The sequence below is a fragment of the Serratia marcescens genome, from assembly GCF_001902635.1.
GTDB classification, from domain to species: Bacteria; Pseudomonadota; Gammaproteobacteria; order Enterobacterales; family Enterobacteriaceae; genus Serratia; species Serratia marcescens_F.
The window spans coordinates 172611-255752 of record NZ_MJAO01000005.1 but is presented as its reverse complement, the minus strand read 5'-3'; the positions used below and the strand labels follow the sequence as shown (position 1 = coordinate 255752).

General features: G+C 58.9%; 81 protein-coding genes, 4 tRNA genes and 1 pseudogene. 39 read left to right on the top strand and 47 right to left on the bottom strand.

All coding sequences use genetic code 11. The annotated features are described in order from the left end of the window. Nucleotides 1-43: 43 nt before the first annotated feature. Complete coding sequence (gene tyrA, locus BHU62_RS07100; protein ID WP_073530529.1) at nt 44-1165, bottom strand: bifunctional chorismate mutase/prephenate dehydrogenase; 1122 nt, start codon at nt 1163-1165, stop codon at nt 44-46. A gap of 3 nt (nt 1166-1168) precedes the next feature. Then, on the bottom strand, nt 1169-2245 hold the full coding sequence (locus tag BHU62_RS07095; RefSeq protein ID WP_073530526.1) for a 3-deoxy-7-phosphoheptulonate synthase: 1077 nt from the start codon (nt 2243-2245) through the stop codon (nt 1169-1171). Between the two features lie 507 nt (nt 2246-2752). Between BHU62_RS07095 and BHU62_RS07090 the strand changes: the two genes are divergently transcribed. Then, entirely contained in the window at nt 2753-3517 is a 765-nt protein-coding gene (locus BHU62_RS07090; protein WP_073530497.1) for a YdiY family protein, read from the top strand. A 45-nt stretch (nt 3518-3562) separates the two neighbouring features. Here BHU62_RS07090 and BHU62_RS07085 read toward each other — a convergent pair whose 3' ends face one another. Then, entirely contained in the window at nt 3563-4429 is an 867-nt protein-coding gene (locus tag BHU62_RS07085) for a helix-turn-helix domain-containing protein (protein WP_073530728.1), read from the bottom strand. Nucleotides 4430-4694: 265 nt separating this feature from the next. Between BHU62_RS07085 and BHU62_RS07080 the strand changes: the two genes are divergently transcribed. From BHU62_RS07080 to BHU62_RS06985, 20 genes and pseudogenes are all read left to right on the top strand, one after another. Continuing rightward, nucleotides 4695-4997, top strand: a complete 303-nt coding sequence (locus BHU62_RS07080) for a hypothetical protein (RefSeq protein WP_073530495.1) — start codon at nt 4695-4697, stop codon at nt 4995-4997. 325 nt (nt 4998-5322) lie between these two features. Next, complete coding sequence (locus tag BHU62_RS07075) at nt 5323-5517, top strand: hypothetical protein (protein ID WP_073530491.1); 195 nt, start codon at nt 5323-5325, stop codon at nt 5515-5517. 192 nt (nt 5518-5709) lie between these two features. Then, complete coding sequence (locus BHU62_RS07070) at nt 5710-5913, top strand: tail protein X (protein WP_073530439.1); 204 nt, start codon at nt 5710-5712, stop codon at nt 5911-5913. 3 nt (nt 5914-5916) lie between these two features. Next, nucleotides 5917-6135: an HP1 family phage holin gene (locus tag BHU62_RS07065; RefSeq protein ID WP_073530408.1), complete on the top strand. Its 219-nt coding sequence runs from the start codon at nt 5917-5919 to the stop codon at nt 6133-6135. After that, nucleotides 6119-6631, top strand: a complete 513-nt coding sequence (locus BHU62_RS07060; protein WP_073530378.1) for a lysozyme — start codon at nt 6119-6121, stop codon at nt 6629-6631. The genes BHU62_RS07065 and BHU62_RS07060 overlap by 17 nt, the downstream gene beginning before the upstream one ends. 52 nt (nt 6632-6683) lie before the next feature. Then, on the top strand, nt 6684-7148 hold the full coding sequence (locus tag BHU62_RS07055) for a phage tail protein (protein ID WP_073530361.1): 465 nt from the start codon (nt 6684-6686) through the stop codon (nt 7146-7148). Between the two features lie 84 nt (nt 7149-7232). Beyond that, the gene (locus BHU62_RS07050) at nt 7233-7868 is read left to right on the top strand and encodes a phage baseplate assembly protein V (RefSeq protein ID WP_073530358.1); all 636 of its coding nucleotides are present in this window, start codon (nt 7233-7235) and stop codon (nt 7866-7868) included. Next, nucleotides 7865-8215 carry a GPW/gp25 family protein gene (locus tag BHU62_RS07045; protein ID WP_073530356.1) on the top strand — a complete coding sequence of 117 codons (351 nt, stop codon included), beginning with the start codon at nt 7865-7867 and terminating at the stop codon, nt 8213-8215. Before BHU62_RS07050 ends, BHU62_RS07045 begins: the two co-directional genes overlap by 4 nt. Nucleotides 8216-8219: 4 nt before the next feature. Continuing rightward, complete coding sequence (locus tag BHU62_RS07040; RefSeq protein WP_073530338.1) at nt 8220-9128, top strand: baseplate assembly protein; 909 nt, start codon at nt 8220-8222, stop codon at nt 9126-9128. Next, nucleotides 9121-9642, top strand: a pseudogene (locus BHU62_RS25565) (phage tail protein I); the annotation flags it as partial. The gene BHU62_RS07040 and the pseudogene BHU62_RS25565, both read left to right, overlap by 8 nt. Before the next feature lie 2768 nt (nt 9643-12410). After that, nucleotides 12411-14261: a phage tail protein gene (locus BHU62_RS25370; RefSeq protein ID WP_236720649.1), complete on the top strand. Its 1851-nt coding sequence runs from the start codon at nt 12411-12413 to the stop codon at nt 14259-14261. Continuing rightward, nucleotides 14261-14818 (top strand): tail fiber assembly protein, encoded by a 558-nt coding sequence (locus BHU62_RS07025; protein ID WP_078062030.1) that lies wholly within the window; start codon nt 14261-14263, stop codon nt 14816-14818. The genes BHU62_RS25370 and BHU62_RS07025 overlap by 1 nt, the downstream gene beginning before the upstream one ends. 140 nt (nt 14819-14958) lie before the next feature. Beyond that, nucleotides 14959-16128, top strand: a complete 1170-nt coding sequence (locus tag BHU62_RS07020; protein ID WP_073530336.1) for a phage tail sheath protein — start codon at nt 14959-14961, stop codon at nt 16126-16128. Nucleotides 16129-16140: 12 nt separating this feature from the next. Next, nucleotides 16141-16650, top strand: a complete 510-nt coding sequence (locus BHU62_RS07015; protein ID WP_073530334.1) for a phage major tail tube protein — start codon at nt 16141-16143, stop codon at nt 16648-16650. A 65-nt stretch (nt 16651-16715) separates the two neighbouring features. Then, on the top strand, nt 16716-17003 hold the full coding sequence (locus BHU62_RS07010; RefSeq protein WP_073530331.1) for a phage tail assembly protein: 288 nt from the start codon (nt 16716-16718) through the stop codon (nt 17001-17003). A 20-nt stretch (nt 17004-17023) separates the two neighbouring features. Next, nucleotides 17024-17158 (top strand): GpE family phage tail protein, encoded by a 135-nt coding sequence (locus tag BHU62_RS07005; protein WP_073530329.1) that lies wholly within the window; start codon nt 17024-17026, stop codon nt 17156-17158. Continuing rightward, on the top strand, nt 17151-19205 hold the full coding sequence (locus BHU62_RS07000; RefSeq protein WP_073530327.1) for a phage tail tape measure protein: 2055 nt from the start codon (nt 17151-17153) through the stop codon (nt 19203-19205). The genes BHU62_RS07005 and BHU62_RS07000 overlap by 8 nt, the downstream gene beginning before the upstream one ends. A gap of 11 nt (nt 19206-19216) precedes the next feature. Then, nucleotides 19217-19678, top strand: a complete 462-nt coding sequence (locus tag BHU62_RS06995) for a phage tail protein (RefSeq protein ID WP_073530304.1) — start codon at nt 19217-19219, stop codon at nt 19676-19678. Next, nucleotides 19675-20826 (top strand): contractile injection system protein, VgrG/Pvc8 family, encoded by a 1152-nt coding sequence (locus tag BHU62_RS06990; RefSeq protein WP_073530303.1) that lies wholly within the window; start codon nt 19675-19677, stop codon nt 20824-20826. The genes BHU62_RS06995 and BHU62_RS06990 overlap by 4 nt, the downstream gene beginning before the upstream one ends. 89 nt (nt 20827-20915) lie before the next feature. Continuing rightward, nucleotides 20916-21143, top strand: a complete 228-nt coding sequence (locus BHU62_RS06985) for an ogr/Delta-like zinc finger family protein (protein WP_073530302.1) — start codon at nt 20916-20918, stop codon at nt 21141-21143. Nucleotides 21144-21285: 142 nt separating this feature from the next. Here BHU62_RS06985 and rplS read toward each other — a convergent pair whose 3' ends face one another. The 5 genes from rplS to ffh form a co-directional block, all read right to left on the bottom strand. Next, nucleotides 21286-21642: a 50S ribosomal protein L19 gene (gene rplS, locus BHU62_RS06980; RefSeq protein WP_004932484.1), complete on the bottom strand. Its 357-nt coding sequence runs from the start codon at nt 21640-21642 to the stop codon at nt 21286-21288. 48 nt (nt 21643-21690) lie between these two features. Further along, nucleotides 21691-22458 (bottom strand): tRNA (guanosine(37)-N1)-methyltransferase TrmD, encoded by a 768-nt coding sequence (gene trmD, locus BHU62_RS06975; protein WP_047569238.1) that lies wholly within the window; start codon nt 22456-22458, stop codon nt 21691-21693. 52 nt (nt 22459-22510) lie between these two features. Continuing rightward, nucleotides 22511-23059, bottom strand: a complete 549-nt coding sequence (gene rimM / locus BHU62_RS06970) for a ribosome maturation factor RimM (protein WP_033637182.1) — start codon at nt 23057-23059, stop codon at nt 22511-22513. Nucleotides 23060-23077: 18 nt separating this feature from the next. Beyond that, nucleotides 23078-23326, bottom strand: a complete 249-nt coding sequence (rpsP, locus tag BHU62_RS06965; protein ID WP_004932501.1) for a 30S ribosomal protein S16 — start codon at nt 23324-23326, stop codon at nt 23078-23080. 214 nt (nt 23327-23540) lie between these two features. Further along, complete coding sequence (ffh, locus tag BHU62_RS06960) at nt 23541-24902, bottom strand: signal recognition particle protein (protein ID WP_073530293.1); 1362 nt, start codon at nt 24900-24902, stop codon at nt 23541-23543. 169 nt (nt 24903-25071) lie between these two features. On the opposite strand from ffh, the gene BHU62_RS06955 reads away from it, so the two are divergent. Further along, on the top strand, nt 25072-25863 hold the full coding sequence (locus BHU62_RS06955) for an inner membrane protein YpjD (protein WP_004932506.1): 792 nt from the start codon (nt 25072-25074) through the stop codon (nt 25861-25863). A gap of 42 nt (nt 25864-25905) precedes the next feature. After that, nucleotides 25906-27195, top strand: a complete 1290-nt coding sequence (locus BHU62_RS06950) for an HlyC/CorC family transporter (protein ID WP_073530292.1) — start codon at nt 25906-25908, stop codon at nt 27193-27195. Between the two features lie 64 nt (nt 27196-27259). On the opposite strand, the gene luxS is transcribed toward BHU62_RS06950, so the two are convergent. The 10 genes from luxS to alaS all read right to left on the bottom strand — a co-directional run bounded on the left by luxS (nt 27260) and on the right by alaS (nt 34570). Then, entirely contained in the window at nt 27260-27775 is a 516-nt protein-coding gene (gene luxS / locus BHU62_RS06945) for an S-ribosylhomocysteine lyase (RefSeq protein WP_073530289.1), read from the bottom strand. A gap of 165 nt (nt 27776-27940) precedes the next feature. Continuing rightward, the gene (gene gshA / locus BHU62_RS06940) at nt 27941-29503 is read right to left on the bottom strand and encodes a glutamate--cysteine ligase (protein ID WP_073530286.1); all 1563 of its coding nucleotides are present in this window, start codon (nt 29501-29503) and stop codon (nt 27941-27943) included. Between the two features lie 82 nt (nt 29504-29585). After that, complete coding sequence (locus tag BHU62_RS06935; RefSeq protein ID WP_073530283.1) at nt 29586-30014, bottom strand: YqaA family protein; 429 nt, start codon at nt 30012-30014, stop codon at nt 29586-29588. Continuing rightward, nucleotides 30011-30577 carry a fructose-1-phosphate/6-phosphogluconate phosphatase gene (gene yqaB / locus BHU62_RS06930; protein WP_073530280.1) on the bottom strand — a complete coding sequence of 189 codons (567 nt, stop codon included), beginning with the start codon at nt 30575-30577 and terminating at the stop codon, nt 30011-30013. The genes BHU62_RS06935 and yqaB overlap by 4 nt, the downstream gene beginning before the upstream one ends. Nucleotides 30578-30754: 177 nt before the next feature. Next, nucleotides 30755-30831 (bottom strand) — tRNA-Arg (locus tag BHU62_RS06925). 52 nt (nt 30832-30883) lie between these two features. Further along, nucleotides 30884-30960: transfer RNA gene (locus tag BHU62_RS06920), tRNA-Arg, on the bottom strand. 61 nt (nt 30961-31021) lie between these two features. Next, nucleotides 31022-31098 (bottom strand) — tRNA-Arg (locus BHU62_RS06915). Between the two features lie 3 nt (nt 31099-31101). Then, a tRNA-Ser gene (locus BHU62_RS06910) sits at nt 31102-31194 on the bottom strand. A 310-nt stretch (nt 31195-31504) separates the two neighbouring features. Beyond that, the gene (csrA, locus tag BHU62_RS06905; protein ID WP_004091602.1) at nt 31505-31690 is read right to left on the bottom strand and encodes a carbon storage regulator CsrA; all 186 of its coding nucleotides are present in this window, start codon (nt 31688-31690) and stop codon (nt 31505-31507) included. A 252-nt stretch (nt 31691-31942) separates the two neighbouring features. Then, nucleotides 31943-34570: an alanine--tRNA ligase gene (gene alaS, locus BHU62_RS06900; protein WP_073530275.1), complete on the bottom strand. Its 2628-nt coding sequence runs from the start codon at nt 34568-34570 to the stop codon at nt 31943-31945. Here alaS and BHU62_RS25205 point away from each other — a divergent pair. Then, nucleotides 34520-34663: a hypothetical protein gene (locus BHU62_RS25205; RefSeq protein WP_162091232.1), complete on the top strand. Its 144-nt coding sequence runs from the start codon at nt 34520-34522 to the stop codon at nt 34661-34663. The genes alaS and BHU62_RS25205 overlap by 51 nt on opposite strands. 40 nt (nt 34664-34703) lie before the next feature. Here the strand turns inward: BHU62_RS25205 and recX are convergent, their stop codons facing one another. The 3 genes from recX to pncC form a co-directional block, all read right to left on the bottom strand. Continuing rightward, nucleotides 34704-35216, bottom strand: coding sequence for a recombination regulator RecX (gene recX, locus BHU62_RS06895; protein WP_073530272.1), 513 nt, complete (start codon nt 35214-35216; stop codon nt 34704-34706). A 59-nt stretch (nt 35217-35275) separates the two neighbouring features. After that, nucleotides 35276-36340, bottom strand: coding sequence for a recombinase RecA (recA, locus tag BHU62_RS06890; protein WP_004932541.1), 1065 nt, complete (start codon nt 36338-36340; stop codon nt 35276-35278). Between the two features lie 111 nt (nt 36341-36451). Then, on the bottom strand, nt 36452-36940 hold the full coding sequence (pncC, locus tag BHU62_RS06885) for a nicotinamide-nucleotide amidase (RefSeq protein WP_073530268.1): 489 nt from the start codon (nt 36938-36940) through the stop codon (nt 36452-36454). 236 nt (nt 36941-37176) lie between these two features. Between pncC and BHU62_RS06880 the strand changes: the two genes are divergently transcribed. Next, the gene (locus tag BHU62_RS06880) at nt 37177-38556 is read left to right on the top strand and encodes an MFS transporter (RefSeq protein WP_073530263.1); all 1380 of its coding nucleotides are present in this window, start codon (nt 37177-37179) and stop codon (nt 38554-38556) included. 9 nt (nt 38557-38565) lie between these two features. Here BHU62_RS06880 and chbG read toward each other — a convergent pair whose 3' ends face one another. From chbG to BHU62_RS06850, 6 genes are all read right to left on the bottom strand, one after another. Continuing rightward, a complete protein-coding gene (gene chbG, locus BHU62_RS06875) occupies nt 38566-39327 on the bottom strand; it encodes a chitin disaccharide deacetylase (RefSeq protein WP_073530261.1) in 762 nt (253 codons plus the stop codon). Nucleotides 39328-39476: 149 nt separating this feature from the next. Beyond that, entirely contained in the window at nt 39477-40325 is an 849-nt protein-coding gene (chbR, locus tag BHU62_RS06870) for a transcriptional regulator ChbR (protein ID WP_073530259.1), read from the bottom strand. 15 nt (nt 40326-40340) lie between these two features. Continuing rightward, nucleotides 40341-41726 (bottom strand): glycoside hydrolase family 1 protein, encoded by a 1386-nt coding sequence (locus BHU62_RS06865; protein ID WP_073530258.1) that lies wholly within the window; start codon nt 41724-41726, stop codon nt 40341-40343. 43 nt (nt 41727-41769) lie between these two features. Then, nucleotides 41770-43131 carry a PTS N,N'-diacetylchitobiose transporter subunit IIC gene (chbC, locus tag BHU62_RS06860; protein ID WP_073530257.1) on the bottom strand — a complete coding sequence of 454 codons (1362 nt, stop codon included), beginning with the start codon at nt 43129-43131 and terminating at the stop codon, nt 41770-41772. Between the two features lie 12 nt (nt 43132-43143). Further along, entirely contained in the window at nt 43144-43461 is a 318-nt protein-coding gene (locus BHU62_RS06855) for a PTS sugar transporter subunit IIB (RefSeq protein ID WP_004932561.1), read from the bottom strand. A 419-nt stretch (nt 43462-43880) separates the two neighbouring features. Then, entirely contained in the window at nt 43881-44774 is an 894-nt protein-coding gene (locus tag BHU62_RS06850) for a LysR family transcriptional regulator (RefSeq protein WP_073530256.1), read from the bottom strand. Nucleotides 44775-44880: 106 nt separating this feature from the next. Between BHU62_RS06850 and BHU62_RS06845 the strand changes: the two genes are divergently transcribed. The 4 genes from BHU62_RS06845 to BHU62_RS06830 all read left to right on the top strand — a co-directional run bounded on the left by BHU62_RS06845 (nt 44881) and on the right by BHU62_RS06830 (nt 48557). Next, nucleotides 44881-45681, top strand: coding sequence for an SDR family NAD(P)-dependent oxidoreductase (locus BHU62_RS06845; protein WP_073530255.1), 801 nt, complete (start codon nt 44881-44883; stop codon nt 45679-45681). Between the two features lie 12 nt (nt 45682-45693). Beyond that, entirely contained in the window at nt 45694-46665 is a 972-nt protein-coding gene (locus tag BHU62_RS06840; protein ID WP_073530253.1) for an aldo/keto reductase, read from the top strand. Nucleotides 46666-46694: 29 nt separating this feature from the next. Continuing rightward, nucleotides 46695-47687, top strand: coding sequence for a hypothetical protein (locus tag BHU62_RS06835; RefSeq protein ID WP_073530251.1), 993 nt, complete (start codon nt 46695-46697; stop codon nt 47685-47687). 252 nt (nt 47688-47939) lie between these two features. Then, entirely contained in the window at nt 47940-48557 is a 618-nt protein-coding gene (locus tag BHU62_RS06830) for a Fic/DOC family protein (protein ID WP_073530249.1), read from the top strand. Here BHU62_RS06830 and BHU62_RS25200 read toward each other — a convergent pair. Then, on the bottom strand, nt 48554-48721 hold the full coding sequence (locus BHU62_RS25200) for a hypothetical protein (protein ID WP_171971299.1): 168 nt from the start codon (nt 48719-48721) through the stop codon (nt 48554-48556). The two genes, BHU62_RS06830 and BHU62_RS25200, sit on opposite strands and share 4 nt — an antisense overlap. Before the next feature lie 388 nt (nt 48722-49109). Here BHU62_RS25200 and mutS point away from each other — a divergent pair, with 388 nt between their 5' ends. Further along, a complete protein-coding gene (gene mutS, locus BHU62_RS06825; RefSeq protein WP_073530642.1) occupies nt 49110-51665 on the top strand; it encodes a DNA mismatch repair protein MutS in 2556 nt (851 codons plus the stop codon). Between the two features lie 79 nt (nt 51666-51744). Here the strand turns inward: mutS and rpoS are convergent, their stop codons facing one another. The 8 genes from rpoS to ftsB form a co-directional block, all read right to left on the bottom strand. Next, a complete protein-coding gene (rpoS, locus tag BHU62_RS06820) occupies nt 51745-52743 on the bottom strand; it encodes an RNA polymerase sigma factor RpoS (RefSeq protein WP_004932578.1) in 999 nt (332 codons plus the stop codon). Nucleotides 52744-52797: 54 nt separating this feature from the next. Continuing rightward, on the bottom strand, nt 52798-53796 hold the full coding sequence (nlpD, locus tag BHU62_RS06815; RefSeq protein ID WP_078062029.1) for a murein hydrolase activator NlpD: 999 nt from the start codon (nt 53794-53796) through the stop codon (nt 52798-52800). 325 nt (nt 53797-54121) lie between these two features. Then, entirely contained in the window at nt 54122-54748 is a 627-nt protein-coding gene (locus BHU62_RS06810) for a protein-L-isoaspartate(D-aspartate) O-methyltransferase (protein WP_073530247.1), read from the bottom strand. Continuing rightward, nucleotides 54742-55503 (bottom strand): 5'/3'-nucleotidase SurE, encoded by a 762-nt coding sequence (gene surE / locus BHU62_RS06805; protein ID WP_073530246.1) that lies wholly within the window; start codon nt 55501-55503, stop codon nt 54742-54744. Before surE ends, BHU62_RS06810 begins: the two co-directional genes overlap by 7 nt. Then, nucleotides 55484-56530 (bottom strand): tRNA pseudouridine(13) synthase TruD, encoded by a 1047-nt coding sequence (gene truD / locus BHU62_RS06800; protein ID WP_073530245.1) that lies wholly within the window; start codon nt 56528-56530, stop codon nt 55484-55486. Before truD ends, surE begins: the two co-directional genes overlap by 20 nt. Nucleotides 56531-56534: 4 nt before the next feature. Beyond that, nucleotides 56535-57008 (bottom strand): 2-C-methyl-D-erythritol 2,4-cyclodiphosphate synthase, encoded by a 474-nt coding sequence (gene ispF, locus BHU62_RS06795; RefSeq protein ID WP_004932594.1) that lies wholly within the window; start codon nt 57006-57008, stop codon nt 56535-56537. A gap of 10 nt (nt 57009-57018) precedes the next feature. After that, the gene (gene ispD, locus BHU62_RS06790) at nt 57019-57726 is read right to left on the bottom strand and encodes a 2-C-methyl-D-erythritol 4-phosphate cytidylyltransferase (RefSeq protein ID WP_073530241.1); all 708 of its coding nucleotides are present in this window, start codon (nt 57724-57726) and stop codon (nt 57019-57021) included. 3 nt (nt 57727-57729) lie between these two features. Then, nucleotides 57730-58050 carry a cell division protein FtsB gene (ftsB, locus tag BHU62_RS06785; RefSeq protein ID WP_016929043.1) on the bottom strand — a complete coding sequence of 107 codons (321 nt, stop codon included), beginning with the start codon at nt 58048-58050 and terminating at the stop codon, nt 57730-57732. A gap of 404 nt (nt 58051-58454) precedes the next feature. On the opposite strand from ftsB, the gene BHU62_RS06780 reads away from it, so the two are divergent. From BHU62_RS06780 to BHU62_RS06770, 3 genes are all read left to right on the top strand, one after another. Beyond that, a complete protein-coding gene (locus BHU62_RS06780) occupies nt 58455-59225 on the top strand; it encodes a basic amino acid ABC transporter substrate-binding protein (protein ID WP_073530239.1) in 771 nt (256 codons plus the stop codon). Nucleotides 59226-59401: 176 nt separating this feature from the next. Next, the gene (locus BHU62_RS06775) at nt 59402-60169 is read left to right on the top strand and encodes an amino acid ABC transporter permease (RefSeq protein WP_088776038.1); all 768 of its coding nucleotides are present in this window, start codon (nt 59402-59404) and stop codon (nt 60167-60169) included. Further along, nucleotides 60153-60875 (top strand): amino acid ABC transporter ATP-binding protein, encoded by a 723-nt coding sequence (locus BHU62_RS06770; protein WP_073530626.1) that lies wholly within the window; start codon nt 60153-60155, stop codon nt 60873-60875. Before BHU62_RS06775 ends, BHU62_RS06770 begins: the two co-directional genes overlap by 17 nt. Nucleotides 60876-60927: 52 nt before the next feature. Here the strand turns inward: BHU62_RS06770 and BHU62_RS06765 are convergent, their stop codons facing one another. From BHU62_RS06765 to cysG, 5 genes are all read right to left on the bottom strand, one after another. Beyond that, entirely contained in the window at nt 60928-61254 is a 327-nt protein-coding gene (locus BHU62_RS06765) for a DUF3561 family protein (RefSeq protein WP_073530237.1), read from the bottom strand. A gap of 84 nt (nt 61255-61338) precedes the next feature. Then, on the bottom strand, nt 61339-62028 hold the full coding sequence (cysC, locus tag BHU62_RS06760) for an adenylyl-sulfate kinase (protein WP_078062028.1): 690 nt from the start codon (nt 62026-62028) through the stop codon (nt 61339-61341). Next, nucleotides 61967-63394 carry a sulfate adenylyltransferase subunit CysN gene (gene cysN, locus BHU62_RS06755; protein WP_073530187.1) on the bottom strand — a complete coding sequence of 476 codons (1428 nt, stop codon included), beginning with the start codon at nt 63392-63394 and terminating at the stop codon, nt 61967-61969. The genes cysC and cysN overlap by 62 nt, the downstream gene beginning before the upstream one ends. 11 nt (nt 63395-63405) lie before the next feature. Continuing rightward, nucleotides 63406-64314 carry a sulfate adenylyltransferase subunit CysD gene (cysD, locus tag BHU62_RS06750; RefSeq protein ID WP_073530129.1) on the bottom strand — a complete coding sequence of 303 codons (909 nt, stop codon included), beginning with the start codon at nt 64312-64314 and terminating at the stop codon, nt 63406-63408. A 22-nt stretch (nt 64315-64336) separates the two neighbouring features. After that, on the bottom strand, nt 64337-65767 hold the full coding sequence (cysG, locus tag BHU62_RS06745) for a siroheme synthase CysG (protein WP_073530127.1): 1431 nt from the start codon (nt 65765-65767) through the stop codon (nt 64337-64339). A 261-nt stretch (nt 65768-66028) separates the two neighbouring features. On the opposite strand from cysG, the gene BHU62_RS06740 reads away from it, so the two are divergent. Beyond that, complete coding sequence (locus BHU62_RS06740; protein WP_073530587.1) at nt 66029-67099, top strand: aminopeptidase; 1071 nt, start codon at nt 66029-66031, stop codon at nt 67097-67099. A 55-nt stretch (nt 67100-67154) separates the two neighbouring features. Here BHU62_RS06740 and BHU62_RS06735 read toward each other — a convergent pair whose 3' ends face one another. From BHU62_RS06735 to cysJ, 3 genes are all read right to left on the bottom strand, one after another. After that, nucleotides 67155-67889 carry a phosphoadenylyl-sulfate reductase gene (locus BHU62_RS06735; protein WP_073530111.1) on the bottom strand — a complete coding sequence of 245 codons (735 nt, stop codon included), beginning with the start codon at nt 67887-67889 and terminating at the stop codon, nt 67155-67157. A gap of 61 nt (nt 67890-67950) precedes the next feature. Further along, on the bottom strand, nt 67951-69666 hold the full coding sequence (gene cysI, locus BHU62_RS06730; protein ID WP_073530079.1) for an assimilatory sulfite reductase (NADPH) hemoprotein subunit: 1716 nt from the start codon (nt 69664-69666) through the stop codon (nt 67951-67953). After that, the gene (cysJ, locus tag BHU62_RS06725; protein ID WP_073530077.1) at nt 69666-71468 is read right to left on the bottom strand and encodes an NADPH-dependent assimilatory sulfite reductase flavoprotein subunit; all 1803 of its coding nucleotides are present in this window, start codon (nt 71466-71468) and stop codon (nt 69666-69668) included. The genes cysI and cysJ overlap by 1 nt, the downstream gene beginning before the upstream one ends. A 436-nt stretch (nt 71469-71904) precedes the next feature. On the opposite strand from cysJ, the gene queD reads away from it, so the two are divergent. Beyond that, complete coding sequence (gene queD, locus BHU62_RS06720) at nt 71905-72264, top strand: 6-carboxytetrahydropterin synthase QueD (protein ID WP_004932638.1); 360 nt, start codon at nt 71905-71907, stop codon at nt 72262-72264. A 31-nt stretch (nt 72265-72295) separates the two neighbouring features. Here queD and queE read toward each other — a convergent pair whose 3' ends face one another. Next, nucleotides 72296-72967 carry a 7-carboxy-7-deazaguanine synthase QueE gene (queE, locus tag BHU62_RS06715; protein WP_033649243.1) on the bottom strand — a complete coding sequence of 224 codons (672 nt, stop codon included), beginning with the start codon at nt 72965-72967 and terminating at the stop codon, nt 72296-72298. A 327-nt stretch (nt 72968-73294) separates the two neighbouring features. On the opposite strand from queE, the gene BHU62_RS06710 reads away from it, so the two are divergent. The 4 genes from BHU62_RS06710 to BHU62_RS06695 all read left to right on the top strand — a co-directional run bounded on the left by BHU62_RS06710 (nt 73295) and on the right by BHU62_RS06695 (nt 79731). Next, nucleotides 73295-74635 (top strand): MFS transporter, encoded by a 1341-nt coding sequence (locus BHU62_RS06710; protein ID WP_073530075.1) that lies wholly within the window; start codon nt 73295-73297, stop codon nt 74633-74635. Between the two features lie 375 nt (nt 74636-75010). Beyond that, on the top strand, nt 75011-76702 hold the full coding sequence (gene hutU, locus BHU62_RS06705; protein ID WP_078062027.1) for a urocanate hydratase: 1692 nt from the start codon (nt 75011-75013) through the stop codon (nt 76700-76702). After that, entirely contained in the window at nt 76699-78234 is a 1536-nt protein-coding gene (gene hutH / locus BHU62_RS06700) for a histidine ammonia-lyase (RefSeq protein ID WP_073530059.1), read from the top strand. The genes hutU and hutH overlap by 4 nt, the downstream gene beginning before the upstream one ends. A 102-nt stretch (nt 78235-78336) precedes the next feature. Then, entirely contained in the window at nt 78337-79731 is a 1395-nt protein-coding gene (locus BHU62_RS06695; RefSeq protein WP_073530040.1) for an amino acid permease, read from the top strand. Nucleotides 79732-79849: 118 nt separating this feature from the next. Here the strand turns inward: BHU62_RS06695 and eno are convergent, their stop codons facing one another. After that, entirely contained in the window at nt 79850-81145 is a 1296-nt protein-coding gene (eno, locus tag BHU62_RS06690) for a phosphopyruvate hydratase (RefSeq protein WP_004932670.1), read from the bottom strand. Nucleotides 81146-81226: 81 nt separating this feature from the next. Then, entirely contained in the window at nt 81227-82864 is a 1638-nt protein-coding gene (gene pyrG, locus BHU62_RS06685) for a glutamine hydrolyzing CTP synthase (RefSeq protein ID WP_073530039.1), read from the bottom strand. Nucleotides 82865-83142 lie beyond the last annotated feature (278 nt).

Below are 83142 nucleotides of genomic sequence, written 5' to 3'. Positions count from 1 at the left end.
AGGGTTCGGCCAAGCCGAACCCTCTATGTTTACCACCCGCGTTTTACTGCCGGCTGTCGTTGGCCTGCCGCAACAGCGTGCGGCTCTCCACCAGGAAACGCTGGGCGTAATCGCCGAACCAGTGTTCCACCTTGCGGAAGCTCGCGATAAACGCCTGTTTGTCGCCGTGCTCCAATAGCTTTATCGCCTCGCCGAAACGCTGATAGTAACGCTTGATCAGCGCCACATTTTCCTCCGACGACATGATAATATCGGCATACAGCTGCGGATCCTGCGCAAACAGGCGGCCGACCATCGCCAGCTCCAGGCGATAGATCGGCGAAGAGAGCGCCAGCAACTGCTCCAGCTGCACGTTCTCTTCCGCCAGGTGCAACCCGTAGGCGAAAGTGGCGAAGTGCCGCAGCGCCTGAATAAACGCCATGTTCTGATCGTGCTCCACCGCGCTGATGCGATGCAGCCGCGCGCCCCACACCTGCAGCTGCTCAAGCAGCCACTGGTAAGCCTCCGGCTGGCGGCCGTCGCAGTAGACCACCACCTGCTTGGCCACGCTGCCCACGTCCGGGCCAAACATCGGGTGCAGGCCGACCACCGGGCCACTGTGCGCCGCCATCATCGCCTGCAGCGGACGGTTCTTCACCGACGCCAAATCCACCAGAATGCAGTCGGCGGGCAGCGGCGGCAGGCGGTTTATCACCTGCTCGGTCACGTGGATCGGCACGCTGACGATCACCATGCCGGCGTCTGCCAGCAGGCTTTCTGCCTGCGGCCAGTCTTCCTGATCCAGAACCTTTACCTGATAACCGGACAGCGTCAGCAGCCGATTGAACAGCCGGCCCATCTGGCCGTTGCCGCCGATGATGACGATCGGCCGCAGCTGCGGGCACAGGGTTTTAAAACCTTTGTCGTTCTCGCTGACGTAAGACTCGCGCATCACGCGGCGCAGGACGTCTTCGATCAGATCCGGCGGCACGCCGAGGCTTTCCGCCTCCTGGCGGCGCGAGGCCAGCATCGCCGCCTCACGCTCCGGCACATAAACCGGCAGACCGTGACGGCTTTTCACCTCGCCCACTTCCGCGACCAGATGCAGGCGTTTCGCCAGCAGATCCAGCAGCGCTTTATCCACCTCGTCGATTTGATCGCGCAGCGCGGTCAGTTCTGCCACCATAACTTACTTTTCTCCCGTGCGTGCCGTCAGCGCAGCGCCGAGTTCCTGATGCATATGACGCAGCAGGACTTCCGTACTCTCCCAGTTGATGCAGGCGTCGGTGACGGACACACCGTAGCGCATGTCCGCACGCGGCTGTTCGGAAGACTGATTGCCCTCATGCAGATGGCTCTCCAGCATAATGCCGGTGATCGAACGGTTGCCTGCTTTGATCTGCTCCACCACGGATTCGGCAACCGCCGGCTGACGGCGATAGTCTTTATTCGAGTTGCCATGGCTGCAATCTATCATCAAGGACGGATGGAGTCCCGCCTCGAGCATCTGTTTTTCACAGGCCGCAACGTGCTCGGCGCTGTAGTTCGGGGTTTTTCCGCCGCGCAGGATCACGTGCCCGTCAGGGTTGCCCTGCGTCTGCAGTAGGCAAACCTGGCCCGCCTGATTGATGCCGACGAAACGGTGTGGCATGGCGGCGGCGCGCATGGCGTTGATGGCGGTACCCAAACTGCCGTCGGTGCCATTTTTGAAGCCGACCGGCATCGACAGGCCGGAAGCCATTTCGCGGTGGGTCTGCGATTCAGTGGTACGCGCGCCGATCGCCGACCAGCTGAACAAGTCTCCCAGGTACTGCGGGCTGTTTGGATCCAACGCCTCGGTAGCCAGCGGCAAGCCCATGCCCACCAGATCCAGCAACAGGCGACGCGCGATATGCAAGCCTGCTTCAACGTCAAACGAACCGTCCATGTATGGATCGTTGATCAAACCTTTCCAGCCGACAGTGGTTCTGGGTTTTTCAAAATAGACGCGCATAACGATATACAGCTGATCGCTCAAGTCAGCCGCCAGAGTTTTCAAACGACGGGCGTAATCCAGCGCCGCGTCTGGATCGTGGATCGAACAAGGCCCGCACACCACCAACAGGCGATGATCGCGCCCCTGCAAAATGTTGGCGATGGTATTGCGCGCGGTGGCGATTTCATTTTCGTCGTCGGCGCTAAGCGGGAACTGGTTCTTCAGCTCCTCCGGCGTGATGAGAACCTGTTCTGCACTGATGTGTACGTTATTGAGCGCGTCTTTTTGCATGGTGCTATTCCTGTCGTTTGGCGTTATGCGTTGAAATGGAACATTGAGCGTTTCAGGCGTCTACCTTATCACGTGATGTAAAGTTTTCAATCCAATTTCCGTAAATAAAAAATTACCGCGACATTCACAGCGAAAACACCTTTAACAAAACACCCATGAGCCCAATAAAAACACAATTAATACAAGACAATAAGCAAAATCAAAGGCCATCACTCCGCTCTTGTACGCCTTACTGGAAAAACCCAGTAATCGTAAACAAATTGGTACACTTGATTTTACAGCGAGAAAGCACCGCCCGCCTAAGCACAGGTAAACACGCGGAGGTAGATACCCGTCCGACTCAGCACGAAATGCCGCCGAAAGCGATGAATTTAAGTAGAAGAAAAGCGAATAAATGAGGAATAAAAATTAAAAACTTAAGCTAATGGCGGCTATTTTTGTCGCCGAAGTGAACCGATATAATGTGACCGTCATCAACAATAACCACCCTTAACAACTGGATCCAAGATGCTCTCTTCTCGCGCTCGTCGCGCTTTTCCGCTGTATATTTGCTGCTTAACGACTTTCACCAGTGTTTCAGCCCTTGCCGACAATACGCTTTTCACCGCGATGGACGATCCGGCCACCGCCAAGAAACCGTTCGAAGGCAACGTGCAGGCGGGCTACAACGCCCAGTCCGGCAACTCGCAAAGCTCCACCCTGTTGGCCAACACCAATATGACCTGGTTCAATACCGACGCGGCATATAGCCTGTGGGGGGCGGCCAACAACACCACCTCCTCCAACGTGCGCTCGTCCGAAAAGTACCAGGCCGGTGGCCGTACGCGCTATAACCTGACCGATCGCAACTACCTGTTCGGCCAGGCCAGCTGGCTGAGCGACCGTTTCAACGGCTACGACTCACGCTCCACGCTGACCGGCGGTTACGGCCGTCAAATCCTCAACGGGCCGCTCAGCGACCTGCGGGTGGAATTCGGTCCCGGCGTGCGCCATGACGAATATCACGGCGGCGGCCGCTCGACCAAAGGCCTGGCCTACGGTGCGGCCAACTATTCCTATCAGCTGACCGACAACACCAAGTTCATTCAGGGCATCTCCGCACTGGCGAACGAAGAAACCACGCTGAACTCGGAAAGCGCATTGAACGTGGCGATCAACGATCGCTTCTCACTGCGCGTGGCTTACACCGTAACCTACAACAGCAAACCACCGGCCTCGGCACCGAAGAACACCGACACCACCACTTCGGTCACGCTGGTCTACGGCCTGTAATCTCCCCACCCATGATTTCTCGAAGCCCATCATCGATGGGCTTTTTTATGCCTGCGGCGTCAACGTTAACCAAACCATGCCCAGCGCTTTCAGCGCATCAGGAGAACACTGAAAATCGACGTTGCCGCCGCTAACGCGCACTTGGTTACCCGGTAGACGCGCAATGTCGTAAACGTCCAGGTTACCGTCGATATCCACCAGCCAGCGGCCATTGGCGATATGCGTAACGGCCAGATCCACTAGCCAGGATACACGCCCACCATCGACGTAAGCCGGCTGAACCACGCCGTCAGGGATCAAAGAACTGTCTGCCGACCACTGACCTGCCTCTTTCAACTGCCCGGCAAGCAAGCGATATTTCGGTAACGTGCAGGCGCCGGCCACTGGCGCCGCCGGTGTGGCTTCGCCCCACATCTCTCCCTGCCCCGTCGCCAGCCATAGCAGTGATACCCCTGTATCCAAAGCGCAGGTCACCACGATATCGCCTGGAAAATAGTTGCGGCGAACCCAAGTGCTCATCGTGCCTGAAGAGATGCCCAGCAGGTCACCCAACTCTTTTTGCAGATTGAAACCGTAAGCATCCAAAATACGACGCAACACGCCTTTCCCGCCGGAAGCCAAAACGCGATCGTAAAGAACTTTACCCTGCGCAGATGATGCAGGCCTGCGATTGCTTTTTGAGTTTGCAAGTTTTCCTGTCATCAGCCAGGCCAGATCGGCTCCCGTGGTCAGCGCGCAGTTGATGATGACATAGCCAGGAACGCTACCGCGCTGCTGCCAGCTGCTGATGTTATTCGGTGCTATCCCTAGAATTTCACTCAATTCTTTCTGCGTGCCAACGCCATAAGATGAAAGAACTCTTTCAATCACCGCTCCCACGGAGGTCTCGTTGTTTATCGTTTCTTCACGCATATCATCACCGATTAAAATAAAAATTGCATTTACAAGTCGCATTTCGCGACTTAAAGTAACATCAAGTCGCCGTTACTCGGCATGTCGATCGCTTTAGTTAAGATGATGCGACATGGTTGATGAAAATGCAAATACCGTAAAGCGGCGACAATCTTGCGTAAGCACTTTGTTTACAGCGTGTTTACTCAACATTTCGTCCCAAATCGACGGCTAACCAAACCTTGCTTTTGCAAGTAATTATTCCCCATCAGGTAAGGAGACTGTCATGCTGCTGGCCAGCGAGGAGCAACGGGCTATCGGCCTGCGGCGTATTGCTGAAATCCGCCGCACACTGTTTGCCCGGCAAACCAATCATGCCGAAGTGGTCTACAACACGGCGCCGCTGCACTTGCGTCATACGTTTTGCTTTCACGCCGGGCTGACCGAACGCCATGTCTGGTTAAAGTTTCATGAAATGGGTTATGCCGAACGGCGGCAAATCGTCGCGGCACTCAATGAGCTCAGCTCGCTCAGTCAATCGTTGCCGCGCTATATCAGTGAAACAGACTGTCTGTTAACCCAGAAATAATAACCGACCGAATAAAACTGGCGCGCAACCCGCCAGGCATCGCTCGGCCCAAACTCACCTTTCTCAATCCCAGGAAAATGTTATGGCAGAGACTATTGATATGGCGCAGGAGCGTCAGGCATTGATGCTTTAACGCGAACGCCAGGCCGATGGCCACATCGCCCGCGGCGGAAAAATCCGTGTTGACTGCCCTCTCGTACAATTTCCGCTAATCAATGATTGGCCGTATTTTTACTGCACAAATGATAAGTCTAACCATTGACGCCTTTAGCGTTTTGCTTAATACTGTATAAATACACAGTATATTGAAGAGAGGGCAAAAACAGTGGAAATTATGGATAAACAACAAGTAACACTGTCCCGCATCCAGTTCATCGCCGATGTTTCACAGGCTGCACAATGCAGCGCCTCCGAGTTTCTGATCGCCATGTCGCTGATCTCCGATCTGGCCGGCCAGGTGCTGCCGCACAATGATTATCAAGAAATATTTTATCCCGCTGACGAACAGCCGCCCCGCTAATCTCCCCAGCCAAACTTTTTCAACCCTCGCCACCGGCGGGGGTTTTTGTTTTCCTCGACGGCATTTTTTCTTCTCGGTTGTGCCATCGCATCCACAACCCCATCACGTTGCCCCTTCCCTCCCGCGCGCGGGAAACTGAAGACATCCGGGGCCAAAGCCTCCTTCTCCCAACGCTATCGCAGGATGGTAATGATGAAAATTTATGCACAACAAGGTGACACCATTGACGCGATCTGCTGGCGCTACTACGGCAGCACGCAACGCCAGGTGGAACAAGTCTACCAGGCCAACCGCGGCCTGGCCGATCTGGGCCCCGTGCTACCGCACGGTCAACCGGTTGAATTGCCGGATCTGTCCGTAGCCGTCCAACGAGAAACCATTAAATTGTGGGATTAAGCGATGGAGAAACTCACTTCAACCCTCGCCTATCTCGTGGCGGCCTGCCTGGCCTGGCTAGGCAGGCACTCTGCACAGGATATCGCCATCCTGGTCGGCGCAGCGGTCGGCGTCGGCACCTTCGCGGTGAATTGGTACTACCGGCGTAAAAGCTACCAACTGCTGAAGTCGCTAAAAAAAAACGGCCTGAAACGCGGAGTCTACGATGAACTCACTCGCTAAACGCTGCAACGTGGCGGCTATTTTAGCGCTCGCCGCTCTGCTGCCGCAGTTCAATACGCTGAAGACTTCTGAGCAAGGTTTACGCCTGATCGCCGATTTCGAAGGCTGCCAGCTGTCGCCCTATCAATGCAGCGCCGGCGTCTGGACCAACGGCATCGGGCACACCGCCGGCGTGAAGCCGGGCGTCGTCATCAGCGAACGCCAGGCGGCCGCCAGTTTGATCGACGACGTGCACACCGTAGAGCGCGGCATCGCACGCTGTATGGACGTCGAAATGCCGCAACCGGTTTACGACGCCGTCAGCGCTTTCGCTTTCAACGTCGGCGTCAGCGCCGCCTGCAATTCAACGCTGGCCCATTTCATCAAGCACCGGCAGTGGCAGGCGGCTTGCGAGCAGCTGCCGCGCTGGGTTTACGTCAACGGCGTCATCAGCAAAGGCCTGGAGCGCCGCCGCGCGGCCGAACGCGCGCTATGCCTGAGCGCCATCCCGCGCTGATCGTGTTTCAACACATTCCCACTCAAACAGGTTCCCTTTCAGGAGATACATCATGTTAAAACCCGAACAGCTGCGCGCAGCCCTGCTCAAGGCAGTCCCCGCGTTGCAGCAAAATCCCGAGCGGCTACGCCTGAGCATCGCTAATGGCCGCGTGGTCTCAACGCTCGCCGCCTCGCTGTCCTTCGAATACCGCTATCAGCTTAATCTGGCACTGGATGGGCCGTCTACCGACGACGATCGGGTCATAGTCACCGTGCTGGCCTGGCTACGCAACCACCAACCCGATCTCCTCGCCAATCCGGAAAAACGCCAACATGATTTTGCGTTTCAACGCGATATCGACACTGCGGGCCAGCTGACATTACAGCTTCAACTCACCGAACGAATCCTGGTGGAACAACGCGATGGCGCATTGCATATCACGCCGCTGGCTGAACCGCCCGAACCGGAGAATGTCGTTCGCTTCACGCAGGTTTATTTGCACGGTGAGTTGCTCAGCGAATTTCGACAACCTTAGCTCCTCACGGTGGCTTCGGTTGTGCTGGCGGCAGCCAAACGCCGCCGCGTTGTCCCCCCTTTCATCCAGCGGCATTCTTGAGACATGAACACAGACAACTTCGATATTCAGCGCCTGGTGCGCAACCTGATACGTATCGGCACCGTCAGCGAGCTCGATCTCGAACGCGGGCGCTGTCGCGTCGCCACCGGCGGCAATCTTACCGACTGGCTTAACTGGTTGGCTGGGCGAGCCGGCGATGCGCGCAGCTGGTGGGCCCCCAGCATCGGTGAACAAGTGTTGGTGCTGTCACTAGGCGGTGAACTTGATACCGCCTTCGTGCTGCCCGGCGTGTTTTCCGATGCTCACCCCGCACCGTCGGCCTCAGCACAGGCGGCGCATATCGCTTTTCCTGACGGCGCGGTAATCGAATACGAACCGGCCACCGGTTCGCTGAAGGCCATTGGCATTAAAAGCGCCATGGTCGAAGCCAGCGAGCGGATCACGCTGACGGCGCCAAACATCACCTGCATCGCCAGCGGAAAAATCACGCTGGATGCCCCCGAAGTGGAGTGCACCCAGCAGCTTACTACCGGCACCATCGCCATCCGTCAGGGCGGTTCGATGACCGGCGATCTCAATCACACCGGCGGCAGCATCAATTCTAACGGCATTGTGGTGCATACCCACACCCACGGCGGCGTGCAAAACGGCGGAGGCCAAACGGACAAACCAGCATGAACAACGCGAAATATCTTGGCATGAACCGCGGTAACGGCCGCGCCATCGCCGACCTTGAGCACATTCGCCAGTCGGTGAGCGACATCCTGATCACCCCCATCGGCTCACGCGCGATGCGCCGCGGCTACGGTTCTTTACTGTCTGAACTGCTCGACCAACCGCAAAACGACGCCTTGCGCTTGCAGATGATGGCCGCCTGCTACAGCGCGCTGCTGCAGTGGGAGCCGCGCATTCGGCTGACGGGCATCAGCTGCAACACCACCTTTGACGGAAAAATGGTGGTCGACATCACCGGCAAGCGCACGGATACGCCGGATTCCTTTTCCCTTTCTGTTTCAGTGAGCTGACACCATGGCAACCATTGACCTGAGTTTATTACCCGCCCCGACGGTGGTGGATCCTCTCGATTACGAATCGCTGCTGGCCGATCGCAAGGCCACGCTGATTTCCCTTTACCCGGAAACACAACGTGAAGCCATCGCACGCACGTTGGCGCTGGAGTCGGAGCCGATCGTCAAACTGTTGCAGGAAAATGCTTACCGCGAACTGCTGTTGCGCCAACGCGTTAACGAAGCCGCGCAGGCCGTGATGCTCGGTTACGCCGGCGGCAGCGACCTCGATCAACTGGGCGCCAACTTCCGGGTGCAACGCCTGGTGGTGCAGCAACCGGATAACAGCGTCATCCCGCCGTTGCCGGCGGTCATGGAGTCGGACAGCGATTTCCGCGTGCGGATCCAGCAGGCGTTTGAAGGTTTGAGCGTGGCGGGCTCCAGCGGCTCTTACGAGTATCACGGCCGCTCCGCCGATGGCCGGGTCGCCGACGTTTCCGCTACCAGCCCCAGTCCGGCCAACGTGTTGATCTCCGTGCTGTCACGCGAAGGGGACGGCACCGCCAGCGCAGAGCTGGTGGCGATCGTCGACAAAGCGTTGAACGATGAGGACGTGCGTCCGGTGGCGGATCGCGTCACCGTCCGCTCCGCCAACATCGTCAGCTACAACATCGATGCCGTACTGTACCTCTACCCCGGTCCCGAGGCCGAACCGATTCGCCGCGCCGCCGAAGCCAAGCTGAAAGCTTACATCAGCGCCCAGCACCGTTTAGGTCGCGATATTCGCTTGTCAGCCATCTACGCCGCGCTGCATGCCGAAGGCGTGCAGCGCGTTGAGTTGAAGACGCCGCGGGCCGACATCGTGTTGGACAAAACGCAGGCGTCGCACTGCGCCTCTTATCGTTTGACGGTGGGAGGTTCCGATGAGTGATCGTCTGCTGCCGGCCGGCTCTTCCCCACTGGAAGTCGCCGCCGCAGCCGCCTGCGCCGAACTGGCCACCATGCCGGTGCCGCTGCGCGAACTGTGGGACCCGGCCACCTGCCCGGTCAACCTGTTGCCTTACCTGGCCTGGGCCTTCTCGGTCGACCATTGGGATGAAGCCTGGACGGAAGACGCCAAACGCAGCGTCGTGGCCGCCGCTTTCTTCGTCCACCGCCATAAGGGCACCATCGGCGCTATTCGCCGCGTGGTCGAACCGTTGGGTTATCTGATCAAACTGCGCGAGTGGTGGGAAACCGACGGCGAGCCGGGCACCTTCTCACTGGATATCGGTGTGCTGGAGAACGGCATCACCGAAGAAATGTACCTGGAAATGGAGCGAATGATCGCCGACGCCAAGCCGGTCAGCCGCCATCTGACCGGTCTGGCATTGAACCTCGAAGCTTCCGGCGCGATCAACGTCGCCGGCGGCCAATATGATGGAGAACTCACAATCGTGTATCCCGACTATGACAACCTCGCCCGGCAAATGCTGGAAGGGCATTACCAATTCTTGCAGCGCAACACCGGCACCACGCTGGATTCGACCCAGCAACATTTCGTGCTCAACGACGAACATGTCTTGGCCGACTCACGCCATGAACGCGAGCTGTCACGCATGGCGGGGCTGCCGAACGACGCCACCACCGAAGGCCAATCTTTGCAGATCCTCGGCTATGCCCATGCGTATCTGGCGACCGGAGAACAGAAGTATTTGGATCAGGCCATCGCCTGTTTTGACGCCTATGTGACCTACTTTTACGACGGCGCGCCGATCCCCGCCAGCCCCCAGCGTTGGATCGCCAACTGGATCGTCAACGCCAAAGAGCCGGTGCCCGCCAATTGGCCTGTCGATCCGAAGGATCCGACCCATAGCGGCTTCAAAGGCATTCCGCTGACCTTTAACCAGGGCCGAACGCAGATCCCTCACGGCGCCCCTTACTGGGGGGAATACCTCGATATCGCCACCTTCGCCTTTGACGGCGCGCTGGCCTGGGATGCCGTCAACGCCCAGGTACGCGCGGTTAACGCCGCCGGTGAAATCGACTGGAACAGCGACGGTAAACGCTATGACGTGGCCTGGATCATCAACTGGCAGGGTTATCAGATCGACGCCGACGGCGAGATCCTGGCCAAGGGGCTGCCCGCTGAACAATTCGGTACGGTGCAGTTGAAAGACGCCACGCTCGGTGGCAATCACAAGCTGAACTTCGCCAATCGTCAACCGCCCGAACACGGCGGCGTGATGATTGCGCGCAATCAGATCCAGCATAACCGCCCGCTGCATGTGCCGGTGCCGCACAGCGCCATGGGCAATGCGGCCGATGCCGAGCTGTGGTTTGCCGACGCCTGCTATCTGCTGCATGAAATCACCGGTGAACAGCGCTATTTCAACGCCTGGAAAAGCGTTGAATTCACCGCCATGGAATATACCAATATCGATGCGCAGGATAAGTTCTTTCGCCAAAGCCGCAGCGCCAAGACGCCGTTTACCGACGGTATCTCCTACGACTGGTCATACCCATCCGGCGCGTCGGTGAACTACGGCCGCAACGCGGAAGGCATGATCACTATTCGCAAGGAGGCGGCTTCGCAACAATCGCTCGAGCAGAAGGCGATCTGGTTCCGCGTCAACCGACAGTCAAAAATCCGCACCTGTTTTGGCGGCGTTGACGACCAAAATCAGCCCATCTCATGCAAAGTGCAGCTGTCTATCGCACCGGAAAAAAGCCCGGCGAACGCTACGGAATGGGGTATCGGCCTGCCTCAATCGAGCCACGCCCAAGTCAAAACTTACGACATCGCGCTCAGCAGCCTGGCGGCGCTGACGAAAGAAGACGGCAGCGACTATCTGCTGGCCGATCTGCGCGCAGTGACCGACTACGGCGGTTGCGCGATCGACAGTCGCTTTGAGGAACAGGTATATGACAGCCGCAGCGCGGCGGTGATCCGCGCCCGTTTCCCCAATGACGACGCCGGCATGGTGATCGGCGCCTGGCTGACCGCAGAGGAAAGCTTCCCCGTCACGCAGCTGGTCTATCGTGCGGACGCCGACTTCAACCTGCGGCTTGAGGATGACGACAAATGGCGCTGGTATTGGATGCTGCCCGCCACCGGCGGCAAATGGCAAACCGCGACCTTCGCCCCGCAGGCGGCAACGCTGAGCGGCTATCAGCCGGACCACCAGGATACCGAGCCCAAACCGGCCGCACCTCGCTTCAACCGCGTTAAACAGGTGACCATCCTGCAGGACGGCAACGTGCCGGATGCCACGTTCAGCTACTACGTGCTGAACGACATTCCACCGACATTCAACGCCGACGACGGCTACACCATCCGCTATCGCATCACGCTGCAGGCAGAGCATCCGTATACCGCGCTGTTGGGAGATTGCACCCTGCAGGATCACCGCCGCGATGGCCTGTTCTGTACGCCGGGCGTGATTCCGTTCTCCAACATCAGTCAGGCAGACAGCCAACAGTTCGATGGCTGGCACGGCATGCCTTATCCGGGGTACCAGTACCCGTTCATTTTCGTGCACGCCGCCGCCGATCCCGACGGGGTGATGCTCAGCAACATGGCCGAGTTTTTGTGGCAGTCACAGCAATGGTACCAACGGCAGTTCGGCGTGCTGGGCCCCGGCGCATCGGCCTATATCTGGAATCGTTGGGACAATCTGAGTTACGGCCCGGCGGATACCTGGACCATGTTCCACTGGGGTGACGGCACCGCCTGGTCCGGCTATCAGCCACGCGCCTTCTTCGGCGCCGCCCGCGCCTGGTGCGAGTTACGGCAGGCGAACAAAACGCCGCCGCTCAAGCTGGTGGAATATGTCGAGAACTGGCTGCGCTGGCTGATCGATTTCACCAACGACGCCGGCGGCGTCACACCGACCGATTTCCCGATGACCGGTCTGCCGCAGCCCGATGCGCAGGACTTTACCGGCCACATGTGCGGCCTGTGGCTGGCTGGTGCCGTGCTGGCAAAAATGGCCGGTAGCGAAGTAGATGGCATCGAACACTTTATTGAACAATGCGTTACGGAGTTGCAGAGACACTACCTCACCGCCGGCGACGTGATGGACGGCGGCTGGTCGCCCGCACCGCGTCCCGGCACCGATAACGGCATGTTCTTCGGCTTTTGGTCAGGCGAGATCCTGCGCGGATTGAGTCTGTATGTGATGTACAAAAACGGCCTTACTTATCCAGCCGGCAAACAGAAGAGAACCACACCATGACAGCAAAATACCGCGCCCTGCTCACCGATCAGGGCAAAGCGCTGCTGGCTAACGCCGCAGCAACCGGCCAAAAACTGGAAATCACCCATATGGCGATCGGCGACGGCGGCGGTACGGCAACGCAACCGAGCGAAAGCCAGACCAAGCTGGTGAACGAAAAACGACGCGCCATATTGAATTCGCTGCAGGTAGACGCCGGCAGTAGTAATCAGGTGATCGCCGAACAGGTCATCCCAGAGGACGTTGGCGGCTGGTGGATCCGCGAGTTGGGGTTGTATGACAAAAACGGCGTGCTGGTGGCGGTCGCCAATACGCCCGACACCTACAAGCCGCTGCTGGCCGAAGGCGCCGGCCGCACCCAGGTCGTGCGCATGGTGCTGCTGGTCAAGGGCGACGCCAACGCGACGATCGTCGCGGACAAAACCGCCTTGCTGGTGTCGCGCGATACGCTGAATGCAGCCATCGCCGAACATGCCCGCTCGCGCAATCATCCGGACGCCACCTTGCTGGCCAAGGGTTTCACCCAGCTGAGCAACGACAGCAACAGCGCCAGCGAAACCCTGGCCGCCACCCCAAAAGCGGTGAAAGCGGTTAACGACGCTTCGCTGAAGATCGCCGCGAACCTGAAAGATCTGCCAAATAAATCCGCGGCGCGCGGCAACCTTGAACTGGGCACTGCCGCCACACGCAACGTCGGCACGCAAAAAACCAACCTGATGGAAGTGGGCGCCTTTGGTTTAGGAGACGGCCCCAAACATCGCGAAGATACCTTGAGCAACCTTGGTGAAATTTATCGAGTTAACGGCACATCGAAAAACGCGCCGGGCGGCGGCGTTTATGGCGTCTTGAACCTGCCGTGCGACGGCGGCCCCTCCAGCGGCTATCTGGCGATCCAGACGAACGGATGGTCTTACATCGGCACGTCCACGACCCCTGACAAACCGTTGAACTGGTATCGTATCTACACCACAGGTTTTAAACCGACGGCCACCGACGTCGGTGCCTACACCAAGGCAGAGGCCGACGGCAAGTTCGTCAAACAGAGCGGCGATACCATTAGCGGCGCTTTAACGGTCAACGGTTCAATTGAAACAAAATCGGGATTGACCACCCCCTACGCCACGGTGACGGGGTCATTAACTACCAAGGGCGGCATCGAGTTATTCGGCACCGCGCCCTATATTGATTTCCATTATGGCAATACCAACGCGGATTATGACGTTCGCATCATTAATGACAGCCAAGGCCAATTAAGTCTGGGAGCAAAAAACGTTCGGGCCAATGAAAACCTCACCGTTGGCTTAGATGCCTACGTTGACAGAACACTTTATATCAATGGCCAAGATTTCATTACTAAAAAAGGGGTAATAACCGAAGCCAGTGGTAATCGGAATACTCAAGGGCTGCGCATACAAGGTGCTGGTAACCAGTATATTGATCATTATTTCTATGAGGAGACAGGCAAGCGCGCATTTGGCGCAATGCATGTTTCCTCTGGCGGCTCTGATGGCTGGTTCCAATTTGGTCATCAAGGCGACATTCGCAGCAATGGCCCTTGGCCACGCTTGATGTTAGGTGAAGCAACCTACTTTAATGACGGCAATATCAACGGCAGCATTTGGGGTGGCTATTTAAGCAACTATCTCAACCAAAACTTTGTGCGCGATGTTCGTCTGGGTAATGTGGAAAGTATCGCTACCTGGCGAGGTCCCGGTTATTTGGACAGTGCGGGTTATGTCCTGACCGGTGCAGCAAACAACAACGTGGATGAATACATCGACGTGATTTTCCGTCGGCCGCTGCAAAAGCACATTAATGGTAATTGGGTTACCGTCTGGAGCGTTTAATGATGAATAACATAAAGAACTTTACTCTCGTCGCGCCGGAAACGGCAGAGCAAAAGCAGTTGGCCGCCTCGCACGGTGTCTTATTTTTAAAATCCGACGCCGGTGACGACTGGTATGAGTGTCAAAAAAACTTTCGTCCTGAGACGGTAAAACTGATGTATGACAAAGAGGGGATTATTCGCTCCATCACCACGAAACCTAATGCCGAAGGCCATTATGACGTTTCCGGATTTTTCCCGGAAAATATGAGCGTGGCGGAGGTAGAGAGTCTGCCTGATGGCGTAGATATAAACGGACGCTGGCTATTTGACGGAGCAAAAATCAAGTTCAGGGAATATTCAGAAGCAGAATTGCACCAGCAAGCCGCCAATAAAAGACAGGAGCTGATTAAGCACAGTTCGTTGCAGATAGAAACGCTCAACGACGCCGCCGACCTGGGCATGATGAGCGAAGCGGAACAGAGGCTGCTGACTCGCTGGAAAACCTACCGCGTGTTGCTTAATCGGGTCGATCCCAAAGACGCCCCCGACATCGACTGGCCGCAACCGCCGCAATAACTCCGTTCAACGCCCCATCAGGGGCGTTTTTTTTCTTTATTTTTCCTGCTGTTGTATCAGTTCTCCTACACCTCGAATGAGATGCGGCGCCGCAGGGTGACAGGCATTCTGTTATCACCAACCACAAACGGAGTAATGCTATGGGTGACTATCACCACGGCGTGCGTGTCCTCGAAATCAACGAAGGCACCCGCGTAATTTCCACCGTCTCGACGGCCATTATCGGCATGGTTTGTACCGCAGAAGATGCCGATGCAACCCTGTTCCCTCTCAACACCCCGGTGCTGATCACCGACGTGCTGGCCGCCAGCGGCAAAGCCGGTAAAAAAGGCACCCTGGCGCGTTCGCTGCTGGCGATCGCCGAGCAGGCTAAGCCGGTGACCGTCGTGGTACGCGTGGCGGAAGGGAAAGACGAAGCCGAAACCACCTCCAATATCATTGGCGGCGCCGATGAAAACGGTAAGTACACCGGCATGAAAGCGCTGCTGGCCGCCCAAGCCGAACTGGGCGTGAAGCCGCGCATTCTGGGCGTACCGGGCCATGACAACCAGGAGGTGGCGACCGCGCTGGCCGGCATCTGCCAACAGCTGCGCGCCTTCGGTTATATCAGCGCCTACGGTTGCAAGACCGTTTCCGACGCCATCAAATACCGCGCCAACTTCAGCCAGCGCGAGCTGATGCTGATTTGGCCGGACTTCATCAACTGGAACACCACCACCAACAGCAGCGACATCGCCTTCGCCACGGCCCGCGCACTGGGGCTGCGCGCCAAGATCGACCAGGAGACCGGCTGGCACAAAACCCTGTCCAACGTCGGCGTCAACGGCGTGAGCGGCATCTCGGCCAGCGTGTTTTGGGATCTGCAGACCGCTGGCACCGACGCCGATCTGCTGAACGAAGGCTGCGTCACCACCCTGATCCGCAAGGACGGCTTCAAGTTCTGGGGCTCTCGCACCTGCTCCGACGAGCCGCTGTTCCAGTTTGAAAACTACACCCGCACCGCGCAGGTATTGGCCGACACCCTGGCCGAAGCCCATCTGTGGGCGGTTGACCGTCCGCTTACCCCAACCCTGATCCGCGACATGATCGACGGCATCAAGGCCAAGTTCCGCGAGCTGAAGTCCGCCGGTCTGATCATCGACGGCGACTGCTGGTATGACGAAAGCGCCAACGACAAAGAGACCCTGAAGGCCGGCAAGCTGTTTATCGATTACGACTACACCCCGGTGCCGCCGCTGGAGGATCTGACCCTCCGTCAGCGCATTACCGATCGTTACCTGGCGAACTTCGCCGCGTCCGTGAACAGCTAAGGAGACTGAACCATGGCACTGCCAAAAAAACTGAAATACCTGAACCTGTTTAACGACGGCTTCAACTACATGGGCGTGGTTTCCGCCATGACGCTGCCGAAACTGACCCGCAAGCTAGAAAAATTCCGCGGCGGCGGCATGAGCGGTGCGGCGTCGGTGGACTTCGGCCTGGACGACGATGCACTGGTGGTGGAATGGACCATGGGCGGCATTGACGAACTGGTGCTCAAGCAATGGGGCCGGATCGATGCGGTGCCGCTACGTTTCACCGGCTCTTTCCAGCGCGACGACACCGGCGAAGTCTCCGCGCTCGAAGTGGTGATGCGCGGCCGTCATAAAGAGATCGACAGCGGTGACTTCAAGCAGGGCGAAGATACCGAAACCAAAGTCTCCACCGACTGCACCTACTTCAAGCTGAGCATCGACGGCAAAGAGCTGATCGAGATCGATACCGTCAACATGATCGAAAAAGTGGACGGCGTGGACCTGCTGGCGGCGCACCGCCGCGCCATCGGCCTGTAATTTTTCACCTCGACGGCCAGCCTCTGCGCTGGCCCTCTTTCCCCGACTGAGAACTGGATACCCCTATGGAACTGAATGCATCCCCGGAAAACACCGTCGTCCTGAGCGCCCCGATTAAACGCGGCGACAGCGAAATCACCCGCGTGCAAGTGACCAAGCCTAATGCCGGCAGCCTGCGCGGCATCGGCCTGGCCGCGCTGGCCAACGCCGATGTCGACGCGTTGATCACCATTCTGCCTCGCGTCACTTACCCAAACCTGACCAAGGAAGAGTGCGCCCGCCTGGAACTGCCTGACCTGATTGCGCTGGCCGGCCAGGTGATCGGTTTTTTGTCGCCGACATCGGCAGAGTAACTGTCGATCCCGCTCTGACAGTGGATGACCTGATGGCGGATATCGCGGTGATTTTTCACTGGCCGCCTTCGGAAATGAACGACATGACGCTGGCCGAGCTGATCGGCTGGCGCCACAGAGCGCTGCAACGTAGCGGAGTAAATAAAGATGAGTGATACCGACAGCAAAGAAGCGTTGAAAAACGCGGACAATACCGTCCGCGAATTTCGTCAGAAGCTCAAAACCGAGCGGAAAAATCAATCTCAACTCGCCGAATTGTTGAAGGTCAAAGCGGCGCAAGCGAACGCGCTTCGCAAACTGGATGAGATTCGACATATCCGCGCAAGCTTGCCCGCATTTCTCTCTTCCCCGGAGGATATCGCGACGGCGCAGCAGGCGAACCTCAATTACGTAGTGCAAAGCGCGCGAAAAACCCTCACATCGCGCAGTCAACAGCGCCTGGAACGGCAATTACAGGCAAGAGAGGTGGATACCGCCGATTTGCCTCTTGCCCAGCGCAAATCCCAGAAGAAAGCAGACGTGACGCAAGGCATCCTTAACCATCAGCGTGGCATACGCCAGGATCTGCGCCAAAACAGACGCCAGGAAGTGCTTGGCGATGACCAAAATCGCCAGGAAAAAATTGGCAAGCTCCGCGCATTCAGCGCACAAAGCGCGGAAACGGCAGGTAAAATTTTTGGCGCGGGGAAGACGCTGTTTACGCCGGGCATGAAGTTCGAGCAACAGATGTCGGGCGTACAGGCACAGTTGGGATTGGATAATGGCGATCCGCATCTGACCGGTTTGCGCCGGCAGGCAACCGGCATGGCCGCCGAAGGACAATCCGCACAAGAGGTCGTTCAAGCGCAAAGCGCACTGGCAAGCGCCGGCTACAATGCGCAGGAGGTGCTGACCGCGGCGCCGGCGGCGCTGAACCTGGCCAATGCCAGCGGCAGCAGCATTGAGGAGGCGGTAAAAGCGCTGACAGGGATCCAAAGTACCTTTCAGCTGCCCGTTGCTCAAGCAGGCAATATCGCTGATGTGCTGACCAAAGCCGGCAACCGTTATCAACTGAGTCTGAGCGAGCTAGAGACCCAACTGCGCACGGCAGCGCCCGCGGCGAAGCGCGATGGCCTGGGTCTGGAACAAACCGCTGCGCAGTTGGCGCCTCAGGGGCGCAGCCTCGGCAGCGTCGACGGCGCCGCTCAGATGCTGGTAACCGTCAGAGGCGACAACCTGGATGGCGATATTAAAAAACTGTTCGCCTCATGGGATAGCCTGCGCATCGGCCTGTTCGATGGGCAAAATACCGCTTTGCGGCAACTGACGCAAGCCGCCGCCGGCTGGCTGATCAGGCTCGGACAGTGGACGCAAGCCAACCCTGAACTGGCCAACACGTTGATGACCGTCGGCATCGCCATTACCGCCTTGGTCAGTGGGCTGTCATCCATCGGCGTCTTCATCGCTCCGGCGTTGAGCGCCATCAGCATGTTGATGGCCGGCGCGGGCCTGTTGGGGACGGTATTCACGTCCGTGGGGGGCATTATCGCCGGCGCGTTCACCGCGCTCAGTCTGCCGATTGCAGCCGTCGTCGCGGCGATCATCGGCGGCGCCGCCTTGATCTATAAGTACTGGGAGCCGATCAGCGCGTTTATGGGTGGGGTAGCCAGCGGTTTTGCCGCCGCCATCTCACCGATCGTCAAAAGTTTCGCCCCGATGCTGGAAGTGTTCGAATGGGTGATTGACCTGGTCAAACAAGGCTTTAACGCGCTGCTGGAACTGCTGGCGCCGATCCAGATGACGCAAGAAGGGTTAAACAACGCCGCCGGCTATGGCAAGGCGTTCGGCGAAGCCCTAACGGCATACTTGACTTGGCCGACTGCCATGCTCGCCAAGCTCAGCAACGGCGTGATACGGCTGTTGAAAGCTCTCGGCCTGTTGAGCGGCAATCAGCCGGAATTGGATGATGAACAAATCAAGACCGTGCAAAACGATCTGGCGTCGAGCGGGTTAATAGAGGGAGCGGCGGTGCAGAACTATCAACCGGCCATGGCGCCGGGTGCTATCTCAACGGCCAACAACCGTAACATCACCAATCATATGACCATTAATACCACCCCAGGCATGGACCGTCGGGAGGTCGAACAAATCATCAACCATGTAAATCGACAGAACCAGTTGGACAAAGAAAACGCCGTCTATTCAGAGTACCGCTTCGCATAAGGATCCTAATCATGATGCTAACGCTTGGGTTATTCGTATTTATGTTACGCACAATCCCTTATCAAACCATGAACCGCCAGATGGGGTACCGTTGGCCGCAAAATGACCGGATTGGGCAGCGTGCCACCTCACAGTTTCTTGGTGTCGACGTGGAGACCATCACGCTCAGCGGCCAACTGCTGCCGGAACTGACCGGCGGCCGTCTTTCGTTGCTCGCATTGCAAACCATGGCCGAGCAAGGCCGCGCCTGGCCGTTGATTGAAGGCAGCGGCGCTATCTACGGCATGTTCGTGATTGAGAAGATCGCCCAAACCAGCAGCCAATTTTTCCCGGATGGGCAACCGCGGCAAATTAATTTCGATATCACGCTGAAACGCGTAGATGAGTCGTTACACGCCATGTTTGGCGATCTGCGCCACCAGGCGACGGAATTGCTCGATAAAGCGCAAAAAGCGACGGGGATAACCTTATGATCACCGAAACCTATCAACCCATGGGGGCGAAGCTCGCCCCCGATTTCATTCTGACCTTGAGCGAAAACGACATTACGGCGAATATTCGCGATCGGCTGCTTTTACTGAAGATGGAGGATTTTAGCGGGTTCAAAGCAGATACCTTGAGCCTGACGCTGGATGACAGCGATGGCCAGCTACGCATGCCCGAACGAGGAGCGGTTCTCGAACTGTTTCTCGGTTGGCAGGGTTCCGCCCTAATCGGCCAGGGAAAGTTCATCGTCGATACCATCACTCACAGCGGCACCCCGGACACCTTGCAAATCACCGCTCGCAGCGCGGATTTTCGCAGCTCGATGACGCAACTGCGCAGCGAGTCTTATCACGATAAGACGGTTGGCGATATCGTCCAGTTGATCGCTGACCGCAACAGCTTGCCTGCCCCCTCCCTCGCGCCGGAGATTGCGGCCATCAAAGTTCCTCATATCGACCAAACTAACGAGTCAGACCTGCAGTTTCTCACCCGTCTAGCCATCCTCAACGGCGCTCAGGCCAGCATCAAGTATCAACGCATTCTGTTCCTGACGCCGGGCATGGGGCGCACCGCTAGCGGCGAGCCGATTCCGAGGATGACGTTGTCGCGCAGCGATGGCGATAGCCATACCTTCCAGCTCGCGGATGCCAAAGCCTATAGCGGCGTTTCCGCGGTTTGGCTCAATACCGACAAGCCGGAAGAAGCACAGAAGGCCGTCAGGCTTCAGCGCCAACAACCGGTGCCCAAAAACAATGAGGCGAAACATCCTGACGCCAAACCCGGAGTCCCTGTAAGCAAATCGGAGAATCCTTCCAGTTATATGGTGGGTCAACCCGACCAGGTCTATCACATTCCCAAGGTCTTTCGCGACAAAGCCTCCGCCATGCGCGCGGCTGAAGCGCTGTTTAAACGTATTCAAAAAGGCGTCGCCAAGTTCACCATCAATCTGGCCCTGGGGCGTCCGGACCTGTTTCCAGAGCGCCCTATCCAGGTGCGCGGCTTTAAAAACGTCATCGATAATCAACCATGGGTCATTAGTAAGGTCACCCATAACTTGACCGGCACGGGTTACACCTGCAGCCTGGACCTGGAGATTTTGCTTACCGACCTAGAGTATCAGAGCACAGAGTCTTGAGATTTCATTTGCATCTTAATCTTGCTTTTGCAAGACAATGAGCTATTATAAGTCATATAACTTGATGTAGCAGAAAGAGGGATTCAACTATGATGCACTGTCCATTATGCGGTAACGTGGCCCACACTCGCTCCAGTCGCTATCTGAGCGAGTCGACCAAAGAACGCTATCATCAATGCCGCAACATCAACTGCAGCTGCACGTTCGCTACGCATGAGTCCGTTGCGCGGGTGATCGTCAAGCCAGGCGATGATATTGTCCCGGCGCAGCCGCACCCGCCGGAGAGCCAACATAAGCAAGGCGCCGCGGCGCTGTAATGCAAAAAGCCTGCTGATGCAGGCTTTTTTATGTCGCTACCACGCGGCCAAATCTCGCAAATGCAATTCAGCAGAATTTTCAGATAAAAAAAGGGGTTGGCATAAGCCAACCCCTGATCACTATTAACTTTTGGATGCAGCGTTAGCCAACGCGGTTCAGACGCTCTTTGATACGAGCAGCCTTACCAGTACGCTCACGCAGGTAGTACAGTTTAGCTTTACGAACGGCACCACGACGTTTAACAGTAATGCTGTCGATTACTGGGGAGTGAGTCTGGAATACGCGCTCAACACCTTCGCCGTTGGAAATCTTACGAACAGTGAATGCAGAGTGCAGACCGCGGTTACGGATAGCGATAACCACGCCCTCGAATGCCTGCAGACGTTTTTTGCTACCTTCAACGACCCATACCTTCACTTCCACGGAATCACCCGGACGGAATGCAGGTACGTCTTGTTTCATCTGCTCTTGTTCAAGTTGCTTAATAATGTTGCTCATAATATGTCTCTTACCCTAGGTAAACTGATATATCGGTCCCGTCTGATGTCAGACGTTCCCTTCATAGTCCTGTTGCCTGGCCTGATGTTCCCGTTGGAAATCAGCCAGCAACACCGCTTGCTCGTCAGTCAGAGCTAGGCTTTCTAGAAGTTCAGGTCTTCTAAGCCAGGTTCGGCCCAGCGACTGCTTTAAGCGCCAGCGACGTATCTCGGCATGGTTGCCCGACAGCAGAACCGGCGGTACTTCCATCCCTTCCAACACCTCTGGGCGGGTATAGTGCGGGCAGTCCAGCAATCCGTCGGCGAAGGAGTCTTCCTCCGCTGAGGCCTGATGGCCCAGCACACCCGGTATGAAACGGGCGACTGAATCAATCAGGGTCATTGCCGGCAGTTCCCCGCCGCTGAGAACGTAATCGCCGATTGACCATTCTTCGTCAATTTCGGTTTGGATTACGCGCTCGTCTATCCCTTCGTAACGGCCGCACACCAGAATCATCTTCTGATTGGCCGCCAGTTCGCACACGCCGGTTTGATCCAGCTTGCGCCCCTGAGGTGACAGATAAATCACCTTTGCTCCCTCGCCTGCCGCTGCTTTCGCCGCATGAATGGCTTCCCGTAAAGGTTGCACCATCATCAGCATTCCCGGGCCGCCGCCGTAAGGGCGATCGTCCACGGTACGATGCCGGTCGTAGGTGAAGTCGCGAGGACTCCAACACTGCACGCTCAGCAGGCCATTTTTTACTGCCCGGCCAGTCACCCCGTAATCGGTGATAGCGCGGAACATCTCAGGAAACAGGCTTACAATACCGATGAACACAAGCCAATCCCCTTACCGTTATTCCACTTGCTTCGACCGTGTGATCCGGAGGTCAAAAACCAGGATCCCAATCTGCCTCAATCACGCGGGCAGTGAGATCGACTTTCTTGATAACCTGCCCATGAAGAAACGGAATCAACCGCTCCTTCATGCCGAACGCATCTTTCAGGTTCGCTTTCACAACCATCACATCGTTCGAGCCGGTTTCCATCATATCGATGACTTTACCCAGCTCGTAGCCGGCGGTGGTGACTACCTGGCAGCCCATCAGGTCTTTCCAGTAGTAATCGTCACCCTCCAGCGGAGGAAGTTGATCGGAATCCACCATAATCTCGCGATTAGTCAGCAGATTCGCCGCGTCCCGATCGTCAATGCCTTTGACCTTGATGATCAGATCCTGACTGTGGCGCTTCCAGTCTTCCAACTCGATATGCTGCCACTGACCCGCCTGCTGGATAAACCACGGCTGATAGTCAAAAATGCTTTCGGCGTTCTCGGTGGATGAAAACACTCTGAGCCAACCACGAATGCCGTAAGCAGACCCCATTTTACCGAGTACAATCGGCGCGATCGGCGCTACCGGTTTGAGTTGCTTGCTCATTGCCACCACCGCGACAGATTAAGCTGCTTTCTTAGCGTCTTTGATCAGCGCGTGAACGCGATCAGAAACGGTTGCACCCAGACCAACCCAGTGCTCGATGCGGTCCAGGTCCAGACGCAGTGCTTCAGCCTGACCGGAAGCGATCGGGTTGAAGAAGCCTACGCGCTCGATGAAACGACCATCACGAGCGTTGCGGCTGTCGGTCACTACTACTTGATAGAACGGACGCTTTTTAGCGCCGCCACGTGCCAAACGAATTGTTACCATAACATCCTCTTTAGTTAATAAAACAGCCGGGCCCCATTGAGGGACGGGGCCCGGTTGCAATATAAAAAGCCCGAAAATTTTACTCATTTTGGCGCAAAAAGCAATCTAAAGCGTCGATCGCAGGGGACAACTTTTGCAGCCTGTCAAATTTCGGGCGGTTTTCACCGCGAACGGCGAATGCTGAAAGCGCCCGCACTCGGCGTGCGGGGGCCCGTCAGCGGCCTGGGAAGCCTGGCGGCATCATGCCTTTCATGCCGCGCATCATCTTCGCCATACCGCCTTTCTTCATCTTCTTCATCATACGCTGCATTTCGTCGAACTGCTTCAGCAAGCGGTTGACGTCCTGCACCTGCATGCCGGAACCCATCGCGATGCGGCGCTTGCGCGAGCCTTTGATGATTTCCGGTTTGGCGCGCTCTTTCAGGGTCATCGAATTGATGATCGCCTCCATGCGCACCAGCACTTTGTCGTCCATCTGCGACTTGACGTTGTCCGGCAGCTGGCCGGCGCCCGGCAGCTTACTCAGCATGTTGGCCATGCCACCCATGTTGCGCATCTGCTTGAGCTGTTCCAGGAAGTCGGTCAGATCGAAACCGTCGCCCTTCTTCAGCTTGTTGGCCAGCTTCTCCGCCTGCTCGCGATCGACCTTGCTTTCGATATCTTCGATCAGCGACAGCACGTCGCCCATGCCCAGGATGCGCGATGCCACGCGATCCGGGTAGAACGGCTCCAGCGCTTCGGTCTTCTCGCCCACGCCGAGGAACTTGATCGGCTTGCCGGTGATATGACGGATGGACAGCGCGGCGCCGCCGCGCGCGTCGCCATCAACCTTGGTCAGCACCACGCCGGTCAGCGGCAGCGCTTCGTTAAACACCTTGGCGGTATTGGCGGCGTCCTGGCCGGTCATGGCGTCGACCACGAACAGAGTTTCCACCGGCTTGATCGCCGCGTGCACCTGCTTGATCTCGTCCATCATCGCTTCGTCAACGTGCAAACGGCCGGCGGTATCGACGATCAGCACGTCGTAGAACTTCAGCTTGGCCTGTTGCAGCGCGCGGTTAACGATATCGATCGGTTTTTCTTTGACGTCGGACGGGAAGAAGTCAATGCCGACGCCTTCCGCCAGCGTTTCCAGCTGTTTGATCGCCGCCGGGCGATAAACGTCCGCGGAAACCACCAACACTTTCTTCTTCTGTTTTTCTTTCAGGAATTTGCCGAGCTTACCGACGCTGGTGGTTTTACCGGCGCCCTGCAGGCCCGCCATCAGCACCACCGCCGGCGGTTGGGCCGCCAGGTTCAGTTCGGTATTCACTTCGCCCATCGCGGCGATCAGCTCGCCTTTGACGATCTTGACGAACTCCTGCCCCGGCGTCAGGCTCTTGTTGACTTCATGGCCGACCGCGCTCTCTTTGACGCGGTTGATGAAGTCGCGCACCACCGGCAGCGCAACGTCCGCTTCCAGCAATGCCATGCGCACTTCACGCAGGGTGTCCTTGATATTCTCTTCGGTCAGCCGCCCGCGGCCGCTGATATTGCGCAACGTGCGCGACAATCGATCGGTTAAATTTTCAAACATCGTCTCATGCTCAACGTGTAATGACAGGCCGCTCCGGCGACACAATTGCGCCGATGATAACACGAAGCGCGCAGGATCTCTGCCTCAGCATTGGAGATCGGTTGGAGTGAAACGCGCGCAACGCTATACTGACACTCCAATTAACCACGCCGAAGCAAAATTAAACGCTATGCCAGTTTTCTCCATTGTGGCTTTGATGGCCTACCTGCTCAGCCTTGGACTGATCATTCCCAGCTTGTTGCGGAAGAACAGCGCATACCGTCGGCTTGCCCTCGTCTCGGCGGTGGTGGCGCTGATTTGCCACGCCATCGCGCTGCAGCAGCGCATTTTTGACGTCAGCGCCGGGCAGAATCTCAGCCTGCTGAACATTGGCTCTATCGTCAGCCTGATCATCTGCTCAGTCATGACCTTCGTCGCCTCGCGCGACCGCGGCTGGTTCCTGCTCCCGATCGTCTACAGCTTCGCGATGATCAATCTGGCCTTCGCCAGCTTTATGCCCGGCGAGTTTATCACTCACCTGGAGGCCAGCCCGGAACTGATGGTGCATATCGGCCTGGCGCTGTTCTCTTATGCCACTCTGATCATCGCCGCGCTGTATGCCTTGCAGCTTGCCTGGCTCGATTACCTGTTGAAAAACAAGAAGCTGACCTTCAGCGCCGACATGCCGCCGCTGATGAGCATCGAGCGCAAGATGTTCCATATCACCCAGATTGGCGTGGTGCTGCTGACGCTCACCCTGTGTACCGGCCTGCTGTATATGGATAATCTGTTCAGCAAAGAGAACGTGCATAAAGCCGTGCTGTCGATCATGGCCTGGTTCGTGTATATCGTGCTGTTGTGGGGCCATTACCATGAGGGCTGGCGCGGCCGCCGCGTCGTCTGGTTCAGCTTCGCCGGCGCCTTCCTGCTGACACTCGCCTACTTCGGCAGCCGTCTGATTCAGCAGGTGATGGTGCGCTAAGCCAGCCCGGTTCAATTCTCCCTCTCTATAAGGAATACTGCATTGGAGCATGTGTCGACGGGGACCCTCATCATTATCCTGGTGATCATGATCGTGGTCTCCGCTTACTTCTCCGCCTCCGAAACCGGCATGATGACGCTCAATCGCTATCGCCTGCGTCACCTGTCCAAACAGGGCAACCGCTCGGCGCGTCGGGTGGAGAAGCTGCTGCAAAAACCGGATCGGCTGATCGGCCTGGTGCTGATCGGCAACAACCTGGTCAACATCCTCGCCTCGGCGTTGGCGACCATCGTCGGCATGCGGCTGTATGGCGACCTCGGCGTGGCGATCGCCACCGGCGTGCTGACCTTCGCCGTGCTGCTGTTCGCCGAAGTGCTGCCGAAGACCTTCGCCGCGCTCTACCCGGAACGCATCGCCTTCCCCAGCAGCTTCCTGCTGGCGCCGTTGCAAAAGGTGATGTTCCCGCTGGTCTGGCTGCTCAACGGCATCACCAGCCTGACCTTGCGCCTGTTCGGCATTCGCACCAACGTGCGCATCAGCGACGCCGTCAGCAAGGATGAGCTGCGCACCATCGTGCGCGAATCCCAGTCGCAGATATCCCGCCGCAATCAGGACATGCTGATCTCGGTGCTGGATCTGGAAAAGGTGACGGTTAACGACATCATGGTGCCACGCACCGAGATCGTCGGCATCGACGTCAACGACGACTGGAAGTCGATCATGCGTCAGCTGACCCACTCGCCGCACGGCCGTATCGTGCTGTATCGCAGCTCGCTGGACGACGCCATCGGCATGCTGCGCGTGCGCGAAGCCTACCGCCTGATGACCGAGAAGAAAGAGTTCAACAAAGAGAACCTGCTGCGCGCCGCCGATGAGATTTACTTCGTGCCGGAAGGCACGCCGCTCAACGTGCAGCTGGTGAAGTTCCAGCGCAATAAAGAGAAGGTCGGCATTGTGGTCGACGAGTACGGCGACATTCAGGGCCTGGTCACGGTGGAAGACATTCTCGAAGAGATCGTCGGCGACTTCACCACCTCGATGTCACCGACGCTGGCGGAAGAAGTCACGCCGCAGAGCGATGGCTCGGTCTTGATCGACGGCACCGCCAACGTGCGCGAGCTGAACAAGGCCTTCAACTGGACCCTGCCGGCCAACGAGGCGCGCACAGTCAATGGCATGCTGCTCGAAGAGCTGGAAGAGATCCCCGAAACCGGCACTCGGGTGCGCATCAGCCATTACGATATCGACATCCTCGACGTGCAGGGCAACATGATCAAACAGGTGCGGGTCACGCCGATCACCTCGCTGCAGTCCAGCGTCGGCCATCACTGACCCCGGCCAGAAAGTAAAAAAGACGCGAAATCGCGTCTTTTTCTATTTTTGCGGGACGTTGAGGCTAGATATGCAGTTCCTGCAATTTCTCTTCCGGCAGCGCCAGCTCATCGTTGTGGTTCACCACCACGCCGTTATCCAGAATGTGCTTGGCGATCTCCTGCGCTTCTTCCAGCGAGTGCATATGATAAGTGCCACACTGGTACTCGTTCAGCTCAGGGATCTTGCGCTGGTCGGTCACTTTCAGCACGTCGGCCATCGCCGCTTTCCACGCATCGGCTACGCGCTGCTCTTCCGGCACGCCGATCAGGCTCATGTAGAAACCGGTACGGCAGCCCATCGGGGAGATATCGATAATCTCCACGCCCAGGCCGTTCAGGTGGTCACGCATAAAACCGGCGAACAGGTGCTCCAGAGTGTGAATGCCGCGCTCGGGCATCACTTCCAGGTTCGGGCGGCAAAAGCGCAGATCAAACACCGTGATGGTATCGCCATGAGGTGTTTTCATGGTTTTCGCAACGCGGACAGCCGGAGCTGCCATACGGGTATGATCGACGGTAAAGCTATCCAGCAATGGCATTTCGCTACCTCCTCGTAAAAGAGCATTTATTTCGAAACTTTTTTTCCTAACCAGGAAACCTTTTCCAACCCTGCGAGTCTGAGTATATGAAAGACGCGCATTTGTTATCATCATCCCTGTCATCAGAGATGCATATTTGGCCACATTGATGTGGCCTTTTTCTTTTCAGCTCCCGCCGTTTTGCTTCAGGAACGCTTCAAAGCTTAGCGTATCATTGGCTTCTATGTCGCGTTGGCGCTGCCACGAGGCTTCTCGCTCTTTATCCAGCTCGGTTTCGTTCAGGATTTCCAGCGGTTCTTCCAGCAACGTCTTGCGATACTGCTCCGCCAGCTGCAGGCCGACGCGCCCGGTGCCTTCCGCCTTCATCGCCCTCAGGATGCGCGCGGAGAAGGTCAGTTCAGGATCGTCGAACGCGGCGATCAGCTCATCGCACACCTGCTGGTACTGACGATTGCCGGCTTCGCCGTCCAACACTTCCGCCACCCGGTGCAGATCGTCGAACAGCGCCTTGCCCACTTTTTCCAACGGTTCACGGCTGGCGTCGCAACCGATACCGATGGTCTGGCCCGGCTTACGCCCTTCCAGGATCACCCGGTTCCAGTTTTTGCGCGTACACAGCAGCTCATCGCTGCTCATTTCCGGCGCATCGGCCAACGCGCACCACACCAGGAACAGGTCCAGGAAACGCGCCTGCACCGCATCCACGCCGATCGGCGAGAACGGGTTGATGTCCAGCGAACGCACTTCGATGTATTCGATACCGCCGCGCAGCAGCGCGTCTGACGGCGTCTCGCCGCTTTTGGTTACCCGCTTCGGCCGGATCGGCGCATACAGCTCGTTTTCGATTTGCAGCACGTTGCTGTTCAGTTGCAGGTAGCGATCGCCCTCTTTCACGCCCAGCTTGGCGAACTCTTCGGAAGGCGTGGCAATCGCCCGCTTCAGACCCGCCACATAGCTGTGCAGATCGTTGAAGGTGATGCCCAGATTGCTCTGCGATTTGTTGGTATAGCCCAAGTCGCTCAGACGCAACGAGGTAGCGTACGGCAGGTAGCACATGCCCTGCTCGGTACGCTCGAACGGCAGATTGGTCTCGCGCCCCTTGAGGAACGACGAACAGATGGCCGGCGACGCGCCGAACAGATACGGGATCACCCAGCCGAAGCGATAGTAGTTGCGGATCAGGCGGAAATAGCCCGCCGAGATCTGCTCTTTACCGCTTTGCTCATCCTGCACGCCGGCCCATGCCTGCCAAAACTCCAGCGGCAGTGAGAAGTTGTAGTGCACGCCGGAGATGGTCTGCATCAACGCGCCGTAACGATTCTTCAGCCCTTCGCGGTACAGCGTTTTCATGCGACCAATGTTTGACGAACCGAACTGCGCCAGCTCGATATCCTGCTCGGCTTCGATAAAGCACGGCATGCTGAGCGGCCACATGCGCTCTTCGCCAATATTGCGCGCCACGTAGCGATGGATATCGCGCAGGAACGTCAGCAGGTGATCGATGTTGTCATCAACCGGCGTAATAAACTCTAACAGCGCTTCGGCAAAGTCCGTGGTGATCCAGTGGTGCGTCAATGCCGCGCCCAGCTTTTCCGGATGCCCGGTGGTCGCCAAGGTGCCGTTCGGCGTGACCCGCAGCGTTTCACGCTCGATGCCGCGACGAATGCCTTTTAATGCCTGGGGATGGGCTTCCAACCAAGAAAGCGCCTGTGATACGTCCGGGATCAAATTGACCTCCCGCTTCTAAAAACAATAACTCGTAAGCATACTGAATCCGCACCCGAGAGAATATTGAGTTATATTCACTTGGTTACTGCCACCAGGCGATGCCCTGTATCGTTATCATAGCCAAAATGATGTAACGCAGCGCCTTTCCGATACACAGAAACAGCGCGACAGAGCCCCAGGGCATGCGCAGCCAACCTGCCAACACGCACAACAAATCGCCCACCACCGGCACCCAGCTGAGCAACAGCGCAGCCGGGCCGAAGCGTTGCAGCCACCCGAGCGCCGTTGCCAGCCCCCGCTGTGGTTTCAACGCCGGTAACAGGCGCCCGATAATGACATTGGTCAAGCCACCAAGCGTGTTGCCCAAGGTCGCCGCCAGCACCAGCAACTCCGGCGAGACGCGACTCTGGGCCAGCAAGGCGACCAGAACGATTTCTGAATTTCCCGGCAGCAGCGTCGCACTGAGGAAGCTACTGCCAAATAACGATATTACGGCTAGCGTACTACTCACAGCGAACGAACGTCTACCGCGGCCATGCCGGCGCTTTTTGCCGCCTGAATGCCGAAATCGGCATCTTCAAACACCACGCACTTTTCCGGCGGAACGCCGATCAGCTCGGCGCAACGCAGGAAGGTGTCAGGCTCCGGTTTATGGCGCTGCACGTCGTCCGCGCCGACGATGGCGTCGAAGCAGTGGAACAGGCCGAGATGACGCAACAGCATTTCCGCCATACGGTGCTCGCTGCCGGTACCGACCGCCATCGGACGACGGCCGTGATAGGACTTCACTACTTCGATCAGCGGCAACGGACGCACGCTGTCCAGCAGCATCGCTTCCACCGCACGGGTTTTCTCCGCCGCCAGGTGATGGGGATCGAGATCGGCCTGATGGCTGACGATAATCGCCTGAGCGATGCGCCAGGTCGGTGAACCGTTCAGCGCCACCATGGCCGCTTCGTCAAACGTCATGCCATAACGGGACAGCACTTCGCTCCACGCTTTGCGGTGCGTTGGTTCGGTGTCCAGAATCGTGCCGTCCATGTCGAAAATAAGACCCTGATAGCGGTCGTACATCGTTACTCCATGATCGTTGAGGAAAGAAAACTACTTTAGCGTAAAGCCGGTGGGTTGTCGCTGACTGCGTCATAACGGAATGTGCTGTGCCTGAGCAGGCGCAAAGGGGGAAGAGAGGGGGAACGGATTGATAAACGCTGAAAAGCGAAAAACCCGCCGAAGCGGGTTTCTCTTAGATGGTGCATCCAGGAGGATTCGAACCTCCGACCGCTCGGTTCGTAGCCGAGTACTCTATCCAGCTGAGCTATGGATGCATGTCTATTTTTACTGCCTGTCTGCTTCGCTGATGAAGCGAGACTGAAAGAATGGTGCATCCAGGAGGATTCGAACCTCCGACCGCTCGGTTCGTAGCCGAGTACTCTATCCAGCTGAGCTATGGATGCACAGGAATTCTTTTTTGATACCGTATGGTACGTTGTTACTACCCCACCATACTGCAAAATATGGTGCATCCAGGAGGATTCGAACCTCCGACCGCTCGGTTCGTAGCCGAGTACTCTATCCAGCTGAGCTATGGATGCAAATGGCGGTGAGGCGGGGATTCGAACCCCGGATGCAGCTTTTGACCGCATACTCCCTTAGCAGGGGAGCGCCTTCAGCCTCTCGGCCACCTCACCATACGCTTCTTTCGAATTGTGCCTAACTTGCTTTAGAGAAGCTCATCGGCACTGCGTGGCGCACATATTACTTTCTCCGACTTTTAAGTCAAACAATTTTTCCCAACTCATGTGCGTTTGCACAATTCACACCCAACATGGGTGATTTCACGGCAAAAAGGGCATTTTATCAACAGGCAACCGCAGCGTCTGGGGCAACAAAGCAGGAAACTAACCGGGAAAATAATCACGAAAAAGAGAGGGGAGCACGAAAGAAGTGGCTAAAACGATGCAGTAGCGTCTCGTCTGGCAACGAGACGCTGCTTCGGAATCAGTAAGTCGTCTGCTGAGACTTCTCTGCCTGAATGCGCTGATAGATTTCTTCACGGTGAACCGAAACCTCTTTGGGGGCGTTCACACCAATACGCACCTGGTTGCCTTTTACCCCTAGCACAGTGACCGTAACCTCATCGCCAATCATGAGGGTTTCACCAACTCGACGAGTCAGAATTAACATTCTTTGCTCCTTGAAAGATTAAAAGAGTCGGGTCTCTCAGTTTCCCCGTCATTATCCATCATATGTGGTGAAAACGTAAGCCGCGCAACCCACAATAAGTGTAAGCAGACTTGGTCCCACCTCAGATAATGGTAAGTTTAGCCGACCTGAAAAACTTTGTTCCCGCAATTGTAACTAAATTGTGTTAGCACAGTATGAAAACGCCATAATCAACAAAGTGTTATGGCGTTTGTCCGTGCTATTTATTTATATTCACAGCTTCGAGGCCACCCAGGCTTCTACGCTGTTTAACGCCGCTGGCAGGGCGCTGACATCCGTTCCCCCCGCCATCGCCATATCCGGGCGGCCACCGCCCTTGCCGCCTACCTGCTGCGCCACGTTGCCGATCAACTCGCCGGCTTTCACGCGGTCAGTCAGATCCTTGGTCACGCCTGCGACCAGGCTGACTTTGTCATCAGCCGTCGTTGCCAACACGATAATGGCCGAACCCAATTGATTTTTCAGGTCATCCACCATAGTGCGCAGCATTTTGGCTTCGACATTATCCAACTGGCTGACCAACAGCTTCACGCCGTTAACCACTTTTGCCTGGCTGGACAGCGACGCGCTTTCCTGCGCCGCTTGCTGATCTTTCAGTTGCTGCAGTTCTTTTTCCAGCACGCGGGTGCGGTCGAGCACCGAGCGTACTTTGTCGGTCAGGTTGTTGCTGTCGCCCTTCACCAGCTGCGCAACGTCTTGCAACATATCGCTTTGCTGGTGCAGCGTGGCGATAGCGCCTGCGCCGGTCACCGCTTCAATACGACGGATGCCCGCCGCCGTGCCCGACTCGCTCAGAATGCGGAACAGGCCAATATCGCCGGTGCGGCTGGCGTGAGTACCGCCACACAGCTCGGTGGAGAAGTCGCCCATGGTCAGCACGCGCACATTGTCATCATACTTCTCACCGAACAGCGCCATTGCGCCCTTCTCTTTGGCATCTTCCAACGCCATCAGCTCGGTCTGTACCGGCAGGTTACGACGTACCTGCTGGTTAACCAGATCTTCCACCGCGCGGATTTGTTCCGGCTTCATTGCTTCGAAGTGCGAGAAGTCGAAACGCAGGTATTTGTCGTTAACCAGCGAGCCTTTCTGCGCGACATGGTCGCCCAGCGTCTGGCGCAACGCGGCGTGCAGCAGGTGAGTCGCGGAGTGGTTCAGACGGATGCTGTTGCGACGCTCGGTATCGATCTGCGCATCCACGCGATCGTTCAGCTTCAGTGAGCCCTGCGCCAGCTTACCTTGATGGCCGATAGCCTGGCCGTATTTCTGGGTGTCGTTGACCACAAACTCGGTACCGGCGGCTTTCAGCACGCCCTTATCGCCGACCTGGCCGCCGGATTCACCGTAGAACGGCGTCTCATCCAGCACCACCACAGCCTCTTCACCGGCGTTAATCTGCTCGACTGGCTGGCCGTCGCGGAACAGTGCGATAACCGTCGCCTGCTGTTCTTCGTGATCATAACCGCTGAACAGGCTGCTGCCGTCCACGCGGATCAGGCTGTTGTAGTCGGCGCCGAAGCCGCTGGATTCGCGTGCGCGGCGGCGCTGCGCTTCCATCGCTTCTTCAAAGCCCGCTTCGTCGACTTTCAGACCGCGCTCGCGGCAGACGTCAGCGGTCAGATCCACCGGGAAACCGTAGGTATCGTACAGGCGGAAAGCGGTTTCGCCGTCCAGGGTATCGCCCTGCAGCTTGGCCAGCTCTTCGTCCAGCAGCGCCAGACCGCGCTCCAGCGTACGGGCAAACTGCTCTTCTTCAGTTTTCAGCACCTGCTCCACCAACGACTGCTGGCGTTTCAGCTCGTCGGCCGCCGGGCCCATCACTTCGATCAGCGGCGCCACCAGCTTGTAGAAGAAGGTGTCTTTCGCGCCCAGCATGTTGCCGTGGCGGATCGCGCGACGAATGATGCGGCGCAGCACGTAGCCGCGGTTTTCGTTAGACGGGATCACGCCGTCCGACACCAGGAAGGCGCAGGAACGAATGTGGTCGGCGATAACGCGCAGGGATTTGTTGTCCAGATCGGTCGCGCCGGTCACTTTCGCCACGGCGGCGATCAGAGTACGGAACAGATCGATCTCATAGTTGGAGTTCACATGCTGCAACACCGCCGCGATGCGCTCCAGGCCCATGCCGGTATCCACCGAAGGTTTCGGCAGCGGCAGCATGGTGCCGTCGGACTGGCGGTTGAACTGCATGAAAACGATGTTCCAGATCTCGATGTAGCGGTCGCCGTCTTCTTCCGGGCTGCCTGGAGGGCCACCCCAGATGTGATCGCCGTGATCGTAGAAGATTTCGGTGCACGGGCCGCATGGGCCGGTGTCGCCCATCTGCCAGAAGTTATCGGAGGCGAAAGGCGCGCCCTTGTTGTCGCCGATGCGGATAATGCGCTCGGCCGGTACGCCGATCTGCTTCTGCCAGATGTCGAACGCTTCGTCATCGGTTTCATACACGGTGACCCACAGTCTTTCTTTCGGCAGGTTGAACCAGTTTTCACCGGTCAGCAGTTCCCATGCGTAGCTGATAGCGTCGTGCTTGAAGTAATCGCCGAAGCTGAAGTTGCCCAGCATTTCAAAGAAGGTGTGGTGACGCGCGGTATAACCGACGTTTTCCAGGTCGTTATGTTTGCCGCCTGCACGCACGCAGCGCTGCGAGGTGGTGGCGCGGGAGTAGGCGCGTTTGTCCAGCCCCAGGAAAACATCCTTAAATTGGTTCATGCCGGCATTGGTAAACAGCAATGTCGGATCATTGTTAGGCACCAGGGAGCTGCTTGCTACAACCTGGTGACCCTTACTATGAAAGAAATCGAGAAACGCTTGACGGATCTCAGCGGTGCTCTTGCTCATAATTTTCCTGGAAAGGCTAGAATAACGACACGTGAGCCGGTGACGCGTCATCCTGACGATGACAACCAGCTCACGAACAAAAAGTGGGGATAAGATAAATTTTCTTCAGAGGGAAGTAAAACCCCGTGTGCGCTCATTGCGCAAAATCACGGTAAATTGACTGAATTTCTTCTTGGAAGAAGCCGCGATAGAGCAGATAGCGCTGCACTTTGGCTTTCTCTTTCCAGTCGGTTGGCAACACATCGCCAAATTTTCGCTGCGCGACCTGCTTCGCCTGTTCGCACCAATCGATGTCGGATTCCGCCAACGCATCCTGCACCAGCGCTTTGTCCACGCCCTTTTGCATCAGTTCGCTGCGGATGCGCTGCGCGCCATAGCCTTTGCGGCTGCGGCTACCGATGTAGCTGTGGACGAAACGCTTATCGTCCAACCAGTTGTGCTGATAACAGTAGGCGATAACCTGGTCGATCAGCGCAGGATCCACCGGCTCTTCAGCCACCGGCGGCGATGTCGGCGCATGCGGCCCTTTGCCACCGAAACGGGCTTTCGCCACAAACGGCTGCGCCGCAAGTTTGCGGCGCAGTTCAGCTTCACTATGATCGCGTTGCGACAGCAGGCGCATGGCGCGGCTTAGCAAGTCATTCATCATTCAAGCCTGAATTTATGGGATGTGCGCCACACAGGGGCGGCGCACATCTTCAGCGATTAGAACTGCTCGCTGGTTTCCGCTTCGTCATCTTCGAAGTCGTCACCGGAAGCGGCCACCAGTTCACCGCCGCTGTGCAGCAGCAGGTCGCGCAGCTTCTTATCCAGCTCGGCGGCAATAGCCGGGTTTTCTTTCAGGAAGTTACAGGCGTTAGCCTTACCCTGACCGATCTTCTCGCCGTTATAGCTGTACCAAGCGCCAGCTTTTTCGATCATCTTGTGCTTCACGCCCAGATCGACCAGTTCGCCACGGCTGTTGATGCCTTCGCCATACATGATTTGGAACTCAGCCTGCTTGAACGGCGCAGCGATTTTGTTCTTCACCACTTTTACGCGGGTTTCGCTGCCCACCACTTCGTCGCCCTCTTTGATGGCACCGATGCGGCGGATATCCAGGCGCACCGAAGCGTAGAACTTCAGGGCGTTACCGCCGGTAGTGGTTTCCGGGTTGCCGAACATCACGCCGATTTTCATACGGATCTGGTTGATGAAGATCAGCAGGGTGTTGGCATTTTTCAGGTTGCCGGCCAGCTTACGCATCGCCTGGCTCATCATGCGTGCCGCCAGACCCATGTGCGAATCGCCGATTTCACCTTCGATTTCCGCCTTCGGCGTCAGCGCCGCCACGGAGTCGACGATGATGACGTCAACCGCGCCGGAGCGGGTCAGCGCATCGCAGATTTCCAGTGCCTGCTCGCCGGTGTCCGGCTGGGAGCACAGCAGGTTGTCGATATCGACGCCCAGCTTTTTCGCGTAGATAGGATCCAGTGCGTGCTCAGCGTCGATGAACGCACAGGTTTTGCCTTCGCGCTGCGCGGCGGCAATAACTTGCAGCGTCAGGGTGGTTTTACCGGACGATTCCGGGCCGTAGATTTCGACGATGCGGCCCATCGGCAGGCCGCCTGCGCCCAAGGCGATATCGAGTGACAGTGAGCCGGTGGAGATCGTTTCCACGTCCATGGAGCGGTCTTCACCCAGGCGCATGATGGAGCCTTTGCCGAACTGTTTCTCAATCTGGCCCAGTGCCGCAGCTAACGCCTTTTGCTTGTTCTCATCAATAGCCATTTTTGCTCCTTCGTTTCGCAATGCCGGTGTTACCCCACACTGCCACTGAATGTATGTTGTGCAGGAAATGTCACTAATTATACTGTATGGTCATACAGTATCAAGCCTAATTTACAAAAATTCGTCGATGGCGGTTTGCAGCGCGAAAATCGTCGCCTGCAGCCGCACCGCGTCGCGGTCACCCTCGAATTGCATCTTGCGCGACAGCCCCTGGCCATCGCTGCTGGCGAAGCCGAACCACACGGTGCCGACCGGTTTTTCCGCGCTGCCGCCGTCCGGGCCGGCGATGCCGCTCACCGACAGCGCCAGATCGGCCTGCGCCGCACGCAGCGCCCCTATCGCCATCTCGCGCACGACCTCTTCGCTGACCGCGCCGTGCGCCGCCAGCGTCGCTTCGCTCACCCCCAGCAGGTCATGTTTCGCCGCATTACTGTAGGTCACGAAACCGCGATCGAAATAGGCGGAGCTGCCCGCAATATCGGTAATGGCCTTGGCGATACCGCCGCCGGTGCAGGATTCCGCGCAGGTGATCCAGCGGCCCTGAGCCTTCAGTTTCTCCCCCGCCAGCATGCTGAGCCGACGCAGTTGTTTTTCACTCATAACCCCTCCCTCGCGAATTCAGGTATATGCGCCCGATAGTAGCATTTATCAAGGAGACGCGGCGGCCGGCGTGTGGAAATGCGCAACGCCTCGCAGGCGGCGCGGTTTTAAGCGCCCGGTCAAGCTGCTAGTATCGGGAAAAGCGCCCCATCGAGCGGCGGCGCACCAGCACAAGGAACATCACGGAGGCCGCGGCAGTGGCCTCAGGGCGCACCCGAAGAGATTAGGATGATAGAGTGAAAAAAACGTTGGGCGTATTCTTGCCGTTGTACACCACCACCCTGTTGCTGCTGTTGGGCTCGGGCCTGCTCACCACCTACGTCTCGCTGCGGCTGACCTCCATCCACGTCAGCAGCGCGCTGATCGGCGCCATCATCGCTGCCAACTACATCGGGCTGGTGATCGGCGGCAAGGTCGGCCACTTTCTTATTGCCCGTGTTGGGCACATCCGCGCCTACGTAGCCTGCGCCGGCATCATCACCGCCGCGGTGCTGGGGCACGGCCTGACGGCATTCATTCCCGCCTGGGTCGCGCTGCGCCTGATAATCGGGCTGTGCATGATGTGTCAGTACATGGTGCTGGAAAGCTGGTTGAACGACCAGGCGGAATCCAACCAACGCGGCAGAGTGTTCGGCTTCTATATGGCAGCGACCTATCTCGGCATGTCGCTGGGCCAAATCGTGCTGATGCTGCAAAGCAATCTGGGCATCGCCACGCTGCTGGTGATCGCACTGTGCTTCGCGCTCTGCCTGGTGCCAATCGCCCTCACCACCCGCACCAACGCGCGCCACATGTCGCCGGCGCCGATGGAGCTGCGCTACTTTGTCGGCGCCATTCCCAAGGTGCTGGCCACCACGCTGGTGATCGGCATGGTGGTGGGCTCGTTTTACGGCCTGGCACCGGTCTACGCCAGCCTGCAATCCTTAACCACTCAGCAAACCGGCCTGTTCATGGCGCTGGCCATCTTCGCCGGGCTGGTGGCGCAATTCCCGCTCAGCTGGCTGTCGGATCGCTATAACCGCCCCTTGCTGATGCGCCTCAACGCCTTTCTGCTGATCGCAGCGGCGCTGCCGCTGGCGCTGCTGCCGCACATCGATTTCCCGCTGCTGCTGGCGGTCGGGTTCATCGTCAGCATGTTGCAGTTTACGCTCTACCCGCTGGTAGTGGCACTGGCCAACGATCTGATCGAACCGGAGCGCCGCGTCTCGCTGGCCGCCTGCCTGCTGATGGCGTTCGGCGTCGGCGCCAGTATCGGGCCGTTGGCGGTCGGCGCGCTGATCGAGCCGCTTGGCGGTAATATCCTGTATGCCTTCTTCGCCCTGTGCGGCGTGCTGCTGGCGGCCCTCAGCCGCACGGCAAAAGCGGAGGAGCCACAGTTGGCACAGGACGCGCCGGTGCCGCACATCCCGCTGCCGGACAGCCTCGCCAGTTCGCCGCTGTCACCGGCGCTCAATCCGACCTTCGATGAGCAGATCATTCACGACACCATGCCACCACCGGAAGCGGCACCCGATGTCGACGAGCCGCAGTTCGAAGCACAGGAGACAGAACCGTTGCCTCAGGGCGCCGATCCGGAAGAAGACACCGGCCTGAAAAAGGCGCACGCCATGCTGTAAGCGGCAGCGTTACAGATCCCGGAAGGAACCCAGCAGGAAACCGCGATCGGCGATCGCCGCTTTCAGCGCCGGCGCGGTCAACACATCCAGCTCGGCGAGACGCGGGTAGCAGTATTTGCTCTGCAGGATCGTCGCATCGAGGAACGCCGGGTGGCACATCATTTCCAGTGATTCGGCACCCTGTTCGTCGGCACGCGCCAGCCCTTGCAGGAACAAGGCTTCGGAAATCGTCTCACCGTAGAATCCCGCGTCAAACGCGTCGGTGCTGTAGGGCGCGTGCAGCGTAATGCCACGTTGTTTCGCCTCTTCGCGATCGATGCGCAACGGCAGGGAGTGCGCCTGCGCGAACGCCTCCACCAGCGGGTAGATCTGTGGCTGCATATGCACATGGTGATGGCTGTCGATGTGCGTCGGCGGCCTGCCGAACAGTACCTCGAAACGCGTGAACTGGCGCTGCAACTCTTCCTGAATCTCGTTCAGCGGCAGCTTGCCGGTCTCCGCGCGGCTCCACAGCCATTTGCCCAGCTCGCCGCGCTCATTAACCAGCGACGGCATGGCGCCCAGCGGCCTGCCGTGAGTCAACACGAAATGCAGCCCGATCGGCAACCCCGGATATTGCCGGCTGAGCAACGCCGCGTGCTGCGCGCCGCCGCCGTTCACCATCGCCGTGGTGGAGGAGACAACGCCATGCTGATACGCCTCGATAACGCCATAGTTTTGCCCTTTGCTCAGGCCGAAATCATCGGCATTTACGACCAGTAGTTTTTCCATAGAGGCTCCCGCGGGATGAATTTTTGGCAAGGGAAGGCCGACCGGACGGTGCGGCATTCCCCTTCGCGAAGATAAAAAATCGAATGACTAACCGACCGGCGGCCTGAAGTTCATCGGTATATCGGCGTTGATACTGATCGGGAGCGGCCCTAAAGAGGGCCGTAGCACTTTTTTCGGTAGTTGCCCGGGGTCACATCGGTGAGCCGCTTGAAATTTTTAATGAACAGACTGACATCGCCATAGCCGGAATCAAAGGCGATATCAGAGACCGAATAGTTGGTGACCTCCAACTGCGTCTTGGCGAAATTGATGCGGATCTCATTGATCACCTGCATCGGCGTTTTATGGTAGTAACGCCGCATCGCCCGGGTCAGGTACTCCTGGGTTTTCCCCGACAGCGCCACCATGTTCGCCAGCGCCCTTTCGCCGAACATCGCTTTGTCATGCATGCCGGCCAAGGTGTTCTTCAGCCACTGCGGGATATCATCGCCGCCGTCGTTTTCTTCTTTATAGTGACGAATGCGGCTGATCACATAAAAGGTCAGCGTTTCGAGGAATTCGGCGAAATCGTCCTCACGAAACTGCGGCGAGCTCACCACCGATTCGATATAGGCCAAAAACTCGCTTCTCAGGCTGTAAGCCTGCGAGGCGACAAAGCAACGCGGCAACTGCTGCAAATAATGCTCTTCAAAGAACGCTTTGCTAACCGCCACGTTGAAGATTTTCGTCGCGCCGAACTCGTAAAAACTCTGGTGGTAAGAGCCGATGGGGATAAAGACGAAATCCCCGCGCTCCAGCAGTACCCGTTTGCCGTTGATCTCCTGATAGCATTTGCCGCTCAGCACGATGGTGAACTCGTAATAGTCGTGCTGATGCAGCCCGGTGGCACTCTCCACCTTGTTGTAGATAAACAGGTGAAAATCTTTGCAGTTAAAGAAATCCTGCTCGCGAATCAGCTTCACGTCGTTGGCACTCAGCGAAATTCGGTTATCGGACACGGCGCCGGCCTCCTGTTAGTCAAATCCGTTGCGCCTGGCCGCCTCGGCAAACCAGTAGCCGCTTTTCTTGATGGTGCGGCGCTGATCCGCCCGATCCAACCGCACCAGCCCATAACGATTCTTGTAGGCGTTCAGCCAGGACCAGCAGTCGATAAAGGTCCACAGGTGATAGCCCTTACACTGCGAGCCTTCCGCCAGCGCACGATGCAGCCACTTCAGGTGTTCGCGAATAAAGTCGATGCGGTAATCGTCCTCCACCCGCCCATCGGCGCCGATAAACGCCTCTTCACCCTCAACGCCCATGCCGTTTTCCGAAATATAGCAGGGCAGATTGCCGTAGTTCTCTTTCAGATCCATCAGGATGTCGTACAGCCCCTTCTCATAGATCTCCCAGCCGCGGTGCGGATTGATTTTGCGGCCCGGCATTGCATAGTAACTGAACAGATCCTCCGGCGATGCGATCGGCCCCTCGGCGCGACGCCCTTCTTTCGCCTGCACCCTGCGCGGCTGGTAGTAGTTGACGCCGAGGATGTCCACCACGCCGCCTTCAATCAGCTGCGCGTCCTGCGGCTCGCAGTATGGCATCAGCCCATGCCGCTCCAGCAGGTGCAGCAACGCCGCCGGATAACGCCCTTTGGCGACCGGATCGAGGAAACTGCGGTTGAGCAACAGATCGGCGTCGTGTGCGGCCTGCCGATCCTCCGGTGCGTCGGAGCGGGGATAGGTCGGGCTCAGATTCAGAATGATGCCGATACTCCCCGGCCGCCCTCGCATTCTGAAACGCCGCACCGCCATGGCGTGCGCCAGTACGCTGTGGTACGCCACGGTGACCGCCCGTTTGAAGTCCACCACGCAAGGGTAGTGCAAGTCATTCAGGTAGCCCGCCTCCACCGGCACGATCGGCTCGTTGAAGGTGAACCAATGAGTTACCCGGTCGCCAAACAGGCCGAAGCAAATATCGGCGTAACGCGCATAGGCTTCGACCACCGCACGGCTTTCCCAGCCGCCGCGCTGCTGCATGCACAGCGGCATATCGAAGTGATAGAGATTGATAAACGGGGTGATGCCCTGCGCCAGCAACTCGTCGATCATCGCGTTATAGAACACCACCGCCTGCGGATTCACCTCGCCGTCGCCGTCCGGGATCAGCCGCGACCACGAGATCGAGGTTCTGAACGTATTGTGGCCCAGCGTTTTGAGCAGCCCGATATCGGTGCGGAAACGATCGTAAAAGGTCGAAGCCTCGGCCGGCCCCACCCGATCGTGAAAGCGCTCGGGCGCGATCTCATACCAATAGTCGAAGATGTTGCGGCTCTTGCCGTCCCGCACGGCCGCCCCCTCGGACTGCGGCGCGGAGGTAGCGCTCCCCCACCAGAACCCGTCGGCAAATTGATATTCCATACTCGCGTCCCTCGCGGGGCGGCCGCGCCGCCCCGTTCCACAGTTAGAATTTCAGCGCCTTGGCGATGTCTTCTTCGCTTTCCGTCGCCGCGTCGATCTGGCTCTGCGCCTTGTTGGAGATCGCCACGAACGGCAGATAAATCACGGTGGCGACCGCCAGGTTGAACAGGCTCAGCAACATGGCCATGATGCTGCCGTTGGTGTTGAAGAACGCCCCCAGGCCGACCGGCATGGTCCAGGGCGCGATGTTGGTGATCGGCGGGATCAGCCCGGAGTAGTAAGCCAGCGAGGTGATGATGGTCAGCACCGGCTGCACCAGGATGAACGGAATGAACATCACCGGGTTCATGATCACCGGCAGGCCGAACAGGATCGGTTCGTTGATCTGGAAGATGCCGGACGGCGTCGCCAGCTTGGCGACCTGGCGGTAATCTTCGCGGCGCGAGGCAATGAAGATGGCGATGATCAGGCCCAGCGTCGAACCGGTGCCGCCGAGGTAGATGTAGGAATCGACGAACGGTTTCGCCCACATGTGGAACTCTTTCCCGGCGGCCACGGCGGCCTCGACCGAGCCGTATTTATTGTACAGCTCCACGTTTTCCAGCGCGAACGGCGTCATGATGCCGCTGTCCAGCGCCGCCAGCGCCATGGAGCCGTGCACCCCAAAGAACCACAGCAGCGAAGAGAACAGCACGTACACCCAGCCCACCACGCTGCCCATTTTGGCCAGCGGCGCCGAAATGCCGTCCATGATGATCTGGTGGAAGTTGGTGCCCCAATGCGCCAGCGCGAACGCCACCAGCCCCATGATGGAGAGGATGACGAAGCCGGGGATCAGCGCCGAGAAAGAGCGCGACACCGAAGCCGGCACGCTGTCCGGTAGGCTAATCACCCAGTTGCGCCGCACGATGAAGGCGAACATCTCGGCCACCGCCAGCCCGATCACCATACCGGAAATGATGTTGGCACCGCCCAACCAGTTGGCGCCTACCGCATAGGCCTCGCCGACGTTGAACGGGGTGACGGTCATAAAGGCCGCCACCGCCAGTAGCGCCGAAGCGAGCGGATCGACCTTACGCTCTTCGGCCAACGCCATGCTGATGAAGAACGGCGTCATCAGAGACATGATCCCCAGCGTGCCGTTGTAAACGCTGCCGCCGATGCTCTTCAAGCCGTTCAGCGTCTCAATGGTGGAGGCGTCCAGGCGCACGCCCAGCGAATAGAAGAACGATCCTTCGCCGAAGCTCAGGAACACGTTGTTGATCAACACAAACATCGCCCCGGTCAATGTCAGCGGCATCAGGCGGATAAAGCCGTTTTTGATGGCGTTGACGTGGGGCTGCTTACCGATTTTTACGGCAAAAGGCAGGATAACCTTCTCGAGCGAGGCAATGAGGGTATTCACGGCGGCCTCCTGTTATTGGTTGGCTTTCTTGATGGCGGCCACCGCGGCCTTCAGCACGCCCAGTCCATCGACCTTGCCGTACAGCAGCGGATCGATGACTTCAACGGGTTTATTGGGCAACTGTTTTTGCACTTCCGGCAAGGTGTAGGCGATCTGCGGCCCCAGCAGGATCAGATCCGCTTCAACGCCTTTCTCCGCGGCCAGCGCTTCCGGATAGGCGGCGATGATCACCGGCACTTCGTATTTCTCGGCCTGCGCCTTCATTTTTGATACCAACAGGGAAGTGGACATACCGGCAGAACAAAACAGATAGATTTTTTTCTTTTCCATACCAAGCACCTCAGATAATCAAAAAAACCCCGTGTTATTTGTATGCCAGATGCAATCACGATTGCTTCACGCACATTCCTTATGAAAATTTCCGTCACGTTGCCCTGGTTGCAGACAGTATACGGAGCATGAAAAGCGGATCGGTAAGCCAGGGAGGAATAGAACCGTCTCTCCTTGACCTGGCGGATTGACCCTCTTCACATTTCGCACAAAAAAATAGTGTGACCGGGCTCTCAAATAACCGCTAAAAACTCGAAATATTCGCAACAAACACTCAAATAACAATTATAAACAGCCAGTTATGAACTCGCCGAGAATTTAGGGGTTTATTTGCGCCTGAACAAACGCAGAGGGATTAAAAATAGTTCGCGCTTGATTCGCCCCCCTGTCATCCCGAACACGATGGCAGGCGAAGAGGATTAGGTGGGAAGACGCAGCAACTCGATCACCGTGGTCAGCGCCACGGAATGGTTTCTGCGGTTGGGATAATAGAGGTAAAAACCGGGAAACGGTACGCACCAGTCGGCCAACACCCGCCGCAGCCGCCCGCTCGCCAGGTGTTCTGCCACTTCCTGTTCGATGGCGAAAGCGATACCGACATGCGCCAACGCCGCCTGCAGCAACAGCCTGGCATCATCCACGATAAGCGGGCTGTTTACCGCCACGGAAAACCGCTGCTCGCCCTGCTGAAATGCCCATTTGTAGTGCTCCCCCGAAGAGGCCTTACGCCAACCGATGCAGCGGTGCTGCAGCAAATCCTGAGGATGCGTCGGTTCGCCGTGCCGTTGAAAATAGTCCGGCGTGGCGACGATGGCGAAACGCAGATCCGGCGTCAGGCGCACCGCGCGCATATCGTTGTGCAGATCCTCGCCGAGCCGAATACCGGCGTCAAAGCCTTGCTCGACGATGTTGGCGAATCCCTCGTCCGCCACCACCTCCAGCGTAATACCGGGATACTCGCTGGCCAACCGCCCCAGATGCGGCACGATGGCGAGATCGATCGCCGAACGCGGCGCGTTGATGCGCACCAGGCCACGCGGCCCGTCGCGAAACGCATTCAGGCTCTCCAGCGCGGCATCGATGTCGGTAAAGGCCGGTACCAGCTGCGCCAGCAGATGCGCACCGGCCTCCGTCGGCGAGACGTTGCGGGTGGTGCGGTTCAACAGGCGAATGCCCACCTGCGCTTCCAGTTCGCGCAGGGTGTGGGTCAGCGTCGGCGGCGTTACGCCCAGCCGGGCGGCGGCGCGGCGGAAGCTGCGTTCACTGGCGATAGCCACGAAGGCCGCCAGGCCGGACAATTCGGGTTTCTTCATGCTATTGATATAAATTATCTAATAGTGAGATGAATTTTTAGCGGATAGTTATCCTCCATCTAACAACATAGCATTGCGATCGAACCCATTACCAGGTATCGATGCGATGACTCATGCTACAGCTCCAACTCATAAAACGCCGCGCCGTCTGGCAGGCAAAGTCGTACTGGTGAGCGGCGGCGGCACCGGCATCGGCCGCGCTGCGGCGTTGGCCTATGCCCGCGAAGGCGCCAAAGTGGCGCTGGCCGGCCGGCGCGCGGCAGAGATCGAAGCCACGGCGCGCGACATTGCGCTGGCTGGCGGCGACGCCCTGCCCGTCGTAACCGACGTCTCCCAGGAAGACGATATCCGCCGATTGCTCGCCGCGGTGACCGCCCACTACGGCCGGCTCGACGTCGCCTTCAACAACGCCGGCATCATCGGCAACTTTGCCCCGATCACCGAACAGCGCAGCGAGGATTTTGACCGCGTGATCGCCATTAACCTCCGAGGCGTCTGGCTGGCGATGAAATACGAAATTGAAACCTTCCTGGCGCAGCGCTCGGGCGGCGTGATCATCAATACCTCCTCCTGGCTGACCCACGGCGCGCTGGCCGGCTCATCCAGCTATTCCGCCAGCAAAGGCGCGCTCGATGCGATGATCCGCGCGGTGGCGCTCGAATACGGCGGCCAGGGCATCCGCGTCAACAACATCAACCCCGGCATCATCGACACGCCAATGGCGCGCGGCAGCGTGGCCGACAGCGCAGCGTTCGCGCCCTTTATCGCCCACACGCCCGCCGGCCGCTTGGGCGAATCGGAAGACATCGGCGATGTGGCGCTGTGGCTGGCAACGGACGAAGCCCGCTTCATCACCGGCCAAAGCCTGCTGGTGGACGGCGGTTACACCATCGCCGGCATGCGCTGAGGAGACGACGCCATGAACTACGTTCGGCTTGGCGACAGCGGCCTGAAGGTGTCCCGCCTCTGTCTGGGCGGCATGACCTACGGCGATCCGGCCTGGCGCCCCTGGGTGCTGAAGGAAGAAGAAGCGCGCCCCTTTATCCGCGAGGCGCTGGAAGCGGGCATCAACTTTTTCGATACCGCCAACATTTACTCCGGCGGAGAAAGCGAGCGCATTCTCGGCCGCGCGCTGAAGGCGTTCGCCCGTCGTGAAGACGTGGTGATCGCCACCAAAGCCTACTTTCCGATGGACGCGCAGCCGAACAGCCGCGGGCTGTCGCGCAAGCACCTGCTGCACAGCGTCGACGCCTCCTTACAGCGGCTGGGAACGGATTACCTCGATTTGTTCGTACTGCATCGCTTCGACACCGAAACGCCGATCGAAGAAACCGCCGACACCCTCGACAGCCTGGTGCGGTCGGGCAAGATCCGCTATCTCGGCGCTTCTTCACTGCACGCCTGGCGCCTGATGAAAATGCTAGCCTTTCAACGTCAGCACCGCCTGGCACCGTTTATCTCGCTGCAAAGCCAATACAACCTGGTGACGCGTGAAGACGAAGAGGAACTGATCCCGCTGTGCCTGGAGGAAGGTCTTGGCCTGACGCCCTGGTCGCCGCTGGCTCGCGGCGTGCTGGCCGGCTCCGGCAGTGGCGGCACGTTGCGCGCCGCCACCGACGAACAGGCGCCCCGTTGGTACGGCGGCAGAAACGAGGTAGAACGCACCGTCGCTGCGGTAGCGGAGGTGGCAGCCACGCGCGGCGTTCCACCGGCGCAAGTCGCGCTGGCCTGGCTGTTGGCCAAACCCGGCGTGGCGTCGCCGCTGGTGGGCATGTCCAAGCCACACCATCTGCAGGATGCGCTGGCAGCGCTCGACCTCAGGCTATCGCCGGAAGACGTCGCCGCGCTGGAGGCGCCAATGGCACACGCTGCCCGGCCCGAGCGCTGGTAGCCCCTTTCCCCTCATTCCCGGAGAGAAACATGTCCTACGCTGTTACCGCGCGAGCGGCGTTGTTCACCCTCGCTATCGCACTCATCCTTAGCGCTCCGGCGCAGGCCGCCGTCAGCGCAGACTGCACAGAAAGCAGCATGACGCTGCCGCCCGGTGCACTTTACCCCAACGGCATCGCCCGCGCGGCGGACGGCACGCTGTATGTCGGCCTGATCACCAGCGGCAACGTGCTGCGCAAACGGCCAGGTAAAGCGTGGGAAACCTTTTTCCCCGGTGCTGACACGGTGTTCGCCTCAAACGCACTGCGGCTGGACGAACGACGCGGGCTGCTGTGGGGCAATTCGCCGGACTTTCTCTCCGGCGGCAAAACGCGCGCCAACCGCATCTACGCGCTGAACGTCGCGGATGGTACGCTCAACCGCAGCCTGGCGCTGCCGGCGGGAGAAATGGGCAACGATATCGTGCTCGGCGCAGACGGTACGGTGTACGTGACGGAAACCCGCGGCGGCGGCATCCTGCGCCTGCGGCCGGGCGAAGCGGCCTTCAGTACGCTGTACCAGGATGCGCGGTTAGCGGCCCCCAGCGGACTGGGCGCCGCCGGTATCGTGCTGCTCGACGACCGGCTGATGGCTGTCGCCAATTTCGGCACCGGTAAGCTCTACATCCTCAACTATAACGATCCAAAGCCGCAACTGACGGAAATGCAGCTGCCGCGCCTGATTGAAAACCCGGACGGGATGGGATTGGCACCGGACGGTGCGCTGATCGTGCTGGAAAACGGGATCCAGAGCGGCCAGGGGCGGATCCTGCGGATCCCATTGCCGAAGGTTACCGGTATGCATCGGATTGAGATCTTGCGCGAGGGTATGGAGTCGCCGGTCAACCTGACTATCACCCCACAGGGCTGCGCCTTCGTCAGCGAGTCGCGCATCCGCCACCGCCTGCTGCCCGGCCATGAAATCGAAGTGCCCGACAGCTTCCGCCTCTATCAACTGCCCCTGCCTCCCACCGCCGCACAATGAGCTCCACGCCGTCTCTGCGGGCGGCGAATTGCGTTGTTGCCCGCAGACGAACGACACTTCGGATTCGCTGTCGCGACAGTGAACCCCTCCTTATCTTCAACATCCAACGGCTTGATAAATGTCTATTCCGATGTCATCAATCAAATCCATGATCCCACAAAATTATGTAACCAACTGATTTAAAGATAATTGTTACGTTACTTGCCGATGATTATACTTGCATTATCCCCCACCTCATTGCCGAGCGTATTCATGAGCCGATACCATGTTTCCAGCAACGAAGGTCAGTATGAGAAAGAATCCGGCGAACAAGTTTTAGCCAACAAACTGGGCATTGCCGATGCTGATGAACTCGACGGCGCCGAACTGGTGCTGCTGGAACAGCTCTATCGTTCTGTTTTTGAACAGCACTTTCCATTGGGGAAGATTACTGTCGAGATGATCAAAAGCTGGCATCGCCGCTGGTTAGGCAACATCTATGAATGGGCTGGACAAGAAAGGACTGTCAATATCAGCAAAGGAGGATTTATGTTTGCCCCCTCGACGCGATTGCCCAAACTACTGGATGATTTCGAGGTGAAATATCTTGCCCGTTACACACCCTGTACAGACATGAGCGAAGAACAGCTGATTGAAGCGATCGCGATAACCCATGTTGAACTGATACTCATACATCCATTCAGAGAAGGGAATGGCCGTTTGTCACGGCTGTTAGCCGATGTGATGGCAGTTCAGGGGGGCTATAGACCACTGGACTACCTTAGCTGGGAACAGCACAAAACCCAGTATATCTCGGCTATCCACGCAGGCATGACAATGAACTACGAGCCGATGAAACACTGGGTTAGCAAAGCGTTGAGAAGGGATTAGGCAAGGCGTAGATGAGCGAATTTTTTACGCGTTTCTTCTAAAGAAGCTTCAATCCTGGCTGAGGGCTGGCCTGTTTCAACCGCCGTTGACGTCGCCACAGAACGCGCAATATCCGTACGAGACGGCTTAACATAACCCACCCGCACTTTTTTGTTGTTGCTCATAGCCCCCCCTGATTGGCAAATTCGTTGATGACATTATATCAAGGATTATACAGGACTTCATGCCCTTGCCTCTCGCCACCGCACAATAGCCCCCTGCAGGCGGCGACTTGCGTTGTTGCCCTCAGACGAACGACAATCCTCACTCGTTGCACACCCGCCTTGCGCAGCGCTTCCCATTTTTACCTGTGACAGCCGATTGCCCGCTGGGCTAGTATAAGCGTCTGTGCAAACCTTGGGTTTGAGCGCGCCGTTTGGCGTTTTAATGATTTGATTTGCGCCGCCTACCAAGCGCTGAATGGGGCGACGCCTGCTGAAACAATGTGATAGCGAATGACGACAATGAAAATCACAGTTCCCTTTACATTCAATGGATTGGAAAAATAATCGCATGAATAGCACCGATAAACTCGATTCGCACACGCCGATGATGCAGCAGTACCTGCGCCTCAAGGCCCAGCATCCTGAAATCCTGCTGTTCTACCGCATGGGCGACTTCTACGAGCTGTTTTACGACGACGCCAAGCGCGCTTCCCACCTGCTGGATATCTCGCTGACCAAACGCGGCGCCTCGGCGGGCGAACCGATCCCGATGGCCGGCGTGCCGCACCACGCGGTAGAAAACTACCTGGCCAAGCTGGTGCAGCTCGGCGAGTCCGTCGCCATCTGCGAGCAGATCGGCGATCCGGCCACCAGCAAAGGGCCGGTCGAGCGCAAAGTGGTGCGTATCGTCACCCCCGGCACCATCACCGACGAAGCGCTGCTGCAAGAGCGCCAGGACAACCTGCTGGCGGCGATCTGGCAGGACGCGCGTGGCTTCGGTTATGCCACCCTGGACGTGAGCTCCGGCCGCTTCCGCGTCGCCGAGCCACAGGATCTGGAAACCATGGCCGCCGAGCTGCAGCGCACCAATCCGGCCGAGCTGCTCTACCCGGAAACCTTCGAGCAGATGGTCTTGATCGAACAGCGCCACGGCCTGCGCCGCCGCCCACTGTGGGAATTCGAACTTGAGACCGCGCGTCAGCAGCTCAACCTGCAGTTCGGTACCCGCGATTTGACCGGCTTCGGCGTCGAACAGGCACACCAGGCGCTGCGCGCCGCCGGCTGCCTGCTGCAGTACGTCAAAGATACTCAGCGCACCTCGCTGCCGCACATTCGCGGCCTCACCATGGAACGTCAGCAGGACGGCATCATCATGGACGCCGCCACCCGCCGCAATCTGGAGCTGACGCAGAGCCTGTCCGGCGGCAGCGACAACACGCTGGCGGCGATCCTCGATCGCACGGTCACGCCGATGGGCAGCCGCATGCTGAAACGCTGGCTGCACATGCCGACCCGCGACATCAAAGTGCTGACCGCCCGCCAACAGACACTTGGCGCATTGCAAGACCTGTTCACCGATCTGCAGCCTTCGCTGCGCCAGGTGGGCGATCAGGAGCGTATTCTGGCGCGTCTGGCGCTGCGCACCGCGCGGCCGCGCGATCTGGCGCGCATGCGCCATGCGTTCCAGCAACTGCCGGACATCCGCGCATTGCTGCAAGACGTAGATACGCCACACGTGCAGCAGCTGCTGTCGCAGGTAGGTCAGTTCGACGAGCTGCGCGAGCTGCTGGAACGCGCGGTGATTGAATCGCCGCCGGTGCTGGTGCGCGACGGCGGCGTGATCGCCCCCGGTTACAACAGCGAGCTGGACGAATGGCGCGCGCTGGCCGACGGCGCCAGCGACTACCTCGACCGGCTGGAGATCCGCGAGCGTGAAAAGCTGGGGCTGGATACGCTCAAGGTCGGCTTCAACGGCGTACACGGCTACTACATTCAGGTCAGCCGCGGCCAAAGCCACCTGGTGCCGATCCACTATGTACGCCGCCAGACGCTGAAAAACGCCGAGCGCTACATCATCCCGGAATTGAAAGAGTACGAAGACAAAGTGCTCACCTCCAAGGGCAAGGCGCTGGCGATCGAGAAAAGCCTGTACGACGAGCTGTTCGATCTGCTGCTGCCGCACCTGGCGGAACTGCAGCAAAGCGCCGCCGCGCTGGCCGAGCTGGATGTGCTGGCCAACCTGGCCGAGCGCGCCGATACCCTGAACTACGCTTGCCCGACCATGAGCGAGCAGCCGGGGATCCGCATTACCGAAGGCCGCCATCCGGTGGTGGAGCAGGTGCTGAGCGAACCGTTTATCTCCAACCCGCTCTCCCTGTCGCCACAGCGCCGCATGCTGATCATTACCGGCCCAAATATGGGCGGTAAAAGTACCTATATGCGGCAAACGGCGCTGATCGTGCTAATGGCGCACATCGGCAGCTACGTGCCGGCCGCCAAGGCCACCATCGGCCCGGTGGATCGCATCTTCACCCGCGTCGGCGCGGCGGACGATCTGGCTTCCGGCCGCTCCACCTTCATGGTGGAGATGACCGAAACCGCCAATATTCTGCACAACGCCACCGAGCACAGCCTGGTGCTGATGGATGAAATCGGCCGCGGTACCTCCACCTACGACGGCCTGTCACTGGCCTGGGCCTGCGCCGAGAACCTGGCTAACCGCATCAAGGCGATGACGCTGTTCGCCACCCACTACTTCGAGCTGACGACGCTGCCGGAGAAAATGGAAGGCGTGGTCAACGTGCATCTGGACGCGCTCGAACATGGCGACACCATCGCCTTCATGCACAGCGTGCAGGACGGCGCCGCCAGCAAAAGCTATGGCCTGGCTGTCGCCGCGCTGGCCGGCGTGCCGCGCGACGTCATCAAGCGCGCCCGCCAGAAACTGCGCGAGCTGGAATCTATCTCCAGCCACACCGCCTCGGGCAGCGTCGACGCCACCCAGATGACGCTGCTGCAGGAAGAGAGCTCGCCGGCGGTAGAAGCTCTGGAGGCACTGGATCCGGATTCCCTGTCGCCGCGCCAAGCGCTGGAATGGATCTACCGGCTGAAAAATATGGTGTAGTCTGGTGCCGGACGCGAGCATAAAAAAACGGTGAGCATCATGCTCACCGTTTTTATTTGATGCGGTTCAACAACCGGCGTTATTCGCGGAACAGCGCCTCGATGCTCAGGCCCTGCATCTGCAGAATTTCACGCAGGCGGCGCAGACCTTCAACCTGAATCTGACGGACACGCTCGCGCGTCAGGCCAATCTCCCGGCCCACGTCCTCCAGCGTCGCCGCTTCATAGCCCAACAGGCCGAAACGACGCGCCAACACTTCACGCTGTTTGGCGTTCAGTTCGAACAGCCATTTGACGATGCTTTGCTTCATATCGTCATCTTGCGTGGTGTCTTCAGGCCCGTTGTCCTTCTCGTCAGCCAGAATGTCCAGCAGCGCTTTCTCCGAATCCCCGCCCAGTGGCGTATCCACCGAGGTGATGCGCTCATTCAGGCGCAGCATGCGGCTGACGTCATCCACCGGCTTGTCGAGTTGCTCGGCAATCTCTTCAGCGCTCGGTTCATGATCCAGTTTATGGGAAAGCTCGCGCGCGGTGCGCAGATAGACATTCAGTTCTTTGACGATATGGATAGGCAAACGAATGGTACGGGTTTGGTTCATGATCGCCCGTTCAATCGTCTGACGGATCCACCAGGTTGCGTAAGTGGAGAAACGGAAACCGCGTTCCGGGTCAAACTTTTCCACCGCACGGATAAGACCGAGGTTACCTTCTTCGATCAGATCCAGCAGCGCCAGACCGCGGTTGCTGTAGCGGCGGGCGATTTTCACCACCAACCGCAGGTTGCTTTCAATCATGCGGCGGCGGGACGGCACGTCACCGCGCAGAGCACGCCGCGCAAAATAGACTTCTTCCTCTGCGGTCAGCAGAGGTGAATAACCGATCTCACCCAGATAGAGCTGCGTCGCATCCAATACGCGTTGCGTAACGCCTTGAGACAACAGCTCTTCTTCCGCTAAATCGTTCTCGCTGGTCTCTTCTTCTACCAGCGCTTTTTCATCAAACGACTCGGCCTCAGCTCCATTCTCGTCGAAATCCGCATCATCATGTAACTCGTTAACTTTCAGCGTATTTTGGCTCATATGCTGCTCCTACCCGTGATACCGCGAGCAGAATCTCAGCGTATTCTGCCCAATCTATCGCTGCGGAAGATAACGCAGCGGGTTTACGGATTTCCCCTTGTAACGAATTTCAAAATGCAAACGTACTGAACTGGTACCGGTGCTACCCATGGTGGCTATTTTTTGACCCGCCTTCACTTCTTGTTGTTCCCGGACCAGCATTGTGTCGTTATGAGCGTAGGCGCTCAGGTAATCATCATTGTGTTTGATGATGATTAGATTACCGTAACCCCGTAAAGCGTTGCCTGCATACACTACACGGCCATCGGCGGTAGCGAAGATAGGCTGCCCACGGGAACCGGCGATATCGACGCCCTTATTCCCACCTTCTGATGAGGAAAAGTTATCAATAATCTTACCGTCAGTCGGCCATCTCCAGGTGCTGACCGGAGAACTGTTGCTGACGGTGCTGCTCACTGGAGGAGCGGCTTCCGGCGCGGTAACAGGCGCAGTCGCGGTCCCAACCGCTGCGGCGCCTGCTGCAGGTAACATCTTACCTACATTCTGTTTACCCGAGTTTTCAGAATACGCGTTAGTTGATTGAGAATCAACCGTTGCCGTCTGGATCTGGGTGCTGGAAGGTGGCTTCGGAACGCCGCCTTTGGTGGCGTCTGTCGTCGCCAGCATGCCGCCGCCGCCGTTGGCAGAACCATTACCAAGCTGAATGCTTTGGCCAACATTCAGGCTGTATGGCTCAGGAATATTGTTGCGCTGCGCCAGGTCGCGGAAATCGTTGCCGGTGATCCAGGCGATGTAAAACAGCGTATCGCCGCGCTTGACCGTATAGGTGTCGCCGCCGCTGTAGCTCCCTTTGGGGATGGCGTTATAACTGCGGTTATAGACAATGCGGCCCTCTGGGCCGACCTGCTGCACCCCGCCATTATTGCCATTGACGGCTGGAGCGGCGCCGCCGTCCACGCTGCTGATAGGGGCCGACGTCGAGGCATTGTTCGTACAACCCGCCAACCACAAACTTACCATCGTACACACCGCAACCCGGCGTAACGTAATCATTGGGCTTCCCGTGCTCATGCTTCCCCCATGACAGCAATATCAGTGATATATCCAAAATACCCTTTACATCGTAGCCGAGCTTTTGCCACTTCCCAGTTTCTGCGATGCAAAGGCACCTCCGGCCGATCCCTGAATGCCAGGTCATCGCCCGCCGGAGCATCAAAACGCGCGCCAATGCTAACCACATTGGCGTTGTCGCACCATAAGACAACTACGTAGAAAGGCCAATTCTAGTGAAAATTAGCCTGATTGGAACGAGAAAACCGTATCCCGGCGTGATGAAAGTGCAACAGATTTTGCGAACGGTCGAAAAATCAGACAATCGCTAGGCCAGCTCGCCTTTCACCAGCGGCACAAAGCGCACCGCCTCCACCGCGTCGACGACGAACTCATTGCCATGACGCTGAATGCGTTTGAGGGTTTGGTTCTGTTCGCCTACCGGCAGCACCAGAATGCCGCCATCGTCCAACTGCTCCACCAGCGCCTGCGGAATTTCCGGCGGCGCGGCGGTGACGATGATCGCATCGAACGGGCCGCGCGACGCCCAGCCCAGCCAGCCGTCGCCGTGGCGGGTGGAAACATTGTGGAGATCGAGTTGTTTCAGGCGGCGTTTGGCCTGCCACTGCAGGCCTTTGATGCGTTCGACGGAACAAACGTGCTGCACCAGATGCGCCAGGATGGCGGTTTGGTAGCCGGAACCGGTGCCGATCTCCAGCACCCGCGAGGTGGGCTTCAGGTTCAACAGCTCGGTCATGCGCGCCACCATATAAGGTTGGGAAATGGTCTGGCCGGAGCCGATCGGCAGCGCGGTGTTTTCGTAAGCCTTGTGCTCCAGCGCCTCGTCGACAAAACGCTCGCGCGGCACCGCTTCGATCGCCCGCAGCAGCCTTTCGTCCCGGATCCCCTGCTGCCGCAATTGCGTCAGCAATGTTTGCATGCGCTTGTTCACCATTCCCCGCTAACCTCAGCCTTGGTTAACCATGTTTTCACGACTTCCTGCGCCGCGTAGGCGGTCAAATCCACCTGCAGCGGCGTGATTGCCACATAGCCTTGTTCCACCGCCGCAAAGTCGGTATCCGGCCCGGCATCGAATTTATCACCAGGCGGCCCGATCCAGTAGAGATTTTGTCCGCGAGGATCCTGCTGGCAGAAGACCTTATCAGCGGGATGGCGGCTGCCACAGCGGGTGACGCGCAGGCCTTTAATCTCCGCCAGCGGCAGATCCGGCACGTTGATATTCAGGATTTTTCCGGTGCGTAACGGTTCGCGCTGCAGCGCGCGCAGGATGCGGCAAGTAATGACGGCGGCGGTCGCGTAGTGCTGGTGGCCGTTCAACGACACCGCCAACGCGGGCAGCCCCAGATGCCGGCCTTCCATCGCCGCCGCGACGGTGCCGGAATAAATGACGTCATCGCCCAAGTTAGGCCCGGCGTTGATGCCCGAGACCACAATATCCGGCACCGGGCGCATCAGCGCGTTGACACCAAGGTAAACGCAGTCGGTCGGCGTCCCCTGTTGCACGGCGATGTCGCCGTTGGCCAGCGTCTGTGTGCGCAGCGGCGACTCCAGCGTCAGGGCATTGGAAGAACCGCTGCGATTGCGGTCCGGCGCCACTACCTGCACCTCGGCAAATTCCCGCAGCGCCGCCGCCAGCACCTGAATGCCCGGGGCGCTGACGCCATCATCGTTACTCAGCAATATCCGCATCACTGTCATCCTGCTGCATGATTTCGCGAACCACGCTGGTGGCGAAGCTGCCTGCCGGCAACCAGAAGCGCAGTTCCACGGTAACCTCATCCCACCAGTTCCACAGCATATTTTGCGGCTGCAACAGCAGGGCCCGACGAGCGGGTTCGACACGCTCGCGCTTTAAAAGCGTAAGCAATTCCGGCTGTTCCGCCAAGCATTGTTGTTCAAATGCCAACGCATCGCCGGCGGTGCCCGGCTCTCCGTCGCCCGGCAATGTTGCGGTGACAACCAGCTCACCGGCATCCAACCGCTGTTGCAGCGTCTCAAGTTCATCGGCTTTGGCGACGAACCAACTGCCGCGCCCGCTCAGCTGCAGAGCATCACCTTCCAGCACGGTGCGTTGCAGGCCGTCGGCCAGGCGTTGGCTTGCTACCTGATTGAACAGCGCGCTACGGCTGGCGGAAAGGTAGAAACTGCGTTTGCTGCGCTCTTTGACGCGGATCTCGTCATTCGCCCAGCGGCGCGCCATCACCAGGTTATTGCCACCGCGGCCAAAGCGTTGGCTGCCGAAATAATTTGGCACGCCATGTGCGGCGATGGCCTGCAGACGGCGCTCCACGTCCTGACGATCGGAAATTTGGCGCAGCACCAGCGTAAAGTGGTTGCCCTTCAGGTTGCCGATGCGCATTTTGCGCAGGTGTCGAGCGTAAGCAAGCACCTCGCAGCCTTCCAGCGCAAACTGAGAGAAATCCGGCGTGTCCTTGCCCGGCATATGCAGGCAGAACCACTGTTCGGTCACCGCATGGCGGTCTTTCAGCCCGGCATAGCTGACGGAACGGGCGTGAATACCGGCGAAGCGCGCCAGATAATCGGCCACGAACTGGGTGTTGCAGCCGTTTTTACGGATGTTCACCAGCACATGCTCGCCTTCGCCATCTGGAGCGAAACCCAGATCTTCCACCACCACGAAATCTTCCGGATTGGCTTTCAACACCCCGGTGCTCTGCGGCCGGCCATGCAGCCAGGTCAGATTCGCCATATCCATGCAATTATTCCTTGATCAGCAAGGCGACCGCTTCGCAAGCGATGCCCTCGCCACGCCCGGTGAAACCGAGCTGCTCGGTGGTGGTGGCCTTCACGTTGACGTCATCCATATGACACTGCAGATCTTCCGCCAGGAAGACGCGCATCTGCGGGATGTGCGGCGCCATTTTCGGTGCCTGGGCGATGATGGTGATATCGAGGTTGCCGAGGCGGTAACCCTTGGCGCGGATGCGTTTCCAGGCTTCGCGCAGCAGCTCGCGGCTGTCGGCGCCTTTGAATGCCGGATCGGTATCGGGGAACAGCTTGCCGATATCGCCCAGCGCCGCCGCGCCCAGCAAGGCGTCGGTCGCGGCATGCAGCGCGACATCGCCGTCGGAGTGGGCCAGCAAACCTTTGTCGTAAGGGATGCGAACGCCACCGATCACCAACGGGCCTTCGCCGCCGAATTTATGTACGTCAAAACCGTGACCGATACGCATGATGCGCTCCTTAGTTGTCCAACTGAGTCAAATAGAACGCCGCCAGCGCCAAATCCTCCGGCCGCGTTACTTTAATGTTGTCCGCCCGTCCGGCAACCAGCAGCGGATGGTAACCGCAATGCTCGAGCGCCGAGGCTTCGTCGGTGACGTTCGCACCTTCATCCAGCGCGCGTTGCAGACACAACTTGAGCAGCGGCAGCGGAAACAGCTGCGGCGTTAGCGCATGCCATAAATCCTGCCGATCGACGGTGTGGGCGATGGTTTCGCGGCCGGGCTCGGCGCGTTTCATGGTGTCGCGCACCGGCGCAGCGAGAATACCGCCGACCTTACTGTGCGCAGTGATCGCCAGCAGGCGCTCGAGATCGTCGGCGTGCAGGCAGGGGCGCGCGGCGTCGTGCACCAGCACCCAGTCCGCATCGCCTGCCAGCTTCAGCCCGGCCATCACCGAATCGGCGCGCTGCTTGCCACCTTCGGTGACGATCACCCGCGGATCCTGGGCGATCGGCAACTGTTCGAACTGGCGATCTTCGGGGCCGATCGCCACGATCACCCGCTCGATGCGCGGGTGGCGCAACAGGGCGTGGATGGCGTGTTCGACGATGCTATGCCGGCCGATGGTTAAATATTGTTTCGGGCATTCCGCCTGCATACGGCTGCCGATACCGGCAGCGGGCAGGACGGCAATCACCGAGGGAAAGGTGCCTGCGGAGTGATTCATGCGTTATTTTTGTGCGTTGTTTTGCGAGGAAGACGCCGCGTTGCGTCTGGATTGGTCAGGAACCAGACGATAGAAAGTCTCACCGGGCTTGATCATGCCCAGCTCATTACGCGCACGCTCTTCGATCGCTTCCTGCCCGCCGTTCAAATCATCGATTTCGGCAAACAGCTGATCGTTACGCGCTTTCAACTTAGCGTTGTTGCCCTGCTGGACCGCAACGTCTTCATTGACCCGCACGTAATCGTGAATACCATTTTTGCCCAGCCACAGTGAATACTGTAACCAACCGAGCAATGCCAGCAATAGCAGCGTAAGTTTTCCCATCTCCGCCCCCTGAAAAACCGACCAATCATCCCACAACTTCTCGTTGGACTCCACACTGAGAGCGGCATTTCAACGCCAAATTCAGAATACGGATGAAGGGTTCCCGAGTTTATAGCCTAATTCCGCGGCGAAAGCGGCAAAAAAAGCCCCTTTTGCCCGGCGCACGCGATGCGTTTTCCAATGAGAGGCACACTGCCCTTCCCCCATTATGCAGCAAGAATCACTGCACCGCCGCTTCCTGCCCCGTCGCTTACGCCGCAGCAATGTTAAAAGTGAATATTTAACACCATAGAAAGAATAATCCTTATGCAGCAGTTGCACTTTCATTCATTGAAGATTATTTTTATGCACTAACAGTGCATAAATAATTCCAATATATAACCTTTCATTAATCGGGGATCGCGATGTTAAAACGTTTAGTTCTGATCGGCGCCTGCCTGGCCGCCAGCTTCTCCACCGCCGCATTGGCGGCTGAACCTACCTACGTCGTCGGCTCCGGCGGCACCTATCGGCCGTTCGAATTTGAAAACAGCCAAAAGCAGCTGGAAGGTTTCGACATCGACATCATCAAAGCGGTGGCCAAGGCTGAAGGCTTCCAAATCAAATTGATCAATACGCCGTGGGAAGGGATCTTCGCTACGTTGAATTCCGGCGATCGCGATATCATCATTTCCGGCATCACCATCACCGACAAACGCAAGCAAATGGTTGATTTCTCGGCGCCTTACTTCCCCGCCGAGCAGGCCATCGTGGTGCCGCAAGACTCGACGGTAGACTCCATCGCCGCACTGAAAGCGCTGAAGGTCGGCGTGGTGAACTCCAGCACCGGCGACATCGTGGTGTCCGATGTGTTGGGCAAAAACAGCACCGCCATCAAGCGTTTCGACAATACCCCGCTGATGCTGCAGGAGCTGTATGAAGACGGCATCGGCGCGGCGGTCGGCGACGTCGGCGTGGCCAAATTCTATATCAAGACCCACCCGGAGAAAGCCTTCAAACTGGTGTCCGACGCCAAGTTCGAGCGCCAGTATTTCGGCATCGCCGTCGCCAAAGGCAACGACGAGCTGCGCAACAAGATCAACGCCGGCCTGAAGAAGATCGTCGCCGACGGAACCTACGCCAAGATCTACCAAACCTGGTTCGACAGCAACGTGCCGACGCTGCCGGCAGAATAATCGACTGGCGCGCCTCAGCGCAGCCGGCCAGTAAACAGGCGTAGCGAGCTAAGTCATATTGGGTACGGCCAGCGCACAGCCACCGGAGTGGACACGCAGTCCATGAGGATGGCGAGCACTGCCCAATCCCAAGATGACAACGCGCAGTAGCCTTAACACGCTTAAATAAGGATCTGATCTTGAACTTCCGCTGGGAGATCATCCAGGAATACGCGCCGCTGTTTATGGAAGGCGCCTGGATGACCATCAAATGCACCATTATCTGCGTGCTGCTGGGCACCACCTGGGGATTGATCCTCGGGCTGGGCCGTTTGGCGCAGGCGCCGCACGGCATCTGGAAACCCATCCTGCATTACGGCGTTCAGTGGCCGGTGCGCATCTACATCAGCGCCTTTCGCGGCACGCCGCTGTTCGTGCAGATCATGGTGGTACACTTCGCGCTGGTGCCACTGTTCATCAACCCGCGCGACGGCCTGCTGGTCACCAGCGGCCTGATGAGCGTCGATTTCGCCCGCGCGCTGCGCGCCGACTACGGCGCCTTTCTCTCCTGCGTGGTAGCGATCACGCTCAACGCCGGCGCCTATGTGTCGGAGATCTTCCGCGCCGGGATCCAGTCGATCGACCGCGGCCAGATGGAGGCCTCGCGCTCGCTGGGCATGAGCTACGGCAAGACCATGCGCCAGGTGATCCTGCCGCAGGCCTTCCGCCGCATGCTGCCGCCGCTGGGCAACAACGCCATTGCCATCGTCAAGGATTCGTCGCTGGCCTCCGCCATCGGCCTGGCCGATCTGGCCTATGCCGCCCGCACCGTCTCCGGCGCCTACGCCACCTATTGGGAACCCTACCTGACCATCTCGCTGGTCTATTGGGTTATCACCTTCCTGCTCTCGCTGCTGGTGCAATACATGGAAAAGAGGTTTGGTAAAAGTGATTCGCGTACATAACCTGCAAAAACAGTTCGGCGAAAGCCACGTGCTGCGCGGCATTTCCTGCCGGATCGCCGCCAACGAAGTGGTATGCGTCATCGGCCCCTCCGGCTCGGGCAAAAGCACCTTCCTGCGCTGCATCAACGCGCTGGAAACGCTCTCCGGCGGCGAGATCGAGGTGAACGGCTTCGCCGTCCACGATCAGAAAACCGATCTGAACAAGATGCGTGAAAGCGTGGGTATGGTGTTCCAGCGTTTCAACCTGTTCCCGCACATGACGGTGTTGGAAAACATCATCATGGCGCCGGTGAGCGTGAAGAAACAGCCACGCGCCGAAGCCATCGCGCAAGCCGAACAGCTGCTGCGCAAGGTCGGGCTGCTCGACAAAATCGACGCCTACCCCAACAGCCTGTCCGGCGGCCAGCAGCAGCGGGTGGCGATCGCCCGCGCGCTGGCGATGGAGCCGAAGATCATGCTGTTCGACGAACCGACCTCCGCGCTCGATCCCGAGCTGGTGGGCGAAGTGTTGGCGGTAATGAAATCGCTGGCACACGAGGGCATGACGATGGTGGTGGTGACGCATGAGATGGGCTTCGCCCGCGAGGTGGCCGACCGGGTGCTGTTTATCGATCAGGGGATCATTCAGGAGGAAGGTGCGCCACAGCAGATCTTCAGCCACCCGACCAATCCGCGCACTCAGGCGTTTCTGAGCAAAGTTTTGTAACCTTCGGCACCGCTTTGCAATCCTTCGGGCGTCGGCATCGGCGCCCGTTCTTTTACCAACCGGTCAGGAAACTAAACACCAGCCAGAACAGGCACAGCACGATGGCGCCGGTCAGCAGCAGCGTCAGGATCAGGCGACCGCGCAGCAGCATGCTGAGGGTGATGCCGATCAGCACCGACAGCGGCATCAGCGCCAGGAAAAACGGCCAGGTGTAGAGCAGGAAGAACAGCGTGTTGGAACCGTAAACCAGAAACGGCAACGCGAACGCCAGCCAGTAGAAAACAAAGCCGCTGACGCCGCCCAGGAAAGAATAAGAGGGCTCCTCTTTCTCCTGTGTTGACTGCTTGGAGTCGATCAAGATAGGCGTGACATTTTGCATAGTGATCCCTGGTTATTCGGCTCGCTCTGCGGCGGCTTAGAGTAAAAAGCGCATGGCGCAAAAACGCCACACGCTTTTTTGAATTCAGGGTTTGATAATAGCCTGACCACGCAACACGTCTAACAATTGCGCAATCAAATTTGTTACCAATTGTTGGCCATCGAGGTGGATTTCCGGCTGCGGCGGCGCCTCATAAACCGCGTCGATGCCGGTGAAGTTGCGCAGCTCGCCGGCACGCGCTTTTTTATACAATCCCTTCGGATCGCGCGCCTCGCAGATCGCCAACGGCGTGTCGACGAATACCTCGATAAAGCGATCGTCGCCGAGCATCTCGCGCACCATCTGCCGCTCGATGCGGTGTGGTGAAATGAACGCAGTCAGCACCACCAGCCCGGCATCCACCATCAGTTTGGCCACTTCCCCCACCCGGCGGATGTTCTCGCGGCGGTCATCGTCGGAAAAGCCGAGATCGCGGCACAGGCCGTGCCGCACGTTATCGCCGTCCAGCAAATAGGTACTGACGCCAAGCCCGTGCAGCGCCTGCTCCAGTGCGCCGGCGACGGTGGATTTGCCCGAGCCGGACAGCCCGGTAAACCACAGCACCACACCGCGATGGCCGTTGTGCGCTTCGCGATCCGCACGCGTTACCGCGTGCGGATGCCAAACCACGTTCTCATCGTCCGGCCCGGTCGCCCTCAGTTCGGCGGCCACCTTATCGGCCACCGAGCAGATCGCGTGCGCCCCAGTGCGGGAAGTGCTTGCGCACCAGCGCATTCAGCTCCAGCTCGAAGGCGCTGAACTCGCCGTGCACCGCCGAGGCAGCCTGCAGCGTTTCACGCACCAGACCGGCGCCGACCGTGACGTTGCTCATGCGATCGATGAAGATCAGCCCGCCGGTGTCGTGATTGCTCTGATAACTGTCCAGCACCAGCGGCTCGTCGAAGGTCAGCTCCACCAGGCCGATGCCGTTGAGCGGCAACGTGTCTGCCGGGTGCTGCGCCAGCGTATTGATCTCCACCTGATGACGGATGCTCTCCACGCGCGCGCGGGTCTTTTTGCCGGCGATCTTGATATCGTAGCTCTGGCCCGGCAGCAGCGGCTGCTCGGCCATCCACACCACGTCCACCAGCGCGCTCTGCGCCGCCTGCAGGCTTTCACCGGCGTCGACCAGCAGATCGCCGCGGCTGATGTCCACCTCATCATTCAGCACCAGCGTAATCGCCTCGCCCGGCACCGCCTCTTGCAGATCGCCGTCGAAGGTGACGATGCGCGCCACGCTGGACTCCACGCCGGAAGGCAACACCTTGACCCGTTGCCCCACCCGCACCACGCCGGCAGACAGCGTGCCGGCATAGCCGCGAAAATCGAGGTTCGGGCGGTTAACGTACTGCACCGGGAAGCGCAGCGGCTGGTGCTCGCGTTCGCTGACCACGTCAACGCTCTCCAACACTTCCAGCAGCGTCGGGCCGCTGTACCACGGCATATGGGCGCTTTCGCTCGCCACGTTGTCGCCGTCCAGCGCCGACAGCGGCACGAACTTGATATCCAGATCGTTCGGCAGCTGTTGGGCGAAGGTCAGGTAATCCTGCTTGAACTGCTCGAACACCGCTTCCTGATAGCCCACCAGATCCATCTTGTTCACCGCCACCACCAGATGGCGAATGCCAAGCAGGGTCGCGATAAAGCTGTGGCGACGGGTCTGGTCCAGCACCCCTTTGCGCGCGTCGATCAACAGGATCGCCAGATCGCAGGTGGAGGCGCCGGTGGCCATGTTGCGGGTGTACTGCTCATGCCCTGGGGTATCGGCAATGATAAATTTGCGTTTTTCGGTCGAGAAATAGCGATAGGCCACGTCGATGGTGATGCCCTGTTCGCGCTCGGCCTGCAGGCCGTCGACCAGCAGCGCCAAATCGAGCTTCTCACCCTGGGTACCGATACGTTTGCTGTCGCTGTGCAGCGTCGACAGCTGATCTTCGTAGATCTGGCGGGTATCGTGCAGCAGGCGACCGATCAAGGTGCTTTTGCCGTCATCGACGCTGCCGCAGGTCAGAAAGCGCAGCAGGCTCTTGTGTTGCTGCGCGTGCAGGTAGGATTCGACGCCGCCCTGGTCAGCGATTTGTTGTGCGATTGCGTTGTTCATCCGGCGGCTCCTTAGAAATACCCTTGACGCTTTTTCAGCTCCATCGAGCCGGACTGATCGCGATCGATCATCCGCCCCTGGCGTTCACTGGTGGTGGAGACCAGCATCTCTTCGATGATCTCCGGCAGGGTTTGCGCCTGAGAATCCACCGCGCCGGTCAGCGGCCAGCACCCCAGGGTGCGGAAACGCACCATGCGCTGGCTGATCACTTCGCCCGGCTGCAGATCGATGCGATCGTCGTCCACCATCAGCAGCATGCCGTCGCGTTCCACCACCGGACGCGGTTTCGCCAAGTACAGCGGCACGATGTCGATCTTTTCCAGGAAGATGTATTGCCAGATATCCAGCTCGGTCCAGTTCGACAGCGGGAAGACGCGGATGCTCTCCCCTTTGTTGATTTGGCCGTTGTAGTTGTGCCACAGCTCCGGCCGCTGGTTTTTCGGATCCCAGCGGTGGAAGCGATCGCGGAACGAATAGATACGCTCTTTGGCACGCGATTTCTCCTCGTCGCGCCGCGCACCGCCGAAGGCGGCATCAAAGCCGTACTTGTTCAACGCCTGCTTCAGGCCCTCGGTCTTCATGATGTCGGTATGCTTGGCGCTACCGTGGACGAACGGGTTGATGCCCATCGCCACCCCTTCCGGATTCTTATGCACCAGCAGTTCGAAGCCGTACTCTTTCGCGGTGCGATCGCGGAATTCGTACATTTCGCGGAACTTCCAGCCGGTATCGACGTGCAGCAGCGGGAACGGCAGCGTGCCGGGGAAGAACGCCTTGCGCGCCAGATGCAGCATCACGGAAGAGTCTTTACCGATGGAATACAGCATCACCGGGTTGGCGAATTCAGCGGCGACTTCACGGATGATATGGATACTCTCCGCCTCCAATTGCCGCAAATGAGTGAGTCGTTTTTCGTCCATAACAGGTCCTTAAAAGCCTTGCCTATGCCAAATTCACGACGGCCGGGCGCGCGGCCCCTTCCGTCTGCGATTGATGCCCGAACCAGGCGATTTGATGGTGCAGTTCCACCACTTCGCCAATCACCAACAGCGCCGGCAGCGGCGCCCGTTGTGCAAGGTGTTCCAGTTGATCCAGCGTGCCGGTCTGCACCTGTTGATCGGCGCGCGTGCCGCGGCTGATCACCGCCACCGGCGTATCGGCGGCGCGGCCGTGGGCGATCAGGCGTTGGCTGATGTCCGCCGCCTTCATGGTGCCCATGTAGATAGCCAGCGTCTGCCGCGCCCGGGCCAGATCGGCCCAGTCCAGGCCATCGCCATCGGGGCGGCAGTGGCCGGTGATAAAGGTCACGCTCTGCGCGTGGTCGCGGTGCGTCAACGGAATGCCGGCGTAGGCGGTCGCCCCCGCGGCGGCCGTGACGCCCGGCACCACCTGGAACGGAATGCCGGCGGCGGCGGCCACCTGCAGCTCTTCGCCGCCGCGGCCAAAGATGAACGGATCGCCACCCTTGAGGCGCACCACGCGTTTGCCCTGCTGCGCCAGCTCCACCAGCAGCCGGTTGGTCTCCTCCTGGATCACCGAGTGCGCGCCGGCGCGCTTGCCCACGCAGATGCGTTCGGCGTCGCGGCGCACCAGATCGAGGATCTCGCCGCTGACCAAGTGGTCATACAGCACCACGTCCGCCTGCTGCATCACCTGCAGCCCGCGCAGGGTCAACAGCCCCACGTCGCCCGGCCCGGCGCCCACCAGGGCGATCTCGCCCTGTGCGCCTTCATCACCTGCGGCGAAGCGGTGTAAATCCTGCTCCAGCTGCCGCTCCGCCTGCGCCGCCTGGCCGTTGGCCACCAGCGTGGCGAAACGGCCGCCGAAGGTTTTCTCCCAGAAACGGCGCCGCTCGCCGATCGAGGCCAGCCGCTGTTTGACCTGGCCGCGCCAGCGGCCCGCCACCTGCGCCATCTGCCCCAAACTGGCGGGCAGCAACGCCTCCAGCTTTTCACGCAGCAGGCGCGCCAGTACCGGCGCCTGGCCGCTGGACGACACCGCCACCACCAGCGGCGAGCGATCGATGATCGACGGGAAGATGAACGAACAGCGCAGCTGGTCGTCCACCACGTTGGCCAGCACCCGGCGTTTATCCGCCTCGGCGAACACCGCGGCGTTCAGCGCGTTGTCGTCCGTAGCGGCGATCGCCAGAAACACCTCGTCCAGTTGCTGCGGGTCAAAGGTTTTCCCCAGCCAGAGCACCTGCCCTTGCTGACGTTGTTGTTCCAGTTCCGGTGAGAGCGACTGCGCAACTATCCGTATTTCAGCCCCGGCGCGCTGAAGCAGATCGACTTTGCGCGCAGCCACGTCACCGCCGCCAACGACCAGCACCGGACGTTGTTTCAGGTCGGCGAATATTGGTAGATAGTCCACAACAGCCTTTTCATATAACAGAAAGATAGTGTGACTATACGGGCTGAGATTTAGCCTCTGAAATGACGAAAAGGAATGATTAGTTCCTTTATGGAATATAGGCCGCAATGCCGGGAGCAAACGGTGATAACTGCGGTGACGGTTTGCGCATTCACGCGAAAATTAAGAGACAGGGAAATTGTGTAATGCCGCGCGGCGTCTCATACTGGACGCCGCAGAAAAATGATCGGCCACGCCGATAGCAAAGAAGGATTTTTCGGTATGTTTTCCCGTTTTTACCTGAAGACCAGCCTGCTGGCCCTCGCACTCGGCGGCGTCTTCAGCGTTTGTGCCGCACAGCCCGCAAAAGACGCGCCAATGGGCCGTTTCGCCGCCGAACAGACCCGCCACATCGCCACTTACTTCCCCGGCCGCATGGCGGGCAGCCCGGCCGAACTGCTCACCGCCGACTACCTGAAGCAGCAGTTCAGCAAGATGGGCTACCAAAGCGATATTCGCAGCGTCAACACGCGCTATCTCTACACCAGCAAAGACGGCAAAAAGAACTGGAACAACGTCACCGCCAGCTCGGTGATCGCCGCCCGCAACGGCGACAATCCGAAACAGATAGTGATCGTCGCCCACTTCGACACCTACACGCCGCAGAGCGACGAAGATCTGGATAACAACCTCGGCGGCCTGACGCTGCAGGGCGTCGACGACAACGCCTCCGGCATCGGCGTGATGCTGGAACTGGCGGAACGCCTGAAGAACATCCCCACCGCTTACGGCCTGCGTTTCGTCGCCACCAGCGCCGAAGAGCTCGGCTCGCTGGGCGCACAGAACTACCTGCAGCGCATGAGCGCGGAAGAGAAAAGCAACACCGTGCTGGTGATCAACCTCGACAGCCTGATTACCGGCGATCGCCTGTACTTCAACGCCGGGCGCAACACGCCGCCGCAGATGGCGAAGCGCTCCCGCGATCGCGCGCTGGATATCGCCCACCGCTACGGCATCGCCGCCGCCAGCAATCCGGGCAACGCACAGCATCCGAAGGGCACCAGCTGCTGCTCCGATCAAGAGGTATTCGATGCAGCGGGCATCCCGGTGCTGTCGGTGGAGGCCACCAACTGGTCGCTGGGCGACAAGGACGGCTACCAGCAGCGCGCCGTCAGCCCGCACTTCCCGCAGGGCATCACCTGGCACCGCCCGCAGTATGACAACCTGCAATACCTGGATCGCTATCTGCCGGGGCGGATCGACAAACGCAGCCGCGACAGCGTGCAGATCCTGCTGCCGCTGATCAAAGAGCTGGCGCAGGCGCACCCGCCGAAAGCACAGAAGAAAAAGTAGCCCGCAAAAAAACAGGGCCCAGCATTGCTGAGCCCTGTCGTGTGATTCGCCTTGTTTAGCCTTCGTGCAGGCCGCACTCGCGCTTCAACCCGAAGAAACGCGTCTCTTCCTCGCTCATGCCCGGTTCCCACTTCTGGGTGGTGTGGGTATCGCCTACCGACAGGTAGCCCTGCTCCCACAGCGGGTGGTAGCCCAGCCCGTGCTCGGTCAGATACTGGTAAATCTTGCGGTTGTCCCAGTCGATGATCGGCAGGATCTTGAACACCCCGCGCTGTACAGCCAGCACCGGCAGATTGGCGCGGCTGCCGGACTGCTCACGCCGCAGGCCGGCAAACCAGCTCTGCGCCCCCAGCGTCTCCAGCGCGCGGTTCATCGGCTCAACCTTGTTGATTTGGTTGTACTTTTCAATCCCTTCCACGCCCTGCTCCCACAGCCTGCCGTAGCGCGCCTCTTGCCAGGCGGGAGACTGCTCGGCGCGGAACACCTGCAGATTCAGCTTCAGCTGGTCGGTCAATTGATCGATAAAGCGATAGGTTTCCGGGAACAGATAACCGGTGTCGGTCAGGATCACCGGGATATCCGGCCGGATGCGCGTCACCAGGTGCAGACACACCGCCGCCTGGATGCCGAAACTGGACGAGAGTACGAACTCGCCGGGCAGATGCTCCAGCGCCCATTCAACGCGCTGTTCGGCGCTGAAGGTCTCCAGTTGGCCGTTGACCACCGCCAATGCCAGCGCCTGCCCGGATTTAGGCAACGCATTCAGCGCCGCCAGATCGAATTCAGCCATGTTGTCTCCCCTGCTACTTGAAATAACCTGTGCGGCCCCTCTGCCCAAGGGCCGCCCGGCCTCACTCCCAGAAATCCCGCGCCGGATCCAGCACCGGTTTGACGATGCCTGCGCGAATGGTGAAGTCGCCGAAGCCTTCGCCGGCGTTGCGCTCCTTCGCCCAACGCCCCACCAGCAGGTCGATCTCGCTGAGGATCTCGTCTTCGTTGATGTTTTCACGGTACATACGCGGAATGCGCGTGCCTTCGCGGTTGCCGCCCAAATGCAGGTTATAGCGGCCGACCGCCTTGCCCACCAGCCCCAACTCCGCGAGCAGCGCGCGGCCGCAGCCATTCGGGCAGCCGGTGATGCGCAGCACGATATGCTCGTCGCTCATCCCGTGCCGATGCATGATCCCTTCCACCTTGGTGACGAACTGCGGCAGGAAGCGCTCGGCCTCCGCCATCGCCAGCGGGCAGGTCGGGAACGACACGCAGGCCATCGAATTCTTGCGTTGTTCGCTGATCTCATCGTCGATCAGGCCATGATCGCGCGCCAGGGCTTCGATCTTCGCCTTCTCGCTGGCCGGCACGCCGGCGATGATCACGTTTTGGTTCGCCGTCAGGCGGAAGTCGCCTTTATGGATCTTGGCGATCTCCGCCATGCCGGTCTTCAGCGGGCGCCCCGGATAGTCCAGCAGGCGACCGTTCTCGATAAACAGCGTCAGGTGCCACCGATCGTCGATGCCCTTCACCCAACCAATGCGATCGCCGCGGCCGGTGAATTCATACGGCCGGATCGGTGCGAAGGTAATGCCGGCGCGCTTTTCCACTTCGGCGCGGAAAACGTCCACCCCGACGCGCTCCAGCGTGTATTTGGTCTTGGCGTTCTTGCGATCGGTGCGGTTGCCCCAGTCGCGCTGCGTGGTTACCACTGCTTCCGCGACCGCCAGCGTATGCTCAAGCGGAATGTAGCCGAACTCGCTGGCCTGGCGCGCGTAGGTTTTCTTGTTGCCGTGCTCGATAGACAACCCGCCGCCCACCAGCAGGTTGAAGCCCACCAGCTTGCCGTTTTCGGCGATCGCCACGAAGTTCATGTCGTTGGCGTGCAGATCGACGTCGTTCTGCGGCGGGATCACCACCGTGGTTTTGAACTTACGCGGCAGGTAGGTCGGCCCCAGAATCGGCTCTTCGTCGGTGGTGGCCACCTTCTCCTGATCCAGCCATACCTCTGCGTAGGCGCGGGTGCGCGGCAGCAGGTGTTCGGAGATCTTCTTCGCCCACTCGTAGGCTTCCTGATGCAGCTCGGACTCCACCGGGTTGGAGGTGCACAGCACGTTGCGGTTCACATCGTTGGCGGTCGCCAGCGCGTCCAGCCCCAGGCGATTCAGCAGCTGGTGCACCGGTTTGACGTTGCCTTTCAGGATGCCGTGAAACTGGAACGTCTGGCGGTTGGTGATGCGAATGCTGCCGTACAGCGTGCTCTCCTGCGCGAACTTGTCGATGCCCAGCCACTGCTGCGGGCTGATGATGCCGCCCGGCAGGCGGCAGCGCAGCATCATGGCGTGGCGCGGCTCCAGCTTCTGCTCGGCGCGTTCGGCGCGAATGTCGCGGTCATCCTGCTGATACATGCCGTGAAAACGGATCAGCAGGAAGTTGTCGCCGTTGAAGCCGCCGGTCAGGCCGTCGTTCAAATCTTCGGCGATGGTGCCGCGCAGGAAGTGGCTCTCCTTCTTCATGCGCTCCGCATCGGCCAGTTTGCCTTCGACTACCAAAGGCCCGGGGTGTTTATCACTCATCAGTAAACATCTCGCTGATAACGGCGCTCAAGGCGCAGCTCACTTAAAAATTCATCCGCCTGCTCGGTATCCATGCCACCGTGCTCGGCCACCAGTTCCAGTAATGTGTTTTCCACGTCTTTCGCCATGCGATTGGCATCGCCGCAGACGTAAATGTGTGCGCCTTCCTGAATCCAGCGCCACACTTCCGCGCCCTGTTCGCGCAGTTTGTCTTGTACGTATATTTTATGTTGCTGGTCGCGGGACCAGGCCAGATCGATGCGGGTCAGCAGGCCGTCTTTCACGTAGCTCTGCCATTCGACCTGATACAGGAAATCTTCGGTGAAGTGCGGGTTGCCGAAGAACAGCCAGTTCTTGCCGCCGGCGCCGTCGGCGTCGCGCTGCTGCATAAAGGCGCGGAACGGCGCGATGCCGGTGCCCGGGCCGATCATGATCACTGGCGTTTCCGGATTGGCCGGCAGGCGGAAGTTGTCGTTGTGTTCGATAAACACCCGCACGTCGCCGTCTTCCTCCAGGCGATCCGCCAGGAAGCCGGAGGCGCCGCCGCTGCGCGCGCGCCCGTCGATGTCGTAACGCACCACGCCCACGGTGATGTGCACTTCACTTTCGTTCTCCGCCTGCGAAGAGGCGATGGAGTACAGGCGCGGCGTCAACGGGCGTAGCAGGCCGACCAGCTGTTCGGCGCTCAGATCCGCCGGTGCCTGACGCACCATGTCGACGATCGGCGTATTGTGCGCGTACTGCTGCAGCGCGGCTTTATCCGCCAGCAGAGCGATCAGCGTTTCATCGCGCGACAGCGCGGCGTACTTATCGACAATCGGCGTAGTGTTCTGCGTCAGTTCAAAATGGCTGCGCAGCGCCTGCGCCAGCGGCAGGGTCTGCCCTTCCACTTCGACCGGTTCGTCGCCTTTCAGCCACAACAGCTGCACCAGTTCGTCCACCAGCGCCGGATCGTTGTCGAACCACACGCCGAGCGCATCGCCCGGCTGATAACGCAGGCCGGCGTCGCCCAGGTCGATCTCGATATGACGCACGTCTTTATCGGACGCGCGGCCGGTAATTTTCTGCTTTGCCGCCAATTGGGCAGTGAGCGGTTGTTCCTTGCTGTACGGGCTGCTGTCGAGCAGATCGACCGCACCGCTGGCCAACACGCCCGGCGCGGCGTTTTCTGCCGGCGCGCGCGCCTTCAGCACCGACACCACCTGTTTACGCCAGGCGGCCGCCAGCTCCTGGTATTCCACGTCGGCGTCCACGCGCTCCACCAGGCGCTCGGCGCCCAGCTCGGCCAGCTTGCCGTCGAAATCTTTACCGGATTGGCAGAAATTCTCATAAGAGGTGTCGCCCAGGCCGAACACCGCAAAAGCGGTGTCATTGAGCTTCGGCGCCTTCTTCGAGAACAGGAATTTATGCAGCGCCACCGCTTCTTCCGCCGGTTCGCCTTCCCCCTGCGTGGAGGCGATGATCACCAGCAGGCGCTCTTGCGCGATCTGCTTGAACTTGTAGTCGCCGGCGCTGATCAGCGTGGCGCTCAGATTGGCGGCCAGCAGATCGTCGCGCAGCTGCTCCGCCAGGCGGCGCGCATTGCCGGTCTGCGAGGCGGAAATGATGGTGATGCCGGCGGCCGCCGCAGGGGCGACAGGCGCAATGGCCACGGCTCCTGGCTGTTGATTGACCATGCCCCAAAAATAGCCGGACAACCACGCCAGCTGCGTCGGCGAATAGTCGCCGATCGTCGCCTGCAGGCGCGCCAGTTGTTCGGGCGTCAGCGGGAGCAAAGATGTTGGAGGAGCCTGAGTCGTCATTGCTGTACTTATTTCCTATACTTAGCGCCTTTCCTGCCAGGCGCGCGCCAGTGTCAGTCGCTGTCTCTTCGCTGCGTCGGGTGTGCGGAAAAGATCAGGAGAGTTTGTAAGGTTACCGAGCAGAATAGCAACGATTAAATAAGGGATAGCAATAAATCATAACCAAAATGACTAAGCTGTTTTTCTGGTAAGGGATAACGCTTAAACCGTTAAACAAAGTTTTTTATCCAGATGAAATTAAAGCACTTTTTTTCATCGTTTTTTCACCGTTCAACATTTCGGCTCATAACCGCAGCCGATAGGTGCCGCAAACACCAAACAAAAAAAGTGTTAACCCGGCGCGTTTACCGCGGCGGTAGACCATAACGGTATAAATGGCAAGCAGACGCGCTTTCCGGTACTATGCGGCGGTTTTTGAGTCAATGAGGCCGTAATAATGGCAACCACGCTGTTTAAAGATTTTCAGTTTGAAGCCGCACACCGTTTGCCGCACGTGCCGGAGGGCCATAAATGCGGCCGCCTGCATGGGCATTCGTTTATGGTGCGTCTGGAAGTGACCGGTGAAGTGGATCCCCACACCGGTTGGGTGATGGATTTCGCCGAGCTCAAGGCTGTGTTCTCCCCGATCTGGGAGCGGCTGGATCACCATTATCTGAACGATATTCCAGGATTGGAAAATCCCACCAGCGAAGTGCTCGCCGCCTGGATTTGGCAGCAGCTCAAGCCCCAGTTGCCGGAACTGACTGCGGTGATGGTGAAAGAAACCTGTACCGCGGGATGCGTATATAAAGGTTAAAAGAAAGGGCGCCGCAACGGCGCCCTGAATTTTAGGCGATGTTCAGATACTTGTGGGTCTGCATCGACAGCCGCCAGTTGCGCGCGATGCAGGTCTCGATGCACAGGCGGGTCGCCTCTTCTTTCTGGCTGATCGGCTGCAGCGCGATAATCCGCGCCTTGTCATCCTGCAGCGTCGCCAGCAGCGTATCCAGCGCCTCGATGTCGCGCTCGCGCGCCACCGGATGCTTCACCTCGTCGGCGCGCCGCAGCGCCTGATCCAGCACCTTCATGCCGCCGCGCATGTTCACCTTCGGCGAGACCGTCACCCAGGTTTTGGCGGAACAGCGCACCTCGTGGGTGCCGCTGGTTTCAATCTGGCAGCCATAGCCGTGCTGTTCGAACAGCTCGGTCAGCGGCGTCAGATCATAAATGCAGGGTTCGCCGCCGGTGATCACCACATGGCGCGCGGTGTAACCCTGCTGACGCATCACCGCCAACAGCTGCTCGGCGCTGGCATTGCCCCAGGCGTCGCTTTCCTCTGTTTTGACCAGGATCCGTTGCAGGTCGACTTCCCGATTGGCTTCCTTTTCCCAGGTATGTTTGGTGTCGCACCAACTGCACCCTACCGGGCAGCCCTGCAAGCGGATGAAAATGGCCGGAACGCCGGTAAAAAAGCCTTCGCCCTGCAAGGTTTGGAACATCTCATTGATCGGGTACTGCATCGGTTTCTCAATCTGGAAAAGTAAAAAGTGATTATCGCAGATTCCGGCCCGGCGACCAAACGGCCAAAATTGTATTAAATTTTATCCTCCGCACCGCCGCCAGCATATCTCACCGTCAATGACGTTCATTTAATTTGTTAACCGGGATTTGCCATTTCATCTACGGTGCAACCTGCTCCACAAAAAACAACACGCAGTTAACAAATAAGATAATTATATTTGACATAAAGCGCCGACGCGCAGATGTATAGACAAGCAAACACAAGCCGAGCGCCAGTTTCGGCCACGTTCCATCCATCACGACTACATCTGCGTTTAGAGGGTGCCATGACTCATTCCACCAGCGAGTTGAACATTCAACAGGCCATCGACGACAGCAAGTTTTCGCTGTTTCACTGGACCCTGATCATTCTCGGGTTCCTGATCCTCGCCATCGACGGTTTCGATACCGCCGCCATGGGTTATATCGCCCCCTCGGTCGCCAAAGACTGGGGCATCGTCAAACAGGATCTGGGGCCGGTGCTGAGCGCCGCGCTGCTGGGGCTGTCGCTCGGCGCGCTGATCGCCGGGCCAATCTCCGACCGCATCGGCCGCAAGCGCGTGCTGGTGTTTTCCTGCCTGTTCTTCGGCCTGTCGAGCCTGGCCACCGCCTACGCCGGCTCGCTCAATAGCCTGACGCTGTGGCGTTTCCTCACCGGCCTCGGGCTGGGGGCGGCGATGCCTAACGCCATCACGCTGATCTCCGAATACGCGCCGCAGCGCTGCCGCTCGCTGGCGATCAACACCATGTACTGCGGCTTTCCGCTGGGCGCGGCCGGCGGCGGTGCCATTTCATCGTGGCTGATCCCGAGCTACGGCTGGCACAGCGTGCTGTTGCTCGGCGCCATTGCGCCGCTGGCGTTGACGGTCTTGCTGATCCTGCTGCTGCCGGAATCGGTCAAATATATGGTCAACCGCGGGCAGGATGCAGCGAAGATCAAGCGCATCGCGCAACGCTTCGTCAGCCAGAGCCTCGACGGCGTGACGCGTTTTTACCTGTACGAAGAGAAGCTAACGCAGGCCAAGACCAGTGTCGGCCTGCTGTTCAGCCGCCCTTACCTGCTCGGCACGCTGATGCTGTGGCTGACCTACTTCATGGGGCTGGTGATCTACTATGTGTTGCTGAGCTGGATGCCAATCCTGATGCAGGGGCTGGGTTACCAGCTGGAACAGTCGGCGATGCTCACCTCGCTGTTCACCTTCGGCGGCACGCTCGGCATCCTGGTGGCCGGCTGGCTGATGGATCGCTGGAATGCGCACAAGGTCGTCTCGAGCGGCTTTGTCGTCACCGCCCTGCTGATCGTGGCGATGGCGACTGAAGACAAGCAGATCGTATTGCTGGGCGCCTTCATCTTCCTGATGGGCGTCACCATGAACGGCGCGCAGTCCGGGCTGCAAACGCTGGCGGCCACCTTCTACCCCACCCACAGCCGCGCCACCGGCATCGCCTGGATGCAGGGCATCGGCCGCTTCGGCGGCGTCGCCGGCACCATGATGGGCGCCCAGCTGCTGGCGATGCAGTGGGAAGTGCAGAGCATCCTGATGTTCCTGTGCGTACCGGCACTGATCGCCGCCATCGCCACGGTGTGCAAGATGAGCCGCAAGCCGATGCTGCAACCGGCCGCCTGAGCCGCAAGAAGCCCGCTCCGGCGGGCTTTCCCCCGCGGCGATAGGATTTGTTTATCCCCCTCGCCGCAACTGTAATCAGTCTGTAAAAATATTGTGACTAGCCGCCCAAAAATGAGTCAATTTTAATTCATTTTTGCCGTTCAGCTCACTTTTCTCCTGCGTTTCTCGCCTGACAGCGGCGATGAAAAATCATTTATTTATCTGAAATAAAAAGGAAATAACTTTTTCTTATGCCGATTTTCAGCGGCAACTGGTCAGTGTTGCATATGCTTGTACATACAAGTATATGTTAATAAGCCCTACGCATTATTATGCCGTGGTACTCATCCCCACCGCGGCATGGAATCTGCACCGATACTGTTTGAGGAAACTGCTGTGACTACAAATAACAAAGTTCGCAATGTCGATGTACGCGCGCCACGCGGCACACAATTAAACGCAAAAAGCTGGCTGACCGAAGCGCCGTTACGCATGCTGATGAACAACCTCGATCCTGAAGTCGCGGAGAACCCACACGAGCTGGTGGTGTACGGTGGCATCGGCCGCGCCGCACGCGACTGGGATTGCTACGACAAGATCGTCGAAACCCTGAAAACGCTGGAAGAAGACGAAACCCTGCTGGTGCAGTCCGGTAAGCCGGTCGGCGTCTTCAAAACCCACAGCAACGCGCCGCGCGTGCTGATCGCCAACTCTAACCTGGTGCCACACTGGGCGACCTGGGAACACTTCAACGAACTGGACGCCAAAGGCTTGGCCATGTACGGCCAGATGACCGCCGGCAGCTGGATTTACATCGGCAGCCAAGGCATCGTCCAGGGCACCTATGAAACCTTCGTCGAAGCGGGCCGCCAGCATTACGACGGCAGCCTGCAGGGCCGCTGGGTGCTGACTGCCGGTCTGGGCGGCATGGGCGGCGCACAGCCGCTGGCCGCGACCCTGGCGGGCGCCTGCTCGCTGAACATCGAATGCCAGCAGAGCCGCATCGACTTCCGCCTGAAAACCCGCTACGTCGATGAGCAGGCCAAAGACCTGGACGACGCGCTGGCCCGCATCAAAAAATACACTGCCGAAGGCAAAGCCATCTCCATCGCCCTGTGCGGCAACGCGGCGGAAATTCTGCCGGAGCTGGTACGCCGCGGCGTGCGCCCGGATATGGTCACCGACCAGACCAGCGCCCACGACCCGCTGAACGGCTACCTGCCGAAGGGCTGGAGCTGGGAAGAGTACCGCCAGCGCGCGCAGACCGAGCCGGCTAAAGTGGTCGCCGCCGCCAAACAGTCGATGGCCGATCACGTAAAAGCCATGTTGGCGTTCCAGCAGATGGGCGTGCCGACCTTCGACTACGGCAACAACATCCGCCAGATGGCGAAAGAAACCGGCGTCGACAACGCTTTCGACTTCCCGGGCTTCGTACCGGCCTATATTCGTCCGCTGTTCTGCCGCGGCATCGGGCCGTTCCGCTGGGCGGCGCTGTCCGGCGATCCGCAGGACATCTACAAAACCGACGCCATGGTGAAAGAGCTGATCCCGGATGACGAACACCTGCACCGCTGGCTGGACATGGCGCGCGAGCGCATCAGCTTCCAGGGCCTGCCGGCGCGTATCTGCTGGGTTGGCCTCGGCCAGCGCGCCAAGCTGGGCCTGGCGTTCAACGAGATGGTGCGCCGCGGCGAACTGTCCGCCCCGATCGTCATCGGCCGCGACCACCTGGATTCCGGCTCCGTTTCCAGCCCGAACCGTGAAACCGAAGCGATGAAAGACGGCTCTGACGCAGTCTCCGACTGGCCGCTGCTCAACGCCCTGCTGAATACCGCCAGCGGCGCAACCTGGGTTTCCCTGCACCACGGCGGCGGCGTCGGCATGGGCTTCTCCCAACACTCCGGCATGGTGATCGTCTGCGACGGCACCGATGAAGCCGCCGAACGCATCGCCCGCGTTCTGCACAACGACCCTGCCACCGGGGTCATGCGTCACGCCGACGCCGGTTACGATATCGCCATCAACTGCGCCCGCGAGCAAGGCCTGAATCTGCCAATGGTTGCCGCGACCCAAGGAGAAAAAGCATGAAAGCGCTGACTATTCGCCCAGGCAAACTGACGCTGGCCCAACTGCGCGACGTCTATCAACATCCGGTTACCCTGACGCTGGACGACAACGCCTACGCGCCAATCCAGCAGAGCGTGGCCTGCGTGGAACGCATCGTTGAAGAAAACCGCACCACCTACGGCATCAACACCGGGTTCGGCCTGCTGGCTTCGACGCGCATCGCCCGCGACGATCTGGAAAACCTGCAGCGTTCGATCGTGCTGTCGCACGCCGCCGGCGTGGGTGAGCCGACCGACGACAACCTGGTGCGCCTGATCATGGTGCTGAAGATCAATAGCCTGTCGCGCGGCTTCTCCGGCATCCGTCTGGAAGTCATCCAGGCGCTGATCGCGCTGGTCAACGCCGAAGTCTATCCGCATATCCCGCTGAAGGGCTCGGTCGGCGCTTCCGGCGACCTGGCACCGCTGGCGCACATGAGCCTGGTGCTGCTGGGCGAAGGCCAGGCACGCTATCAGGGCCAATGGCTGCCGGCGACTGAAGCGTTGGCCAAGGCCGGCCTGAAACCGCTGACGCTGGCGGCGAAAGAGGGTCTGGCGCTGTTGAACGGCACCCAGGTCTCCGCCGCCTTCGCGCTGCGCGGCCTGTTCGATGCGGAAGATCTGTTTGCCGCCGCCACCGTGGCGGGCAGCCTGACGGTGGAAGCGGCGCTGGGTTCCCGCAGCCCGTTCGATGCACGCATCCACGACGTGCGCGGCCAGCGCGGCCAGATCGACGCCGCCCTCGCCTACCGCCATCTGCTCGGTGAGCGCAGCGAAGTCTCCGACTCGCACCGCAACTGTGAAAAAGTGCAGGATCCTTACTCCCTGCGCTGTCAGCCGCAGGTGATGGGCGCCTGCCTGACGCAGATCCGCCAGGCCGCCGAGGTGTTGGAGATCGAAGCCAACGCCGTTTCCGATAACCCGCTGGTGTTCGCCGAACAAGGCGACGTGCTGTCCGGCGGCAACTTCCACGCCGAACCGGTGGCGATGGCTGCCGACAACCTGGCGCTGGCGTTCGCAGAAATCGGCTCGCTGTCCGAGCGCCGCATCTCGCTGATGATGGACAAACACATGTCGCAGCTGCCACCGTTCCTGGTGGAAAACGGCGGCGTGAACTCCGGCTTCATGATCGCCCAGGTCACCGCTGCGGCGCTGGCCAGCGAGAACAAAGCGCTGGCGCACCCGTCGAGCGTCGACAGCATCCCGACCTCCGCCAACCAGGAAGACCACGTCTCCATGGCACCGGCCGCCGGTCGTCGCCTGTGGAGCATGGCGGACAACGTGCGCGGCATTCTGGCAGTCGAATGGCTGGCCGCCTGCCAGGGCCTGGATTTCCGCAACGGCCTGAAGACCTCGGAAGGTCTGGAGCAGGCGCGCCGTCTGCTGCGCGAGCATGTCAGTTTCTACGACAAGGATCGTTTCTTCGCCCCCGACATTGAAGCCGCCAGCCAGCTGTTGGCGGCCGGTCACCTGACATCGCTGCTGCCTGCGGCGCTGCTGCCTAGCCTGGCATAATCATCACACACTGAATCACGCAGTTTATTCTGCCCCACCGGGTGCGTTCCACCCGGTGTGGGCAGCGCGTGCCTGTTCGGCAAACACTTAACGGGAAACAACATGCGTAACGAAACGACACAACTCAGACGCGGACTAAACGCGCGACATATCCGTTTCATGGCTCTCGGCTCGGCGATCGGCACCGGCCTGTTCTACGGCTCCGCCGGCGCCATTCAGATGGCCGGCCCGGCGGTGCTGTTGGCCTACCTGGTGGGCGGCGCGGCGGTCTTCATGGTCATGCGCGCGCTGGGTGAAATGGCGGTACATCAGCCGGTTTCCGGCTCGTTCGGCCACTACGCCAGCCACTACCTCGGCCCGCTGGCCGGGTTCCTCACCGGCTGGACCTACACCTTTGAAATGGTGATCGTCGCCCTGGCGGACGTCACCGCCTTCGGCATCTATATGGGGCTGTGGTTCCCGGACGTCGCCCAGTGGGTTTGGGTGCTCAGCATCATTCTGTTTATCGGCGCGCTCAACCTGTGCAGCGTCAAAGTGTTCGGTGAAATGGAATTCTGGCTGTCGTTGGTCAAGGTCGCCGCCATCGTGGCGATGATCGTCGGCGGCGCGGCGGTGATGCTGTTCGGCTTCGGCCAGACCCAGCACGCTACCGGCCTCAGCAACCTGTGGCAGCACGGCGGCTTTATGCCTAACGGCATCGGCGGCGTGGTCGCTTCGCTAGCGGTCGTGATGTTCGCCTTCGGCGGCATCGAAATCATCGGCATCACCGCCAGCGAGGCGAAAGACCCCGCCAAAGTGCTGCCGAAAGCGATCAACGCCGTGCCGGTGCGCATTCTGCTGTTTTACGTGCTGACGCTGACGGTGCTGATGGCAATCTACCCGTGGAACAGCATCGGCCAGAACGGCAGCCCGTTCGTTGAGATTTTCAGTAACCTCGGCATCAGCTCCGCCGCCAACGTGCTGAACGTGGTGGTGATCACCGCCGCCATCTCGGCCATCAACAGCGATATCTTCGGCGCCGGCCGCATGATGTACGGCATGGCGCAGGACGGCCAGGCGCCGCGCAGCTTCTCCAAGCTGACCAACAGCGGCGTGCCGTGGATGACAGTGCTGGTGATGTCGGTCGCCCTGCTGCTGGCGGTGGTGCTCAATTACCTGATCCCGGAGAAGATCTTCATGATTATCGCCTCGATCGCCACCTTCGCCACCGTCTGGGTATGGCTGATGATTCTGCTGTCGCAGGTCGCCATGCGCCGCACGCTGTCGCCGGAAGAAACCCGTCAGCTGAGCTTCCCAGTGCCGTGGTGGCCGGTGGCGCCGGCGCTCGCGACCGCCTTTATGGTGTTCGTCATCGGCCTGCTCGGTTACTTCGAAGAGAGCCGCATCGCGCTTTACGTCGGGCTGGCGTGGATCGCTCTCCTCACCGTGGCTTACTGGCTGTGGGTGCGCAAGAAAGGCGGCGGCTCGCCGGTGAGCGCGGCAACGCAGCAGATGTAACGCTCGCTTCTGATGAAACCCGCTGCGGCGGGTTTTTTATTACTCGCTTTTGGCCGAACGTCGGCCATAAAAAAACCCGCCGCAGCGGGTTTTTATTTTACAACCGAATCAGTCGAACTTACTGACCTTTAACTTCTTTCAGGCCGTTGAACGGTGCGCGGTCGCCCAGCGCTTCTTCGATACGGATCAGTTGGTTGTACTTGGCAACGCGGTCAGAACGGCTCATGGAACCGGTTTTGATCTGGCCGGCCGCAGTACCTACCGCCAGGTCGGCGATGGTCGCGTCTTCGGTTTCGCCGGAACGGTGAGAGATCACCGCGGTGTAACCGGCATCTTTCGCCATCTTGATAGCAGCCAGGGTTTCGGTCAGAGAACCGATCTGGTTGAACTTGATCAGGATGGAGTTAGCGATGCCTTTCTCGATGCCTTCTTTCAGGATCTTGGTGTTGGTAACGAACAGATCGTCGCCAACCAGCTGGATTTTGTCGCCCAGTACTTTGGTCTGGTAAGCGAAGCCCGCCCAGTCGGATTCATCCAGGCCGTCTTCGATAGACACGATTGGGTACTGTTTGGTCAGCTCTTCCAGGAAGTGAGTGAACTCTTCGGAAGTGAAGGCTTTGTTGCCTTCGCCGGCCAGCACATACTTACCGTCTTTGTAGAATTCGGAAGCCGCGCAGTCCATCGCCAGAGTGACGTCTTTGCCCAGCTCGTAGCCCGCTGCTTTTACCGCTTCAGCGATAACAGCCAGCGCTTCGGCGTTGGAGCCCAGGTTTGGCGCGTAGCCGCCTTCGTCGCCCACGGCGGTGTTCATGCCTTTGGCTTTCAGGACTTTCGCCAGGTGGTGGAACACTTCAGAACCGATGCGCACCGCTTCTTTCAGGGTTTTCGCGCCAACCGGCTGAATCATGAATTCCTGAATGTCGACGTTGTTGTCAGCGTGCTCGCCGCCGTTGATGATGTTCATCATCGGCAGTGGCATGGAGAATTTGCCTGGGGTGCCGTTCAGCTCAGCGATGTGCTCGTACAGCGGCATGCCTTTAGAGGCTGCGGCCGCTTTCGCTGCTGCCAGGGAAACCGCCAGAATGGCGTTGGCGCCGAAGTTGGATTTGTTCTCGGTGCCGTCCAGCTCGATCATGATCTTGTCGATGTTCGCCTGGTCTTTGGCATCTTTACCCAGTACTGCCTGAGCAATCGGACCGTTTACTGCAGCAACGGCTTTCAGTACGCCTTTACCCAGGAAACGAGACTTGTCACCGTCACGCAGTTCCAGCGCTTCGCGGGAACCGGTAGAAGCACCCGACGGCGCAGCCGCCAGACCAACGAAACCGCCTTCCAGATGAACTTCGGCTTCAACAGTCGGGTTACCGCGGGAGTCGATGATTTCACGACCGATGACTTTAACGATTTTGGACATTAGGTTTTCCTCAGTACAAGTTAAACTAAAACTCCAGACAAACAGCGCGCGGTTCTCACCGCGCGCCGCCTACCAAATATTTTATTTCACCTGGCGCTTCTGATGCTCGCCTGCGGCTTTCACGAAGCCGGCGAACAGCGGATGCCCATCACGCGGCGTCGATGTAAATTCCGGGTGGAACTGACAGGCCACAAACCACGGGTGATTCGGCAGTTCAATGATCTCAACCAGCTTGTTGTCGGCGGAAAGACCGGCGACACGCAGCCCTGCGGCTTCGATCTGCTTCAACAGCATGTTGTTAACTTCGTAACGGTGACGATGACGCTCGACAATGGTCGGTTCGCCGTACATCTGACGCACCAGGCTGTTGTCGCTCAGGTTGCACTGTTGGCCACCCACGCGCATCGTGCCGCCCAAATCGCTTTCTTCGCTGCGCACTTCAACGTTGCCGTCTTCGTCGCGCCATTCGGTGATCAACGCCACCACCGGGTACTTACAGTCTGGCACAAACTCGGTGGAGTTGGCGTTCTCCATGCCAGCCACGTTGCGAGCGAACTCGATCAACGCTACCTGCATGCCCAGACAGATGCCCAGGTAAGGGATGTTGTTCTCGCGCGCATAGCGTGCGGTCATCACTTTGCCTTCCACGCCGCGGTAGCCGAAGCCGCCCGGGATCAGGATCGCGTCCAGCCCTTTCAGCACTTCCACGCCGCGGGTTTCCACGTCCTGCGAGTCGATCAGCTTGATGTTCACGGTCAGACGGTTTTTCAGCCCGCCGTGCTTCAGCGCTTCGATCACCGACTTGTAGGCGTCCGGCAGCTCAACGTATTTGCCGACCATACCGATGGTCACTTCACCGCCCGGATTGGCTTCTTCGTAGATCACCTGTTCCCATTCGGCCAGGTTAGCTTCCGGTGCGTTCAAGCTGAATCGTTTACAAATATAATCGTCCAGCCCCTGAGATTTCAATAGGCCTGGGATTTTATAAATAGAATCAACGTCTTTCAGAGAGATAACCGCTTTTTCCGGCACGTTGCAGAAAAGCGCGATTTTAGCGCGTTCGTTAGCAGGAACCGCGCGATCGGAACGGCAAATCAGCACATCAGGCTGAATACCGATGGAAAGCAGCTCTTTTACGGAATGCTGGGTCGGCTTGGTTTTCACTTCGCCGGCCGCCGCCATGTATGGTACCAGCGTCAGGTGCATGTACAGGGTGTGCTCGCGGCCCACTTCCACCGCCATCTGACGGATGGCTTCGAGGAACGGCAACGATTCGATATCGCCGACGGTGCCGCCGATTTCCACCAGTACCACATCGTGGCCTTCGCCGCCTTCGATGATGCGCTCTTTGATCGCGTTGGTGATGTGCGGAATGACCTGCACGGTCGCGCCCAGATAGTCGCCGCGGCGTTCTTTACGCAGCACGTCGGAGTAGATGCGGCCGGTGGTGAAGTTGTTGCGGCGCGACATTTTGGTGCGGATGAAGCGCTCGTAGTGACCCAAATCCAGATCGGTTTCTGCGCCGTCTTCGGTGACGAAAACTTCCCCATGCTGAATCGGGCTCATGGTGCCCGGATCCACGTTGATGTACGGGTCCAGTTTCATGATGGTAACGTTGAGGCCACGGGCTTCAAGAATAGCCGCCAGAGAGGCTGCGGCAATGCCTTTACCCAGAGAGGATACGACCCCGCCGGTCACAAAAATATAATTAGTTGTCATGCTGAACCTGAGAGTTTAGGTTTAAAGACGATGGAAGAACCAGGACGGGAAAGTAGTATACCCGAACCTCTCCTGACCTACAAACGATCGTTTTGCTGTCCATCATCTCGGCCGCCCTCCCGTGTTCATCAGGGTTTACTCCGCCGGCGCCGCACAAACCCTCCTGGTAAAACAAAGAGTTAGCGGGGTAAATTTCTTTTTACCGCCCCTCGGGAGCGATAAAACACCTTAGATTTCAGTTTGTTGTCTTTTACATGCCGACGGCAACCATGCGCCTT

Coding starts and splice junctions, on each gene's coding strand:
- tyrA (WP_073530529.1), bottom strand. CDS start 1,165: ATGGTGGCAGAACTGACCGCGCTGCGCGATCAAATCGACGAGGTGGAT.
- BHU62_RS07095 (WP_073530526.1), bottom strand. CDS start 2,245: ATGCAAAAAGACGCGCTCAATAACGTACACATCAGTGCAGAACAGGTT.
- BHU62_RS07090 (WP_073530497.1), top strand. CDS start 2,753: ATGCTCTCTTCTCGCGCTCGTCGCGCTTTTCCGCTGTATATTTGCTGC.
- BHU62_RS07085 (WP_073530728.1), bottom strand. CDS start 4,429: ATGCGTGAAGAAACGATAAACAACGAGACCTCCGTGGGAGCGGTGATT.
- BHU62_RS07080 (WP_073530495.1), top strand. CDS start 4,695: ATGCTGCTGGCCAGCGAGGAGCAACGGGCTATCGGCCTGCGGCGTATT.
- BHU62_RS07070 (WP_073530439.1), top strand. CDS start 5,710: ATGAAAATTTATGCACAACAAGGTGACACCATTGACGCGATCTGCTGG.
- BHU62_RS07065 (WP_073530408.1), top strand. CDS start 5,917: ATGGAGAAACTCACTTCAACCCTCGCCTATCTCGTGGCGGCCTGCCTG.
- BHU62_RS07060 (WP_073530378.1), top strand. CDS start 6,119: ATGAACTCACTCGCTAAACGCTGCAACGTGGCGGCTATTTTAGCGCTC.
- BHU62_RS07055 (WP_073530361.1), top strand. CDS start 6,684: ATGTTAAAACCCGAACAGCTGCGCGCAGCCCTGCTCAAGGCAGTCCCC.
- BHU62_RS07050 (WP_073530358.1), top strand. CDS start 7,233: ATGAACACAGACAACTTCGATATTCAGCGCCTGGTGCGCAACCTGATA.
- BHU62_RS07045 (WP_073530356.1), top strand. CDS start 7,865: ATGAACAACGCGAAATATCTTGGCATGAACCGCGGTAACGGCCGCGCC.
- BHU62_RS07040 (WP_073530338.1), top strand. CDS start 8,220: ATGGCAACCATTGACCTGAGTTTATTACCCGCCCCGACGGTGGTGGAT.
- BHU62_RS25370 (WP_236720649.1), top strand. CDS start 12,411: ATGACAGCAAAATACCGCGCCCTGCTCACCGATCAGGGCAAAGCGCTG.
- BHU62_RS07025 (WP_078062030.1), top strand. CDS start 14,261: ATGATGAATAACATAAAGAACTTTACTCTCGTCGCGCCGGAAACGGCA.
- BHU62_RS07020 (WP_073530336.1), top strand. CDS start 14,959: ATGGGTGACTATCACCACGGCGTGCGTGTCCTCGAAATCAACGAAGGC.
- BHU62_RS07015 (WP_073530334.1), top strand. CDS start 16,141: ATGGCACTGCCAAAAAAACTGAAATACCTGAACCTGTTTAACGACGGC.
- BHU62_RS07010 (WP_073530331.1), top strand. CDS start 16,716: ATGGAACTGAATGCATCCCCGGAAAACACCGTCGTCCTGAGCGCCCCG.
- BHU62_RS07000 (WP_073530327.1), top strand. CDS start 17,151: ATGAGTGATACCGACAGCAAAGAAGCGTTGAAAAACGCGGACAATACC.
- BHU62_RS06995 (WP_073530304.1), top strand. CDS start 19,217: ATGATGCTAACGCTTGGGTTATTCGTATTTATGTTACGCACAATCCCT.
- BHU62_RS06990 (WP_073530303.1), top strand. CDS start 19,675: ATGATCACCGAAACCTATCAACCCATGGGGGCGAAGCTCGCCCCCGAT.
- BHU62_RS06985 (WP_073530302.1), top strand. CDS start 20,916: ATGATGCACTGTCCATTATGCGGTAACGTGGCCCACACTCGCTCCAGT.
- rplS (WP_004932484.1), bottom strand. CDS start 21,642: ATGAGCAACATTATTAAGCAACTTGAACAAGAGCAGATGAAACAAGAC.
- rimM (WP_033637182.1), bottom strand. CDS start 23,059: ATGAGCAAGCAACTCAAACCGGTAGCGCCGATCGCGCCGATTGTACTC.
- rpsP (WP_004932501.1), bottom strand. CDS start 23,326: ATGGTAACAATTCGTTTGGCACGTGGCGGCGCTAAAAAGCGTCCGTTC.
- ffh (WP_073530293.1), bottom strand. CDS start 24,902: ATGTTTGAAAATTTAACCGATCGATTGTCGCGCACGTTGCGCAATATC.
- BHU62_RS06955 (WP_004932506.1), top strand. CDS start 25,072: ATGCCAGTTTTCTCCATTGTGGCTTTGATGGCCTACCTGCTCAGCCTT.
- luxS (WP_073530289.1), bottom strand. CDS start 27,775: ATGCCATTGCTGGATAGCTTTACCGTCGATCATACCCGTATGGCAGCT.
- yqaB (WP_073530280.1), bottom strand. CDS start 30,577: ATGTACGACCGCTATCAGGGTCTTATTTTCGACATGGACGGCACGATT.
- csrA (WP_004091602.1), bottom strand. CDS start 31,690: ATGTTAATTCTGACTCGTCGAGTTGGTGAAACCCTCATGATTGGCGAT.
- BHU62_RS25205 (WP_162091232.1), top strand. CDS start 34,520: ATGAAAGAAATCGAGAAACGCTTGACGGATCTCAGCGGTGCTCTTGCT.
- alaS (WP_073530275.1), bottom strand. CDS start 34,570: ATGAGCAAGAGCACCGCTGAGATCCGTCAAGCGTTTCTCGATTTCTTT.
- recX (WP_073530272.1), bottom strand. CDS start 35,216: ATGAATGACTTGCTAAGCCGCGCCATGCGCCTGCTGTCGCAACGCGAT.
- recA (WP_004932541.1), bottom strand. CDS start 36,340: ATGGCTATTGATGAGAACAAGCAAAAGGCGTTAGCTGCGGCACTGGGC.
- pncC (WP_073530268.1), bottom strand. CDS start 36,940: ATGAGTGAAAAACAACTGCGTCGGCTCAGCATGCTGGCGGGGGAGAAA.
- chbG (WP_073530261.1), bottom strand. CDS start 39,327: ATGGAAAAACTACTGGTCGTAAATGCCGATGATTTCGGCCTGAGCAAA.
- BHU62_RS06865 (WP_073530258.1), bottom strand. CDS start 41,726: ATGGAATATCAATTTGCCGACGGGTTCTGGTGGGGGAGCGCTACCTCC.
- BHU62_RS06855 (WP_004932561.1), bottom strand. CDS start 43,461: ATGGAAAAGAAAAAAATCTATCTGTTTTGTTCTGCCGGTATGTCCACT.
- BHU62_RS06850 (WP_073530256.1), bottom strand. CDS start 44,774: ATGAAGAAACCCGAATTGTCCGGCCTGGCGGCCTTCGTGGCTATCGCC.
- BHU62_RS06845 (WP_073530255.1), top strand. CDS start 44,881: ATGACTCATGCTACAGCTCCAACTCATAAAACGCCGCGCCGTCTGGCA.
- BHU62_RS06840 (WP_073530253.1), top strand. CDS start 45,694: ATGAACTACGTTCGGCTTGGCGACAGCGGCCTGAAGGTGTCCCGCCTC.
- BHU62_RS06835 (WP_073530251.1), top strand. CDS start 46,695: ATGTCCTACGCTGTTACCGCGCGAGCGGCGTTGTTCACCCTCGCTATC.
- BHU62_RS06830 (WP_073530249.1), top strand. CDS start 47,940: ATGAGCCGATACCATGTTTCCAGCAACGAAGGTCAGTATGAGAAAGAA.
- BHU62_RS25200 (WP_171971299.1), bottom strand. CDS start 48,721: ATGAGCAACAACAAAAAAGTGCGGGTGGGTTATGTTAAGCCGTCTCGT.
- mutS (WP_073530642.1), top strand. CDS start 49,110: ATGAATAGCACCGATAAACTCGATTCGCACACGCCGATGATGCAGCAG.
- rpoS (WP_004932578.1), bottom strand. CDS start 52,743: ATGAGCCAAAATACGCTGAAAGTTAACGAGTTACATGATGATGCGGAT.
- nlpD (WP_078062029.1), bottom strand. CDS start 53,796: ATGATTACGTTACGCCGGGTTGCGGTGTGTACGATGGTAAGTTTGTGG.
- BHU62_RS06810 (WP_073530247.1), bottom strand. CDS start 54,748: ATGGTGAACAAGCGCATGCAAACATTGCTGACGCAATTGCGGCAGCAG.
- surE (WP_073530246.1), bottom strand. CDS start 55,503: ATGCGGATATTGCTGAGTAACGATGATGGCGTCAGCGCCCCGGGCATT.
- truD (WP_073530245.1), bottom strand. CDS start 56,530: ATGGATATGGCGAATCTGACCTGGCTGCATGGCCGGCCGCAGAGCACC.
- ispF (WP_004932594.1), bottom strand. CDS start 57,008: ATGCGTATCGGTCACGGTTTTGACGTACATAAATTCGGCGGCGAAGGC.
- ispD (WP_073530241.1), bottom strand. CDS start 57,726: ATGAATCACTCCGCAGGCACCTTTCCCTCGGTGATTGCCGTCCTGCCC.
- ftsB (WP_016929043.1), bottom strand. CDS start 58,050: ATGGGAAAACTTACGCTGCTATTGCTGGCATTGCTCGGTTGGTTACAG.
- BHU62_RS06780 (WP_073530239.1), top strand. CDS start 58,455: ATGTTAAAACGTTTAGTTCTGATCGGCGCCTGCCTGGCCGCCAGCTTC.
- BHU62_RS06765 (WP_073530237.1), bottom strand. CDS start 61,254: ATGCAAAATGTCACGCCTATCTTGATCGACTCCAAGCAGTCAACACAG.
- cysC (WP_078062028.1), bottom strand. CDS start 62,028: ATGCGCTGGTGCGCAAGCACTTCCCGCACTGGGGCGCACGCGATCTGC.
- cysN (WP_073530187.1), bottom strand. CDS start 63,394: ATGAACAACGCAATCGCACAACAAATCGCTGACCAGGGCGGCGTCGAA.
- cysD (WP_073530129.1), bottom strand. CDS start 64,314: ATGGACGAAAAACGACTCACTCATTTGCGGCAATTGGAGGCGGAGAGT.
- BHU62_RS06740 (WP_073530587.1), top strand. CDS start 66,029: ATGTTTTCCCGTTTTTACCTGAAGACCAGCCTGCTGGCCCTCGCACTC.
- BHU62_RS06735 (WP_073530111.1), bottom strand. CDS start 67,889: ATGGCTGAATTCGATCTGGCGGCGCTGAATGCGTTGCCTAAATCCGGG.
- cysI (WP_073530079.1), bottom strand. CDS start 69,666: ATGAGTGATAAACACCCCGGGCCTTTGGTAGTCGAAGGCAAACTGGCC.
- cysJ (WP_073530077.1), bottom strand. CDS start 71,468: ATGACGACTCAGGCTCCTCCAACATCTTTGCTCCCGCTGACGCCCGAA.
- queD (WP_004932638.1), top strand. CDS start 71,905: ATGGCAACCACGCTGTTTAAAGATTTTCAGTTTGAAGCCGCACACCGT.
- queE (WP_033649243.1), bottom strand. CDS start 72,967: ATGCAGTACCCGATCAATGAGATGTTCCAAACCTTGCAGGGCGAAGGC.
- BHU62_RS06710 (WP_073530075.1), top strand. CDS start 73,295: ATGACTCATTCCACCAGCGAGTTGAACATTCAACAGGCCATCGACGAC.
- hutH (WP_073530059.1), top strand. CDS start 76,699: ATGAAAGCGCTGACTATTCGCCCAGGCAAACTGACGCTGGCCCAACTG.
- BHU62_RS06695 (WP_073530040.1), top strand. CDS start 78,337: ATGCGTAACGAAACGACACAACTCAGACGCGGACTAAACGCGCGACAT.
- eno (WP_004932670.1), bottom strand. CDS start 81,145: ATGTCCAAAATCGTTAAAGTCATCGGTCGTGAAATCATCGACTCCCGC.
- pyrG (WP_073530039.1), bottom strand. CDS start 82,864: ATGACAACTAATTATATTTTTGTGACCGGCGGGGTCGTATCCTCTCTG.